This window comes from Pseudomonas sp. D5(2026), from assembly GCF_057766845.1.
On the sequence record NZ_CM173421.1, the window covers coordinates 1534905 to 1649303 of the forward strand.

General features: G+C 60.6%; 108 protein-coding genes, 1 tRNA gene and 1 pseudogene (1 of these 110 cut by a window edge). 90 read left to right on the forward strand and 20 right to left on the reverse strand.

Going from position 1 to position 114399, the window contains the following annotated elements; translation table 11 throughout:
* Positions 1–212 precede the first annotated feature (212 nt).
* Positions 213–1655, forward strand: a complete 1443-nt coding sequence (gene mgtE / locus AC3B5Q_RS07190; protein WP_003254500.1) for a magnesium transporter — start codon at positions 213–215, stop codon at positions 1653–1655.
* Between the two features lie 106 nt (positions 1656–1761).
* On the opposite strand, the gene AC3B5Q_RS07195 is transcribed toward mgtE, so the two are convergent.
* Positions 1762–2088, reverse strand: coding sequence for an Arc family DNA-binding protein (locus AC3B5Q_RS07195; RefSeq protein WP_003254499.1), 327 nt, complete (start codon positions 2086–2088; stop codon positions 1762–1764).
* 69 nt (positions 2089–2157) lie between these two features.
* Between AC3B5Q_RS07195 and AC3B5Q_RS07200 the strand changes: the two genes are divergently transcribed.
* From AC3B5Q_RS07200 to AC3B5Q_RS07210, 3 genes are all read left to right on the forward strand, one after another.
* Positions 2158–2427, forward strand: a complete 270-nt coding sequence (locus AC3B5Q_RS07200) for a hypothetical protein (RefSeq protein WP_135192500.1) — start codon at positions 2158–2160, stop codon at positions 2425–2427.
* A gap of 5 nt (positions 2428–2432) precedes the next feature.
* Complete coding sequence (gene phnN, locus AC3B5Q_RS07205; protein ID WP_021785138.1) at positions 2433–3026, forward strand: phosphonate metabolism protein/1,5-bisphosphokinase (PRPP-forming) PhnN; 594 nt, start codon at positions 2433–2435, stop codon at positions 3024–3026.
* 111 nt (positions 3027–3137) lie between these two features.
* Positions 3138–3214: transfer RNA gene (locus AC3B5Q_RS07210), tRNA-Arg, on the forward strand.
* 74 nt (positions 3215–3288) lie between these two features.
* On the opposite strand, the gene AC3B5Q_RS07215 is transcribed toward AC3B5Q_RS07210, so the two are convergent.
* Positions 3289–3816 (reverse strand): hypothetical protein, encoded by a 528-nt coding sequence (locus AC3B5Q_RS07215; RefSeq protein ID WP_021785139.1) that lies wholly within the window; start codon positions 3814–3816, stop codon positions 3289–3291.
* Positions 3817–4031: 215 nt separating this feature from the next.
* Here AC3B5Q_RS07215 and AC3B5Q_RS07220 point away from each other — a divergent pair, with 215 nt between their 5' ends.
* The gene (locus AC3B5Q_RS07220; RefSeq protein ID WP_021785140.1) at positions 4032–5030 is read left to right on the forward strand and encodes a sensor domain-containing diguanylate cyclase; all 999 of its coding nucleotides are present in this window, start codon (positions 4032–4034) and stop codon (positions 5028–5030) included.
* Between the two features lie 110 nt (positions 5031–5140).
* Here the strand turns inward: AC3B5Q_RS07220 and lpdA are convergent, their stop codons facing one another.
* From lpdA to AC3B5Q_RS07240, 4 genes are read right to left on the reverse strand one after another with little or no spacing between them, the layout of a single operon-like run.
* Positions 5141–6520, reverse strand: coding sequence for a dihydrolipoyl dehydrogenase (lpdA, locus tag AC3B5Q_RS07225; protein WP_103444742.1), 1380 nt, complete (start codon positions 6518–6520; stop codon positions 5141–5143).
* A 2-nt stretch (positions 6521–6522) separates the two neighbouring features.
* A complete protein-coding gene (locus AC3B5Q_RS07230) occupies positions 6523–7794 on the reverse strand; it encodes a dihydrolipoamide acetyltransferase family protein (RefSeq protein WP_021785142.1) in 1272 nt (423 codons plus the stop codon).
* On the reverse strand, positions 7795–8853 hold the full coding sequence (locus AC3B5Q_RS07235; protein WP_003254487.1) for an alpha-ketoacid dehydrogenase subunit beta: 1059 nt from the start codon (positions 8851–8853) through the stop codon (positions 7795–7797).
* Between the two features lies 1 nt (position 8854).
* Positions 8855–10087, reverse strand: coding sequence for a 3-methyl-2-oxobutanoate dehydrogenase (2-methylpropanoyl-transferring) subunit alpha (locus AC3B5Q_RS07240; RefSeq protein WP_028696948.1), 1233 nt, complete (start codon positions 10085–10087; stop codon positions 8855–8857).
* 198 nt (positions 10088–10285) lie between these two features.
* Here AC3B5Q_RS07240 and bkdR point away from each other — a divergent pair, with 198 nt between their 5' ends.
* The 3 genes from bkdR to AC3B5Q_RS07255 all read left to right on the forward strand — a co-directional run bounded on the left by bkdR (position 10286) and on the right by AC3B5Q_RS07255 (position 13717).
* A complete protein-coding gene (bkdR, locus tag AC3B5Q_RS07245; protein ID WP_003254485.1) occupies positions 10286–10771 on the forward strand; it encodes a Bkd operon transcriptional regulator BkdR in 486 nt (161 codons plus the stop codon).
* Between the two features lie 230 nt (positions 10772–11001).
* Positions 11002–12243 carry a glutamine synthetase family protein gene (locus AC3B5Q_RS07250; RefSeq protein ID WP_162149605.1) on the forward strand — a complete coding sequence of 414 codons (1242 nt, stop codon included), beginning with the start codon at positions 11002–11004 and terminating at the stop codon, positions 12241–12243.
* 133 nt (positions 12244–12376) lie between these two features.
* A complete protein-coding gene (locus tag AC3B5Q_RS07255; protein WP_028696946.1) occupies positions 12377–13717 on the forward strand; it encodes an MFS transporter in 1341 nt (446 codons plus the stop codon).
* A gap of 93 nt (positions 13718–13810) precedes the next feature.
* Here the strand turns inward: AC3B5Q_RS07255 and AC3B5Q_RS07260 are convergent, their stop codons facing one another.
* From AC3B5Q_RS07260 to flgA, 4 genes are all read right to left on the reverse strand, one after another.
* Positions 13811–14554 carry a flagellar brake protein gene (locus AC3B5Q_RS07260; protein WP_021785146.1) on the reverse strand — a complete coding sequence of 248 codons (744 nt, stop codon included), beginning with the start codon at positions 14552–14554 and terminating at the stop codon, positions 13811–13813.
* A 79-nt stretch (positions 14555–14633) separates the two neighbouring features.
* On the reverse strand, positions 14634–15101 hold the full coding sequence (locus tag AC3B5Q_RS07265) for a flagellar protein FlgN (RefSeq protein WP_021785147.1): 468 nt from the start codon (positions 15099–15101) through the stop codon (positions 14634–14636).
* A 49-nt stretch (positions 15102–15150) separates the two neighbouring features.
* Positions 15151–15465, reverse strand: coding sequence for a flagellar biosynthesis anti-sigma factor FlgM (gene flgM, locus AC3B5Q_RS07270; RefSeq protein ID WP_021785148.1), 315 nt, complete (start codon positions 15463–15465; stop codon positions 15151–15153).
* Between the two features lie 164 nt (positions 15466–15629).
* Positions 15630–16382, reverse strand: coding sequence for a flagellar basal body P-ring formation chaperone FlgA (gene flgA / locus AC3B5Q_RS07275; RefSeq protein ID WP_103469907.1), 753 nt, complete (start codon positions 16380–16382; stop codon positions 15630–15632).
* 77 nt (positions 16383–16459) lie between these two features.
* On the opposite strand from flgA, the gene AC3B5Q_RS07280 reads away from it, so the two are divergent.
* Both AC3B5Q_RS07280 and cheR read left to right on the forward strand, forming a co-directional pair.
* Complete coding sequence (locus tag AC3B5Q_RS07280) at positions 16460–17389, forward strand: chemotaxis protein CheV (RefSeq protein WP_021785150.1); 930 nt, start codon at positions 16460–16462, stop codon at positions 17387–17389.
* A gap of 51 nt (positions 17390–17440) precedes the next feature.
* Complete coding sequence (gene cheR, locus AC3B5Q_RS07285) at positions 17441–18268, forward strand: protein-glutamate O-methyltransferase CheR (RefSeq protein WP_004575768.1); 828 nt, start codon at positions 17441–17443, stop codon at positions 18266–18268.
* Positions 18269–18342: 74 nt separating this feature from the next.
* On the opposite strand, the gene AC3B5Q_RS07290 is transcribed toward cheR, so the two are convergent.
* Positions 18343–18612 carry a hypothetical protein gene (locus AC3B5Q_RS07290; protein WP_146050515.1) on the reverse strand — a complete coding sequence of 90 codons (270 nt, stop codon included), beginning with the start codon at positions 18610–18612 and terminating at the stop codon, positions 18343–18345.
* Positions 18613–18759: 147 nt separating this feature from the next.
* Between AC3B5Q_RS07290 and flgB the strand changes: the two genes are divergently transcribed.
* The 51 genes and pseudogenes from flgB to AC3B5Q_RS07545 all read left to right on the forward strand — a co-directional run.
* The gene (gene flgB, locus AC3B5Q_RS07295; RefSeq protein WP_021785151.1) at positions 18760–19170 is read left to right on the forward strand and encodes a flagellar basal body rod protein FlgB; all 411 of its coding nucleotides are present in this window, start codon (positions 18760–18762) and stop codon (positions 19168–19170) included.
* A gap of 2 nt (positions 19171–19172) precedes the next feature.
* Positions 19173–19616: a flagellar basal body rod protein FlgC gene (flgC, locus tag AC3B5Q_RS07300; RefSeq protein ID WP_012051596.1), complete on the forward strand. Its 444-nt coding sequence runs from the start codon at positions 19173–19175 to the stop codon at positions 19614–19616.
* Between the two features lie 15 nt (positions 19617–19631).
* Positions 19632–20336, forward strand: a complete 705-nt coding sequence (flgD, locus tag AC3B5Q_RS07305) for a flagellar hook assembly protein FlgD (protein ID WP_021785152.1) — start codon at positions 19632–19634, stop codon at positions 20334–20336.
* Positions 20337–20367: 31 nt separating this feature from the next.
* On the forward strand, positions 20368–21723 hold the full coding sequence (flgE, locus tag AC3B5Q_RS07310; protein WP_021785153.1) for a flagellar hook protein FlgE: 1356 nt from the start codon (positions 20368–20370) through the stop codon (positions 21721–21723).
* 72 nt (positions 21724–21795) lie between these two features.
* Positions 21796–21981: a hypothetical protein gene (locus tag AC3B5Q_RS07315; RefSeq protein ID WP_080671168.1), complete on the forward strand. Its 186-nt coding sequence runs from the start codon at positions 21796–21798 to the stop codon at positions 21979–21981.
* A 192-nt stretch (positions 21982–22173) separates the two neighbouring features.
* Positions 22174–22914, forward strand: coding sequence for a flagellar basal-body rod protein FlgF (locus AC3B5Q_RS07320; protein WP_028696943.1), 741 nt, complete (start codon positions 22174–22176; stop codon positions 22912–22914).
* Between the two features lie 48 nt (positions 22915–22962).
* A complete protein-coding gene (gene flgG, locus AC3B5Q_RS07325) occupies positions 22963–23748 on the forward strand; it encodes a flagellar basal-body rod protein FlgG (protein WP_012051601.1) in 786 nt (261 codons plus the stop codon).
* 36 nt (positions 23749–23784) lie between these two features.
* Positions 23785–24480 carry a flagellar basal body L-ring protein FlgH gene (gene flgH / locus AC3B5Q_RS07330; protein ID WP_021785156.1) on the forward strand — a complete coding sequence of 232 codons (696 nt, stop codon included), beginning with the start codon at positions 23785–23787 and terminating at the stop codon, positions 24478–24480.
* A gap of 12 nt (positions 24481–24492) precedes the next feature.
* The gene (locus AC3B5Q_RS07335) at positions 24493–25602 is read left to right on the forward strand and encodes a flagellar basal body P-ring protein FlgI (RefSeq protein WP_028696942.1); all 1110 of its coding nucleotides are present in this window, start codon (positions 24493–24495) and stop codon (positions 25600–25602) included.
* A gap of 11 nt (positions 25603–25613) precedes the next feature.
* On the forward strand, positions 25614–26768 hold the full coding sequence (gene flgJ, locus AC3B5Q_RS07340; RefSeq protein ID WP_028696941.1) for a flagellar assembly peptidoglycan hydrolase FlgJ: 1155 nt from the start codon (positions 25614–25616) through the stop codon (positions 26766–26768).
* Positions 26769–26780: 12 nt separating this feature from the next.
* Entirely contained in the window at positions 26781–28811 is a 2031-nt protein-coding gene (gene flgK, locus AC3B5Q_RS07345) for a flagellar hook-associated protein FlgK (RefSeq protein ID WP_488392953.1), read from the forward strand.
* A 13-nt stretch (positions 28812–28824) separates the two neighbouring features.
* On the forward strand, positions 28825–30390 hold the full coding sequence (locus AC3B5Q_RS07350) for a flagellar hook-associated protein 3 (protein WP_488392954.1): 1566 nt from the start codon (positions 28825–28827) through the stop codon (positions 30388–30390).
* A gap of 140 nt (positions 30391–30530) precedes the next feature.
* Positions 30531–34109: a glycosyltransferase gene (locus AC3B5Q_RS07355; RefSeq protein ID WP_488392955.1), complete on the forward strand. Its 3579-nt coding sequence runs from the start codon at positions 30531–30533 to the stop codon at positions 34107–34109.
* Between the two features lie 51 nt (positions 34110–34160).
* Positions 34161–36878 carry a glycosyltransferase gene (locus AC3B5Q_RS07360; protein ID WP_488392956.1) on the forward strand — a complete coding sequence of 906 codons (2718 nt, stop codon included), beginning with the start codon at positions 34161–34163 and terminating at the stop codon, positions 36876–36878.
* Positions 36879–37125: 247 nt separating this feature from the next.
* Positions 37126–37896, forward strand: coding sequence for a glucose-1-phosphate cytidylyltransferase (gene rfbF, locus AC3B5Q_RS07365; RefSeq protein ID WP_012051609.1), 771 nt, complete (start codon positions 37126–37128; stop codon positions 37894–37896).
* On the forward strand, positions 37878–38954 hold the full coding sequence (rfbG, locus tag AC3B5Q_RS07370; protein WP_488392957.1) for a CDP-glucose 4,6-dehydratase: 1077 nt from the start codon (positions 37878–37880) through the stop codon (positions 38952–38954). Before rfbF ends, rfbG begins: the two co-directional genes overlap by 19 nt.
* Entirely contained in the window at positions 38947–40269 is a 1323-nt protein-coding gene (rfbH, locus tag AC3B5Q_RS07375; protein ID WP_488392958.1) for a lipopolysaccharide biosynthesis protein RfbH, read from the forward strand. Before rfbG ends, rfbH begins: the two co-directional genes overlap by 8 nt.
* Positions 40270–40360: 91 nt before the next feature.
* On the forward strand, positions 40361–43852 hold the full coding sequence (locus tag AC3B5Q_RS07380) for a glycosyltransferase (protein ID WP_488392959.1): 3492 nt from the start codon (positions 40361–40363) through the stop codon (positions 43850–43852).
* 154 nt (positions 43853–44006) lie between these two features.
* Positions 44007–45116, forward strand: coding sequence for an N-acetylneuraminate synthase family protein (locus AC3B5Q_RS07385; RefSeq protein ID WP_012051613.1), 1110 nt, complete (start codon positions 44007–44009; stop codon positions 45114–45116).
* Positions 45117–45118: 2 nt separating this feature from the next.
* Complete coding sequence (locus tag AC3B5Q_RS07390) at positions 45119–46948, forward strand: thiamine pyrophosphate-binding protein (protein WP_488392960.1); 1830 nt, start codon at positions 45119–45121, stop codon at positions 46946–46948.
* On the forward strand, positions 46948–48078 hold the full coding sequence (locus tag AC3B5Q_RS07395) for an FkbM family methyltransferase (RefSeq protein ID WP_488392961.1): 1131 nt from the start codon (positions 46948–46950) through the stop codon (positions 48076–48078). Before AC3B5Q_RS07390 ends, AC3B5Q_RS07395 begins: the two co-directional genes overlap by 1 nt.
* On the forward strand, positions 48078–49031 hold the full coding sequence (locus AC3B5Q_RS07400; RefSeq protein ID WP_488392962.1) for an NAD-dependent epimerase/dehydratase family protein: 954 nt from the start codon (positions 48078–48080) through the stop codon (positions 49029–49031). Before AC3B5Q_RS07395 ends, AC3B5Q_RS07400 begins: the two co-directional genes overlap by 1 nt.
* A 70-nt stretch (positions 49032–49101) precedes the next feature.
* Positions 49102–50004 carry a class I SAM-dependent methyltransferase gene (locus AC3B5Q_RS07405; protein WP_029611824.1) on the forward strand — a complete coding sequence of 301 codons (903 nt, stop codon included), beginning with the start codon at positions 49102–49104 and terminating at the stop codon, positions 50002–50004.
* 212 nt (positions 50005–50216) lie between these two features.
* Positions 50217–51152: a ketoacyl-ACP synthase III gene (locus tag AC3B5Q_RS07410; RefSeq protein WP_014755773.1), complete on the forward strand. Its 936-nt coding sequence runs from the start codon at positions 50217–50219 to the stop codon at positions 51150–51152.
* Between the two features lie 252 nt (positions 51153–51404).
* Positions 51405–52256 carry a flagellin domain-containing protein gene (locus tag AC3B5Q_RS07415; protein WP_488392963.1) on the forward strand — a complete coding sequence of 284 codons (852 nt, stop codon included), beginning with the start codon at positions 51405–51407 and terminating at the stop codon, positions 52254–52256.
* A gap of 71 nt (positions 52257–52327) precedes the next feature.
* On the forward strand, positions 52328–52705 hold the full coding sequence (locus tag AC3B5Q_RS07420) for a flagellar protein FlaG (protein WP_488392964.1): 378 nt from the start codon (positions 52328–52330) through the stop codon (positions 52703–52705).
* An 81-nt stretch (positions 52706–52786) separates the two neighbouring features.
* Positions 52787–54199 carry a flagellar filament capping protein FliD gene (gene fliD, locus AC3B5Q_RS07425; protein WP_448177055.1) on the forward strand — a complete coding sequence of 471 codons (1413 nt, stop codon included), beginning with the start codon at positions 52787–52789 and terminating at the stop codon, positions 54197–54199.
* Between the two features lie 137 nt (positions 54200–54336).
* Complete coding sequence (gene fliS, locus AC3B5Q_RS07430; RefSeq protein WP_012051622.1) at positions 54337–54732, forward strand: flagellar export chaperone FliS; 396 nt, start codon at positions 54337–54339, stop codon at positions 54730–54732.
* 14 nt (positions 54733–54746) lie between these two features.
* Positions 54747–55043, forward strand: a complete 297-nt coding sequence (fliT, locus tag AC3B5Q_RS07435) for a flagellar protein FliT (RefSeq protein WP_101196519.1) — start codon at positions 54747–54749, stop codon at positions 55041–55043.
* A 169-nt stretch (positions 55044–55212) separates the two neighbouring features.
* The gene (gene fleQ / locus AC3B5Q_RS07440) at positions 55213–56688 is read left to right on the forward strand and encodes a transcriptional regulator FleQ (RefSeq protein ID WP_021785174.1); all 1476 of its coding nucleotides are present in this window, start codon (positions 55213–55215) and stop codon (positions 56686–56688) included.
* Positions 56689–57314: 626 nt separating this feature from the next.
* The gene (locus AC3B5Q_RS07445; protein WP_103444739.1) at positions 57315–58532 is read left to right on the forward strand and encodes a sensor histidine kinase; all 1218 of its coding nucleotides are present in this window, start codon (positions 57315–57317) and stop codon (positions 58530–58532) included.
* The gene (locus AC3B5Q_RS07450; RefSeq protein ID WP_053870526.1) at positions 58532–59887 is read left to right on the forward strand and encodes a sigma-54-dependent transcriptional regulator; all 1356 of its coding nucleotides are present in this window, start codon (positions 58532–58534) and stop codon (positions 59885–59887) included. The genes AC3B5Q_RS07445 and AC3B5Q_RS07450 overlap by 1 nt, the downstream gene beginning before the upstream one ends.
* A 233-nt stretch (positions 59888–60120) precedes the next feature.
* On the forward strand, positions 60121–60453 hold the full coding sequence (fliE, locus tag AC3B5Q_RS07455) for a flagellar hook-basal body complex protein FliE (RefSeq protein ID WP_021785177.1): 333 nt from the start codon (positions 60121–60123) through the stop codon (positions 60451–60453).
* Positions 60454–60468: 15 nt separating this feature from the next.
* Entirely contained in the window at positions 60469–62247 is a 1779-nt protein-coding gene (gene fliF / locus AC3B5Q_RS07460) for a flagellar basal-body MS-ring/collar protein FliF (protein ID WP_274147966.1), read from the forward strand.
* Positions 62240–63259 carry a flagellar motor switch protein FliG gene (fliG, locus tag AC3B5Q_RS07465; protein WP_013973604.1) on the forward strand — a complete coding sequence of 340 codons (1020 nt, stop codon included), beginning with the start codon at positions 62240–62242 and terminating at the stop codon, positions 63257–63259. The genes fliF and fliG overlap by 8 nt, the downstream gene beginning before the upstream one ends.
* Positions 63260–63445: 186 nt before the next feature.
* Positions 63446–64240, forward strand: coding sequence for a flagellar assembly protein FliH (gene fliH, locus AC3B5Q_RS07470; protein WP_021785179.1), 795 nt, complete (start codon positions 63446–63448; stop codon positions 64238–64240).
* Positions 64230–65585 (forward strand): flagellar protein export ATPase FliI, encoded by a 1356-nt coding sequence (gene fliI / locus AC3B5Q_RS07475; RefSeq protein WP_021785180.1) that lies wholly within the window; start codon positions 64230–64232, stop codon positions 65583–65585. The genes fliH and fliI overlap by 11 nt, the downstream gene beginning before the upstream one ends.
* Positions 65586–65591: 6 nt before the next feature.
* Positions 65592–66044, forward strand: coding sequence for a flagellar export protein FliJ (fliJ, locus tag AC3B5Q_RS07480; RefSeq protein ID WP_021785181.1), 453 nt, complete (start codon positions 65592–65594; stop codon positions 66042–66044).
* Positions 66045–66480: 436 nt separating this feature from the next.
* On the forward strand, positions 66481–66789 hold the full coding sequence (locus AC3B5Q_RS07485) for an STAS domain-containing protein (RefSeq protein WP_021785182.1): 309 nt from the start codon (positions 66481–66483) through the stop codon (positions 66787–66789).
* 8 nt (positions 66790–66797) lie between these two features.
* Positions 66798–68489 (forward strand): fused response regulator/phosphatase, encoded by a 1692-nt coding sequence (locus tag AC3B5Q_RS07490; protein WP_135192494.1) that lies wholly within the window; start codon positions 66798–66800, stop codon positions 68487–68489.
* Between the two features lie 48 nt (positions 68490–68537).
* A complete protein-coding gene (locus AC3B5Q_RS07495; protein ID WP_004577674.1) occupies positions 68538–68885 on the forward strand; it encodes an Hpt domain-containing protein in 348 nt (115 codons plus the stop codon).
* Between the two features lie 70 nt (positions 68886–68955).
* Positions 68956–70224: a flagellar hook-length control protein FliK gene (locus AC3B5Q_RS07500; RefSeq protein WP_392524509.1), complete on the forward strand. Its 1269-nt coding sequence runs from the start codon at positions 68956–68958 to the stop codon at positions 70222–70224.
* Between the two features lie 356 nt (positions 70225–70580).
* A complete protein-coding gene (fliL, locus tag AC3B5Q_RS07505; RefSeq protein ID WP_021785185.1) occupies positions 70581–71078 on the forward strand; it encodes a flagellar basal body-associated protein FliL in 498 nt (165 codons plus the stop codon).
* Between the two features lie 9 nt (positions 71079–71087).
* On the forward strand, positions 71088–72056 hold the full coding sequence (fliM, locus tag AC3B5Q_RS07510) for a flagellar motor switch protein FliM (RefSeq protein WP_021785186.1): 969 nt from the start codon (positions 71088–71090) through the stop codon (positions 72054–72056).
* Between the two features lie 47 nt (positions 72057–72103).
* Positions 72104–72568, forward strand: a complete 465-nt coding sequence (fliN, locus tag AC3B5Q_RS07515) for a flagellar motor switch protein FliN (protein WP_003254417.1) — start codon at positions 72104–72106, stop codon at positions 72566–72568.
* Positions 72569–72580: 12 nt separating this feature from the next.
* On the forward strand, positions 72581–73015 hold the full coding sequence (gene fliO / locus AC3B5Q_RS07520; protein ID WP_031322757.1) for a flagellar biosynthetic protein FliO: 435 nt from the start codon (positions 72581–72583) through the stop codon (positions 73013–73015).
* Complete coding sequence (gene fliP / locus AC3B5Q_RS07525; RefSeq protein ID WP_003254415.1) at positions 73015–73770, forward strand: flagellar type III secretion system pore protein FliP; 756 nt, start codon at positions 73015–73017, stop codon at positions 73768–73770. Before fliO ends, fliP begins: the two co-directional genes overlap by 1 nt.
* 21 nt (positions 73771–73791) lie before the next feature.
* Positions 73792–74061, forward strand: coding sequence for a flagellar biosynthesis protein FliQ (gene fliQ / locus AC3B5Q_RS07530; RefSeq protein WP_021785188.1), 270 nt, complete (start codon positions 73792–73794; stop codon positions 74059–74061).
* A gap of 7 nt (positions 74062–74068) precedes the next feature.
* Positions 74069–74845, forward strand: coding sequence for a flagellar biosynthetic protein FliR (gene fliR, locus AC3B5Q_RS07535; RefSeq protein WP_021785189.1), 777 nt, complete (start codon positions 74069–74071; stop codon positions 74843–74845).
* Between the two features lie 2 nt (positions 74846–74847).
* Positions 74848–75990: a flagellar biosynthesis protein FlhB gene (flhB, locus tag AC3B5Q_RS07540; RefSeq protein ID WP_021785190.1), complete on the forward strand. Its 1143-nt coding sequence runs from the start codon at positions 74848–74850 to the stop codon at positions 75988–75990.
* Between the two features lie 370 nt (positions 75991–76360).
* Positions 76361–76597, forward strand: a pseudogene (locus tag AC3B5Q_RS07545) (FHIPEP family type III secretion protein); the annotation flags it as partial.
* A 180-nt stretch (positions 76598–76777) separates the two neighbouring features.
* On the opposite strand, the gene AC3B5Q_RS07550 reads toward AC3B5Q_RS07545, so the two are convergent.
* From AC3B5Q_RS07550 to AC3B5Q_RS07570, 5 genes are read right to left on the reverse strand one after another with little or no spacing between them, the layout of a single operon-like run.
* The gene (locus AC3B5Q_RS07550) at positions 76778–77692 is read right to left on the reverse strand and encodes a D-alanine--D-alanine ligase family protein (RefSeq protein ID WP_274103135.1); all 915 of its coding nucleotides are present in this window, start codon (positions 77690–77692) and stop codon (positions 76778–76780) included.
* Positions 77689–78852, reverse strand: a complete 1164-nt coding sequence (locus tag AC3B5Q_RS07555; protein WP_103469888.1) for a cysteine desulfurase family protein — start codon at positions 78850–78852, stop codon at positions 77689–77691. Before AC3B5Q_RS07555 ends, AC3B5Q_RS07550 begins: the two co-directional genes overlap by 4 nt.
* A gap of 10 nt (positions 78853–78862) precedes the next feature.
* Entirely contained in the window at positions 78863–79741 is an 879-nt protein-coding gene (locus AC3B5Q_RS07560) for an LPD16 domain-containing protein (protein WP_103469887.1), read from the reverse strand.
* 33 nt (positions 79742–79774) lie between these two features.
* Complete coding sequence (locus AC3B5Q_RS07565; RefSeq protein WP_330509444.1) at positions 79775–80941, reverse strand: PLP-dependent transferase; 1167 nt, start codon at positions 80939–80941, stop codon at positions 79775–79777.
* 1 nt (position 80942) lies between these two features.
* The gene (locus tag AC3B5Q_RS07570; RefSeq protein ID WP_103469886.1) at positions 80943–82571 is read right to left on the reverse strand and encodes a B12-binding domain/radical SAM domain-containing protein; all 1629 of its coding nucleotides are present in this window, start codon (positions 82569–82571) and stop codon (positions 80943–80945) included.
* A 93-nt stretch (positions 82572–82664) separates the two neighbouring features.
* On the opposite strand from AC3B5Q_RS07570, the gene AC3B5Q_RS07575 reads away from it, so the two are divergent.
* A complete protein-coding gene (locus tag AC3B5Q_RS07575) occupies positions 82665–83723 on the forward strand; it encodes a D-alanine--D-alanine ligase family protein (protein WP_275967126.1) in 1059 nt (352 codons plus the stop codon).
* Here the strand turns inward: AC3B5Q_RS07575 and AC3B5Q_RS07580 are convergent.
* Positions 83718–84413: a GntR family transcriptional regulator gene (locus AC3B5Q_RS07580; protein ID WP_275967127.1), complete on the reverse strand. Its 696-nt coding sequence runs from the start codon at positions 84411–84413 to the stop codon at positions 83718–83720. The two genes, AC3B5Q_RS07575 and AC3B5Q_RS07580, sit on opposite strands and share 6 nt — an antisense overlap.
* A 413-nt stretch (positions 84414–84826) precedes the next feature.
* Here AC3B5Q_RS07580 and flhA point away from each other — a divergent pair, with 413 nt between their 5' ends.
* The 14 genes from flhA (at position 84827) to AC3B5Q_RS07650 (ending at position 99065) form a co-directional block, all read left to right on the forward strand.
* Positions 84827–86956 carry a flagellar biosynthesis protein FlhA gene (gene flhA, locus AC3B5Q_RS07585; RefSeq protein ID WP_021785191.1) on the forward strand — a complete coding sequence of 710 codons (2130 nt, stop codon included), beginning with the start codon at positions 84827–84829 and terminating at the stop codon, positions 86954–86956.
* Between the two features lie 11 nt (positions 86957–86967).
* Positions 86968–88275: a flagellar biosynthesis GTPase FlhF gene (flhF, locus tag AC3B5Q_RS07590; protein ID WP_021785192.1), complete on the forward strand. Its 1308-nt coding sequence runs from the start codon at positions 86968–86970 to the stop codon at positions 88273–88275.
* Between the two features lie 93 nt (positions 88276–88368).
* Positions 88369–89202, forward strand: coding sequence for a flagellar synthesis regulator FleN (gene fleN / locus AC3B5Q_RS07595; protein ID WP_021785193.1), 834 nt, complete (start codon positions 88369–88371; stop codon positions 89200–89202).
* Entirely contained in the window at positions 89199–89939 is a 741-nt protein-coding gene (fliA, locus tag AC3B5Q_RS07600; RefSeq protein ID WP_021785194.1) for an RNA polymerase sigma factor FliA, read from the forward strand. The genes fleN and fliA overlap by 4 nt, the downstream gene beginning before the upstream one ends.
* A 107-nt stretch (positions 89940–90046) precedes the next feature.
* Positions 90047–90421 (forward strand): chemotaxis response regulator CheY, encoded by a 375-nt coding sequence (locus AC3B5Q_RS07605; RefSeq protein ID WP_023663319.1) that lies wholly within the window; start codon positions 90047–90049, stop codon positions 90419–90421.
* A 22-nt stretch (positions 90422–90443) separates the two neighbouring features.
* Positions 90444–91232, forward strand: a complete 789-nt coding sequence (locus AC3B5Q_RS07610) for a protein phosphatase CheZ (protein ID WP_021785196.1) — start codon at positions 90444–90446, stop codon at positions 91230–91232.
* 12 nt (positions 91233–91244) lie between these two features.
* A complete protein-coding gene (locus AC3B5Q_RS07615) occupies positions 91245–93482 on the forward strand; it encodes a chemotaxis protein CheA (protein ID WP_028698237.1) in 2238 nt (745 codons plus the stop codon).
* Positions 93483–93528: 46 nt separating this feature from the next.
* A complete protein-coding gene (locus AC3B5Q_RS07620; RefSeq protein WP_021785198.1) occupies positions 93529–94641 on the forward strand; it encodes a protein-glutamate methylesterase/protein-glutamine glutaminase in 1113 nt (370 codons plus the stop codon).
* Positions 94641–95381, forward strand: coding sequence for a flagellar motor protein (locus AC3B5Q_RS07625; protein ID WP_003254399.1), 741 nt, complete (start codon positions 94641–94643; stop codon positions 95379–95381). Before AC3B5Q_RS07620 ends, AC3B5Q_RS07625 begins: the two co-directional genes overlap by 1 nt.
* Positions 95382–95384: 3 nt before the next feature.
* Entirely contained in the window at positions 95385–96242 is an 858-nt protein-coding gene (motD, locus tag AC3B5Q_RS07630) for a flagellar motor protein MotD (protein ID WP_021785199.1), read from the forward strand.
* Positions 96243–96465: 223 nt separating this feature from the next.
* A complete protein-coding gene (locus AC3B5Q_RS07635) occupies positions 96466–97254 on the forward strand; it encodes a ParA family protein (protein ID WP_021785200.1) in 789 nt (262 codons plus the stop codon).
* Positions 97254–98147: a CheW domain-containing protein gene (locus tag AC3B5Q_RS07640; RefSeq protein ID WP_021785201.1), complete on the forward strand. Its 894-nt coding sequence runs from the start codon at positions 97254–97256 to the stop codon at positions 98145–98147. Before AC3B5Q_RS07635 ends, AC3B5Q_RS07640 begins: the two co-directional genes overlap by 1 nt.
* A 41-nt stretch (positions 98148–98188) precedes the next feature.
* Positions 98189–98668 carry a chemotaxis protein CheW gene (locus tag AC3B5Q_RS07645; RefSeq protein ID WP_003254393.1) on the forward strand — a complete coding sequence of 160 codons (480 nt, stop codon included), beginning with the start codon at positions 98189–98191 and terminating at the stop codon, positions 98666–98668.
* A 1-nt stretch (position 98669) separates the two neighbouring features.
* Positions 98670–99065: a DUF2802 domain-containing protein gene (locus AC3B5Q_RS07650; RefSeq protein WP_021785202.1), complete on the forward strand. Its 396-nt coding sequence runs from the start codon at positions 98670–98672 to the stop codon at positions 99063–99065.
* 109 nt (positions 99066–99174) lie between these two features.
* Here AC3B5Q_RS07650 and AC3B5Q_RS07655 read toward each other — a convergent pair whose 3' ends face one another.
* From AC3B5Q_RS07655 to fliK, 3 genes are all read right to left on the reverse strand, one after another.
* Positions 99175–101886, reverse strand: a complete 2712-nt coding sequence (locus AC3B5Q_RS07655; protein ID WP_101196517.1) for a dermonecrotic toxin domain-containing protein — start codon at positions 101884–101886, stop codon at positions 99175–99177.
* 67 nt (positions 101887–101953) lie between these two features.
* Positions 101954–102292: an EscU/YscU/HrcU family type III secretion system export apparatus switch protein gene (locus tag AC3B5Q_RS07660; RefSeq protein WP_488392965.1), complete on the reverse strand. Its 339-nt coding sequence runs from the start codon at positions 102290–102292 to the stop codon at positions 101954–101956.
* Positions 102289–103845, reverse strand: a complete 1557-nt coding sequence (gene fliK / locus AC3B5Q_RS07665) for a flagellar hook-length control protein FliK (protein WP_101196515.1) — start codon at positions 103843–103845, stop codon at positions 102289–102291. Before fliK ends, AC3B5Q_RS07660 begins: the two co-directional genes overlap by 4 nt.
* 267 nt (positions 103846–104112) lie before the next feature.
* Here fliK and ccmA point away from each other — a divergent pair, with 267 nt between their 5' ends.
* The 14 genes from ccmA to AC3B5Q_RS07735 form a co-directional block, all read left to right on the forward strand.
* Positions 104113–104745, forward strand: coding sequence for a cytochrome c biogenesis heme-transporting ATPase CcmA (ccmA, locus tag AC3B5Q_RS07670; protein WP_003254385.1), 633 nt, complete (start codon positions 104113–104115; stop codon positions 104743–104745).
* Complete coding sequence (gene ccmB / locus AC3B5Q_RS07675) at positions 104733–105410, forward strand: heme exporter protein CcmB (RefSeq protein WP_021785206.1); 678 nt, start codon at positions 104733–104735, stop codon at positions 105408–105410. The genes ccmA and ccmB overlap by 13 nt, the downstream gene beginning before the upstream one ends.
* Before the next feature lie 46 nt (positions 105411–105456).
* Positions 105457–106224 carry a heme ABC transporter permease gene (locus AC3B5Q_RS07680; protein WP_021785207.1) on the forward strand — a complete coding sequence of 256 codons (768 nt, stop codon included), beginning with the start codon at positions 105457–105459 and terminating at the stop codon, positions 106222–106224.
* Positions 106221–106397: a heme exporter protein CcmD gene (ccmD, locus tag AC3B5Q_RS07685; protein ID WP_021785208.1), complete on the forward strand. Its 177-nt coding sequence runs from the start codon at positions 106221–106223 to the stop codon at positions 106395–106397. The genes AC3B5Q_RS07680 and ccmD overlap by 4 nt, the downstream gene beginning before the upstream one ends.
* Positions 106394–106849: a cytochrome c maturation protein CcmE gene (ccmE, locus tag AC3B5Q_RS07690; RefSeq protein WP_021785209.1), complete on the forward strand. Its 456-nt coding sequence runs from the start codon at positions 106394–106396 to the stop codon at positions 106847–106849. The genes ccmD and ccmE overlap by 4 nt, the downstream gene beginning before the upstream one ends.
* 11 nt (positions 106850–106860) lie before the next feature.
* The gene (locus AC3B5Q_RS07695) at positions 106861–108834 is read left to right on the forward strand and encodes a heme lyase CcmF/NrfE family subunit (RefSeq protein ID WP_325951007.1); all 1974 of its coding nucleotides are present in this window, start codon (positions 106861–106863) and stop codon (positions 108832–108834) included.
* Positions 108831–109367 carry a DsbE family thiol:disulfide interchange protein gene (locus AC3B5Q_RS07700; protein ID WP_103469881.1) on the forward strand — a complete coding sequence of 179 codons (537 nt, stop codon included), beginning with the start codon at positions 108831–108833 and terminating at the stop codon, positions 109365–109367. The genes AC3B5Q_RS07695 and AC3B5Q_RS07700 overlap by 4 nt, the downstream gene beginning before the upstream one ends.
* Complete coding sequence (locus tag AC3B5Q_RS07705) at positions 109364–109840, forward strand: cytochrome c-type biogenesis protein (RefSeq protein WP_021785211.1); 477 nt, start codon at positions 109364–109366, stop codon at positions 109838–109840. Before AC3B5Q_RS07700 ends, AC3B5Q_RS07705 begins: the two co-directional genes overlap by 4 nt.
* Positions 109833–111029, forward strand: coding sequence for a c-type cytochrome biogenesis protein CcmI (gene ccmI, locus AC3B5Q_RS07710; protein ID WP_325950550.1), 1197 nt, complete (start codon positions 109833–109835; stop codon positions 111027–111029). The genes AC3B5Q_RS07705 and ccmI overlap by 8 nt, the downstream gene beginning before the upstream one ends.
* Positions 111030–111041: 12 nt before the next feature.
* Entirely contained in the window at positions 111042–111458 is a 417-nt protein-coding gene (locus AC3B5Q_RS07715) for a hypothetical protein (RefSeq protein ID WP_021785213.1), read from the forward strand.
* A 645-nt stretch (positions 111459–112103) separates the two neighbouring features.
* The gene (locus AC3B5Q_RS07720) at positions 112104–112286 is read left to right on the forward strand and encodes a hypothetical protein (protein WP_157829285.1); all 183 of its coding nucleotides are present in this window, start codon (positions 112104–112106) and stop codon (positions 112284–112286) included.
* 28 nt (positions 112287–112314) lie between these two features.
* Positions 112315–113253 (forward strand): 2-hydroxyacid dehydrogenase, encoded by a 939-nt coding sequence (locus AC3B5Q_RS07725; RefSeq protein ID WP_103462227.1) that lies wholly within the window; start codon positions 112315–112317, stop codon positions 113251–113253.
* A gap of 50 nt (positions 113254–113303) precedes the next feature.
* The gene (locus AC3B5Q_RS07730) at positions 113304–114092 is read left to right on the forward strand and encodes a PhzF family protein (RefSeq protein WP_103462228.1); all 789 of its coding nucleotides are present in this window, start codon (positions 113304–113306) and stop codon (positions 114090–114092) included.
* A 67-nt stretch (positions 114093–114159) separates the two neighbouring features.
* Positions 114160–114399: the 5' portion of a GFA family protein gene (locus AC3B5Q_RS07735; protein ID WP_004577113.1), read on the forward strand. 168 nt of this gene lie beyond the right edge of the window; 240 of the gene's 408 nt are visible here — the first part of the coding sequence; its start codon is at positions 114160–114162; the stop codon falls past the right edge of the window.

Sequence of the window (114399 nt, forward strand, 5' to 3'; positions counted from 1 at the left end):
TCCCAGCTTTATCACGCAAACGATTGTTCTGGCCAAAAATTTAAGCGATCTGACAGCTTTAGCAGTGTATGATTGCGCCCGTCAGCCCCGTCGGGGCTTGTGGAAAACCACCATGGACTTACCCAGTAGTTACTCGCTAACAAGATTCATACAGAAAGATCTGACCGATTGATTCCCTCGGCGTGCTCCGCTGCTGGGAGTGGAGTTCGCCTATGACTGAAGTAGAAGTTAAAAAAGCGCAAGAAAGCCTGCAGGATCGCCTGGCCCAGGTGGTCGAACTGCTGCAGCGTCAGCGTATGGTCGAAGACCTGACCCATCGCCAGGAAGGCGCGCACAACGACCTGGTGGAAAACCTGGTCCACCGTCAGAACCTCGTCGAGCTGCAGCGCAAGCTCGATGACCTGCACCCCGCCGACATCGCCTATATCCTCGAAGCCTTGCCCCTGGAAGATCGTCTGACGGTCTGGCAACTGGTGCGCTCGGAGCGCGATGGCGACATCCTGCTGGAAGTTTCCGATTCGGTTCGCCAGTCGCTGATCGCCGACATGGACGATCACGAGCTGCTGGCTGCCGCCAAGGAGATGGACGCCGACGAACTGGCCGACCTCGCCCCAGAGCTGCCGCGCGACGTTGTTCACGAGCTGATGGAAACCCTCGATGCCCAGCAACGCGAACGGGTGCGTTCGGCGCTGAGCTACGACGAGGAGCAGGTCGGTGCGTTGATGGACTTCGAGATGGTCACCATCCGCGAGGACGTCAGCCTGGAAGTGGTTCTGCGCTACCTGCGCCGCCTGAAAGAACTGCCGAACCACACCGACAAATTGTTCGTGGTCGATTACGACGGCATCCTCAAGGGGGTATTGCCGATCAAGCGCCTGCTGGTCAACGACCCGGAGAAAAAGGTGGCGGAGGTCATGGCGACCGACCCCGTCTCCTTCCAGCCCGAGGAAGATGCCTACGATGCAGCGCAGGCTTTCGAGCGTTATGACCTGGTATCCGCCCCGGTGGTGGACAAGAGCGAGCGCCTGATCGGCCGTCTGACCATCGACGAAATGGTTGACCTGATCCGTGAGGAAAGCGAGAGCGAAGTCCTCAACATGGCGGGTCTGCGTGAAGAGGAAGATATTTTTGCCTCGGTCTGGCGTTCGTTCCGCAACCGTTGGGCGTGGCTGGCAATCAACCTGATTACCGCGTTCGTTGCTTCGCGAGTGATCGGGTTGTTCGAAGGTTCGATTGAAAAGCTGGTGGCGTTGGCTGCGTTGATGCCGATCGTTGCGGGTATTGGTGGCAACTCTGGTAACCAGACCATCACGATGATCGTCCGCGCCATGGCCCTGGACCAAGTATCGCCAGGCAATACCAGCCGCTTGATGCGTAAGGAGTTGGCTGTGTCGCTGATCAACGGCCTGGTGTGGGGCGGAGTGATTGGTGCGGTGGCTTTCTGGCTGTATGGCAGCTGGTCGCTGGGGGTGGTGATGACCGCAGCGATGACCTTGAACCTGTTACTGGCGGCGCTGATGGGCGTGCTGATCCCGATGACATTGGCCCGCTTGGGTCGCGACCCTGCGATGGGGGCGAGCGTGATGATCACTGCTGTGACTGACAGCGGCGGCTTCTTCATCTTCCTTGGGTTGGCTACGCTGTTCCTGCTGTAAGCCGATCCTCCCTGTGGGAGCAATCCCACAGGGGAGTGCGATTGCTGCCTGTCAGTCGCCGACAAAAAAGCCAGCTTACGCTGGCTTTCTTGTGTTCGCGCAGGCCTCAGGAAGCGTCTGCGGCCATTTCCACATCGTGAGCGATGAGGGCGACCAGAGCGTTCTGCTGGCGGTGGGACAGTTGGCGGAAGCGCTGCAGCAACTCGCGCTCATGCAGGGACAGCTCTGGGCTGTCCAGACGCATGCTGAGCTCGTCACCCAGCGCGCCTTCCTGGATAAGGCTCTGTTCCAGGCGTGCGATGATCTCGGAGTTCATGCTGCGGTGGTGGTTGCGCGCTACCTCGGCAATGCGCTCACGCATTCCGTCTGGCAGGCGGACGACGAACTTGTCAGCGGTGCGGCTCGAATAAATAGCCTGTTTCATTGGGCGCATATAAATTGACCGGAGTTTGGTTCAGGGGAAGCGGTTCTCAAATTGGCCGCACGGGATGGAAGTACGACCGTGGCGACGACAAAATGTTCAACCGCCAGTGAAAAATGGATGCTCATCTTGCCTCAAGGTCGCCGTTTGCTTGGCGTCAATTATGTGACAAATAGTGAGCCGGATAAAGGCTTTATGCCAGTACCAATTATCAGAAATGAGCACTGGTTTGAAAAGTTTCACATGCTCTGGCTAGCCTGGCCGTCAGTCATTTGCCGTCAACAATTGGTAAAACCCAGAAAAATGCCCGGAAAAGCCCTAGAATGCGCCGGTTCCCTCCATAGAGCATAGTGGCTATGCAACATGACGCAAGCGACCGCCGATCAGGGACAGGCCGGTTGATATTTCTGGTTGGGCCGTCGGGTTCCGGGAAGGATTCCCTGATCGACGCTTCGCGTGAGCAACTGGCCGTCGCCGGGGTAGAAATAGCCCGCCGGGTCATCACCCGGTCGGCCGAAGCCAAAGGCGAAGCTGCCCAAGGGGTCACGCCCGAGCAGTTTGATACCTTGCGTGCGCAGGGTGCGTTTGCCATGCACTGGCGGGCCAATGGCCTGGACTATGGCATACCCCGGCAGGTGGACCAGTGGTTGGCGGCGGGGAGGCCGGTACTGGTGAATGGCTCGCGGGCTTATCTGGCAGAGGCCCGTCAGCGCTATCCGGACTTGCTGGTCGTGTTGGTCCAGGTCAAGCCTGAGGTGCTGCGCCAGCGCTTGCTGGCCCGGGGCCGGGAAACCACAGAAGAAGTGGAGCAGCGCCTGGCGCGCAGCGCACGCTTGCAGGCTGCAGCCGACCCGTCGGTGCATGTGCTGGATAATTCTTCCACGCTGGAGGCGGCGGTCGCTGCATTCTTTTCGCTGCTTCGCAATCAGGGCGTGCTACCGCGGGGATAGCAGCCGCAGAAAAGGATTACGCGAAAAAGCCCAGTTGAGGCATGACAAACGCCAGCATGCTGGTTAACATGCTGGCCATCCCGCTGTGCAGCGCTCGCTGCCGGTCGTAGCGTCTCAGTAGCTCAATTGGATAGAGCATCCCCCTCCTAAGGGGAAGGTTGCAGGTTCAATTCCTGCCTGGGACGCCATTCTTGTCATTCCGATAATTGTCTCCTTTGTCGCCGCCGCGCTGCTGTTAAAGCACCTTCGCTTGGCCAGCTCACTATATCGGGCTTGCTGCTTGTTGCGTTTCATCCTGGTCGCCATCCGCCTTGGCGACCTGCTCTTGCGCTTTCTCCTCCACCTTGCGCTCGATGTTTTCTTTCATGCGCTGGGCGATCAACTCGTCGACTTTTGCTTTCATTTCTGGTGGCAGGGCGTCGTACTCTTCTTCGGTCAGGCCTATCTCACGCAGCAGTTTTTCCTTGATCATCTCGCCAGGCGACTTGGACATGAAGTCGTGAAATTCCTCCCGGGCAGTCTTGGGCGGCAGTGGTTCTCCGATGATCGGCTCGTTGGTCGCAGAACCCAGGTTTTGCAGCATCACCTTGAGTTTGGCAAAAGCTTCTGCACGAGCATCCTCAGCGTTTTGCTGAGCGGTACTGCCTCCGTTCTGCTGTTGGCTCGCCGTGTTGGCGGTGGATATTGGCGTGCGGACAGGCGCAATCTGGGCCATTGCCTGCTCATCGTTGGCGTGCCGAGGCTGATGGAGCGTGGGCTGCCAGCTCACGCCGTTATGGGCAATTATCATGTTTCCTCCTTGGAAATCTCGTTGACAGCTTCCAAGCGCAAAAGCCATGCCAGCATTCTATCGGCCGAAATCAGGGCCTTGGCGCTATTTCCGATACGCGCGGGCGGGCATATGCTTGCCCGTGTCAGGCATGATCTTGCCGCCTGCGGCAATTACCACCACTGTCGGCAGCCCCTTGATCGGAGCGCAGTTGCTGGGCATCAGGGAGAGTGTCCATGAGTCAAGAAACCAGGCCGGTACCTGCCGGCTTCAGTGAACAGCAGTTGCACACCTTGTTCGATTTGATCAGCGATGGCATCTGGGACTGGAATGCCAATACTGGCTACGTTTATCGCAACCCGGGCTGGTACAGCATGCTGGGTTATGCCAGCCACTCCATGGCCAACTCGGTATTTACCTGGGAGAGCGTGATCCATCCTGAAGACTACCCACGGGTAATGGCGCATTTCGAGGCCTATATCAATCAGCGCAACGAGCGCTACCGCATTGAATACCGTTGCCGTTGTCAGGATGGCAGCTACATCTGGATCGAAGACAGCGGCTACATCATCGCGCATAACGAGGACGGTTCCGTGGCGCGCATGCTGGGTGCGCATCGCAATATCGACGCTGGCAAGCGCTTGGTGGCTCAACTGGAGCAGAAGAACCAGTCACTGGAGTTTCAGGTGGCCGAACGCACCCGCGAGTTGTCTCGGGTTAACCAGCAGTTGCAGCGGCAACTGGACGAAAACCGTGAACTGGCCGAACGCGATGCGTTGACCCGGGTCGCCAATCGTTACCGGCTGGAGAGCGCGTTGCACCTGGAGTGCCAGCGCGCCCAGCGCTTTCGCCAGCCGTTGTCGCTGATTGCCATGGATATGGATGATTTCAAACCGATCAACGACCGCTACGGTCACGCCCGTGGCGATTCGGCGCTGGTGCGGGTGGCCGAAAACCTGCGCACCTGCTTGCGCGAACTGGACCTGCTGGCGCGCTGGGGTGGCGACGAGTTCGTCATCGTGCTGCCGCAGACCGCATTGGGGGAGGCGCTGGAGGTGGCAGCGCGCTTGCGCCAGGTGCTCGAGCTAGTGGAGCCGGTGGGGGATTGTCGACTGACCATGAGCTATGGCGTGGTGCAACGGCTGGATGGGGAGGACCAGGACGCGCTGCTGGCGCGTGCCGACAAGGCGCTATACAGGGCCAAGCGGGCAGGCAAGAACGCAATTTCCGAGTAGCGCCCGCTCAGAGATGGCGCTGTTTTCTGGAGGTTTACATGGCCTGAATGAAAAAAGACCCGCAGCGCCTCTCGGCGCAGCGGGCCAAATCGGCCTCGGCCGCTTCAGTGTCAGATATGCAAGGCGTGACCCAGGGCGCGCAGCGCGGCTTCCTGTACCGCTTCACCCAGCGTGGGGTGGGCATGAATGGTGCCGGCCACATCTTCCAGGCACGCGCCCATCTCCAGCGATTGGGCAAACGCCGTGGACAATTCGGAAACCGCCACGCCAACTGCCTGCCAGCCCAGAATCAAGTGATTGTCGCGTCGCGCCACCACGCGCACGAAACCGCTTTTCGACTCCAGGCTCATGGCCCTGCCGTTGGCGGCAAACGGGAACTGCGCGACGATGCAGTCCAGGCCCTGCTGGCTGGCTTGTTCCGGGGTCTTGCCGACCACCACCAGCTCCGGGTCGGTGAAGCACACGGCGGCAATTGCAGTAGGCTCGAAGCGGCGGGTCTTGCCGGCGATGATTTCGGCGACCATCTCGCCCTGGGCCATGGCCCGGTGCGCCAGCATCGGCTCGCCGGCGACGTCGCCGATGGCCCAGACGTTGCGCATGCTGGTCTGGCAGTGCTCGTCGATGGCAATGGCGGCGCCGTTCATCTTCAGGTCCAGGCATTCCAGGTTGAAGCCTTGGGTGCGTGGCCGGCGGCCCACGGCCACCAGTACCTGGTCGGTCTCCAGGCGCAGTTGCCCGCCCTTGCCGTCGTTGGCCAGCAGGCAACCATTTTCGTAACCTTCAACGCTGTGGCCCAGGTGCAGGGCGATGCCCAGCTTCTTCAGCGACTCGGCCACCGGGGCGGTCAATTCGCTGTCGTAGGTCGGCAGGATGCGCTCACGCGCTTCCACCACACTGACCTGTGCACCCAGCTTGCGATAGGCAATGCCCAACTCCAGGCCAATGTAGCCACCCCCTACCACCACCAGATGTTGCGGCAGGGCTTTCGGTGCCAGGGCTTCGGTGGAGGAAATCACCGGGCCACCCAGCGGCAGCATCGGCAGTTCGACACTGCTGGAGCCGGTGGCCAGCAACAGGTGCTCACACTGGATGCGCTGGCCATCGACCTCGACCTGCTTGCCGTCGAGCACCTTGGCCCAGCCATGTACCACTTTTACCCCGTGCTTTTTCAGCAAGGCGGCAACACCGGTGGTCAGGCGGTCGACGATGCCGTCCTTCCAGGCCACGCTCTGGCCGATGTCCAGGCGCGGCGAGGCTACGCTGATACCCAGCTCGGACGCCCCGGCAAAACGCGAAGTCTGGTGGAACTGTTCGGCCACATGGATCAGTGCTTTGGACGGAATGCAGCCGATGTTCAGGCAGGTGCCGCCCAGCGCCTGGCCTTCTACCAGTACGGTGGGGATGCCCAGTTGCCCGGCGCGGATGGCAGCCACATAACCGCCGGGGCCGCCGCCGATGATCAGCAGGGTCGTTTGGATAGTCTGGTGCATGCTCACTCCACGAACAGGCAGGCGGGCTGTTCGAGCAGGCCGCGCACGGCCTGGATGAACAGGGCGGCGTCCATGCCATCGACCACGCGGTGGTCGAACGAACTGGACAGGTTCATCATCTTGCGCACGACGATCTGGCCGTCGATCACCACTGGCCGTTCGACCATGCGGTTGACCCCGACGATTGCCACTTCCGGGGTGTTGACCACCGGCGTGCTGACAATGCCACCCAAGGCGCCGAGGCTGGTCAGGGTGATGGTCGAGCCGGACAGCTCTTCGCGGCTGGCCTTGTTGTTGCGTGCAGCGTTGGCCAGGCGCGAAATTTCGCCGGCATTGGCCCACAGGCTGCCCGCTTCGGCGTGGCGCAGCACGGGTACCATCAGGCCGTTGTCACCTTGGGTGGCAATGCCCACATGCACCGCGCCATGGCGGGTGATGATCTGCGCTTCGTCGTCGTAGGTTGCGTTGATCTGCGGGAAGTCACGCAGCGCCACGACCAAGGCGCGCACCAGGAATGGCAGCAAGGTCAGCTTGCCGCGGCTGTCGCCGTGCTTGCTGTTGAGCTGCTGGCGCAGGGCTTCCAGGGCGGTGACGTCAATTTCTTCCACGTAGCTGAAGTGTGCGACGCGGCGCTTGGCGTCCTGCATGCGCTGGGCGATCTTGCGACGCAGGCCGATCACAGGCACCTGTTCGCTGTCAGTGCGCTTGGCATAGCCGTTCGGTGCCTGGCCGGCATTGCTTTGCGGCTTGCTCATGAAGGCGTCGAGGTCTTCGTGCAGAATACGCCCGGCCGGGCCGCTGCCATGCACATAACGCAGTTCGATACCGGCATCCAGGGCGCGTTTGCGCACGGCCGGCGAGGCCAGTGGCTTGTCGCCCGGCTGGCGCGGCACAATGGCCGCAGCTTCGTGATTGGCGGGCGCCTGGTGCGCGGCGGGTTTTACGTCTTTCTGCGGTTCCGGCTTGGCTGCAATCGGGGCCGCCTGGGCCTCTACCGGCTTTGGCTGAGGCACATCCACATGGTTGCCGCTGCCTTCCACTTCGATGCGGATCAGTTCGCTACCGACCGCCATCACTTCACCGGGCTGTCCACCCAAGGCCAGCACTGTACCGCTGACCGGCGAAGGGATTTCGACGGTGGCCTTGTCGGTCATGACGTCGGCCACCACCTGGTCCTCGGCGATGATATCGCCGACCTTGACGAACCATTCCACCAACTCGACCTGCGCGATGCCTTCGCCAATGTCCGGCATCTTGATGACGTGCGTGCCCATTCAGACCTCCATGACCTTTTTCAGTGCCGCACCTACCCGCGAAGGGCCGGGGAAGTAAGCCCATTCCTGTGCGTGAGGGTAGGGGGTGTCCCAGCCGGTGACGCGCTCGATCGGCGCCTCCAGGTGGTGGAAGCAGTGCTCCTGCACCAGCGCCACCAGTTCGGCACCGAAGCCGCAGGTGCGGGTGGCCTCGTGCACCACCACGCAACGGCCGGTCTTTTTCACCGACTCGACGATAGTATCCAGGTCCAGCGGCCACAGGCTGCGCAGGTCGATCACTTCGGCATCGACGCCGCTTTCTTCGGCGGCCACCTGGGCCACGTACACCGTGGTGCCGTAGGTCAGCACAGTCACGTCATTGCCAGGGCGGGTAATGGCGGCCTTGTCCAGCGGTACGGTGTAATAGCCGTCGGGCACGGCGCTGTGCGGGTGCTTCGACCACGGTGTTACCGGGCGGTCGTGGTGGCCATCGAACGGGCCGTTGTACAGGCGTTTGGGCTCCAGGAAGATTACCGGGTCGTCGCATTCGATCGAGGCAATCAGCAGGCCTTTGGCGTCATATGGGTTGGACGGCATAACGGTGCGCAGACCGCACACCTGGGTGAACATCGCTTCCGGGCTCTGGCTGTGAGTCTGGCCGCCATAGATACCGCCGCCGCAAGGCATGCGCAGGGTCAGCGGGGCGATGAACTCGCCGGCCGAACGGTAACGCAGGCGGGCCAGCTCGGAGACGATCTGGTCGGAGGCCGGGTAGAAGTAGTCGGCGAACTGGATTTCCACCACCGGGCGCAGGCCATAGGCACCCATGCCCACGGCGGTACCGACGATGCCGCTCTCGGAGATGGGCGCATCGAACACGCGCGATTTGCCGTACTTGTTCTGCAGGCCTTCGGTGCAGCGGAACACGCCGCCGAAGTAACCGACGTCCTGGCCGTACACCACTACATTGTCGTCGCGCTCAAGCATGACATCCATGGCCGAGCGCAGGGCCTGGATCATGGTCATGGTAGTGGTGGCCATGGCGGTTTCCGGGTTTATGCTGTTGTTGTGGTCGTTCATCTCAAACCCCCAGTTCCTGGCGTTGACGGCGCAGGTGTTCGGGCATCTCCTTGTACACATCCTCGAACATCGAGGCGGCGCTCGGGATATGCCCGTTGGCCAGGGTGCCGTATTGCTCGGCTTCTTTCTGCGCAGCAATCACCGCAGCTTCGAGCTCGGCCGTGACGGCCTGGTGTTCTTCCTCGGACCAGTGGCCGATCTTGATCAGGTGCTGCTTCAGGCGGGCGATCGGGTCACCCAGCGGGAAGTGGCTCCAGTCATCGGCAGGGCGGTACTTGGAGGGGTCGTCCGACGTCGAGTGCGGGCCGGCACGGTAGGTGACCCACTCGATCAGGCTTGGGCCCAGGCCGCGTCGGGCGCGTTCGGCAGCCCAGCGCGAGGCGGCGTACACGGCGACGAAGTCGTTGCCGTCAACCCGCAGCGAAGCAATACCGCAACCCACGCCACGGCCGGCAAAGGTGGTCGACTCGCCACCGGCGATGGCCTGGAAAGTGGAAATGGCCCACTGGTTGTTGACCACGTTGAGGATGACCGGGGCGCGGTATACGTGGGCAAAGGTGAGGGCGGTGTGGAAGTCCGACTCGGCAGTAGCGCCGTCACCGATCCACGCCGAGGCGATCTTGGTATCGCCTTTGATCGCCGATGCCATGGCCCAGCCGACCGCCTGCACGAACTGGGTCGCCAGGTTGCCGCTGATGGTGAAGAAGCCGGCTTCGCGCACCGAGTACATGATCGGCAACTGGCGGCCTTTGAGTGGGTCGCGCTCGTTGGACAGCAGTTGGCAGATCATCTCGACCAGCGATACGTCGCGGGCCATCAGGATGCTTTGCTGGCGGTAGGTCGGGAAGCACATGTCAGTGCGGTTCAGCGCCAGCGCCTGGCCGCTGCCGATGGCTTCTTCGCCCAGGCTTTGCATGTAGAAGGACATCTTCTTCTGGCGCTGGGCAACCACCATGCGGCTGTCGAAGATCCGCGTCTTGAGCATGGCGCGCATGCCTTGGCGAAGGATCTGCGGGTCGATGTCCTCGGCCCACGGGCCTTGCGCGTCGCCTTGCTCGTCGAGCACGCGGACCAGGCTGCAGGACAGGTCGGCAGTGTCGGCAGCATCGACATCGATAGCGGGTTTACGGGCCTGACCTGCATCGGTGAGGCGCAGGTAGGAAAAATCGGTCTGGCAGCCTGGCCGGCCGGTGGGCTCGGGCACATGCAAACGCAGGGGGGCGTACTCGTTCATGCTTTTTACGCTCGCTCGGGTATTTGTTTTTGTGAGCTCTGAAGCGGCCGCCGCTGAGTACCGGCTTGTGACTGGTAAGTCAGCGTCACCTACATCTTAGTGGCCCGGCAGGAGAATTTTTCTCTCAAGTTGATTGCCTTTGCCGAGCGGGGCAGATAAACATTCCGCATAAACACAAAAAACCGGTGATTTTGTCTCATGCGCAAACTCGATCGTACCGATATCGGCATTCTCAACAGCCTGCAAGAGAACGCCCGCATCACCAATGCCGAGCTGGCACGCTCGGTGAACCTGTCGCCCACGCCTTGCTTCAACCGGGTGCGGGCCATGGAAGAGCTGGGGGTGATCCGCCAGCAGGTGACCTTGCTGTCGCCGGAGGTGCTGGGGCTGGATGTGAACGTGTTCATCCATGTCAGCCTGGAAAAACAGGTGGAGCAGTCGTTGCACCGCTTTGAAGAAGAGATCGCCGAGCGGCCCGAGGTGATGGAGTGCTACCTGATGACGGGTGACCCGGATTACCTGTTGCGGGTGCTATTGCCCAGCATCCAGGCGCTGGAGCGGTTTCTCGATTACCTGACGCGCTTGCCAGGGGTAGCCAATATTCGTTCAAGCTTTGCCCTGAAGCAGGTGCGCTACAAGACGGCGTTGCCGTTGCCGGCCAATGGCATGACTTTGCGGGAGTAGGGGGGGCGATGCCGGCACAAGGATCGCATCCACCTGTAGGAGCGGGTTCACCCGCGAAGAGGCCGGCACAGCCACCCAATAGGCTGCTTGATATTTTAAACACCCCCAGCCTATGTTGATGTCAGCCTACAACAACAAGGACAAGCGTCATGAGCACTGCTCAGCTCCAGGGCATCAATGAAATCGAATGCGTCACCCCCGACCTCAACGGCGTCCCGCGCGGCAAGGTGATGACCGCCGAAGGCTTCCTCGAAGGCCGTCGTCTGCAAATGGCCCGGGGAGTGCTGCTGCAGTGCATCATGGGCGGCTACCCACCGGCGAAGTTCTACGGCAGTGACGACGGCGACCTGGCACTGGTGGCCGAACCCGGTCAGGTGCACCGCCTGCCCTGGAGCAATGACGGCCGCGCCTTGGCCATCTGCGATGCCAATGAGCTGGATGGCCGGCCCTCGGCACTGTCCACCCGGGGCCAGCTGAAAGCCGTGAGAGCCCGCTATGCGGCACTGGGCCTGGTGCCGGTAGTGGCAACCGAGCTGGAGTTCTTCGTCTTTGCCCCCAACACTGACCCGCACCAACCGTTCCTGCCGCCGGTAGGCAGCGATGGCCGCCGCGAGCAGGGCCATTCGGCGTTCAGTGTCAGCTCCAACAACGGCCTGCGTCCGTTTTTCAAGGAGGTGTATCACTGTATGGCCGCGCTCGGCCTGCCACGTGACACTTTCATGCACGAAATGGGTGTCAGCCAGTTTGAGATCAACCTGCTGCACGGCGACCCGCTGCTGTTGGCCGACCAGACTTTCCTGTTCAAGCACCTGCTCAAGGAAGTGGCGCTCAAGCACGGGCTGACGGTGGTCTGCATGGCCAAGCCGCTGGCGCGTACGCCCGGCAGCTCCATGCACATTCACCAGAGCCTGGTCGAGGCCGGCAGCGGGCGCAACGTGTTCAGTGATGAGCAGGGCCTGCCGACAGACACCTTCCACCACTTCATCGGCGGGTTGCAGGCGTGCATGGCCGACTTCACTGCCCTGTTCGCGCCCAACGTCAACTCCTACCAGCGCCTGTGCCATCCCTACGCCTCGCCGAACAATGCGTGCTGGTCCGAGGACAATCGCGCCGCTGGCCTGCGCATTCCGGCCAGTGCGCCGGTCGCGCGACGGGTGGAAAACCGCCTGCCAGGCGCCGATGCCAACCCTTACCTGGCCATTGCCGCCAGCCTGGCCGCCGGCCTGCACGGCATCGAGCAGCGCTTGCAGCCATCGCCGGCCATCCAGGGCGAATTCGAGGTGCCCGAGCACCTGAGCCTGCCGTGCACGCTGCACGCGGCCCTTGAAAGGCTCAAGCGCAGCACGCTGGCGCGGGAACTGTTCGGCAGCGAGTTCATCGAAGGCTACATCGCCAGCAAGACCCTTGAGCTGAGCGATTTTTTCGACGAGATCACGCCGTGGGAGCGCCGGGTCCTGGCGGCACAGGCCTGAGCGCGACATAACCTGCACCGGGCACGCCCCCGCAGTGCCAAATAGCTGTCGGGGGGGCCTGCGCCAGGCGGTTTTTGCCTTTATGCTGCTAGCACCCAAAACTGCCACCTGACCAGGGAGCTCCACGGGACGTATGCGAAATGTATGGAAGCCGTTTCAGTCGTTGTATTTCGCCGCGCTGATGATGTTGATCGGCTCGGGCCTGCTCAGCACCTACCTGGCCCTGCGCCTGGCGGCCGACCATGTCGACAGCCTGTGGGTGGGTGCGTTGATGGCGGCCAACTACTTTGGCCTGGCGGTTGGTGGCAAGGTTGGCCACCGGCTGATCGGGCGGGTAGGGCACATACGCGCCTATGCCACCTGTGCCGGTATCGTCGGCGCCGCGGTGCTCGGTCATGGCCTGACCAGCTGGCTGCCGGCCTGGGTAGGGCTGCGCATGATCGTCGGCCTGGGGATGATGTGCCAATACATGGTCATCGAGAGCTGGCTCAACGAGCAGGCCGATGTGAAACACCGGGGCGCGGTGTTCAGCGGTTACATGATTGCCTCGTATCTGGGGCTGGTGCTTGGCCAGTTGATTCTGGTGGTGCACCCGCAGCTCGGCCCTGAGCTGCTGATGCTGGTGGCGATGTGCTTTGCCCTGTGCCTGGTGCCCGTGGCGATGACCCGGCGTATTCACCCGGCGCCTTTGCGCCCGGCACCGATGGAGCCGAAATTCTTCATCAAACGCGTGCCGCAGTCGCTCAGTACGGTTTTGGGCTCGGGGCTGATTGTCGGCTCGTTCTACGGTCTGGCGCCTTTATATGCTTCAAGCCAGGGGATGAGTACCGAGCAGATCGGTCTGTTCATGGGTAGCTGCATTTTTGCCGGCCTGCTGGTGCAGTGGCCGCTGGGCTGGTTGTCTGACCGTTATGACCGGGCTGTGCTGATTCGTAGCGTGGCGGTGGGGCTGGCACTGGCTGCTGCGCCATTGGCGATACTGCCCAGTGTGCCGCTGGAGTTGCTGTTCGGTATCGGCTTCCTGATCTCGTTGCTGCAGTTCTGCCTGTACCCGCTGGCGGTTGCCTTTTCCAATGACCACGTGGAAAGCGAGCGCCGGGTATCGCTGACGGCGATGCTGTTGGTGACCTACGGTGTGGGTGCATGTGTCGGCCCGCTGGCGGCAGGGGTTTTGATGAAGGTATTGGGCGCGCAGATGCTGTATGCCTTCTTCGTATTCTTTGCCCTGGTGCTGGTCTGGCGCATTCGGCCGAAAGCGGTTACCGGCCTGCATCAGGTACAGGATGCACCGCTGGGCCACGTGGCGATGCCGGCGGCCGGTTCGCCGTTGTCGGCGGCGCTGGACCCGCGGGTGGATGAGCAGACCGTGCAGGACGTGATGCAGGCGCCTGTGGCGGCTGAAGACACCGAGGATGAAGAGAAGGGCGCGCAGCAACAGGCGCCTGAACCGGAAGAAGCCAGCAAGTCGGTGTAGGAGCGGGTTTACCCGCGAAGAGGCCAGCCCAGCGGAAACACAAATGAAAACGCCACCTCAGCAGGTGGCGTTTTCTGTTTTACCGACTGACGATCAATAATCGTCCTTGTCGAACCGCCGCGCCTCACGCTGCAGCTGGTACACAAAACTCTCGATCTTGCGTTGAGCCTGCCCGCTCAGGTTGTGGAAGCGCACGCCGGCAAAAGTGGTGTTGATGCGCTCTTCATAGTGCAGATGACGCAGCTCGACCATGGTATCCACCAGGCCCAGCGGGTTGCCCGCCTTGAAACGCTCATACACCTGGCCCAGTTGCAAGCGGTCTTCGACATTGCCTTCGAAGCGCAGTTTGCAGCCGGTGGCCGAGATATCCAGCAGCTTGCCTCGCAGGGCACCGTTGCCTTTGAGGTGGGCGCCGTCGAGGATGATGTCGACCAGCTGCGATAGCTTCAGTGCGGCGCGGAAGGCATTGCGGCGCTGGTGGTAGGTCATCTCTTGCGGCAGGGCGCCGCTGTAGCAGCGGTGGCCGTCGACCTCGCTGATTTTCAGCTCGTGATCGCACTCCCAGGCGATGCGCACACCATCGTGGAAGCCTTCGACGCGGAAGTGCTCGCCGTTCTCGATGAATTTCTCGCCGTCACGGGGGATCATCTCGTCCAGTGCCAGGGTATTGCTTTCGCGGTCCACGCGCACCACATAGCTCTGGAAGCGCTGGCTGCGCTCATGGAAGGTAATGATCAGGGGGTCGTGGCTTTCCTGCAGCTGCCGCAAGTTGGCCGCAATCTCCAAGGGGGTGCTCAACACCTTGGGTGGTTGCGGAGCATCGGATTCATTGAACACAGCTTATCGTTCTCCAGGCAAAAGCGACACACGCAAGTAACGGCATTTTGCCACTATGTTCTGTGCCTTGATAGAAAAATCACACTTGGCTGAGCGCGCGTGGCTTGGCCAGGGGCGAGGTGCTGCCACGGCTGTCATAGAGCGAAGGCGAATCGCCGCCCTGAAGGATGCGGATCTGGTTGTTGGTGACGTGTTGCTGCACCTGGATGATCCGGCCATTGGTCTCGTTAAGCTGTTGGCAGGCTTGCATCAATTGGCTGATCACGTTGAGTTGCTGCAGGATCAATTCACCGTTGGGCGATTGTGCCGCCACAGCCTCCACTCCGGCGCGATCTGCGCTCAGGCCAAGGCTGGTAAGCAGGTTGTTGCGCCGCAGGCCTTGCTGCTCCAGCAACACGATCAAAGACTGCTTGCGAGCCAGAATATCTTCCAGCGGTGCCATATCGCGGCCATGCAGGGCTACAGACTCCTTTTTCAGAAGGTCGAGCAGTTCCTGCATCGGGGCAATGTCATCTTCGATCAGTTGCAGCAAGGTGGTGTCGTGCATGGCTAACTCTTGGCTTTTCTGGCGTCCGTGAAGTCAGCGCGCCGTACGGTCAGCGCTGGGCTTCGAAATCAAGCAGTTTGCTGGCGACCCGGCCGGCATCGACCTGGTAGCTGCCGTCGGCGATCGCCTGTTTCAACTGGGCCACGCGGGCGCTGTTGACCACCGGCTCGTCGCGCAGCTTGTCGCTGACCTTCTGCAACTGCTGGGCCTCCTGGCTGAGGTGTACCGCTTCTCCGCTGGCGCTGGTGGCGCTTGCCGCTTCCTGGCGAGCTGCCGGTTTTTCGGCGCTGCCGGACGCGGTGTTGCTGCGCACGCCGCCCGTGACGGACGGAGAGTTATTCATGCGACTGAAGTCGATGACCATGATCAGAAACCTCTGGGTATTTGGACGCTTGCCTTGTTTTCGGCCAACCCGATATAAACTTTAGGCACAAATGCGTTGCCGCCTGTCGGCAAGCCCGCGAACCCGTGTTCTGACACAGTTTAGGAAAAGCGGTTCCTCACTGCCAGCGTAATCTGGTGGCTGGCCTACATACTGACCTCGACCTGGCCGGGGCCGGTCACCCTGGCCTTGACCACGCGTTTGGAGTTGAGGTTGCGTACCCGGATCTGCTCGCTCAGGCCGCCCTTGCTCAGGGCTTCGCCCGGCATGCGCACGCTCAGGCCACCACTACGGGCAATGATCACCACATGATCACCCTTGCGCACCACCTCGGCCTGTTCCAGGTGTTGCGGTGTGAGCACCTGGTCGATCACCGTGGGGCGCAGCATCTTCATGCCCACCGCCTGGTCCAGCTCGGTCAGAAAGCCCTGGCCCAGGGTGCCGACGTCGCGTTCGCGCAGGGCCACGTCACCTTCGCCGACCGTGTTGTCGCGCTTGAGCGGTCGGGTTACCACCACCACGTCGCGGAAAAGTCGTACGGTGGCCGGCACAAATACCGTCCACGGTGCTGCGCCGTTGCAGCGTATCCTTACCGTCACCCGGCCCAGTGGCTTGGCCGGGCTTTCCAGTGAGGCGTCCAGCTGCTGGCTGCACAACGGCATGCGCAGGCGTGGGTCCAGCGGGTTGACCTGGATTTCATAGCGCCCGGCAGTCTGGGTGGTGGACAGGTAATCTTCAACGGTGAATTCAAGAAACCCTTGGGTGACACCGATAAGCTGTTCAGGCAAGGTGAACGCGTCCGCTACCGTGCGAACGCCGGGTATCAGCAGGCACAGCGTGGCCAGCGGGCCAGTCAGCAGGCGTGTCAATCGTCGGGAAAATGTCGTTTTCGTGTGCATGACACTCAAAAAAGCAAAGCCCGTGCCGACTCGCTACCTGAGTGGCAACGAAAGGCTGAAACGTTAAGGAGTCTGGCATGGCGGGTGTTATGGATTCGGTCAACCAGCGCACGCAGCTGGTGGGGCAGAATCGCCTGGAATTGCTGTTGTTCCGCCTCAATGGCGAACAGCTTTACGGCATCAATGTGTTCAAGGTCAGGGAAGTACTGCAATGCCCTGCGCTGACCTTGCTGCCCAAGGCGCACCCTGTGGTGCGTGGCGTTGCCAATATTCGCGGGGCGACCATCCCGATCCTCGACTTGTCGATGGCCACCGGGTTGCGGCCGCTGCAGGAAGACACGCGCAACAGCTTCGTGATCATCACCGAGTACAACACCAAGACCCAAGGTTTCCTGGTGCATTCGGTGGAGCGCATCGTCAACATGAACTGGGAAGAGATCCATCCGCCACCCAAGGGTACCGGCCGTGATCACTACCTGACCGCGGTCACCCGGGTGGACAAACGCATGGTCGAGATCATCGACGTGGAGAAGGTGCTGGCCGAAGTGTCGCCGTCGTCCGAGTCGGTATCGGCCGGTGTGATCGATGCCGAGGTGCAGGACAAGGCGGTGTTGATGCGGGTGCTGACCGTCGACGACTCGTCGGTGGCGCGCAAGCAGGTCAGCCGTTGCCTGCAGACCGTAGGGGTCGAGGTGGTGGCGCTCAATGATGGCCGTCAGGCTCTGAACTACCTGCGTCAGCTGGTGGATGAGGGCAAAAAGCCGGAAGAAGAGTTCCTGATGATGATCTCGGACATTGAAATGCCGGAAATGGACGGCTATACGCTAACCGCGGAGATTCGCAGCGATCCGCGCATGCAAAAGTTGCACATCTGCCTGCATACTTCGCTTTCCGGGGTGTTCAACCAGGCAATGGTCAAGAAGGTCGGTGCCGATGACTTCCTGGCCAAGTTCAAGCCGGACGACCTGGCCCAACGGGTGGTCGACCGGATCAAGGCAGCGCATTGAAGCAGCCGGGGGCATGCCCCCGGCACCAGTGATTGAAAAGAGGCGGCAGTAGTGTCTACGGGTAATTTGGATTTCGAACAGTTCCGGGTCTTCCTGGAGAAAGCCTGTGGCATCCTGCTGGGCGAGAATAAGCAGTATCTGGTTTCCAGCCGTCTCAACAAGCTGATGGAACAACAGGGCATCAAGAGTCTGGGTGAGCTGGTGCAGCGCATTCAGGCCCAGCCGCGCGGCGGCTTGCGCGAGCAGGTGGTCGATGCCATGACCACCAACGAGACCCTTTGGTTTCGCGACACCTATCCGTTCGAAGTGCTGAAGAACAAGGTGATCCCCGAATTCATCCGCAACAACCCCGGCCAGCGCCTGCGCATGTGGTCGGCGGCCTGTTCGTCGGGGCAGGAGCCGTATTCCATCTCGATGGCAATCGACGAGTTCGAGCGCAGCAACCTTGGCCAGTTGAAGATGGGGGCGCAGATCGTCGCCACCGATCTCTCCGGCACCATGCTGACCAACTGCAAGACCGGCGAATACGACAGCCTGGCGATTGCCCGCGGCTTGTCCCAGGAGCGCCTGCAGCGCTACTTCGACCCCAAGGGGCCGGGGCGCTGGGCGGTCAAGCCAGCGATTCGCAGCCGTGTCGAATTCCGCTCGTTCAACCTGCTCGACAGTTATGCCAGTCTGGGCAAGTTCGACATCGTGTTCTGCCGCAATGTGCTGATCTATTTCTCGGCGCAGGTGAAGAAGGACATTCTCTTGCGTATTCACAGTACCTTGAAGCCGGGTGGGTATCTGTTCCTCGGGGCTTCCGAAGCCCTGAACGGGCTGCCTGACCATTACCAGATGGTGCAGTGCAGTCCGGGGATCATCTACCAGGCCAAGTAAGGTATGCCTTGAAGGGGGTGGCGTTTGTGAGATCGAGCGCCGCCCGCGCGGCGCATCGCGAGCTGCGCTCGCTCCTACGTTTGTTTCGGGCCGGTATCCCTGTTGCAGACGCGCGCGACCGCCTTGTTTGTACTGCGCGATATCGAGCCATGCACCCAGGCGTTCGCGCGCAAATCCCACAGGAATAATTGGCCCGAAACAAACGTAGGAGCGAGCGCAGCTCGCGATGCGCCGCGCGGGCGGCGCTCGATCTCCCAGGCGAAACCCTTCTGTCGCCGAACAATGACGTCAATTTTTTGTTTTGCCGCTTTTGCCGCCCGGCAATTGCCGCTTTCGCGGCCCAAGGCGGAAGTCCTTTGCCGCTTTTCTGGCATCACTCTGACACCACCTCGCCCTGCAGGCCCGTATTTCCGGGCTTTTCGTTGGTTGGCACAGCCCTTGCTATACCTTGCTCAACGAAATTCCGGTCAACCTCTGAAGGTTTCCCTGACATGAGCATCAGCTTCGACAAGGCGCTTGGTATTCACGAAAAGGCTCTGGGCTTCCGCGCCCAGCGCGCTGAAGTGCTGGCCAACAACATCGCCAACGCCGACACGCCCAACTACAAGGCGCGTGATATGGACTTCGCCTCGGTGCTCGCAGCCGAAAGCGACAAGCAGCAGAGCGGCGGCCGCTTCAGTCTTGACCGTACCAACAGCCGGCACATCGAGGCTGAGGGCCTGGCCATGGCTGATGAAACCCTCAAATACCGCACGCCGCTGCAGCCGTCGATCGACCAGAACACCGTGGATGCGCAGATCGAGCAATCGAACTACACGGAAAACGCGATTGGCTTCCAGGCCAGCTTCACCTTGCTCAACAGTAAATTCAAAGGGCTGGTTTCCGCCCTGCGGGGAGAATGACCATGTCCCTTTCCAGTGTCTTCAACATTGCCGGTAGCGGCATGAGTGCACAGAACACGCGCCTGAACACCGTGGCGTCCAACATCGCCAACGCCGAGACCGTGTCTTCGAGCATCGACCAGACGTATCGCGCCCGTCACCCAGTGTTCGCCACCACCTTCCAGAATGCGCAGGCCGGCAGCAGCCAGTCGCTGTTCGAAGACCAGGGCGAGGCAGGGCAGGGTGTGCAGGTAAAAGGCATCGTCGAAGACCAGAGCACTCTGGAAGCACGCTACGAGCCGAATCACCCGGCGGCGAACAAGGACGGCTACGTCTACTACCCGAACGTCAACGTGGTCGAGGAGATGGCTGACATGATCTCCGCCAGCCGCGCGTTTCAGACCAATGCCGAGCTGATGAACACGGCCAAGAGCATGATGCAGAAAGTGCTGACCCTGGGGCAGTGATAAGGAATTCAGAGCATGGCAATCGATACTAACGGTGTGAACCTCAATGACGTGCTGTCGGCGTCGGGTGTGGGCACCAGCACCAAGAAGACCACGGACACCGCATCCAAGACCGGCAACGATTCGCTCGGCAAAGATGCCTTTCTGCAGCTGCTGGTCACCCAGATGCAGCACCAGAACCCGCTGGACCCGCAGGACAACGGTGAGTTCGTTGCCCAGTTGGCACAGTTCAGCAGCCTCGAAGGTATTACCTCGCTGAACGAGTCGGTCAGTGCCATTACCGGCTCCATGGCCTCGTCCCAGGCCTTGCAGGCGTCGTCGCTGGTTGGGCGTTCGGTGGTGGTGCAGAACGACAAGGCCGTGGTCGACACCGCCGAAAGCTTCAATGCGCAGTTCGTTGTGCCGCAAGCCATCGGCGAAGCGAAGATCACCATCAAGGACAAGGACGGCAATACCGTCAAGACCATCGAGTTGGGCGAGCAGAAAGCCGGTTACGCCGATTTTATCTGGGACGGTACCAACAACAGTGGCGAGAAAGTCGACCCTGGCACCTACACCTTCACCGCCAGCACCACGGTGGACGGCAAGTCGGTGCAGATGAGCACGCTGCTGCCGGCCAAGGTGACAAGCGTCAGCTTCAGCGCCGCCGGCGAAATGGTGCTCAACCTTGCCGGTGTTGGCAAAGTGTCCCTCTCCGACGTGCAAACCATCGGTATCTAAGGCCCGCTAGTGCGGCAAAAGGAGCGAATTCATGTCTTTCAATATCGGCCTTAGCGGTCTGTACGCAGCAAACAAGCAGCTGGATGTCACCGGCAACAACATCGCCAACGTCAACACCACTGGCTTCAAGTCGTCGCGTGCCGAGTTCGCCGATGTCTACGCAGGCTCCAACCGCCTGGGTGTTGGCAAGAACCAGGTGGGTAACGGGGTGCGCCTGGCAGCCGTTTCCCAGCAGTTCACCCAGGGTGACGTCAACACCACCGGCAACGTGCTGGATATGGGGATTCAGGGGCAGGGCTTCTTCGTGCTGTCCGATAACGGCTCGCGTGTTTACACCCGTGCGGGTGCTTTCCAGGCCAGCAAGGACAACTTCGTGATTACCTCGGACGGCCTGCGCCTGCAGGGCTATGCCGCCGACTCGACTGGCAAGATCCAGAAGGGCGTGCTGACCGATCTGCAGATCGATACGTCTGCGCTGCAGCCAAAGGCAACATCGCTGATCGATCAGGGCATCAACCTGAATTCTTCGGCCGCCGACATCCCGCTGGAAGTCGACGATGGTAGTGGTGCGATGGTGCCGAACCTGCCGTTCGATCCTTCCGATCAGACGACGTACACCAAGTCGTTCCCGACCAAGGTCTACGACAGTCAGGGTAACGAGCACACCATGGAGCAGTTCTATCGCAAGACTGGCACCAATGAGTGGACCATGTACACCTTGGTAGACGGACGCAACCCGTTCGACCCGGCCTCCACTGTGCCGCTGACCGGCACCATCAGTTTCAATAGCGATGGTTCGGTCAGCAGCATGACTGCCGATAACACCGGGCACCCGGCGGGCGCTTCGTTCACGGTGAACAACAACACCTTCACCATGACTGGCTGGGTGCCGGCGGTGGAAGACTCTGCAGGTAACTGGGCGTCGAATGGCGCAGTTGGCAACGCCGATGGCATGCGCCTGGCGATGAACAGCACCTCCTCCTACAACACCGAGACCGCGCGCATGTCGCAGTCGCAGGACGGTTACGCGACCGGTATTCTGTCGAGCCTTAGCATCGACTCGACGGGCGTGCTGTTCGCCAGCTTCAGCAACCAGCAATCCCGCGCCATTGGTCAGGTAGCCCTGGCCAGTTTCGCCAACGAGCAGGGCCTGCAGCAGATCGGTGGTACCCGTTGGACGGAAACCTACACCTCCGGTATTCCGGGCATCGATGCGCCGAAGACCGGTACCCTGGGCAGCGTCGAGTCCAATGCACTGGAAGGCTCGAACGTGAACCTGACGCAGGAGTTGGTCGAGCTGATCAAGGCGCAGAGCAACTACCAGGCGAACGCCAAGACGATCTCCACCGAAAGCACCATCATGCAGACCATCATTCAGATGGCCTGATGGTTTCTGGTTGAGCGTGTGTGGATGAACCCCTTTGTCGTGAAGGGGTTCGTCGTCTTTGCCGGAGGGGTCATGAAACGGCTTTTTGTCACATTGATCGCTACTTTTTGCCTGTACCAGGCCCATGCCGGTACCGCGCCCTGGTGGCGTTGGGAAAGCCAGGTGGATGGGCGACTGGTCTGCTCGCAATGGTCGCCAGGCGATGGCTGGAAGAAATTCGCCGGTCCCTACAGCAATGGTGGTTGTCGTGAGCCTTGAGGAGGCCGGTGCAGGTTTGCCGTCATCGGCAACCAGGCGCCGGATAACCGGCGTTCAACATACCGGCGGCACCTACGAAAGCCCGTATTCACGGGCTTTTTCACGATTTCGGAAAGTTGGTTCGGAACTTGCTTTAGAGCCAGTACAGCAACGGCGAGCGGCAAACGATCGCCAGTGCAGCGGAGGATGACTGTGGACAAGATGCTTTACGTGGCCATGACCGGTGCCAGCCAGAATGCGCTGGCGCAGAAGGCGCACGCTAACAACCTGGCGAACATTTCCACCAACGGTTTCCAACGAGACCTGGAGCAGGCGCGCTCGATGCCTGTGTTCGGTGACAGCTTTCCGGCGCGTGCCTTTGCCATGACCGAGCGCCCGGGTACCGACTTCAGTGAAGGCCCGATGGTGGAAACCGGCCGTGACCTGGATGTGACCGTAAGCGGTAAAGGTTTTATCGCCGTGCAGGCGCCAGATGGCAGCGAAGCGTATGTGCGTACCGGTAGCCTGAACATCGATGCTCTCGGGGTGTTGCGTGCCGGCAACGGTATGCCTGTGCTTGGCAATGGCGGCCCCATTGCCATCCCGCCCGAGCAGAAGGTCGAAGTCGGCTCCGATGGCACTATCAGCATCCGCTCCATGGGCGAGGACCCGCGCGTGATGGCGGAGGTTGATCGCATCAAGCTGGTCAACCCCGACACCAAAGGCCTGACCAAAGGCCAGGACGGGCTGATTCACACCGCGTCCGGCCAACCCGCGGATGCTGACGTCAACGTGCGGGTGGTGTCAGGTTTCCTGCAGGGCAGCAACGTCAACGCTGTCGAAGAAATGACCTCTGTGCTGGCGCTGTCCCGCCAGTTCGAACTGCACGTCAAGATGATGAACGCGGCCAAGGAAGGCGACGAAGCCATGGCGCGTGTTTTGCAAATCGGCTAACCACATTTGAACGGGTGCCGTAAATCAGGCGCACGAGGAGAACACTAAATGCTTCCGGCTCTCTGGGTCGCTAAAACCGGCCTGTCCGCACAGGACACCAACCTGACGGTCATCTCCAACAACTTGGCCAACGTCTCAACCACCGGCTTCAAGCGTGATCGTGCCGAATTTCAGGACCTGCTGTACCAGATCAAGCGTCAGCCAGGCGCGCAGTCGACCCAGGACAGCGAGTTGCCGTCGGGCCTGCAGGTCGGTACCGGCGTGCGCATTGTCGGCACGCAGAAAAACTTCCAGACCGGCAGCTTGCAGACCACGGAAAACCCGTTGGACATGGCCGTCAATGGCCGTGGTTTCTTCCAGATCCTGCAACCTGACGGCACTGTTTCCTACACCCGCGACGGTACCTTCCACCTGAACTCCGACGGCCAGATCGTCAACGCCGATGGCCTGGCGCTGGAGCCTGCCATCGTGGTGCCGAACGACGCCCAGACCTTCACTGTCGGCCAGGACGGCACCGTGTCGATCACCACCGCCGGCAACCCGGCTGCGCAGGTTATCGGCAATATTCAGACCGCCGATTTCATCAACCCGGCTGGCTTGCAGGCGATGGGTAACAACCTGTTCCTGGAAACCGCTGCCAGTGGCGCACCCCAGGTCGGTACCCCGGGCCTGAACGGTTTTGGCACCACCCTGCAGCAGACGCTGGAGAACTCCAACGTCAGCACCGTGGAAGAGCTGGTGAACATGATCACCACCCAGCGTGCCTACGAGATGAACTCCAAAGTCATTTCCACGGCCGACCAGATGCTGTCGTTCGTTACTCAACAGCTCTAAACCCTGTCACTCAGCTGCGCCCGTGAGGTAAGTGTCATGAATCGTCTGTTGTCCGTTTTCGCCCTGGGGGGGGCGGTGTTGCTGGCAGGTTGCGTCGCGCCGACGCCCAGGCCCAACGACCCGTACTATGCGCCGGTGTTGCCGCGCACCCCATTGCCGGCAGCGGCCAACAACGGTTCGATCTATCAGGCCGGTTTCGAACAGAACCTGTACAGCGACCGCAAGGCGTTCCGGGTGGGTGACATCATTACCGTCACCCTCAACGAGAGAACTTCGGCCAGCAAGAACGCAGGTTCGCAGATCCAGAAGAACAGCAATGCCAACATCGGCCTGACGTCATTGTTCGGCACCACGCCGAACACCAACAACCCGTTTGGCAGTGGTGACCTGTCGCTGGAGGCCGGCTACAGCGGCGAGCGCGCCACCAAGGGTGACAGCAAGGCCACCCAGGGCAACACCCTGACCGGCTCGATTACCGTGACCGTAGCCGAAGTGCTGCCCAACGGCATCATCGCCGTGCGCGGCGAAAAGTGGCTGACCTTGAACACCGGTGAAGAGCTGGTGCGCATTGCCGGCATGGTCCGCGCTGACGATATCGCCACTGACAACACCGTGCCGTCCACTCGCGTGGCCGACGCGCGCATCACCTATTCCGGTACGGGCTCGTTCGCCGATGCCAGCCAGCCCGGGTGGCTGGACCGCTTCTTCATCAGCCCGCTTTGGCCTTTCTGAGTACGGATGACCATGTTCAACGTAAGGCAGCTGATTGCCGCAACCCTGCTTTTGTCCTGCGCCTTCGCTGCCCAGGCCGAGCGCCTGAAGGACATTGCCAGCATCTCTGGCGTACGCTCCAACCAGTTGATTGGTTACGGCCTGGTGGTGGGCCTCAATGGCACGGGTGACCAGACCACCCAGACACCGTTCACCCTGCAAACCTTCAACAACATGTTGTCGCAGTTCGGCATCAAGGTGCCGGCCGGTTCCGGCAACGTGCAGTTGAAGAACGTTGCCGCAGTGTCGGTGCATGCCGACCTGCCGCCGTTCGCCAAGCCGGGCCAGGTGGTGGACATTACCGTGTCTTCGATCGGTAACTCGAAGAGCCTGCGCGGCGGCAGCCTGTTGATGACCCCGCTCAAGGGTATCGACGGCAATGTCTACGCCATTGCCCAGGGCAACCTGGTCGTGGGCGGCTTTGACGCCGAGGGTCGTGATGGCTCGAAGATCACTGTCAACGTGCCGTCCGCCGGCCGTATTCCGGGTGGTGCCAGCGTCGAGCGTGCGGTGCCGAGCGGCTTCAACCAGGGCAATACCCTGACCCTGAACCTCAATCGCCCCGACTTCACGACCGCCAAGCGTATCGTGGACAAGGTCAACGACCTGCTCGGCCCTGGCGTGGCCCAGGCTTTGGACGGGGGTTCGGTGCGGGTCAGCGCGCCGATGGACCCAAGCCAGCGTGTGGATTATCTGTCGATCCTCGAAAACCTCGAAATCGACCCGGGCCAGGCGGTGGCCAAGGTCATCATCAACTCGCGTACCGGCACTATCGTCATCGGCCAGAACGTCAAGGTGTCGCCGGCGGCGGTAACCCACGGCAGCCTGACCGTGACCATTACCGAAGACCCGATCGTCAGCCAGCCCGGGCCGCTCTCCAATGGCCAGACCGCCGTGGTGCCACGTTCGCGGGTCAATGCCGAGCAGGAAGCCAAACCGATGTTCAAGTTCGGCCCGGGCACCACGCTGGATGAGATCGTCCGCGCGGTGAACCAGGTGGGCGCAGCGCCCGGCGACCTGATGGCGATCCTCGAAGCCCTGAAACAGGCCGGCGCCTTGCAGGCCGACCTGATCGTGATCTGAGGACGGTGCGGATGAACAGCAAAAGCCTGGTTTCCGGTGGTGCCGACAGCGGTGCCTACACCGACCTCAACCGCTTGAGTTCGCTCAAGCATGGCGATCGCGACAGTGACGCCAACGTGCGCAAGGTAGCCCAGGAGTTCGAATCGCTGTTCATCAGCGAAATGCTCAAGGCTTCGCGCAAGGCCAGTGATGTGCTGGCCGACGACAACCCGATGAACACTGAAACGGTGAAGCAGTACCGCGACATGTACGACCAGCAGTTGGCCGTGAGCATGTCCCGCGAGGGCGGTGGTATTGGCCTGCAGGATGTGCTGGTGCGCCAGCTGTCGAAGAAAAAGGCCAGCCAGGCCAGCACCAGCCCGTTTCCACGTATCGAGGGCAACGCCCCGGCGCTGTGGGGCAACAAGGTGGCCGAGCCCGTGCATGCCACCCAGTCGACCGCCACCCGCAACGACGTCGCTGCACTTAACTCGCGTCGTCTGGCGCTGCCGAGCAAACTCACCGATCGCCTGCTGGCCGGTATCGTGCCGTCGGCGGCCACTGCGAATACCGCCACTGTGCCTGCCCGTGACGGCCAGCAAGTGGCCAAGGCCTTCGCTGTGCCGGACACCGGCCTGCGCATTGTCGGGCGCGCCGTGGCCCAGCCACCGCTGGCGCCGAAAAAAGCTTTTGCCGACAGCGACGAATTCGTCGCCACCATGCTGCCGATGGCCGAGCAGGCGGCCAAACGCATTGGTATCGACCCACGCTACCTGGTGGCGCAGGCCGCCTTGGAAACCGGTTGGGGCAAGTCGGTCATGCGCAACACCGATGGCAGCAGCAGCCACAACCTGTTCGGCATCAAGGCGACCGGTAATTGGGAAGGCGGCGAGGCGCGGGCGATCACCAGCGAGTTCCGCGATGGCCAGTTCGTCAAGGAAACGGCGGCGTTCCGCTCCTACGATTCCTACCAGGACAGCTTCCACGATCTGGTCAGCCTGCTACAGAACAATTCGCGCTATCAAGATGCGGTGAAGGCCGCCGATAAACCGGAACAGTTCGTGCAAGAGTTGCAAAAGGCCGGGTACGCCACCGACCCGAATTACGCCAGCAAGATCTCGCAGATCGCAAGACAGATGAAGTCGTACGAGCACTACGCAATGCTCGATACCGCAACGAAACTTTAAGGGCATGGAACCATGGCGAGTCTGATCAACATTGGTATGTCGGGGCTTGGCGCCGCGCAATCGGGGATGTACACCCTCGGTAACAACATCGCCAACGCCGATGTCGAAAGCTACTCGCGCCAGCAGAACGTGCAGAAGACCAAGGGCGGCCAGCAGGTCGGCCAGGTGTTCATTGGCAGTGGTACCACCCTGGCGGATGTGCGCCGGGTTTACAACGCGTTCATTGAGAATCAGCTGCGTACCACTACGTCGCTGAGCAGCGAGGCGTCCTCTTACCTGGATCAGATCACGCCGCTGGATACCTCGCTGTCGAGTAGCGATACCGGCATCACCGCCGCGCTACAGAGCTTTTTCACCTCCATGCAGGATGCGGCAGCCAAGCCAACCGAAGACGCTTCGCGCCAGCTGTTGCTGACCAGTGCGCAGTCTCTGGCCAAGCGTTTCACTACCTTGTCGTCGCAGTTGAATCAGCAGTTGAGCAATATCAACAGCAACATGACGGCGATTACCGACCAGATTAACAACCTGACCAAGACCATCGCCGGGTTGAACGAGCAAATCGCCCGCGTGGGGGCTGTTTCCGGCCAGCCCAACGATTTGCTGGACCAGCGTGATGGCGCGGTGCGTGAGTTGAACAAGCTGATCGGCACAGATGTGGTCGAGCGTGACGGTACCTACGATATCTACCTCAAGAACGGCCAGGCGCTGGTGCTGGGTAATACCACCCAGACTGTGGGCGTGGAACCTACGGCGAGCGACCCGAGTCGTTTGAGCCTGGTGCTGAATCGCGGCTCGACCAGGATGGACATCACCAGCAGTGCCACCGGAGGCGAGTTGGGCGGGTTGATCCGTTATCGCAGCGAAACCCTCGACCCTGCGCTTAACGAGCTTGGGCGCGTGGCCCTGGTAGTGGCTGACCAGATCAACCGCCAGTTGGCCCAAGGTATCGACAAGGATGGTAATTTTGGCGCCACCCTGTTTGGTGACATCAACAGCGCCAAGGCCATGAGTGAGCGTAGCGTCGCCAAGCTGGGCAACAGCATCGGGTCCGGCAACCTGGATGTCAGCATCAAGGACACCGGCAAACTGACCACCAGCGACTACCAGGTGACTTTCACCAGCGCGACGGGCTACAGCGTGCGCAAGCTGCCGGAAGGCACCGAAATGGGCAGTTACGACCTTAATGACACGCCACCGCCGGTCATCGATGGTTTTACCCTGTCGCTCAACGGCGGCGGTTTGAGTGCTGGCGACAGCTTCAAGATAACTCCCACTCGCAACGCGGCCGCCAATATTGAGACGGTCCTCACCGATCCCAAGCGTCTGGCGCTGGCGGCACCACTGACCGCCACCAATGGTGCCGGCAACAAGGGCACAGGGGTGATCACCCAGCCGACCTTGACCTCGCAGCTGGATATCTACGACGCCACGCAGCGTTCGCAGCTGCAGGCAGGGCTCAAGTATTCCACCCCGGTCAAGCTGGTGTTCGGTGATGAAACCACTTCGCCCCAGGCTTACAAGCTGTTCGACGCCAAGGGTACGGAAATTGGTAGCGGTACTATCGTGCCGGGCCAGGAGAACAAGCTGCAGTTGTCAGTGCCGATGGTCGATGGCAGCGGCAATGCGACCGGTAGCAGCTTCACCTTTGAAATGAGCGTTTCCGGCGCGCCGCAGAACGGCGACAGCTACACCGTAGCGCTGACGGGGGCAGGCTCGGCCGATAACCGCAACGCCCAGTCGGTGATCGATCTTCAGACCAAGTCCACGGTTGAAGTGGGGGCCAACGGCAAGGGCATCAGCTTTACCGATGCCTATGCCAAGCTGGTATCAAACGTTGGCGGCAAGGCTGGCCAGGCGGAAATGGACAGTGATGCCACCAATGCGCTGCACAGTTCTGCGCTGGACAGCCGCAACAGCCTTTCCGGTGTGTCGGTCGATGAAGAGGTCGGCAATCTGGTCAAGTTCCAGCAGTACTACACCGCGTCGTCGCAGATTATCAAGGCGGCACAGGAAACCTTCACCACCTTGATCAATGCTCTTTAAGGAGGCGTAGACCATGCGCATTTCCACTTCGCAGTTCTACAGCAGCAACAGCGCCAACTACCAGCGCAGCTTCTCCAACCTCGACAAGACCCGGCAAGAGGCTTCTGACGGCATTCGGGTGCGTCGGGGGGCTGACGATCCGGTAGGCTCGGCACGTCTGCTGCAGCTGCAGCAGCAACAGAACATGCTCGACCAGTACGCCCGCAACGTTACCAATGTGCGCAACGCTCTGGGCACCGCAGAAAGCACGCTGAATGCGATTGGCACCATCTTGCAGCGTGTCAACGAGCTGGCTATCAGTTCGGGCAACGCCGGTTTCACCGACGCAGACCGCAAGGCCAATGCCACTGAGCTGGCGTCGCTGGAGGATCAGCTGTTCTCGTTGATGAACAGCAAGGATGAAAGCGGTGCGTACCTGTTCTCGGGATCCAAAGGTGATACACCGCCCTATGTGCGAAACGCTGATGGTACTTATACCTACCAGGGCGACCAGGGCAAACTGAACCTGCAAGTCGGTGACATGCTCACCCTGGCAGCTAACGAAACTGGCTACGATGCCTTCGAGCAAGCGCTCAATACCAGTCGCAGCGAAACCAGCCTGATGTCGCCGGGTACCGACGATGGCCGGGTCAACTTGTCCAATGGCCAAGTGAGCGGTAGCGCGACGTATAACGACCGCTTCCGCAGCGGCGAACCGTACACCATCGAGTTCACCAGCAGTACCCAGTTCAAGATCACCGATGCCGAAGGCAAGGACGTGACGCTGGAAGCCAGCCAGGGGGGCACCTTCGACCCCAATGGCAAGAACACCACGATCAATTTTCGTGGTGTTGACCTGCGCCTGGACATCACCCTCAAGGAGGGCGATGCAGGCGACCCTGATGCGGCCATTGCCGGCCATGTCTTTAGCCTGAGCTCCAAGGCAGATGAAATCAGCGGCACCCGTAGTGCAGGCAATAGCTCGTCGGCCCAGGTGACGGGCGCGACCATCACCGATGCGGAAAAGTACAAGTCGGCATTCCCTGAGGGTGCTGTACTGAAGTTCACCAGTGCTACCGAGTTCGAGCTTTATGCCTCCCCTGTGAGCGCAGACAGCAAACCGATTTCCACGGGCACGCTCAGTGGCAACACGGCGACCGCCATGGGGGTCGAGTTCACGCTTTCGGACACGCCGAGCGCAGGCGACAGCTTTGGCATCAAGGTCGACACGCATCAGACTCAGAACGTCCTCGATACCATCAGCCAGTTGCGTGCGGCGCTGGCCACTCCGGTCGATAACGATCCTGCCGCCAGGCAGAATTTCCTGGCATCGCTGGACTCGGCGATTGGCAACATCGCCAGTGCCACCAACCAGGTCAGTTCCTCAATATCGTCGATCGGCGGCCGTGGCCAGGCGATCGATGTACAGGTGGAAACCAATGAGGCCCTGAGTGGCGAAAACGCCAAGACCCAGAGCTCGATTCGTGAGAGCGACCCGGCCGAGGTGATGATTCGCCTTCAGATGCAATCCAACATGTTGCAGGCGTCGTTGCAAGCCTACGCAAAGATTGCTGGTCTCTCGCTGGTCAATTACATCTGAAGTTCGCGGGCATTTGCCAGTCATGCCGCAAGGGCACGCCGGACAGGGTTAATAATGACCGGCCGGTTTGCCCTTGTGCCGTCCAGGCCTGAAAGTCTGCTTATCCCCAAGCGCACCGCCTCTCCACCAAGGTCGTCATCGTGTCAGAGCAGCCACTCGTCAGTATCGCCATTCCTGCCTTCAATGCCGATTTCTTTCAAGCAACCTTGGTCAGTGCGCTTAGCCAAGACTACCCCAACCTGGAAGTCGTCATTTGCGATGACAGTGCTGGTATGGAAATCGAAGCAATCTGCCAGACGCTCGGCAAGGGGACGGCGGTGCCCGTGCGCTATACCCGCAACCCTGTTCGGTTGGGTTTTGCACGTAATCTGCAAGCATGCCTGGAGCAGGCCAGCGGGGCGTTGGTGAAGTTTCTGTGTGATGACGACCTGTTGCTCGACAGTTGCATCAGCCAGCAAGCGCAAGTGTTGACGCAGTGGCCTCAGCTCAGCATGGTGATCGGGCAGCGCCTGCTCTGGTCTGCTGATGACATCCTCCTGCCTTCCCGTGCGCTCAATAGCGTGATTGCGCCGCAAAGTGCGGTGCTTGTGGGTACGGACTTGCTGGCCAGCATCGCCGAGAATGTCCCGAACCTGTTTGGTGGTATCAGTCATGTGCTGTTCCGTCGAGCCCAGGTGCTGGAGTACCTGCCGCAACTGGTCCAGGGCGGCCAGGGGTTCGCCGCACGACTGGACCTGGCCTTGTATGCATGTCTGCTGCGCCGTGGGCATCTGGCGAGCCTGGAACGCATACTGAGTGTGGAGCGCATCCACCCAGGCCGGCTCAGTCATCACTCCAGCATGACTGAGGCCTACAAGCATGAAACCGAATGGCTGCAGCAGATGCTGGCGGCGCGCACCGGCGAGTTGGCCCCGGCCAATGGCTGGGTCCGTTACCTGCCGCTGGAGACTTACGACCCTGAGGCCGACCAGGCCTGGGAGGAGTTGGACATTCGCCGCTTCCATGCCGGTCAGGTCGCGAATTTCTCGCAGCAGGTGGGCAGTCACGCCCTCAGCTTTGCCGAGCTCTATGCCGAATGGCTGGCCTGCCGCAACCTGTCAGACGGGCAGTTGCGGTTGCTGCCGAAGCGGATCGAACAGTGGCCAGCACAGCCTGGCATCGTCCCGATCGTAACCTGTCGCGAGGGCGATGAAGGCGCACTGCGCTCTACCCTGGACAGCCTGGCTGCACAGTCCTATGCCGCCAGCGAGGTGTTGGTGCTGGTGCCTGATCGCTTCGACAAGGTTGACGCGGCAGGCGTGCAATACCTGGTCTTGGACGGCAGTGGGTACGCTCAACTCAACCAGTGGCTGGCAGGCGCGCGCGTTGCCGACTGGGTGCTGCTGTTGCGTGCCGGTGATCGCCTACGGCCGCATGCACTGGTCGTCATGGGCGAGCGCATGGCGCTGCGCGCCGATAGCATGTGTCTGTACACCGATGAAGACACCTTTGGAGTACTGGCGCCCGGCAACCCGATTTTCAAGCCGGACTTCAACCTCGATTTGATGCGCAGTGTGCCCTACGTGGGCCGTACCCTGGCATTCAAGCGTGCGGCGCTGCTGGCACTGGAGGGGTTCGATACCCAGTTCGAGAGCCTGGCGCCACAGGATCTGCTATGGCGAATGGTCGAGGCTTATGGCTTGCATGTGGTAGAGCACGTCGCGCAGATGCTGGTGCACTGCCAGTCGGGGTACGCAGACTGGATGAACGAGACAGCAGGGCAGGCAGAGGCGGCACGTGTGGTCGAGGCACACTTGCGTCGTATAGGTGTCGACGCTTTGGTGGAGGGCGCTGCCGGCAGCTTGATCACACGTGTGACCTATCGGCATGAGCAGCAGGCAAGCGTATCGATCCTGATTCCCGCAGGGGCCGACCTGAATGCGCTCAGGCGTTGTGTCGAGTCGCTATTCCAGTACACGGAATATAGCCAGTTCGAAGTGCTGGTCATCGCCAATGGCGACGAGCCGCAGGCTGTCGCCGAGTGGTTGGCGGCGATGCGTGGCCTGGGCAGTGACCAGTTGCGCGTCATCGATGTTCAGGCGCAAGGTAGGGCGGCGATACTCAACCAGGCCAGTCGCCATGCGCAGGGAGAATACTTGCTGTTGCTCGCGCCGGAATGTGCGCTGTTCGAACCGCGTTGGCTCAGTACCTTGATGAGTCAGGCGCAGCGTCCCGAGGTCGGTCTGGTGGGGCCGACGCTATGCGGCAGCAACGGCGAGCTGGTTTCTTCCGGCCTGGTGCTCGGTCTTGGCGGCGGTACAGCAGGTAGCCCATTTCCGGGTAGCTTGCTGACCGCCGAGGGTTACATGGGGCGTCAGCAGTTAGTACAGAACTGGAGCGCACTGAGCCTGGACTGCCTGCTCATTCGCCGGACGCTGTTCGAGGAGCTTGAGGGGCTGGACACCTCGGCATTCCAGGTCACGTTGTTTGACGTTGACCTCTGTCTGCGTGCGCGTGAAAAAGGCTTCCTGTCGGTGGGGACACCCTTTGCTCGCGTCATGAGGCTAGCGGGTGGTGAAGCTGTCGGACTGGCAGAAGAGCTTGCCAGATCCGACCGGGACGTTGCTTATGACCGCTGGCTGAGCCGCATTGCCCGGGACCCAGCCTACAACGACAACCTGAGCCTCAAATTCGCCAGTTTCAACCTGGAGCCAGGCCTGCGCAGTGGTTGGGATCCTTTCATTGCCCGTGCCATGCCGTCAGTGTTGGCGTTGCCGGTCAATACCACGGCAGTGGGGCATTACCGGGTAATCCAGCCGTTCACCGAACTTGAACGGGCGGGCTGGATCCAGGGGCGGGTCAACCACGTCTCCCCAGGCATTATCGAGCTCGAGCGCGAAAAGCCCGATGTGATGATCCTGCAGTGTCGTTACATGCCGGGCAACATCAGGGAAATGGCGCAGTTCAAACGCTTCTCGCATGCGCGGATGATCTACGAGCTGGACGACTACATCATCGATCCGCCAAAAAAGAACGACCATGCCCGCAATCTGCCCAGCAACCTTGCCGAGTTGGTGGCCCAAGGCATCGGGCAGTGTGATCGGCTGGTGTGTTCGACCGAGCCGCTGGCTGATGCGTTATCCAGCATGCACCAGGATATTCGTGTAGTGCCCAACATGTTGTCCGCCGCGCTCTGGGCTGGCCTGTCCAGTCAGCGTCAGACAAGTATCCGGCCGCGAGTCGGGTGGGCAGGTGGCACCAGCCATCGTGGTGATCTGGAACTGTTGCAAGAGGTGGTGAAGACGCTTGCCAACGAGGTTGACTGGGTCTTCTTCGGTATGTGTCCGGACCCCTTGCGCCCCTATGTGAAAGAGTTTCACAAGGCGGTTCAATTGGCTGACTACCCACGCAAGCTCGCCAGCCTCAACCTTGACCTGGCGCTGGCGCCGTTGGAGCAGAACCTGTTCAACGACTGCAAGAGCAACCTGCGCTTGCTGGAGTACGGTGCGTGTGGTTTTCCGGTGATCTGCAGCGACACCAAGGCCTACGCCGGCTACCTGCCATGTACCCGGGTCAAGGACAACACCACCGAGCAATGGCTGGACGCGATTCGCATGCACCTGGCTGATCCGCAGGCCAGCTACCGTCAGGGCGATGCCCTGCGTGCGGAAGTGCTGCGTGACTACATGCTGATGCCGCACCATTTGCAGCATTGGGCCAACGCCTGGTTGGCAGACTGAACGGGGGCGTGGGGAGATGCCCGCGCCTGATTGACAATTGACAGGTGCTATATGATCGATACCGCAATCGGCTCGCGCAATGATGTGACCGTTGTTTTGCTGGGCGAGGATCAGGCGCACAGCCGCGTCCGCGCGCAGCACTACTACCAGCAGGCTCAGGTGCCCTGTGTGGCGTTTGACTTACCGCCAGGGTCGAGCTCGGCCGGGTTCGCACAGGCCCTCGCGGAATGTCTGGCGGGGCTCGCCACGGCTTATGTGGTGCTGGCGCTGGATACCGACTTCGTGCTGGCCCCATCTCTGGACAATGCAGCGGTGTGCCTGCACGCGCAACCTGGGGTTGTGGCTGCGCAAGGCCAGTTGTTGGGCTACAGGCCTGCGAGTGGCAAGGTCGAGTACTACCGGGTAGGCTCGGCATTTGCGCCTGCCGTTGCCGAAACCGCTACAGCCAGGCTTTTGCAGTACGCCCGGGCTGGGCAGCAAGCCTGGCGTGCAGTCATGCGTGTCTCAACTTTGCAAGCCGTGTTGACGGCCTTGCCAGACAATCTGGATGCGCCTGCCGCGCGTGTGGCGATATCCCTTGCAGTGTTGGCACAAGGGCCGGTTGCACATCTGGCCCAGACCGATGTGGTGAGTGAGCATGAGCCCACCGGCTACAGCCCGGTGGAGCGTGAAGAACGCCTGACTCAGCTGGTGCGCGGCTTGCGTCAGTGGGACGCTGAACTGTATCACCTATATGGCGACGAACAAGGCTACACGGCCCTCAACAGATTCGTGCGCAACACCTACGATCTGGGTGCGACGTCGTTGATCTTCACGTCCAACTGGCGCAGTGTCATCGATGACCCGGAGCGTTTGTTCGAGCCGCATCAGGACGTACAGCTGCCCTATTACAACGGCGCCCTGTTTGCACGGTTGACCGAGCTTGAGTTTCTGTGTCACGCCTGGCCGACCAGCCCTCAGCAGCTACGTGCGCTAGAAGGAATCTGGGTGCAGCAGCGTGACTTGTTGCAAGCGCACCCCAACGATACTGCAGAAAGCTTGAACCACCGCTATTGGCAGGCCTTGGCGTTGAGTCTGTTCAACAGCGAAGTCTGCCATCTGCTGTTGTCCACGCTGGACAGGGCAGAGGAAGCTGCGCATGTTCGTGAGCTGACGGATTGGCTGGCACGCCTCGAACAGGTCCCGGGTATCCATGAGCAATGCCGTTTGCAAGGTACTCCGTCGGGTCAGGTGATCGATGCCATCGCTGCCGCTACACCGGATGAGGCGGGGCGCCAGCGCGTGCTCCGGTACCTGGCAAAGCACCCGGCCGAGCAGATCGCCTTCGTGGTTCTCGATCTTGAAAACGACGATCAAGCGCTTCAGGCTACGTTCGACAGCCTGCTTGCCAGCGGCATACGCAATTTCAAGCTGCTAGTGCTCAAGGCTGGCAAGCCACCGGCCATCACCACGCCGCGCGACACGCTGCATTTCATTCAGGTCAGTGACAGCAATTGGGTGAATCACCTGAATCAGGCGGTACGACAGTTGCCGAGTGCCTGGCTGATGCTGCTGAGTGCTGGTGATGTGCTGCTTGCCGGAGGTCTGTTGCGCCTGTCGGTGGAGCTTGTCGACGCCCCGGCCTGCCATGCCATCGCCGCCAATGAAGTACAGCGTGACAGTCAAGGGCGTTTGCACAGTGTCGAACGCCCAGGTGCGGACCTCGATCTGCTGCGCAGTCAGCCTGGGTTGATGTCTCGGCATTGGCTGGTACGTCGCCAGGCGGTGCTGGATCTGGGGGGGTACAGCGAAACCTGCCGCGAGGCGCTGGAGCTCGACCTGCTGTTGCGACTGGTAGAGGCCCAGGGCTTGAGCAGCCTGGCGCACATGGCCGACTATCTGGTGATCGGACAGCAGGGCGGTAGTGCACTGGATGAGGAAGCTGCCAAGGTGGTTGGTCGGCATCTGACGCAATTGGGTTATCGCGCGCAGGTGAAGATACAGGCAAATGAAGGGTTGTCTATCGACTACCGCCATTCGTCCACGCCGTTGGTAAGCGTGCTCGTCGCGAGTGAAGGCGATGCCTCGCAGCTGCAGGCTTGCCTGCGGAGCGTGCTGCAGCGTACCCGTTACCCACGCTATGAAGTGCTGGTGGTGTGTACCGAGCACGAGGTTGCGGCGCTGCAGCCGTTCGCCGGCAAGGTGCATGTTCTGGTCGGTCAGCCGGGCGGGTCGCGCAGCCAATGGCTGAACCTGGCGGCGAGCCAGGCACGAGGGGCTTATCTGGTGCTGGTGTCTGAGCGCAGTCAGGTCATTACCCCTGCCTGGATCGAGGCGCTGCTCAATGAGGCTCAGCGCCCGGAAGTGGGTGTGGTCGGTGCTTGCCTCGAGGGGGGGGATACTGCGCTTCTGCATGCAGGTTATGCCTTGCTGCAGGGGCCGCAGTTGGCTTCGCCCTGGCAGGGCATGAAGCCGCTAGCGAGTGCTGAAGCCCGGTGGCCATTGGCAGTGCGCGGTTGTCAGGCGGTCAGTGCCGACTGCCTGATGGTGAGCAAGGAGGTGTTCGAGCATTGCGCGGGTTTGCAGGTTGCCCAAGGTGCTGATATCGACCTGTGCCGGGCCGTTGTCGAGGCCGGGCAACTGGTGGTCTGGACGCCGCAAGCCAGGCTGCTGCTCAGCGCCCTGCCTGAAGCGGATCATGCGTTGGCGCAGGCGCTGTTCGATCGCTGGCCCTCGGCCTTCAGTGAGCAGGCTGCCTCGTCCTTAGGCTGGCTGGAACAGGTCGAATAGGTCGAGGCGGATTATTGACAGGGCTGCAAGCTGACATCGCAGCCCTGTGGTGCCTGTTTCGACACTACCCGCGAGCCCGGCCGTTCAAGGCCGGCTCCACGCTTGAGCGGTATCTCCCGCTGCACGCGCATTTACCTTGCCCACTCAGGCTGATTGGCAATCTTTTTGCTAGATAACGGCAACGTACTGAATTGGTCAGTATTTTGTCAGCCCGCTATGGGCGTCAGCCTGTCAAGGTGTGTCGACAATGAAAGCAGTCATCCTGGCCGGTGGCCTGGGTACCCGTATCAGTGAAGAGTCGCATCTGCGCCCGAAACCGATGATCGAAATTGGTGGCAAGCCCATCATTTGGCACATCATGAAAATCTACTCCCACCACGGGATCAACGATTTCGTGATTTGCCTCGGTTACAAGGGCTATGTGATCAAGGAGTACTTCGCGAACTATTTCCTGCACATGTCAGATGTCACCTTCGACATGTCGGAAAACCAGATGCATATCCACAACCGTCATGCCGAGCCTTGGCGAGTCACGCTGGTGGACACTGGCGAGAATACGGCAACTGGCGGGCGCCTCAAGCGGGTACGCGATTACGTTGGCGACGAAACCTTCTGCCTGACTTACGGCGACGGCGTTGCCGATGTGGACCTGCCAGCCCTGATCGATTTCCACAACCGCCATGGCAAGCTGGCGACCGTCACTGCCGTTCAGCCGCCCGGGCGTTACGGTGCACTGGATGTGCGAGGCGAGCAGGTGCATGGCTTCCAGGAAAAGCCACTGGGCGACGGTGGCTGGATCAATGGCGGCTTCTTCGTGCTCGAACCTGGGATCTTCGACTATATCGAGGGCGACGCTACCACTTGGGAATATGAGCCGATGCGTGCCTTGGCGCAGGATGGCCAACTGATGACCCACGTGCACCGTGGCTTCTGGCAGGCCATGGACACGCTGCGCGATCGCAGTTACCTGGAAGAGCGCTGGAAGGCCGATGAAGCACAATGGCGCATCTGGTCATGAGCCGTAGCTTCTGGTCGGGGCGTCGGGTTTTCCTGACAGGGCACAGCGGCTTCAAAGGCGGCTGGCTAGCCCTTTTTCTGCGGGAGATGGGCGCCGAAGTGTATGGCTACTCCCTGGCCCCCGATACCTCGCCCTCGCTTTATGGCAGCGCCAGGCTGGCTGAGTGCGTGGCTGGCGAGTTTGCCGATGTTCGTGATGCTGACCGGTTGCTGCGCAGCGTTGCGGCATTTCGCCCCGAGATTGTCCTGCACCTGGCCGCGCAGCCGTTGGTGCGCGAGTCCTATCGCAGCCCGGCGCAAACATACGCCACCAACGTTACCGGCACGCTCAACCTGCTTGAAGCCGTACGGCAGTGCGACAGTGTGCGTGCCGTACTGGTAGTCACCAGTGACAAGTGCTACGAGAACCGCGAATGGCAATGGCCATACCGTGAGCAGGATGCCTTGGGGGGGCATGACCCTTACAGCAGCAGCAAGGCGTGTGTCGAGCTGCTTTGCGCCTCATGGCGCGAGTCGTTCCTGCGCGACCGCGGAGTGGCGCTTGCGACGGCCCGTGCGGGCAACGTGATTGGTGGCGGTGACTGGTCAGCAGACCGGTTGCTGCCCGATATCCTGCGTGCCTGGGAAGCCGGGGAGTCGGTGACCTTGCGCTATCCCGATGCCGTGCGCCCGTGGCAGCACGTACTCGACCCGCTTGAGGGCTACCTGCTGCTGGCCCAGGCGTTGATCGAGCGTGGTCAGGACGTGGCAGAAGCCTGGAATTTCGGCCCTGACAGCGGTGGGACGGCTACCGTGGGTGAGTTGGTCCATGCCATGGCGCAGTTGTGGCCAGGCGAAGCGGGTTGGTCTGTCGACCCGCACGTGCAGCCCCATGAAGCAGGCTTGTTGACCCTCGACTCCTCCAGAGCTCGCCAACGCTTGGGCTGGCGGCCCAAGTGGGGCCTGAAGCAATCGTTGCGTCACACCCTTGAATGGCATCGCGCCTGGCGCGATGGCCAAGACATGCAGCAATACTGCCGCACGCAAATAGCGGCACACGAAGGTGAGTTCAATGACTGATCAAACGGCGCAGCGGTTGCGCCAGCAAATTACCGAGCTCGTTGGCCGTTATGCCGAACTGGAACTGGCCGCGCCCGTTTTTGTACCTGGCCAGCATGCGGTTCCGCCCTCTGGCAAAGTCATTGGTGCACCCGAACTGCAAGCCATGACCGAAGCTGTACTGGACGGCTGGTTGACCACCGGGCGCTTCAATCAGGCATTCGAAAAACGCCTGGCACGTTACCTGGGGCGGCGTGGCGTGCTCACCGCCAACTCCGGCTCTTCGGCGAACCTGTTGGCGTTTTCCGCCTTGACTTCGCCACGCCTGGGGGATCGTGCCATTCGTAAGGGGGACGAGGTGATTGGCGTGGCGGCGGGTTTTCCTACCACCGTCAACCCGATCCTGCAATTTGGTGCCGTGCCGGTCTTCGTCGATATCGAGATGGGTACGTATAACGTCGACCCGGCCTTGATCGAGGCGGCGATCAGCCCGCGGACCAAGGCGATCATGCTGGCCCACACGCTGGGCAATCCGTTCAACCTGGCCGTGGTACGAGAATTGTGCGACCGCTACGGTTTATGGTTGATCGAGGACTGCTGCGATGCGCTCGGCGCCACATACGATGGCCGCCAGGTAGGCAGCTTTGGCGACCTCGGTACGCTCAGCTTCTATCCGGCCCACCATATCACCATGGGCGAGGGCGGGGCGGTTTTCACCGATTCTCCGCTGCTCAAGCGTATCGTCGAATCGTTCCGTGATTGGGGGCGTGACTGCTATTGCGGACCAGGCGAAGACAATACTTGCAGCAAGCGTTTCTGCTGGCAGCTGGGCGACCTACCGCAAGGTTACGACCACAAGTACACCTATTCCCACCTGGGCTACAACCTCAAGATCACCGACATGCAGGCGGCCTGTGCGTTGGCGCAGATGGACCGGGTGGATGATTTCATCGCTGCACGCAAGCGTAACTTTGCCTGGCTCAGCGAGCGCTTGTCCGGGTGTGTGGAGCAGCTGATCCTGCCACATGCCACCCCCAACAGCGACCCGTCCTGGTTCGGCTTCCCGCTGACGCTGCGTGATGGTTGTGGCGTCGAGCGGCTGGATCTTTTGCGTCATCTCGATGCGCAGAAGGTGGGTACTCGCCTGCTGTTCGCTGGCAATCTTACACGACAGCCCTACATGAAAGACCAGCAATACCGGGTAGCCAGTGACCTGACGGTGACAGACAAGATCATGAAGGACACCTTCTGGGTCGGTCTGTGGCCAGGGCTTGGCAAAGACCATCTTGAGCATGTGGCCGACAGCATCGAAGCCTATGTACGGAGGCTGCGTTGATGGGCGTATTCGCGTGTGAACGGTTTACCGGGCGCGGCCGCAGGTTGTTCGCCCGAGCCAGCGTCGCACGCCCGTCGTTGCCACATCCAGGATGCAGCTTGTGAGCACTCAGCACTATCCGCCATTGCACGTTGTGTCGCCGCGCCCGTATTACATCGTTGCGCCCGCCTACCGGCATAACTCGGCCGGTATCCGGGTGATGCACATGTTGTGTCACCTGCTGAACCGGTGCGGCCAGGATGCCTACCTGTACAGCTCCACGACCAACCCGATGTGGCACACTCCGCTGCTCACCAATGAGCTGAGGCAGCAGCATGAGCAGGCCGGGCGCCAGCCTATCGTGGTGTACCCGGAGGTGGTCTCGGGGAACCCGACCAACGCACGGTCGGTAGTGCGTTACTTGCTCAACGTGCCAGGGTTGATCGCAGGGGATACGGAGTTTGCCGACTCGGAAATGATCTTTGCCTACGGTGAGCATCTGCTGCCCAATGGGGCAGGGGCTGAGCGCATACTGTTTCTGCCGCCGATCGACACGTCGCTGTTCAACAACCATGGCAACCCCTATGACGGCCATCGCAAAGGTTGGCTGATCTATCCGGGGCGCCATACCCATGCACTTCAGGAACACCCCGAGCTGGCGGCGAGATGCACGCTCATTACCAACGAATGGCCAGCCACCCCTCGGGAAATGGCTGAGCTGTTCCGGCGCAGTGAGGGCATTTATTGCTTCTCTTCCACCGCAACTGCGCTGGAAGCGATGTTGTGTGGTTGTCCGGCCGTGGTGCTTAAATCGCCCTTTTTCGATGGTACGCCGCTCGGTATTGGCGAGTTCGGCACACACGGGCTGGCCTTCGAAGACACGCCTGAGGCTATCGAGCATGCCCGATCGGGTTTGGCCATCGTTCAGCAAAAGTACGCTGACTTGCAGGGCCGGTTCTGGGAACAATTGGCTAGTTTCATCGAACAGACCCAGGCCATGCCATGCACAGACCTGCAACCAGATGCCATGCAGGGGGCAGCAGGTCGGCCAGATGCACAGGTTGCCCAGTGGCTGCGGTCCCGTCGCCCTACTGATGCCCAGGCAGAGCTGATCGCCCGGCGTCTGGAAGACAGGCGCGTGGATTTGCCCTGGTTCGATTTCGTCATCATCCCGGACGGCCAGCCAGCTGCGGTCGAGGCGACGCGCAAAAGCCTGCAGGGGCAGATGTATCAGCAGGTCGCCGTCCACTTGCCAGCTGATTGCGAGCTTGCCACGCTTAACCAGTTGGTCCTGCAACAAGGGACCGGACAGTGGCTCTGCTTTGTGCGTGCGGGTACCACGTTCACACCGTTCGGGTTGTTGATGCTCGCACTGGAATTGCTTGAGGGCGACCAAGTGCGTGCGGTGTATGCCGATGAACTGGTTACCACCCCGCAGGGCACCCAACAGGCGCTGCTGCGCCCCGACTTCAATCTCGACATGCTGCTGGCCAGCCCGGCCCAACTGGCGCGGCATTGGTTCTATCGCCGCGAGGTATTCCTTGAGGCAGGCGGTTTCGACCTGGCCTGCGCGGGGGCGGCGGAGCTCGCGTTGCTGTTGCACTTGATCGAAGATGCCGATGGCCTCGACGGGCTGGCTCATGTTAGCGAGCCTGTGTGCATTTCGCCGGGCGAGGCGCCTGTTCACAGCCCTCAGGAACAGGCGGTGCTGCTGCGCCATTTGCAACGGCGCGGCTACACCCAGGCGCAGGTGCGCATGCACCGGCCAGGCATTCATCGCATCGATTATGGTCACGCCGAGCAGCCATTGGTTTCGCTGGTTGTGCCATGCAGCGGGCGTCTCGATCACGTACAACGCTGCGTGCATGCTTTGCTTGAAAAGACCCGTTACCCCCACTTCGAGATTTTGCTGGTAAACGATGGCAGCGGGAGCCCGGCTACCCGAGCCTGGCTGGCTGGCCTTGTGGCGCGGGAGCAAAACCTGGTCAGCGTGCTGAGTGACGCGTCGGTACGTGACCATGCCACTGCCTGTAATCTGGCGGCCAGGCATGCGCGGGGCGAGTACTTGGTGCTGCTGCACGAGGATACCGTGATTGTGCACGATGACTGGCTGGATGCCTTGCTCAACCACGGCCAGCGCCCGGAAGTAGGCATCGTCGGCGCCAGGTTGATGCATCCCAATGGCATGGTCGAACAGGCGGTGCAGGTCCTGGGCTTGAACGGCCCTGGCAACTCGGCGTTTTCCGGGCTTGCGCAGGATGAGGGGTACATGCGCCGGCTTGAGCTGGATCAGAACCTGAGTGCCGTGTCTGGCGCTTGTCTGCTGATTCGCCGGGCGCTTTACCAGGATGTGGGTGGAATGGACGAGCGCCTGACGCAGCGCACGGGTGCCAGCCTCGATCTATGTCTGAAGGCGCGGCAGGCTGGTTATCTTACGGTGTGGACCCCCCATGCAGTGGTGGTGTGCGAAGGGCAGGGCGAGTGTCTGCCTGCCGAAGCGGTCGAGGCCGAACAGGAAGCGGTGTATGGCAGATGGCTGCCTGTCATCGCCCGCGATCCGGCCTACAACCGCAACCTGTCTTTGCAGGGAGCTGGCTTTGAGCTCGAGACTGACCCGGGCCTGTCATGGAACCCCCTGAGCTGGCATCCGTTACCCGTGCTGTTGAGCATGCCGGGCGAACTTGCCGGCGCTGCTCGTAGCCGGATCGTCGATCCTGCCTTGTCCATGAGTATTGCCGGCCTGGCTGATGTCCGACTGGCCTTGCGGCCTTATCTGCCCGCCGAGGTGGAGCGGCTGCAGCCCGACAGTTGGGTAATGGGGCGGCCGGCAAACGACGCGCAAATTCAGGCGTTACGTTGCAACGCCCGGTTCTCCCGCGCATTCAAGGTGGGCGATGTGAATGCCGACTTGCCTGGCCTGGCTGAAGACGATATTGCAGGTGCGCTGCGGTGGTCTGTCGGCGTTGTGGACCGGCTGGTAGTGCCAACCCAGGCTTTGGCTGAAGCGCTGCAAGGCTTCTGCGCCGATATTCGTGTCGTGCCGGATCGTCTGCACCCGGCCCGCTGGGGGGCGTTGGCCACTCGACGGCAGCCAGGTAGTCGCCCTCGTATAGGGTGGGTGGGTGATCAGTTCGACGCCCGCGTTCAGCGCCTCATGCTGGAGATCGTTCAGGCCATGCGTGCTGATGTGGACTGGGTCTGTCTGGGTGAATGCCCGCCCCAGTTGCAGCCCTACCTGCGCGAGTTACATGGCCCGGTGCCCTACGATGACTACCCGCAAAAGCTCATGTCGCTGGGGCTCGACCTGGCGCTGGCACCTCTAGGCGATGGCTGGCTTGACGCGTGTCGCAGCAATGTGCGGCTTCTGGAATATGCCGCGTGCGGCTATCCGCTGGTTTGCAGTGACGTGTTGCCCTATCAAGGGTTGCCCGTGACCCGAGTCAGGAACACGGCCGGCGACTGGGTCAGTGCTATCCAGGCGCACCTTGCCGAGCCTGCTGCCAGCGCAAGGGGCGCGCAAGCACTGCGCGAGCAGGTGCTGGCACGGCACATGCTGGATGAAGGCTATGCACGCCAATGGCTTGACGCCTGGCTGCCAGGTTGAGGGCGGACCACACACTGAGAGCGAACAGTCAACCATTCCAACAGCCGCCGGGCACGTCCCAAGGCGGCGTGTACTGCCGGCATCAGCCGCACATAAAACACAGCATGCCTTGGGGTCAAATCGACCTGGCCCACGGCAACCAGGGGAGTATCCGGTGAAAACCATTAGTCAGCGTGACAAAGATCTGTTTGAAAACCTGTTCGTACTGGAGCTCGCCAACAATCATTGGGGCAAGCTGGAGCGCGGGCTGAAAATTGTCCGCGACCACGGAACGATCGCGCGTTACAACAACGTCAAGGCTGCCATCAAGCTGCAGTTCCGCGATGTCGATGAGTTCATTCATCCTGATTTCAAGGGTACCGCAGACCTTCGCTATGTGAAGAAGACCGAGGACACTCGCCTGACTAAGGCAGAGTTTGCCCGCATGGTGGAAGAAGTCCGCAACCTGAGCTGCATTCCCATGGCGACCCCATTCGACGAAGCCTCGGTCGACCTGTGCGTCGAATTCGACATGCCGATCATCAAGATCGCCAGTTCCGACATGAACGACTGGCCGCTTATCGAGAAAATTGCGTCCACCCGCCGGCCAACCATCATTTCCACGGGCGGCGCATCGGAAAAAGACCTGGACGATATCGTTCGCTACTTTGAAAAGCGTGATATCCCGCTGGCCATCAACCATTGTGTTTCGCTGTACCCCAGCGAGGACGACGAGCTGCAGCTCGATCAGATCGACTACCTGCGCAACCGTTACCCTGGGCATGTCATTGGCTTGTCTACCCATGAGTACCACGACTGGCACTCGTCCATGCTCATTTCCTACGGTAAAGGTGTACGTACCTGGGAAAGGCACATTGATATCCAATACCAAGGTGTGCCGGTTTCCAACTACTGCTCGCTCCCTGAGCAATGCGATACCTGGTACAAGGCCTTCCACAAGGCCAAGGAAATGTGCGGGGGTGTCAGCGGCACTCGACGCATCATTTCGCGTAAAGAAACCGAGTACCTCAATGCACTCGTGCGCGGTGCCTATGCACGTCGGGACCTGTCGCCGGGCTACGTGCTGAACCGGGACGAGTTCGAAAAGGACTTCTACCTTGCAATCCCGCTGCACAAAGGGCAGCTGTCCTGCCGGGAAGTAATGAACGGTGAAACGCTGCTGCAGCCGATCAAGGCAAACGAACGCCTTACTATCGACCACATTGACGGGCCTTACAGTGAAACCCCGGCACTGAAAGAACTGATCCTGGGCCGGGGGCTGTGATGATGGCGACAGTATCCCAGCAAATTGCGCAATGGCTGGTTCAGCAAGGGGTCGAACAGGTTTTCACCGTCACCGGCGGCGGTGCCATGTTCCTCAACCAGGCTTTGGGTGGCCATGAGCACCTGCGTTGCACGTTCATGCACCATGAGCAGGCTTGTGCCATGGCCGCCGAAGGTTATGCGCGCATCACCGGCAAGCCGGCCGTGGTGATGTTGACGACCGGTCCGGGCTCTATCAACGCGCTCAACGGCGTGCATGGGGCGTTCACCGACTCCATCCCCATGATCGTGCTGTCCGGCCAGATCAAGCGCGAAACCTGTGTGTCTTTCCAGGATGTGCCAGGCCTGCGTCAGCTGGGTGACCAGGAGGGGCCGACCATCGCCATGGCTAGCCCGGTCTGCAAGTACGCGCAGATCGTGCGTTCGGAGCAGGATGTGGAGGTCATGCTGCCCAAGGCGTTCGCCGAAGCAGTAGGCGGTCGCCCCGGGCCTGTCTGGCTGGATATCCCACTGGATATCCAGCAATCCAAAGCACAGCTCGATATCCCCGCGCCATCGCTGATCCAGCCGCCCCGAGCCGAGGATTTGCGCGCCGCCTGCCGTGATATCGTCGGCAAGCTGTTGCAATCGCACCGCCCAGTGGTGCTGGGCGGCACTGGCGTGCGCCTTTCACGCACCGAACAACGGCTGCTGGCGCTGGTGGAGCGCTACGGCATCCCCCTGGCGACCGCCTGGACCCATGATCTGATCGCGTCTGATCACCCATTGTTCGCCGGTCGCCCTGGCACTATCGGTACCCGTGCCGGCAACTTCTGCTTGCAGGCGGCTGACTTTGTGCTGGTGCTTGGGTCGCGTCTGAATGTGCGGCAGACCAGCTACAACTGGCAGGCATTCGCCAAGCACGCCTGGGTGGCTCAGGTCGACATTGACGCCGCCGAGCTGAACAAGCCCACCGTGCGCCCGGACTTCGGCGTTGCCGCTGACCTGGCAGACTTCCTCGATGTCTTCGAGCAAGAGCTGGCAAAGGCCACCCTGCAGAGTTTTGCGCCGTGGGTGCAATGGTGCCAGCACATCGGGCGTACCTATCCGGCATCGGCGGAGCACACGCAAAAAGCCGATGGGCCTTTGAACCCGTACCTGATGGTGCAGCGCATCTTTGCGCAGATGCGTGCGGATGACATCGTGGTGTGTGGCAATGCGTCAGCCTGCATCCTGCCATTCCAGATAGGCGCCTTGCAGAAGGATCAGCGCCTGTTCAGCAACTCGGGCTCCGCGTCGATGGGCTATGACCTGCCTGCGGCCATTGGTGCGGCGACGGCCGCGAAAGCGGAGGGCGCACGCCGGGTGATCTGCTTTGCCGGTGACGGCAGCCTGCAGATGAACATTCAGGAGCTGCAAACGCTCAAGACCATCGGCGTCAATGTGATCGTGATTGTGCTTAACAATCGAGGTTACCTCTCGATCTGGCAAACGCACGAAAACTTCTTTGGCCGAGTGATCGGCGCCACGCCCGAATCAGGCGTGGAATTCCCGGACTTCACTGCCGTGGCCAGCGCTTATGGCCTGCGCGCCGAAAGCATCGCTACACAGGGCGACCTGGCACGGCTTGATGCGCTTCTGGAAAGTGATGGCCCGATGTTGATCGACCTGCACGTCGACCCTCGGCAGGAGTTCGTGCCGCGTATCAAGTCGCGGGTCGATGCCAACGGTGCTTTCGTCACCCCGGAACTCGATGACATGCACCCGTTCCTCGAGCCGGAAACGATGGCACAAATTCGTGCAGAAGCTGCAGCGCTGCGTGCCGTCCCCAACACCGATAAAGGTGGTATGTAATGGCTGAGAAGAGAGATCGCTTTCAAGACTTCATTGCACTGCGTGACCGGGCAGCGGACGTTGTACCTGCTCGTATTGATCCAAAGCGGCCGTTGTGGATCTTCGGTGCGGGGAACTTCGGTCGTAGCCTGGCCACCGCCGCACAGCAGCAAGGTATTGCTGTTGCGGGCTTTGTAGAGACATCGCCACGCATCGATTCGGCCCTAGGGTTGCCAGTATTGAACTGGCACGCACTGGCCCTCCAGGTGCCCGAAGCGCAACTTGCACTCGGTATTTTCAATCGCGATGCGCCTTACGATGAGTTGTTGTCGATCGTTGCCGAGGCAGGCTTTGCCAAGCCATTGATGCCTTGGGAGTTGTACGAGCAGTTCGCTTCGGCCCTGGGGTGGCGGTTCTGGCTGAGCAGCCGTAGCTACCTGCTGGACGCCATGGAGCGTATCGGGCGCGTGGCAGACAAGCTGGCTGATGATGAAAGCCAGCAGCTTCTTTATCGGATGTGTGCATTCCGGCTCGGGTTAGACCTGGAGTACGCCAGCTTCCTGTCGGAGGAGGAACGGTACATCAATGCGCTGACGTTGCCGGCCTTGCAGGGGCGCGATATCACGTACGTCGATTGTGGTGCCTACGACGGTGACAGCTACGAAGAGTTGATTGCCTGGCCCGAAATTTCCTGCAGCCGAGCGTTTCTACTTGAGCCTGACCCTGAAAACTTCGCTCGGTTGGTGCAGCGAGTGGGGGCTGAAGATACCCGCGCAATTTGTTTGCCATTGGCGGCCGCTGAGCATTACGGCATTCTCACTTTCAATGCTGGCCAGGGTGAGGCTTGCTCTATCAGCCAGCAAGGTGGCGGCGTATCGATTGCAGCCGTTGCCTTGGATCAGATGCTGCCAAGCGCGCCGGTCGACCTGATCAAACTCGACGTTGAGGGCGCTGAAGCTCAGGTGTTGCGTGGTGCTGAACAGATCATTCGGCGTTGCCGCCCGGTTCTGATTGTGTCGCTGTACCATAACCCTCAGGATTTGTGGGAACTGCCGGAGTTGCTGTTCGAGTTTTGCTCCGATTACCGGTTCCATATTCGGCAGCACTGCCCGAACACGTTCGATTCGGTCTTGTACGCAGTGCCGAACTGATGAACCTGTTATTGACCGGCGGTACCGGTTTTTTCGGCAAGGCGCTGTTGCGGCATTGGCTGGATATCGCCAATGCAGGTTTGCAGGTGCCGTTGGTCACGGTATTGAGCCGATCGCCAGAGGCTTTTCTGGCCAGGCATCCTGAGTTTTCCGGCTTGGCGTGGCTGCGTCTGCAGCATGGCGACATTCTGCAGCCTGCGTCCTTCCCTGAAGCGAGGGGCTTCACTCATGTTTTGCATGCGGCAGCCGATTCGACTGCCGGGGCACAGCTCAGTCCATTGCAGCGCTATATCCAGATCGTCGATGGCACCCGTCATGTGCTGGATTATTCCGTCAGGCAGCGTATCCCGCGCTTGTTGATGACCAGTTCCGGTGGCGTGTACGGCCCCCAGCCGCAGGGCATGGAGCAGATCCCCGAGGATTACCATGGCTTGCCCGACCCGTTGGAGCCTGCCCATGCCTATAGCGTTGCCAAGCGCTGCGCCGAGCATCTGTGCATTTTGTACCAGCAGCAGTTTGGCCTGGAGGTGGTCATCGCCCGCTGTTTCGCCTTCGTCGGCAGGGACCTGCCGCGCGATGTGCACTTCGCGATAGGCAATTTCATTCGCGACGCCCTTGAATCGAACGCCATTCGCGTCAGCGGGGATGGAACGCCTGTGCGGTCTTACATGGACCAGCGTGACCTGGCTCACTGGCTGGATGTGATGCTGCGTCAAGGTCGCGCGGGCACTGCTTACAACGTCGGGTCGGATAAGGCGGTGACGATCGCTGAGCTCGCTCATCAGGTGCGTGACGTGCTGTCACCACAAAAACCTGTGCACATTGCAGCTGCACAGGCTGCCGTGGGGAGTTTCCGGAACCGGTATGTGCCGTGCATCGACAAGGCGCGCTCGGAGCTCGGGTTGCAGTTGCGTCATGGCTTGCAGCAGTCGATCAAGGACGCGGCGATTTAGAGGGCTGCCCGGTTGAACTGGCCGCGGCGCAATAACCCCATTTTTACCTGGACATGCTAGGTCTGACTTCATGATCAACGATGTGTTTCCCGCCAGTGCACGCGAACGCGTTGCTACCCGGTGCGTTTGCTGTGGGTCGGCGCAGTTGTCGCGGTCTCCTGCGGTGCTGATGCCTTTTGTGTCGCATCGGGCGCTTGGTTGGGCGCCCGCAGTCATCGACGACAGTTGGGGGTTGAACAGTATCCCTCAGGGAACGGCCTACTGCGTGTGCAATACCCTTCACTGCGCGCGGTGTGAGTTCCTGTTTCTGGATATCCGGTTTTCGGAACGGGAGATGCAGCGCCTCTATGACGGTTACTACGGCAAGGCTTATGAAGATTTGCGAGAACACTATGAGCCAGGCTTCAGGGAGCGCAACAAAGCACTGAGCGCGCCCAGCGAGCTGCTTGGCCTGACCCGTTCATACATTCTTCGGCATATCGCGCCTACGCAGGTTCTGGATTGGGGTGGAGGGGATGGCTCCAATACACCTTTCAAAGGGCAGGGCTACTCGACCGATATCTACGATATCGACAAAAAGCCCACCGTGCCCGGTACCAGCAGCGTGACCAAGGACGAGGTGCGAGGCCGCTCCTACGATTTGATCGTGTGCCGGCATGTGCTTGAGCATGTTCCTTATCCAACGGACACACTTGCGCAGATAAGCGCCTGCATGCACGACGATACGTTGCTGTACGTTGAGTTACCCCACGAGGTGTTGATGGTTGGCAACAATCAGGTTTCGGCTGAGCAAAAGCGGCACTGGCATGAACATATCAACTTCTTTTCGGTGGCAGCGCTTACCCATCTGTTCGCACTTGGCGGTTTCACCGTCCTGGATATTCAGTCAACCGCGTTTGCCAGCGATGCCAAGCTGGGTTCGGCAGGGCACCTGCTTCAGGCGGTTGTGAAAAAGGCACCTGGAGGCGCGTGACCTTAGGGGGGGCGGCGCTCGGGCTGCGTGAAAACCATGCAAAAGCGGCCCCGGCATTGCGGCATTTGCCGCTTTGGTCGTATAACCGTGACTTGGCAGTCGAAACGTGCATCTTTAATCTATCAAGTCAGCGGGCAGCTACGTCGATGGCCTGACGAGGCCAGTTTCAGGCCCGATCCCGCACTATCCGCCATGTCAACCGGGAAGCCACAATGATTGGCATTAAAAGCATCGCCAGTTACGTACCTGTGAATGGTGTAGACAACTACGCCCAAGGTGCGAAATTCGGCAAGGATCAAGAGTTCATTTTCGGCAAGATCGGTTCCACCTTCTTGCCGCGCAAGGATGCCAACCAGGAAACATCCGATCTTTGCGTCGAGGCAGCCAATGCATTGTTTGCCGCCAACCCGTCGCTGAATCCAGCTGCCATTGACGCAGTGATAGTGGTCACTCAGAACGGCGATGCCGAAGGTCTGCCGCATACCGCGGCAATTGTTCAGCACAAGCTCGGGCTTTCGACCGCCGTTGCGGCCTTCGATATTTCACTGGGCTGCTCGGGCTATGTCTACGGCTTGTATGCGATGAAGGGTTTCATGGAGGCCGCGGGCCTCAAAAACGGCCTGCTGATCACTGCCGACCCTTACTCGAAGATTGTCGACCCGGAAGATCGCAATACCACCATGCTGTTTGGTGACGCCGCCACCGCCACCTGGATGGGTGAGGACGCTGCCTGGCAATTGGGCAAGTCGTTGTTCGGCAGCGATGGCGCGGGTGCCGAGCACTTGCGTACCACCGATGGCAAGTTCTTCATGAATGGTCGCCAAGTCTATAACTTTGCCTTGGTCAAGGTGCCGGCGCACTTGCAACAGTTGCTTGAAGCCAGCTCACTTCAGGCCGACGACATCGACCTGTACTGCCTGCATCAGGGCAGCGCGGCGATCGTGGATGCCGTTTCGTCGCGCTTCGATGAGGGCGAGCACAAGCAGAAGTTTGTCAAGGATATGGTCGAGACGGGCAATACCGTGTCCTCGAGCATACCGCTGCTGCTGGAAAAGCACGTGCTTGGCTCCGGCTGCAAGCGCGTGGCGTTGAGTGGCTTCGGGGTGGGCTTGTCGTGGGGCTCGGCCATTATCGAACGCTGCGACTGACCGTTCGTAGCCTTCAACAACGCCGTCATCGTCTGACGGCGTTTTACTTTCTATCCTGCATCAAAATGGCGACTGCAAATTGGCGTCAACTCCTTGATTTCATTGGGCTGGCACGGTGCCAGCAATTTTTTTTGAAATTGCGCTAAAGCAAGACGCCCTGACGACGATAACTATTACGAAGGTTCTCTGTGCCACCTCCGGCGAATTGCCAAGGCCGGAAGCCGTAGTACCCAATCCAACGAGGAATTCGTCATGGCTTTGACTGTAAACACCAACACCACCTCCCTGGGCGTTCAGAAAAACCTGAACCGGGCTTCCGATGCACTGGGCACCTCGATGACCCGTCTCTCTTCCGGCCTGAAAATCAACAGCGCCAAAGACGACGCTGCCGGCCTGCAGATCGCTACCCGCATGACTTCGCAGATCCGTGGCCAGACCATGGCGATCAAAAACGCCAACGACGCCATCTCCATCGCCCAGACCGCTGAAGGCGCGATGCAAGAGCAGACCAACATCCTGCAACGTATGCGTGAATTGGCTGTTCAGTCGCGAAACGACAACAACAGCGAAGCAGACCGCGATGCACTGGATAAAGAATTCCAGTCGATGCTCAAAGAGATCGACCGTATCGCCGGTTCGACCCAGCTGAACGGCAAGAACCTGCTGGACGGTAGCGCCAGCGACATGACCTTCCAGGTTGGCTCCAACACCGGCAGCGACAACCAGATCACCATCAGCCTGAGCGATGCCATGAACACCACTGGCGCGCTGAGCGGCCTGAGTGGCAAGAGCATCACCGGTGCTGACAGCACCGCTGCCGAAGCGACCTTCACCGCCGCCCTGAGCGCTATTGATGACGCGCTGAACGCGATCAACAGCACCCGTGCCGACCTGGGTGCCGTTCAGAACCGTCTGACCAGCACCATCAACAACCTGCAGAACATCAACGAAAACGCCGAAGCCGCCCGTGGCCGTGTACAGGACACCGACTTCGCCGCCGAAACTGCTCAGCTGACCAAGCAGCAGACCCTGCAGCAAGCTTCCACTTCGATTCTGGCCCAGGCCAACCAACTGCCATCCGCCGTACTGAAGCTGCTTCAGTAATTACTGATGGTGATCGGCGGGGGAGTGCATTCTAAGGCGCTTCCCCGCCTTTTCGTTATGAGGTGGTAGACATGGACATGAGCGTCAAGCTGAATCTGTCCTACCCGGCATCCCGCCCCGCCGAACAGGCTGGCGAAAAACCGGTTGCTCGTGCCGAGGAGGCTTCGCGCAGCGGCAGTGACACGCTGGCACCCAATGCCATCAGTGCTGCCGAGCACAGCAATGATGCCGAAAAAGTGAAAAGCGCTGTTTCGGAAATTGAAAAGTTTCTCAGCTCCACCCGACGCAAACTGGAATTCTCCACGGACGAAGAATCCGGAAAGATCGTAGTCAAGGTCATCGCCAGTGAAACCGGCGAGTTAATCCGCCAATTGCCTTCTGAAGAGGCATTGCGGATTGCGCATAACCTGAGCGATGTAAACAGTATTTTGTTCGACGCCAAGGTTTGATCGGCGGAGAATGTGCTAAGGCAGGAATCACGTCAGGCTTGCAGGAGCAGGTACTAACGGTCAACAAAGAGGGATAACTGTATGGCGGGCACCCTGGTTTCCAGTATCGGTCAAGGTACGGGGCTGAATATCACCGAAATGGTCGCGGCGCTGGTCAATGCCGACACGGCGGCCAAGAAGGCGCAGATCACTCGGCAGACCAGCAACAATACCGCGATGATTTCCGGTGTGGGCTCGCTTCGCAGTGCCCTGACGGCGTTTCAGGACGCCATGGCAAAGCTGAACAGCTCCACCAGTCCTGCTTTCAATGCGTATGCCGCCAAATCGGCCAATGAGTCGGTGGTCAAGGTGACGGCTGGCAACACGGCAGTGGCAGGCAGCTATGACATTGTGGTCAACAGCCTGGCGACCGGCTCGAAAGTGGCGAGTGCCCCTATTGCTGGCGGTGCGGCTGCAACGGTTACGGGGGGTACGCTGACTATCGAGCAGAATGGCAACACTTATGAGCTCGAAGTTGAAGATGGTGCCTCGTTGCAGTCCGTGCGCGACCAGATCAACAAAGAGCTGGCCGTCCAGGGTATCTCCGCCAACATCGTGAACGGCAAGGATGGTGCGCGGCTGGTGTTCAGTTCAACTACCACCGGTGCCAATACCGACCTCATGGTCAGCGGTGTCCCTGAGCTTGAAATCGACGGTACTCAGCAGATGTCGGATACCGGCGCCGGGTTTATTACCGCCAAGGCGCAGGATGCCGAGCTGACCATCGACGGCCTGGTGGTCACCAGCAATAAGAACACCATCACCGACGCCATTAGTGGTATTACGCTGGAGCTGACGGGCGTCAGCGCCAGGTCGGGTAGCGATGGTGTGCCAACCAATGTCTCGGTGTCGCAGGACAATGATGGTCTGAAGAAGTCGATTCAGTCCTTCGTCGATGCCTATAACACGTTGCAAAAAACCATTACTGCACTGACAACGTCCACGCGTGATGAGAATGACAACCTATCGCTCGGCCCGTTGAGCAACGACCCGACCACCCGTTCGCTGGTCAACGATGTTCGCAAGGTGCTGTCAGAGGTTGGGGCGGGTGACCAGCTGACGACCCTGAGCCAGTTGGGTATCAACACCACGAAAGATGGCACCCTCGAGTTCAACTCGACCAAGTTCACCGCGGCGATGAACGACAAGAAGCTGGGCTCCGAAGTTCAGGAGTTGTTCACCGGCTCCAATGGGCTGATCGAACGCATGAACAAGGCAATCGATCCTTACAACTCCACGGACGGCAGCCTGGCCACACGCAAGAGCAACCTGGATAAGGTGGCGAAGAACCTGGCAGACCAGCAGACTGCGCTGGATCGTCGCACCGAGGCTTTGACCGAGTCGCTGACCAAGAAGTGGGTGGCAATGGACACCGCCGTGGCCAAGCTGAATGCCCAGGCCGACCAGATCAAATCGGTTTTCGACGCTATCAACGCTCAGGCCAAGAACTCCTGATCGATCTCGCCTTTTGCCATGTAAAAGCCCGGCAGCGACCAGTGTCGCTCCGGGCTTTTTTGTTGGCACTAAAGTTTTTTGACGCTCAGGCGATACACAGGTACAAGCAACCTTTTTCGCTGCAACGAGGTAGATCCATGAACCCGATGTTGGCCCTTCGGCAATACCAGAAAGTCAACGGCGTGGCGCAGACGTCCGAAGCCAGTCCACACCGCCTGGTACAGATGCTTATGCAGGGCGGCCTTGATCGTATGGCCCAGGCTAAAGGTGCCATCGCGCGCAATGACATTGCGCAGCGAGGTATTCTGCTCGGCAAGGCCATCGACATCATCGGTGGGCTGCGTGAAGGGCTGGATCTGGAAAACCATGGTGACAACCTGGCTGAGCTGGATAGCCTGTATATCTACATGAGTCGCCGCCTGACCGAAGCCAATCTCAAAGGCGACCCGACCATCATCGACGAGGTCGCGCGCCTTCTGATCACTGTGAAGGAAGGTTGGGATGCAATCGGCGATCAGTCGTCGGCTTCCTGATAAAGGAGCATGACATGAGCGAAGTAATCGCCCGAATCGAACAGACCCGGGACATGCTGCTGGCAGCGCTGGCTGACCGCGACTGGGAAGCGGTGGGGGAGTTGGACCTGGAATGTCGCTTGCGCATCGGTGACATGGTGTCCGAAGCCAAAGGCAATGAGGCGGATGTCAGTGCCAGTCTCGAGCAATTGCTGGTCGTGTACCGCCAACTAATCGAGGTTGCAAGTGGTGAACGTCAATCCTTGGTCGATGAAATGACGAAAATCCGTCAGGCGAAGAACGCGGCAAAGGTATACCATTTGTTCACCTGACCACCGTTGTTGCAAAAAGCCGTGCGCCATTAATTTGACTGATCGGTGTTTTTTGACTTTACTAGTGGCTGTTTTCGAATTTCAGACGTCCGAACACTGACCATTCAGTCGGAATGATGTCGAGCACGCCCCCGCAGGGCGCCGATATGACTAGGGAAGTTGCTATTGCATGTGGCGTGAAACCAAGATTCTGCTGATCGATGACGACAGCGCGCGCCGCCGCGACCTTGCGGTGGTGCTGAACTTCCTCGGCGAAGAAAACCTCGCATGTGCCAGCCATGACTGGCAGCAGGTTGTCGAGCCATTGTCCTCGAGCCGCGAAGTGCTGTGCGTGCTCATCGGCACCGTGAATGCTCCGGGCAATCTGCTTGGCTTGCTTAAGACAGTGGCTACCTGGGATGAGTTCCTTCCGGTTCTGCTTTTAGGTGAAATTTCTTCTGCGGAGTTCCCGGAAGACCTTCGCCGTCGGGTGCTTTCCAACCTGGAAATGCCGCCAAGCTATAGCCAGTTGCTGGATTCGCTGCACCGTGCCCAGGTCTACCGCGAAATGTATGACCAGGCACGCGAGCGCGGTCGTCAGCGCGAGCCCAATCTGTTCCGCAGCCTGGTCGGCACCAGTCGTGCCATCCAGCACGTACGGCAGATGATGCAGCAAGTGGCGGATACCGACGCCAGCGTGCTGATCCTGGGCGAGTCGGGTACCGGCAAGGAAGTGGTGGCCCGCAACCTTCACTACCATTCCAAACGTCGCGAAGCGCCGTTCGTGCCAGTCAATTGTGGTGCGATCCCGGCCGAGCTGCTGGAAAGCGAACTCTTCGGCCACGAGAAGGGGGCCTTTACCGGGGCCATCACCAGCCGTGCCGGGCGTTTCGAGCTGGCCAACGGCGGTACCCTGTTCCTCGACGAAATCGGCGACATGCCGTTGCCAATGCAAGTCAAACTGCTGCGTGTGCTGCAGGAACGTACCTTCGAGCGTGTGGGTAGCAACAAGACCCAGAGCATCGACGTGCGCATCATCGCTGCGACGCACAAGAACCTCGAAACCATGATCGAGGACGGCACGTTCCGTGAAGACCTGTACTACCGCCTGAATGTGTTCCCCATCGAAATGGCACCGCTGCGTGAGCGCGTGGAAGACATCCCGTTGTTGATGAACGAGCTGATTTCGCGCATGGAGCACGAGAAGCGTGGTTCCATTCGCTTCAATTCCGCCTCGATCATGTCGCTGTGTCGTCATGGCTGGCCGGGCAACGTGCGCGAGCTGGCCAACCTGGTCGAGCGCATGGCGATCATGCACCCGTACGGGGTCATTGGCGTGTCGGAATTGCCAAAGAAATTCCGCTACGTCGATGACGAAGACGAGCAGATGGTCGACAGCCTGCGCAGCGACCTTGAAGAGCGCGTGGCGATCAATGGCCACACACCAAACTTCAGCAACCACGCCATGCTGCCGCCCGAAGGCCTGGACCTCAAGGACTACCTGGGTAGCCTGGAGCAGGGGCTGATCCAGCAGGCCCTGGACGATGCCAACGGTATCGTTGCGCGCGCGGCTGAACGTTTGCGTATTCGCCGTACCACCCTGGTCGAGAAAATGCGCAAGTACGGCATGAGCCGCCAGGGCGGTGAGGAACAGGCGGAAGATTGATGTTTGGGCGGGGTGTTTGTCTCGGGTTTTGCGTTTGGGCGCAGATCGAGCGCCGCCCGCGCGGCGCATCGCGAGCTTTGCTCGCTCCTACGTTTGTTTCAGGCCAGTAACGCCTGTGACAGGCACGCGCGACCGCCTTGTTTGTACAACGTGATATTGCGCCATGCGCCAAGGCGTTCGCGCGCAAATGGAACAGGAATGATTGGCCCGAAACAAGCGTAGGAGCGAGCGCAGCTCGCGATGCTTGTTTGTACAACGTGATATTGCGCCATGCGCCAAGGCGTTCGCGCGCAAATGGCACAGGAATGATTGGCCCGAAACAAGCGTAGGAGCGAGCGCAGCTCGCGATGCTTGATTGTACAACGTGATATTGCGCCATGCGCCAAGGCGTTCGCGCGCAAATGGAACAGGAATGATTGGCCCGAAACAAACGTAGGAGCGAGCGCAGCTCGCGATGCGCCGCGCGGGCGGCGCTCGATCTCCCAGGCACAACCAATCTCAAGGCGAACACTTCTCAGCCTTGAAGCAATCCCACGTCAAACCCAAATCCCTATCTCCGGCACGGCTATTGCTACACCGCTGGCACCACACCGTTTTTATGACGGTCAGCCACGCGAGAGAGCAAGATGCCCCAGGCCGCCCACGTATCCCGAGCCCCCGATCAGCAGGGGCAAACCCCGGTCGCGCAGGACAGCGGCCAGGGTATCGCGCAAGCCTTTGCCCTGTTCAATCAGGTGTCCAGCCAGCTGAGCCAGTCCTACAGCCTGCTCGAAGCCCGGGTCAGTGAACTGAAGGGCGAGCTGGCGGTGGTCAGCGCCCAGCGCATCGAAGAACTGAGCGAAAAGGAACGCCTGGCCAACCGCCTGCAAAATCTGCTGGACTTGCTGCCCGGTGGGGTGATCGTGATCGACGGCCAAGGCCTGGTGCGCGAAGCCAACCCGGCCGCCTGCGAGTTGCTCGGCGAACCTCTGATCGGCCAATTGTGGCGCCAGGTGATCGCCCGTAGTTTTGCTCCGCGCAAGGACGACGGCCACGAAGTCTCGCTGCGCGACGGTCGCCGTCTGTCCATCGCCACCCGCTCGCTGGATGCCGAGCCTGGCCAGTTGGTGCTGCTCAACGACCTGACTGAAACCCGTCGCCTCCAGGATCAACTGGCTCGCCACGAGCGCCTGTCGTCCTTGGGGCGCATGGTTGCCTCGCTGGCCCACCAGATCCGCACACCGCTGTCGGCAGCCATGCTGTATGCCAGCCACCTGGCCGATAGCGAGCAAGCGCTGAGCGCGGAAACCCGCCTGCGTTTCGCCGCGACCTTGAAGGAACGCCTGCACGAACTGGAGCACCAGGTGCGCGACATGCTGGTGTTTGCCCGTGGAGAGTTGCCACTGGGGGATCGGGTGACCCCTAAAGCGCTGTTCCAGGCCCTGCAGCAGGCGGCCCAGGCGCATGTGCAGGGGCACGCCGTGCGCTGGCAGTGCGACAGCCATCTGGGTGAGTTGCTGTGCAATCGCGACACCTTGGTCGGCGCTTTGCTCAACCTGATTGAAAATGCCCTGCAGGCCAGCGATGGCCCGGCACGGCTGAAGGTGCACCTGTACCGCCGCGAACGTAGCTTGCACCTGTGCATCAGCGATGCCGGCAGCGGCATCGATGCAGGCTTGCTCGGCCGTTTGGGCGAGCCGTTCCTCACCACCAAAGCCACCGGTACCGGCCTGGGCCTGGCCGTGGTCAAGGCGGTGGTGCGTGCGCATCAGGGTACGATCAGCCTGCGCTCGAAAGTCGGCCGTGGTACCTGCGTGCGGGTAGAGTTGCCATTGATCGACGGGCAATTGGCGGAGGGGGTGTAATGGCAATCAAGGTGCTGCTGGTCGAGGATGACCGCGTGTTGCGCCAGGCGCTGGGCGATACCCTGGAAATCGGCGGTTTCGCCTATCAGGCGGTGGGCAGTGCCGAAGAAGCGCTGGAGGCCGTGGTGGACGACGCTTTCAGCCTGGTGGTCAGTGACGTCAACATGCCCGGCATGGACGGGCACCAGTTGCTCAGCCAGCTGCGCCGCCAGCAACCACAGTTGCCGGTGCTGTTGATGACGGCGCATGCCGCTGTCGAACGTGCGGTCGAGGCCATGCGCCAAGGCGCCGCTGACTACCTGGTCAAGCCGTTCGAGCCCAAGGCGCTGCTCAGCCTCGTGGAGCGGCATGCCGCCGGGCGGGTCACCGGCGACGAGGGGCCGGTGGCCTGCGAGCCGGCCAGTCGCCAGTTGCTGGAACTGGCGGCCCGTGTGGCGCGCAGTGACTCGACCGTGCTGATTTCCGGCGAGTCCGGTACTGGCAAGGAAGTGCTGGCGCGCTACATTCACCAGCAGTCGCAGCGTGCCACGCAACCCTTCGTGGCCATCAACTGCGCGGCGATCCCCGACAACATGCTTGAGGCCACCCTGTTCGGCCACGAGAAGGGCGCCTTCACCGGCGCTATCGCTGCTCAGGCTGGCAAGTTCGAGCAGGCCGAAGGCGGTACTCTGCTGCTCGACGAAATCTCGGAAATGCCCATGGCCTTGCAGGCCAAGCTGCTGCGTGTGCTGCAGGAGCGCGAGGTGGAGCGGGTAGGCGGGCGCAAGCCGATCAGCCTGGATATTCGGGTGCTGGCCACCACCAACCGCGACCTGGCCGGCGAAGTGGCGGCCGGGCGCTTCCGCGAAGACCTGTACTACCGTCTATCAGTGTTCCCGCTGGCCTGGCGCCCGCTGCGTGAGCGGCCGGGCGATATCCTGCAGCTGGCTGAGCGCCTGCTGGCGCGGCATGTGGTCAAGATGAAGCATGCCCCGGTGCGTCTGTCGCCGCAGGCGCGGGCCTGCCTGCAGGCCTATGCCTGGCCGGGCAACGTTCGCGAGCTGGACAACGCTCTGCAGCGGGCGCTGATCCTGCAGCAGGGTGGAGTGATCGAGGCGGCGGATTTTTGTCTGGCGGGCGCCATTCCATTGTCAGATAGCATCGAGCCATCACCTGACGTGGCGGCCGAAGCCGGCGGGTTGGGCGATGACATGCGTCGGCACGAGTACCAGATGATCATCGACACCCTGCGTGCTGAGCGCGGCCGCCGCAAAGAGGCGGCCGAACGCTTGGGCATCAGCCCGCGGACGTTGCGCTACAAGCTGGCACAGATGCGCGATGCCGGGTTTGACGTCGAGGCCAGTCTGTTCGGCTGACTGGCACCCAACTGAATGGTTGAGCACCACGGGGCCTCTATTGGAGCGGCAGGCCCGCGAAGAATCCGGCGCGGTGGCTGGCACCGGCTGCGCCGGTGTTCGCGGGCGTGCCCGCTCCCACGGCGCACGTTTCACATGGGATCTGATTGGCAAGGCTGGCACCTTTGTTGCTTTACGTAGGTCATTCGCCGCATGACTGTCAAAAAAATGCGGCCGCAGGAGAGAGAAGGGTCATGAGCCAAGGTGTTGAATTCAATCGTCTGATGTTGGACATGCGGGCCATGCAGGCCGATGCCATGTCGCTGCCCAAGGCAACCGCCGCCCCCGAGCTGGCGCCAGGGCAAAGTACCTTCGCCGACATGCTCGGCCAGGCCATCGGCAAGGTGCATGAGACGCAGCAGGCTTCGACCCAGCTGGCCAACGCGTTCGAAATCGGCAAGAGCGGCGTCGACCTGACTGACGTGATGATCGCTTCGCAAAAGGCCAGCGTGTCGATGCAAGCCTTGACCCAGGTACGCAACAAGCTGGTCCAGGCGTATCAGGACATCATGCAGATGCCGGTTTGAGGACGGATGTAACCCATGGCTGAAGCAGTCGTCGAAAACGCCCCCGCCAAGGCTGGCTCGCCAGCGGCCAAGCCGCCGCTGTTTGGCATGGCGTTTCTGGAAAATATCTCGCAGATGCCCATGCTGCGCCAGATCGGCCTCTTGGTCGGCCTGGCGGCCAGCGTGGCCATCGGCTTTGCCGTGGTGTTGTGGTCGCAACAACCCGATTACCGTCCGTTGTACGGCAGCCTGTCGGGCATGGACACCAAGCAGGTCATGGACACCCTGGCCGCTGCTGACATCCCCTATAACGTGGAGCCCAACTCGGGGGCCCTGCTGGTCAAGGCCGACGACCTCTCCCGTGCGCGCCTGAAACTGGCAGCCGCCGGTGTGGCGCCGAGCGACGGCAATGTCGGCTTCGAGCTGCTCGACAAGGAGCAGGGCCTGGGCACCAGCCAGTTCATGGAAGCCACCCGTTACCGCCGCAGCCTGGAAGGCGAACTGGCCCGTACCATTTCCAGCCTCAACAACGTCAAGGGCGCGCGCGTGCACCTGGCCATTCCGAAAAGCTCGGTGTTCGTGCGTGATGAACGCAAGCCCAGCGCCTCGGTACTGGTCGAGCTGTACCCAGGCCGCGCGCTGGAAGCCGGGCAGGTGATGGCGATTGTCAACCTGGTCGCCACCAGCGTGCCGGAACTGGACAAATCCCAGGTCACCGTCGTCGACCAGAAGGGCAACCTGCTGTCCGATCAGATTCAGGATTCCGCGCTGACCCAGGCCGGGAAGCAGTTCGACTACAGCCGCCGGGTGGAAAGCATGCTCACCCAGCGCGTGCACAATATCCTGCAGCCGGTGCTGGGCAACGATCGCTACAAGGCTGAAGTGTCCGCCGACCTTGACTTCAGCGCGGTCGAGTCCACCTCCGAACAGTTCAATCCCGACCAGCCGGCGTTGCGCAGCGAGCAGTCGGTTGACGAGCAACGTGCCAGCAGCCAAGGTCCGCAAGGCGTGCCTGGCGCACTGAGCAACCAGCCGCCAGGCGCCGCTTCGGCACCGCAGACCACCGGTGGCGCGGCTACCCCGGCTGCTGCCATTCAGCCTGGCCAGCCGCTGGTGGATGCCAATGGCCAGCAGATCATGGACCCGGCCACCGGCCAGCCGATGCTCGCGCCATACCCGTCAGATAAACGTCAGCAAAGCACCAAGAACTTCGAGCTGGACCGTTCCATCAGCCACACTCGCCAGCAGCAGGGGCGCATGACCCGCCTGTCGGTAGCGGTGGTGGTGGACGACCAGGTCAAGATCGACCCGGCCACTGGCGATGCCACTCGAGCGCCATGGGGCGCGGAGGACTTGGCGCGCTTTACCCGCCTGGTGCAGGACGCCGTCGGCTTCGATGCCAGCCGTGGCGACAGCGTGACGGTGATCAACGTGCCGTTCGCCGCCGACCGTGGCGAGGAAATCGCCGACATCGCCTTCTACCAGCAGCCGTGGTTCTGGGATATCGTCAAGCAGGTGCTGGGCGTGGTGTTCATCCTGGTGCTGGTGTTCGGTGTGCTGCGACCGGTGCTGAACAACATTACCGGGGGCGGCAAGCAGGCTGCCCCGGACAGCGACATGGAGCTGGGCGGCATGATGGGTCTGGATGGCGAACTGGCCAACGACCGCGTCAGTCTGGGTGGCCCGACAAGCATTCTGCTGCCTAGCCCGAGCGAGGGTTACGAGGCACAGCTCAACGCAATCAAAGGCCTGGTGGCCGAAGACCCGGGCCGCGTTGCCCAGGTCGTGAAAGAGTGGATCAACGCCGATGAGTGATAACCGAGCCGTTACCGCCAAGTTGAGCCGCGTCGACAAGGCGGCGATCCTCCTGCTTTCGCTGGGCGAGACCGACGCCGCTCAGGTGCTGCGGCACATGGGGCCCAAAGAAGTGCAACGGGTGGGTGTGGCCATGGCGCAGATGGGCAATGTGCACCGTGACCAGGTCGAACAGGTGATGAGCGAGTTCGTCGAAATCGTCGGCGACCAGACCAGCCTGGGCGTGGGGTCCGATGCCTATATCCGCAAGATGCTCAACCAGGCCCTGGGCGAGGACAAGGCCAACGGCCTGGTCGACCGCATCCTGCTCGGTGGCAACACCAGCGGCCTGGACAGCCTCAAGTGGATGGAGCCGCGCGCCGTTGCCGACGTGATCCGCTACGAGCACCCGCAGATCCAGGCCATCGTCGTCGCCTACCTCGACCCCGACCAGGCCGGTGAAGTGCTGAGCAATTTCGACCACAAGGTGCGCCTTGACATCGTCTTGCGCGTGTCATCGCTGAACACCGTGCAGCCGGCAGCGCTGAAGGAGCTGAACCAGATCCTCGAGAAGCAGTTCTCGGGTAACTCCAATGCCGCGCGCACCACCTTGGGTGGTATCAAGCGTGCTGCCGACATCATGAACTTCCTCGACAGCTCGGTGGAAGGTGCACTGATGGACGCGATCCGCGAAATCGACAGCGACCTGTCGGAGCAGATCGAAGACTTGATGTTCGTCTTCAACAACCTGGCCGATGTCGACGACCGGGGCATCCAGGCGCTGTTGCGCGAAGTGTCCTCCGACGTGTTGGTGGTGTCGCTCAAGGGCGCCGACGAGCGGGTCAAGGACAAGATCTTCAAGAACATGTCCAAACGTGCTTCGGAGCTGCTGCGCGACGACCTGGAGGCCAAAGGGCCGGTACGGGTCAGCGACGTGGAAACCGCGCAGAAAGAAATCCTCACCATTGCCCGGCGTATGGCCGAGGCCGGCGAGATCGTCCTCGGCGGCAAGGGCGCCGAGGAAATGATCTGATCTTATAACGGCGGCAAGCCCGCCGTTGACCCTGTGGGAGCGGGCTGGCCCGCGAAGCAGGCGCTGCGGTGGATGGCACGGGCTTTGCCCGTGTTCGCGGGCAAGCCCGTTCCCACAGCGTGCACGTCAGTTCAATCTTATTGAGCGAGTGTGCGTTGGCTGAACATGGATTGAGTACCTGAAAACATGTCCACCAAAGAACACCACCCCAGCGACCTGATCCGCGCCCGCGACCTCGAGGGCGTGGACGTGTGGACGCTGCCAAGCTTCGACCCGGAACCCGAGCCAGAGCCCGAGCCAGAGGCGGAGCCCGAGGTCATCGCGGAAGAAGTCGAGGAAGTGCCGCTGGAAGAAGTCCAGCCACTGACTCTGGAAGAGCTCGAGGCCATCCGGCAGGAGGCCTACAACGAGGGCTTCGCCACCGGTGAGCGCGAGGGCTTCCACAGCACCCAGCTCAAGGTTCGCCAGGAGGCCGAAGAGGCCCTGAAGGCCAAGCTGGACAGCCTCGAACTGCTGATGGCCAACCTGATGGAGCCGATCGCCGAGCAGGACACGCAGATCGAGAAAAGCCTGGTGCACCTGGTGGCGCACATGGCTCGCCAGGTGATTGGCCGCGAGCTGCGCAACGATTCCAGTCAGATCACTCAGGTGCTGCGCGAAGCGCTCAAGCTGCTGCCCATGGGCGCGGACAATATCCGCATCCACCTCAACCCGCAGGATTTCGAGCTGGCCAAGGCCCTGCGCGAACGCCATGAGGAGAACTGGCGGCTGCTGGAAGACAGCGCATTGCTGCCGGGTGGTTGCCGCATCGAGACGGCCCACAGCCGAATCGATGCCACCATGGAAACGCGTATTGAAAAAGCGGTGGCGCAGTTGTTCGACCAGTTGCACGACCATTCCCTGCACCCGGCGGCGCCAGACATGGCGATAGACCTGGGCGCGCCGGTCGAGCGTGCCGTGGACAACCCCGATGCACCTTGAACGTACCAGTTTCGGCAAGCGCCTGGGCACCTACGCCGAGGCCATCGCGCTGCCGTCCCAGCCCATCGTCGAAGGCCGCTTGCTGCGTATGGTCGGCCTCACCCTGGAAGCCGAAGGCCTGCGCGCTGCAGTGGGCAGCCGCTGCCTGGTGATCAACGATGACAGTTATCACCCGGTGCAGGTTGAGGCCGAAGTCATGGGCTTTGCCGGGCCCAAGGTGTTTCTGATGCCGGTGGGCAGCATCGTCGGTATTGCTCCGGGGGCACGCGTAGTTCCGCTGGATGACAGCGGCCGCTTGCCGATGGGCATGAGCATGCTGGGCCGGGTGCTCGACGGCGCCGGCCGTGCGCTAGATGGCAAGGGCGGGATGAAGGCCGAGGACTGGGTGCCGATGGATGGTCCGGTGATCAACCCGCTCAACCGCGACCCTATCAGCAAGCCGTTGGATGTGGGCATTCGCAGTATCAACGGCCTGCTTACCGTCGGCCGTGGCCAGCGGCTAGGCCTGTTTGCCGGTACCGGGGTGGGTAAATCGGTGCTGCTGGGCATGATGACCCGCTTCACCGAAGCCGAAATCATCGTGGTCGGTCTGATCGGTGAGCGGGGGCGCGAGGTGAAGGAGTTCATTGAGCACATCCTCGGTGAAGAGGGCCTCAAGCGCTCGGTGGTGGTGGCGTCGCCGGCAGACGACGCGCCGCTGATGCGCCTGCGTGCCGCCATGTATTGCACTCGCATTGCCGAGTACTTCCGCGACAAAGGCAAGAATGTGCTCTTGCTGATGGACTCCTTGACCCGCTTCGCCCAGGCTCAGCGGGAGATTGCCCTGGCCATCGGCGAGCCGCCAGCCACCCGGGGCTACCCGCCATCGGTGTTTGCCAAACTGCCCAAACTGGTGGAGCGGGCAGGCAATGGCGAACCCGGCGGTGGTTCGATCACTGCGTTCTATACCGTGTTGTCCGAAGGCGACGACCAGCAAGACCCGATCGCCGACTCGGCGCGGGGCGTGCTCGACGGCCACTTTGTGCTGTCGCGTCGGTTGGCTGAGGAGGGCCATTACCCGGCCATCGACATCGAAGCCTCGATCAGCCGGGTCATGCCCCAAGTGGTCGATGCCGACCACTTGCGCCAGGCGCAGAAGTTCAAGCAACTGTGGTCGCGTCTGTCACAAAGCCGCGACCTGATCAGCGTGGGTGCCTATGTGGCCGGCGGTGATCCGGAGACCGACCTGGCCATTGCGTTGCAATCGAAGCTGGTTGAGTTCCTGCGTCAGGGCCTGCGCGAGGACGTGGGCATGGCGCAGAGCCGCGAGCAGCTGGGGGCGATTTTCACGCCCCCGGCAGGTTGATAAGCCATGGCGCAGCCCGGACGTGCCGCGCGCCTGGCGCCGGTGGTGGACATGGCCGAAGAGGCCGAGCGCAAGGCCGCTCAGCGTCTTGGCCATTTTCAGCAGCAGGTGGCCACGGCCCAGGCCAAGCTGGCCGAGCTGGAGCGCTTTCGCGAGGATTACCAGCTGCAGTGGATCAACCGCGGCGGGCAAGGGGTCAATGGTAGCTGGCTGGTCAATTACCAGCGTTTTCTCGGGCAGCTGGAAACGGCCATGACCCAGCAGCGTCAGAGCCTGGTCTGGCACCAGAACAACCTCAATAATGCACGTGGTACCTGGCAGCAGGCCTATGCCCGGGTGGAGGGTTTGCGCAAGCTGGTGCAGCGCTACCAGGACGAGGCCCGGCGTGCTGAAGACAAGCGTGAGCAGCACTTGCTGGATGAGCTGTCGCAGCGTTTGCCGCGGCAGAGCCATTTGTAGGTGTTTGACGTAGCGTTTGCCGCGGCAAGAGCCATTTGTAGGTGTTTGACGTAGCGTTTGCCGCGGCAAGAGCCATTTGTAAGTGTTTGTCGCAGGTCTTGCAGTGTCTGTGAGATCGAGCGCCGCCCGCGCGGCGCATCGCGAGCTGCGCTCGCTCCTACGTTTGTTTCGGGCCAGTCACGCCTGTTGCAGGCGCGCGCGACCGCCTTGTTTGTACGACGTGATAATGCGCCATGCGCCAAGGCGTTCGCGCGCAAATCCCATAGGAATAACTGGCCCGAAACAAATGTAGGAGCGAGCGCAGCTCGCGATGCGCCGCGCGGGCGGCGCTCGATCTCATGAGCACCGCAGGCCCCATGCTGAACACTTGCCACCCCTACCATCGCCTGCTAAACCTTAAACAGTTGCATCCGCCATCATCGAAGGAATCGCTAGCATGGCAGTCGAGACTGATTTTTCGCAGGACGGGAAAAAGCTGACCATCAAGATCAAAGGGCGCTTCGATTTCGGCAAGCACCAAGAGTTCCGCGACGCCTACGAGCGCCAGCCCAAGCGGCCGGATTCGGTCGTCGTCGACCTGAAGGACACCACCTACCTCGACAGCTCTGCGCTTGGCATGCTGCTGTTGCTGCGCGACCACGCGGGCGGTGACGAGTCGGATGTGCGGGTAGTGCATGCCAGCTCCGACGTGCGCAAGATTCTCGCCATCTCCAATTTCGAAAAACTCTTCGATATCAGTAGTTGAGCGCCGACATGCCGGCCGAACAGGCGCTGACCGTGCTGGTCGCCGAAGACAGTGCTGTCGATCGCCTTCTGCTTGCGCAGATCGTGCGCCGCCAGGGTCATCAGGTATTCACCGCAGAGAACGGCGAGCAAGCGGTAGCGCTGTTCATCGAGCGGCGCCCTCAGCTGGTGCTGCTGGACGCCCTGATGCCGGTCATGGATGGCTTCGAGGCGGCGCGGCAGATCAAGGCATTGGCTGGCGAAGCGCTGGTGCCGATCATTTTCCTGACGTCGCTGAATGAAGAAGAAGGCCTGGTGCGTTGCCTTGAGGCGGGTGGCGATGATTTCATGGCCAAGCCCTACAGCGCGGTGATCCTCGCTGCCAAGATTCGCGCCATGGACCGTCTGCGCCGGTTGCAGGCTACCGTGTTGGCGCAGCGCGATCAGATCACACGGCATCACCATCATCTGCTTAACGAGCAGCGGGTGGCCAAGGCGGTGTTCGACAAAGTGGCCCACTCTGGATGCCTTTCTGCGCCCAACATTCGCTACCTGCAATCGCCTTACGCGCTGTTCAATGGCGACCTGATGCTGGCGGCATTTACCCCGGCCGGCGACATGCGTGTGCTGCTCGGCGATTTCACCGGTCACGGCCTGCCGGCAGCGGTCGGCGCCATGCCGATGGCTGAGGTGTTCTACGGCATGACCGCCAAGGGCTGCAGCATGACGCAGATCCTGCGCGAGATGAATGCCAAGCTCAAGCGCATCCTGCCGGTAGACATGTTCTGCTGTGCGCTGCTGCTCAACCTCAGCATGCAGCGCGGCTTGGTGGAGGTCTGGAATGGCGGCATGCCCGATGGCTATCGCCTGTCGGTGGATGGCCAGGTGCTGTCGGCACTGAGTTCGCGGCACCTGCCGCTGGGCATCCTGGCCGCTGAGCGTTTCGATGACAGCACTGAGGTGTTGCCGCTGGCACCGGGCGAGCGCCTGTTGCTGCTGTCAGACGGTGTGCTCGATACCGCCGACGAACACGAACGCCTGTTTGGCGTGCATCGCCTGCGTGCCGTGCTGGCCGAAAACCGCGACCCTGTGCAGTTGTTCGATGAACTGATGTTGGCCCTGGAACGTTTTGGTGGGCAGCCACGAGATGACATCAGCTTGTGCGATATTCGCATGTTCACTGCCGATGAGCGGGTGCCGGCACCGATGATCTACTCTGACAGTGGCCGCTCCAGCCCGCTGGACTGGTCGCTGGGCTTCGAGGTGCGCGGCGAAAGCCTGAAGCGCTTCAACCCTGTGCCGTACCTGGTGCAGTTGTTGCAGGAAATTCACAGCCTGCGCGCGCGTATCGGCAACCTGCACAGTGTGCTTAGCGAGTTGTATTCCAATGCGCTGGAGCATGGTGTGCTGGGCCTGGACTCACAGCTCAAGCGCGATGTGCAAGGCTTTACCGACTACTATCAGGAGCGCGCCCGGCGCCTGGGCTCGCTGACCGAAGGCTTTGTAAGCATTGATTTCAAGGTTGAACCGCATGACGGCGGTGGGCGCCTGATAATTGAGGTGCGCGACAGCGGTGCCGGCTTCGACGTGCAGCGGGTACTTGCGCGGCCTTCGCTGGGTCAGGGGCTGAGCGGTCGCGGTCTGAATCTGGTTCGGCAGCTGGCCAGTGAGGCGCGCTGGAGTGAGGGCGGGCGTTGCGCGCATGTGGAGTTCGTATGGTGAGCCACTGGTTGGCTCGGGCATAATCTGGCTTGATCAAGGAGTGAACAAGTGACTGACATGCATATTGACCACAAGGTACTCAGTGACCTGCGTGAGGTCATGGAAGATGGCTACCTGCAGTTGGTGCAGACTTTTCTCGATGACTCAGAACGGCGTCTTGGGCAGTTGCACGCGGCCAAAAGCGCCGAGGAGCTTGGTGCAGCGGCTCACAGTTTCAAGGGTAGCAGCAGCAACATGGGCGCTGTGGCCTTGGCCAGCCTGTGTCAGCAGCTCGAAGAGCGCGCGCGGCGGCCCCCTTTGTACGGTATTGAAGACTTGATCAGCCGCATCGACATGGAATTCGTCGTGGTGCAGCACTTTTACCGTGGTGAGCAGCAGCGTATTTCCGCAGGCTGATAAGCGAGTTGGCGCGAGTCTTGCGTGTCTCTGCCAGGATGATTTCTGTTTCTGGCGCGGAGACCGCTCGATGCCTGTCGCACCCAACCCTTTGTTGCAAGCCAATGCCATTGCCAAAACCTCGCGTTCGGCCACCGTGCAGGCGGACAAACCGCTTCAGGCGCTGGGCGACAAGGGCGATGCTTTTGGCCAGATGATGGCCAGGCAGGGTCGCGACAAGGTTGCCGGGCAGGATGACAAGGGCGTTCAGGCCAAGCCCAAGGACAAGCCTGATGCGGCAACGGGCGGCAAGAAAGACCCGGCTGGCAACGCTGCAGTTGCCGAGGACGGCAAAAAGTTGCCAGAGGATGATTCGGCCCAGGCCGATACGGGTGTGCATGATGCCAGCCTGGTGGCCGGTCAGGTCACTGATGCCCAGCCCGGCGCGCAACTGATCCAGGCGCAGGCCGAGGCGGTGGCGCCAGTGCTGCAGGCGGCCACGGCGCAAACCCAGGTTGCCGCCGCACTGCCTGAAGAGGCGTCTGTCGAGGAGGCCTTCGACCCGGATGCCGACCCCTTGGCCAACCTGCCGACCCTGCGCCTGGCGCTGGAGCACAGTGCCCAGGCCAAGGGTGGCACCTCGGCTCATGCCCTTGATGCTGCCCAGGCTCAGGGCGAGGATGGGCGGGCAGCCGTCAATACCTTGGCGAATCTGGTCGAGAATACCGAGGGCGGAAGCGCCGAATCCGGTGACAAGGCCTTTGGCGCCTTGCTTGAAGACGGCCTGAAGGACACCAAGAGCGCCAGCAGCGACACCCGGATCGATGATTTTGCCAACCGCCTGGCCAGCCTGACCCAGGCGGCCACCGCCAAGACCGCCAACGCCGTCCCGGCCAATGCGAGTCCGCTACACCAGCCATTGCCAATGAACCAGAATGCTTGGGCCGAGGGCCTGGTCAACCGGGTCATGTACTTGTCCAGCCAGAACCTCAAGTCGGCTGATATCCAGCTGGAGCCGGCAGAGCTCGGTCGCCTCGACATTCGCGTCAATGTTGCGGCGGACCAGGCTACCCAGGTCACCTTCATCAGCGGCCACGCCGGCGTGCGTGATGCCCTCGACAGCCAGTTGCACCGCCTGCGAGAACTGTTTGCCCAGCAGGGACTGGCGCAGCCGGATGTCAACGTGGCTGACCAGTCGCGCGGGCAGCAACAGCAGCAGCAGGGGCAGGCGCAGGGCAGCAGCCTGTCCGGAGTGGCGGCGCGCCGTGCCGAGCAGGGCGGAACCGAGGCGGTCGATAGCACCCGGCCTTTGGAGCAGCAGGTGGTTGTCGGCGACAGTGCGGTCGATTATTACGCCTGATGTCTGGTGCATGGCGTTGTTTTTGGGGGGCAGTGAGATCGAGCGCCGCCCGCGCGGCGCATCGCGAGCTGCGCTCGCTCCTACGTTTGTTTCAGGCCAGTCATGCCTGTGACAGGCGCGCGCGACCGTCTTGTTGATACGACGTGATATCTCGGCCTACGCCAAGGCGTTCGCGCGCAAATCCCATAGGAATAATTGGCCCGAAACAAACGTAGGAGCGAGCGCAGCTCGCGATGCCCCGCGCGGGCGGCGCTCGATCTCGCAAGCGTAAAATCCCTCAAGCCAAATTCTGGCATAACACTTGCTCAAGCCAAGCCATCCTCCCTTGAACCCCCGATGGACGACGGATTATTGGCATGGCGAAGAGCGAAGCAGTCAAAGACCCCGCCACTAAAGGCAAACTCAAACTGATCCTGCTGGCCGTCGTAGGTCTGTTGCTGGCGATCGGCCTTTCGGTGGGCGCTACCTGGTTCATCATGCACAAGAGCGAGCCGGCTCCTGCTACCGAGGCAGCGGCCAGCAACGTCAAGCCAGCGGCGATCTACGAAGCGCTGACCCCGGCCTTCGTGGTCAACTTCAACCAGAACGGCCGTCAGCGCTACATGCAGTTGAGCATCACCCTGCAGGCGCGTAACCAGGCCGACCTGGATGCGCTCAAGGTGCACATGCCGGTGATCCGCAACAACCTGGTGATGATGTTCTCCGGGCAAGGGTTCGACACCCTTGCCAGCAGCCCGGTAGGGCAGGAGATGTTGCGCCAGAAGGCCACCGCGGTGGTCCAGGAAGTGGCGCAGAAGGAAGTCGGCAAGCCGGTCGTTGACCAGTTGCTGTTCACCAATTTCGTATTGCAGTAGGAGTCCGCAATGGCCGTACAGGACCTGCTGTCCCAGGATGAAATTGATGCCCTGTTGCACGGCGTCGACGACGGTCTGGTGCAGACCGAGAGTGCATCCGAGCCTGGCAGCATCAAAAGCTACGACCTGACCAGCCAGGATCGGATCGTACGGGGTCGCATGCCGACCCTGGAAATGATCAACGAGCGCTTCGCCCGCTACACCCGTATCAGCATGTTCAACCTGCTACGCCGCTCCGCAGACGTGGCCGTGGGTGGCGTGCAGGTAATGAAGTTTGGCGAATACGTGCATTCGCTGTACGTGCCAACCAGCCTCAACCTGGTCAAGATCAAGCCGCTACGCGGCACCTCGCTGTTCATCCTTGACGCCAAGCTGGTGTTCAAGCTGGTGGACAACTTCTTTGGCGGCGATGGCCGCCACGCCAAGATCGAGGGGCGTGAGTTCACCCCGACCGAACTGCGCGTGGTGCGCATGGTGCTGGACCAGTGTTTCGTCGACCTCAAGGAAGCCTGGCAGGCGATCATGCCGGTCACCTTCGAGTACATGAACTCCGAGGTCAACCCGGCCATGGCCAACATTGTCGGCCCCAGCGAGGCGGTGGTGGTGTCCACCTTCCACATCGAACTGGACGGCGGTGGCGGCGATTTGCACGTGACCATGCCGTACTCGATGATCGAGCCGGTGCGGGAAATGCTCGATGCCGGTTTCCAGTCGGACCTGGACGACCAGGACGAGCGCTGGGTCAAGGCCCTGCGCGAGGACGTGCTTGACGTGGCCGTGCCAATGAGCGCAACGGTCGCCCGGCGCCAGCTGAAGCTGCGCGACATCTTGCACATGCAGCCGGGTGACGTGATCCCGGTCGAGCTGCCCGAGCACCTGGTGCTGCGCGCTAACGGGGTGCCCGCGTTCAAGGCGCGGCTGGGCTCGCACAAGGGCAACCTTGCCCTGCAGATCATCGACCCGATCGAACGCCGCTGACGGTGTGCCGGTCGCTTACAACGAATTGAATGCCTGTCGAGGAAATCATGGCTAACGAAAACGAGATCACCTCCCCAGAGGACCAGGCACTGGCCGATGAGTGGGCCGCAGCGTTGGAAGAAACCGGTTCAGCCGGGCAGGCCGACATCGATGCACTGCTGGGCGGGGACACCGGCAGCAGCGGCCCTGGCCGCCTGCCGATGGAAGAATTCGCCAGCTCGCCCAAGCCGAACGAAAATGTCAGCCTCGAAGGCCCGAACCTGGACGTGATCCTGGACATCCCGGTGAACATTTCCATGGAGGTGGGCAGCACCGAGATCAACATCCGCAACTTGCTGCAGCTCAACCAAGGCTCGGTGATCGAGCTCGACCGCCTGGCCGGCGAGCCGCTCGACGTGCTGGTCAACGGCACGCTGATCGCCCATGGCGAAGTGGTTGTGGTCAACGAAAAGTTCGGCATCCGCCTGACCGACGTGATCAGCCCCAGCGAACGTATCAAGAAGCTGCGCTGAGTGAAGGGCACGATGCGCGCCATCGCCGCAGTTGCGGCGCTGTTCGCCAGCCACGTCTGCATGGCCGCGGCCACGCCAGCGGCCACCCCGGCGGCTCAACCTGGCAGTCTCGGCGGGCAGCTGGCGCAGATGGTCCTGGGCCTGCTGCTGGTGGTGGGCCTGATCTTCTTCCTGGCCTGGCTGCTGCGGCGCCTGCAGAGCACCGCAGTGAAGGGTGGGCAGGTGATCGAGATCGTCGGCAGCCGTGCCATCGGCCCGCGTGACCGCCTGCTGCTGGTGCAGGTGGGCAAGGAGCAGATCCTGATCGGCCATACCCCCGGCAGTATCGAGGCGCTGCACGTACTGGCCGAACCCGTGGAAGTGCCGGCAAGCGTCCGTCAGGCGACGCCGGAGTTTGCCCAGCGGCTGATGGAGCTGATGGGCAAGGACCCTAAGGACAACAAGTGATGAGCGGCGCGCTGCGTACGTTGTTGACTCTGGCGCTGCTGCTGGCAGCGCCGCTGGCCCTGGCGGCCGACCCGCTGTCGATTCCGGCCATTACCCTGTCCAACACCCCGGACGGGCAGCAGGAATATTCGGTCAGCCTGCAAATCCTGCTGATCATGACCGCGCTGAGCTTCATCCCGGCGTTCGTCATCCTGATGACCAGCTTTACCCGCATCATCATCGTGTTCTCGATCCTGCGCCAGGCCCTGGGCCTGCAGCAGACACCGTCCAACCAGCTGTTGACCGGCATGGCGCTGTTCCTGACCATGTTCATCATGGCCCCGGTGTTCGATCGGGTGAACCAGGACGCGTTGCAGCCGTACCTGAAGGAGCAGATGACTGCCCAGCAGGCTATCGACAAGGCCCAGGGGCCGCTCAAGGACTTCATGCTGGCGCAAACCCGGCAAAGCGACCTTGACCTGTTCATGCGCTTGTCCAAGCGTACCGACATCGCTGGCCCCGACCAGGTGCCGCTGACCATCCTGGTGCCGGCGTTCGTCACCTCCGAGCTGAAGACCGCGTTCCAGATCGGTTTCATGATCTTTATCCCGTTCCTGATCATCGACATGGTCGTGGCCAGTGTGCTGATGGCCATGGGTATGATGATGCTGTCGCCGCTGATCATCTCGCTGCCGTTCAAGATCATGCTGTTCGTGCTGGTGGATGGTTGGGCGCTGATCATGGGCACCCTGGCCAGCAGTTTCGGCGGCGTCTGACGCCGTCAAGGAGAGCCGCCGATGACACCTGAAGTCGCTGTCGACCTGTTTCGTGATGCGTTATGGCTGACCACCCTGATGGTCGCCATACTGGTAGTGCCGAGCCTGCTGGTGGGTTTGGTGGTGGCGATGTTCCAGGCCGCCACGCAGATCAACGAACAGACGCTGAGCTTTTTGCCGCGCCTGCTGGTGATGCTGGTCACACTGATCGTCGCCGGGCCGTGGCTGGTGCAGAAGTTCATGGAGTACTTCGTCAGTCTCTACACCAGCATCCCGCAGTTGATCGGTTGACGCGCCGATGCTGGAGCTGACCGATACGCAGATCGGCACCTGGGTCGCCACCTTCATCTTGCCGTTGTTCCGGGTGACGGCGGTGCTGATGACTATGCCGATCTTTGGCACCCGCATGCTGCCGGCGCGGGTGCGATTGTATGTGGCGGTGGCTATCACCGTGGTGATCGTCCCGGCTCTGCCACCCTTGCCCGAGTTCGACCCGTTGAGCCTGCGCGGCCTGCTGCTGTGTGCCGAGCAGGTCATCGTCGGGGCCTTGTTCGGATTGTCATTGCAGTTGTTGTTCCAGGCTTTCGTGATCGCTGGCCAGGTCGTCGCGGTGCAGATGGGCATGGCGTTCGCATCGATGGTCGACCCGGCCAACGGCGTCAACGTCGCGGTTATCAGCCAGTTCATGACCATGTTGGTAAGCGTGCTGTTCCTGCTGATGAACGGCCATCTGGTAGCGTTCGAGGTGCTGACCGAAAGCTTCACCACCTTGCCGGTGGGCAATGCGCTGGTGGTCAATCAGTTCTGGGAGCTGGCGGGGCGCCTCGGCTGGGTGTTCGGTGCCGGTCTCCTGCTGATCCTGCCGGCAATTGCCGCACTGTTGGTGGTGAATATCGCCTTTGGCGTAATGACGCGTGCCGCGCCGCAGCTGAACATTTTCTCCATTGGTTTTCCGCTGACCCTGGTCATGGGCATGTTCATTTTTTGGGTCGGGCTTGCCGATATACTTTCCCATTACCAGGCATTGGCCAGCGAAGCGCTGCAATGGCTGCGTGAACTGGCGAGGGCGCGCTGAACATGGCGGAAAGCGAAAGCGGTCAGGACAAGACAGAGGAGCCCACCGACAAGCGCAAGCGCGATGCTCGCGAGAAAGGCGAGATCGCGCGTTCCAAGGAGCTGAACACGGTGGCGGTGACCTTGGCCGGTGCCGGTGGCCTGTTGGCGTTTGGCGGCCACCTGGCCGAGACGCTGCTGGCGATCATGCGCATGAACTTCAGCCTGACCCGCGACTTCATCGTCGATGAGCGCGCCATGGGGGCTTTCCTGCTGGCCTCGGGCAAGATGGCCATCTGGGCGGTGCAGCCGATATTGATCCTGTTGTTCGTGATTTCCTTCGTCGCGCCGATAGTCCTGGGCGGTTTCCTGTTTTCCGGCAGCCTGCTGCAGCCCAAATTCAGCCGCATGAATCCCTTGTCGGGGATCAAGCGCATGTTCTCGATGAATGCCCTGACCGAACTCTTGAAAGCATTCGCGAAATTTCTCGTGATTCTGGTCGTGGCGGTAGTGGTGCTGGTCAATGATCGTCAGGCGCTTCTCGCCATCGCCAATGAGCCGTTGGAGCAGGCGATCATCCATAGCCTGCAGGTGGTGGGCTGGAGTGCGTTGTGGATGTCGGCCGGGCTGCTGTTGATTGCGGCGGCCGACGTGCCGTTCCAGTTGTGGCAGGCGCACAACAAGCTGAAGATGACCAAGCAGGAGGTGCGTGACGAGTACAAGGACACCGAAGGTAAACCCGAGGTCAAGCAGCGTATCCGCCAACTGCAGCGCGAGGTTTCGCAGCGGCGCATGATGGCGGCGGTGCCGGATGCCGACGTGATCATCACCAACCCGACGCATTATGCGGTGGCTTTGCAGTACGACCCGGAGAAGGGTGGGGTGGCCCCACTGTTGCTGGCCAAGGGGACTGACTTCATTGCCTTGAAGATCCGCGAGATTGGCGTGGAGCACAAGATCCAGATCCTCGAATCGCCAGCGCTGGCGCGGGCGATTTATTACTCCACCGAAATTGAGCAGGAAATCCCTGCTGGCTTGTACCTGGCGGTGGCCCAGGTGTTGGCGTATGTGTTCCAGATTCGGCAGTACCGGGCTGGCAAGGGCAAGCGGCCAGAGCCGCTGAAGGACGACCTGCCGATCCCGCCGGATTTGCGGCGTGACAGTTGATGTGTCCGGCGTAGGTTTTTTGGTGCCGGTGAGATAGAGCGCCGCCCGCGCGGCGCATCGCGAGCTGCGCTCGCTCCTACGTTTGTTTCAGGCCAGTCATGCCTGTGACAGGCGCGCGCGACCGCCTTGTTGGTACGACGTAATATCTCGGCATACGCCAAGGCGTTCGCGCGCGAATCCCACAGAAATAATTGGCCCGAAACAAACGTAGGAGCGAGCGCAGCTCGCGATGCGCCGCGCGGGCGGCGCTCTATCTCACCGACACCAAAAAACCACGGCGAACGCCCAAACCAAAAAGTTGGAAGGCTTCTTGCAGAGCCACGCCCAAGCGCCCCCTGGGCGTCAAAGTTTTGCATCAAGAGGACTCGCGGTGGATCGCACTCAGTTAATCAGCAACGCCCGTAACAACCTGGCCGGGCTCGGCCGGGGCAACCTGGGTGTGCCGCTGTTGCTGCTGGTGATGTTGGCAATGATGGTGTTGCCGATACCGCCGTTCCTGCTCGACGTGTTCTTCACCTTCAACATCGCCCTGTCGATCGTGGTGCTGCTGGTGTGTGTATACGCCCTGCGTCCGCTCGACTTTGCGGCGTTCCCGACCATTCTGCTTTCCGATTCCGCCGGATTTGCGGCGTGACAGTTGAAAGTTTCTTGACCGTTTCTGGGATTGCTCAAGATCGAGCGCCGTTTGAGCGGCGCTTAATCTCAATTGGGTGATCAATAAATTACCATCCGAAAAACACCAACGACATCCAATAGCCTGATGGTACGAATTATACTTGTTGTTCGGTCAGCAGTATTGGCTAGGATCCAAGTTGTTTAAGATAAGTACCAGTTTGTCAAATTCGATACCATGTTGCTGGCATGCTTTCGGAAAAAGACTATGGCTTGTAAGCCCTGGAAGGGTGTTAAGCTCAATAAGGTACGGCTCTGTGTTGTGGACGATGAAGTCTGCTCTAAAGTAATCAAGCTCAAGTGCCTCAGCGATAGCAGAGCAGTAGTTGGTGACTAATTGATGGGTGCTCCTGTCTAGGATGGTGAGGGTGGCATTCGTCTTGGTGGATATGAATTTCGCATCATAAGAGAAGAAATCACTCTCAAATTCAACTGTATAGATGGGTAGCGTGGATTTGTTTAAATAGCATACGGATAACTCGGGCCCACTTATAAATTCTTCTATTAGAATTCCAGTGTGAAATTTTGCTGCTGCGTTTATAGCAGGCTGGAGGTCAGCTTTGAGGTCGCTGACCAGGGACACACCGAAGCTACATCCTTCACGGTTAGGTTTGACGATGCAGGGTGTTCCTAGACGTTCACTGATTTCTTCAAAACAAACGTCATCACCGTTTTTCGAGTAAAGATAGTTTGCGACATTTATTCCAAGTCCTCTTGCAATATGCTTCGTTAGAAGCTTGTCCATGCAGATTGCGCTGGCCTGAGGAGAAGGGCCATTATATGGGATCTCTAGTCCTTCTAAATATGCTTGTGCCATCCCGTTTTCACCGAAACCGCCATGAAGCGCCAAAAAGACTCTGGTGAATTTAGCGAGGTCCAGACTAAGCAGTTCTCTATAGTCCGAAATGGTGAAAATCTCATGGCTGATTTGGAGGGTTTTCAACGATTGTGAGACAGCTTCGGAAGTTTGAAGGGAGACCTCCCGCTCCGAGGAGTTCCCACCCGTTATAATTGCAATATTTTCAATCATTTTATTTGCCCCCTATGATTTAAGTTGATAAGCTGAAGCACCTTTTGTGAAAGCGATTCTGCACCTGCTCGAACGGTTTTGATGTCCATGTCGCTGGTAAAGGATAAGCGGATCGCACTGCTGGCCCTCATTGCGCTGTGCCCAATCCCAGTGATGACGTAAGAGGGGGAAAGATTGTTAGAGTTGCAGGCTGATCCGGAAGAGATGCAGACGTTTCTCAAGCAACTAATCAAGGTTTCTGAGCGCATCCCAAGAATGGAAATATTCAAGATGTGAGGTGTCGAAACAGCGTCTGGAGAATTAATTAGGAACGCGATGTCATGCTTGTTTAGTGTTTCAAGGATTGCATTTCTCAGTTGTTTCGCAGCGGACCATGAGGCAGGGTAATCCTTGTTCTTTAGTCGACGTGCCGCAGCGCCGAATCCGGCGATCAGTTGAGTGGGAAGTGTGCCGCTACGGAGTGAAGATTGACCGCCGCCAAATGTGAGAGGACGCAAACGAGAAAAGCTGGAGGAAGAAACATAGAGGGCGCCGATGCCCTTTGGCCCTTCGATTTTATGGGCTGAAATCGAAGCGCAATCTACGCCAAGTTCTTTGACGTTGATAGGTAGCTTGCCCAACGCTTGAGCGGCATCGATATGGAAAAGTGCATTTGAGTTTTCTAATGCCTTTTTGATTTCTGGAAGGTTTTGAAATGTGCCTATTTCGGAATTCACATAAGAAATAGAGAGCAGTGATGTGTTTTCATCCAGTAGGCTGTTTAGATGCGTTAGATTGACTCGACCGTCTGAATCGATTTTCATTCGTCGAATCTCTATGTTGCGTTTTTCTAATTCTTCTGCGGCTAAAAGACTGGATTTGTGGTCGATAGGGCATATAATTATATTGCTTCTTGCGGTGGTGGCGCTTCCAAGAATCGCAATGTTATTGCTTTCCGTGGCGCCAGATGTGAAAACTATTTCAGCCGGTGTGCAGCCTAGTAGCTCAGAAATATGTGAAGCACTTTCAAAGACAGCACTCCGTGCAAGACGGCCTAGAATGTGGGCAGATGAGGGGTTTCCGTAGTTGATGTTGTCATATTTCGCCATTTCCTTTATGACGTCATCAGCGCACGGAGTAGTGGCTGCAGCATCTAGATAGATTACCGAGTCTGGTTGCATGGCTGGCCTCTCAAGTTCTATAGATGACGATATGGATGCCTTTGCTGTATATTTCTTCGGTCGTGAGCTCCCCGCTCCCTCCCAGATCTGCCACCAATATGCTTACAGGATCGAACTCGTAAAGTGAGAGGGCGATCTCAACTCCCTTTCTAATTGGAGCATGGCATTCACTTGGGGCGAGGAGAATCAAAAGCCGAGCGCCTGCTCTGTAGGCTTCGGAAATCATTTCTGTTATTTCACCTGCGCAACCGGTCATGCCGCAACTGACCAGTGGTAAAGGTGTGCCCGAAGAGTCAGTGAATGAAATCTCGGACATTTCTGGTTGATCTGGAATACATCGTTTCTCGAGTTTTCCTTGCTTCACCAGTCGAGAAGCCTCATTTTGAAAGCGATTTTTCAACCATGTCTCGGGGAAACAAAGTGTATGTTTGCGACTGGATGTAATATTTTTAGTAGTGACGATTGAGGATGAGTTAAGGTGCGTGAGGTAGCTTGTTGGAAGTTGCTTGAAGCGGTTGTAAAATTCGGCCCTATAGTTGTGAATGATTTTGTCGCTTGGGACGTATTGCCAATCGTTGATCAAAAGGAGTAGGTTGGCGCTTTGATTATTCTTGACTATATGGTGCTCTGCGAATTCTATAGCTAACCTCCAAGAATAGGTGGGAAATATGCCCACTCGCTCCTTGATTTGTGCTTTTAATGTAGGGTCTTGTATGTCCTCAAAGACTCCTGGTGCCAGTCGATCGCTATGTTTGTCATAAAATAGCATGAAGTGGCCGGCCATGATGTGAACGGCATTCAAGGGTTCGGCATTCATGAAGTTGTAAATGCGACTTTTTAGCTCGGCTTCCGTAAATGCAAAGATTTCATGTGTTGTTATTTTTTGCATAATTTATCCTTGCGGGTAGTTTAGGGGTGAGGGTTAATGAGTAAATGCATTAGTAAGATCGCGAGTTAATTCGTCTGGATCTTCAAGTCCGAGGTATATCCTTGCGCACTCACTGTTAATGCCTAGTCTTTTTGCTGAGGGCATGTCGCGAGTATCAATAAGATTGACGAGGCTTGTCGTGCCGCCCCATCCATAGCCGATCTTTATTAGGTTTAGTCGGTTCAGGCGAGATATCAGTTCGTTGCGAGAGCATGAAAATTCAGCGGTGAAAAGGCTGTTGAATCCATAGATCATCGAGTTTTGTAGATGGAGCTCAGTGTTTTGGAGAATGGGATGTATTACCTGTTTTAAAAGAGGCAGGGGCTTGAGGCTTCGAAGTACCTTGCGAGTCGTACTCATTTGGAATGATAGGCGAGCGCCCAGCGTGCTGATTGATCGAATTGCTGCTGAGCAGGCGTGTGAGCTCACATGGTTGCCCGTTAATGCGGAGGTGATTTTAAGGTTTACATACAGATCTTTTCGCTTGGTTATTAGTGCTCCGAGAGAGATGCCCTCTACAGCCCCGTGGTATTTACTCATTGAAATCAAGCTGATGTCCGCGCCGAGTGATAAGGGGTGGTGAAATAGTGATGCTGCCCATGTGTTGTCGGCCACAATCAGTGCTGGGTGGTCGTGTCTTGATTCGACGATTGCACTAATATCCATGACCTCGTACGTGAATGCGCCTGGGTTTTCAAATATGATTAACTTTGTCTTTAGAGTTAGTTTATTTTTTAGAGTTGAGGCTTCGCTAGGTGTGAAGTATTCAATTTTTACGCCAATATTTTCAAAGTGATTCAGCAGCCATCGTGTGGAGTAAACGATGGTGTCTCCAGCAAGTACGTGATCACCTGGTTTCACGAATGTTGTCAGCAACAGATTGAAGGCCGACTGTCCGGAAGGTGTTAAGACTGCGAACTTGCCCTCCTCGAGGTCTGCTACCCGCTGAGAAAGTTGTCGAGTGGTTGGTGTGTCAACGCCGCCATAGTACAGGCCACTGAAAAGATCATTGTCTATGTCTGCTAGGCTTTCTTCATTGATGGGTGGCAGCTGATCAAAGGTGTCGACTAAATAGCTGGTGCACTCCATGGCTGGCGTTTGTGTGGATTGGATTCCTCCTGTGGGGAAGAGGCCAACCTGGGCCAGTTTACTACGTGGCATCTCAGGCATCGCTTGCCTCGAACTCATTGAGAAGAAGGATTATTTCTTTAACTTCGCCAACCTGAGGTGCACAGACATTGGATAAGGGATATTCGAGGGAGGCTTCACCGAATCTATGGAAATACTCCAGCAGTTGACCTTCGGGAGTGCCCCAGCGCAGGTAATTTTCATTCTCGCTTTCGCGGCTACTCCGCAGTGGGTGCTGGACCGCCCAGTTTGCACTTAAGGTAAGAGGCTGTCCTGTCTCCTGCTTAAGCTTTATGAGTCCATTAAGCAAATTTCGGCGACTGATATGTGCTTCACCCAAGCCAAAAAGTAATGCGCACCCGCAATCGATATGATTTGCAGCCATAAAGTCCAGAGCTTGTAAGAATCGGTCTTTCCACGTTTGTTTATTGCCATCAACGTCTTTGCTCATGCCGCCAATTTCTTGTGGTTCAAGCGTTTCGAGTCCGATGAATATATACCTAAGGCCACATTTGGCTAGCCTTTGAATAACGTCCTTTTTTCTAAGAATCTGATCGATCGTGAATTGGCCTCCGAAAATGACTTCTAAAGGGGCTTTCTCAAGTAATTGACACAACTGTGTGATTGCGACTGGGCTACCGCTAAGGAATATCGAATCTTCGACGAATGCGCTTGCCCCCTTGTTGGGGTGATCTTGCATTACTGCGCTAACTGTCTCGTTGAGTTGATTGTAGAGTCGTCGTGGGGCGCCTTGAATGTCCTGGATGTTTCCGGCAATGCTGCGGCGTTCACTGCAAAAATTACAATCATAGATACACCCAGGCCCAGTATCGCTGAATATATGTGAGGTCATGCGTCCCTCGAAAACATCAAATGAAGCGGTGACCCCAAATGTACCGACCACTGAGGGTAATTCGTCGCGCTTCAGAGGTACGCCATCACTTACAAGTGTGTTATCGATGCGTGGGAAGTCAGCGATCCATCGCCCTTCAGTTGTCATATCCAGGTTTTCTGCAATGAACGTCGCTGGGCTTTGATTGCAGCGACTAAAAAGTTCGCCAATCTCTGCAATCAATTTTTCCGCCTCTCCGGAAATTATGACGTCAAATAGTGGAGGGATTTCACACTCTCTGATAAGGCGCCCCGGCGAGGCTCTATGGTGTTTGACGAGGGAGGGTAGCCTCTTTCTTTCGTCAGCAAGGTATATCGTTTCATTTACGTGCCGCCCACCCAGTACGATGAGTAATCTATCGCCGAACATTTTTCTAGCGACTTTTGCACATTCCACTGCGCCAGGCATGCAGAGCGTCATGGCGCCAATGAATAGAATGTTGGGTCGAGATGCTTGTATTAAATTTTCATAACGCTGCATGTCATCCAGTGAGTACATGAGCAAAAAGTGCTCTCTGAGCTTTTTGTCGAGTCGCCCCCAGTTGCTGTTTCCCCAAGCACCTTTCCTTTGTTTAGCGAGGCTTGCCGCATAGCGGCATGCGTTAAAGAGGCTGACAGGGTCAGTGCTGTTCAAAGCCCTGCCTGATTTGTGGCCGCTGATGCATTCCGGCGCAGAGATCGCGATCGCTCGAATCTGTAGGTGAGGCGTGACGATTTTGGGGGCGGACAACCGCTCGCCCAGGGTCGCCCCCTTAGTGATTTGCAAAGGCATGCTCTTCCATTCCTGAATATCGGCAAATGCCGTTGTTATTTTTTTTGGATATTGGATACAGTAGCCAAAATCTGCTGACTGAGGCCTGTCGAAATGAAACAAAATGTGATCGCACTGGTTTTTGGGGGGCGGAGCTCAGAGCACTCAGTGGCGCTCCGCTCCGCCGCTACAATCCACGCGGCGCTGATGGCTCTCGGTCACAGGGTGCACTGTGTGGGGATAGATCGTGAGGGCAACTGGAGGTATCAAGGAGAGCCGCGCCAGTTCCCAGGTGCGGTTGATCGGTCGGCTCCGTTGATTTCAATTCGTCCTGGCCATCGCTCGCTCTCATACACAACTCAAGAGAGCGGCACGGTGGAGATTGGGATCGATTTGCTTTTCCCGGCACTGCATGGCCGGTGGGGGGAGGATGGAACAATTCAAGGATTGGCAGCGATGTGCGGTTTGCCGTGTGTGGGCTCCGGGGTGCTAGGTTCGGCAATGGCCATGGATAAGGATGTCACAAAGAGAATGGTCCAGTCTGCCGGACTTGTTGTGGGGCCTTGGCTGGCCATGAACTCCATGCGTCCTTGGGAGGAACTGGTTGAGTGCCTGGGTAGCAGCACGCTCTTCGTAAAGCCCGCCACTTCGGGCTCCTCGATTGGTGTATCTAGGGTCTCCAACGCCTTGGAATATGCTGCGGCATTTGCTATTGCAGCACGAGAGGACACAAAGGTGCTTGTGGAGGCTGCTGTCTATGGAAGAGAGATAGAGTGTGGTGTGCTCGAACTTGAGGAGGGTTTGATGGCCTCGGTGGTGGGTGAAATAATCAAAAAGGAAGGGCACGCCTATTACGATTATCAGGCGAAATACGATTCCAGCAGTGTGACAGGTCTTCGTGTGCCAAGCTTGTTGCCACCTGACATTGTCGCGCGCATCCAGGCTCTATCAGTCCAGGCGTTTAGATGCCTTGAACTGAAGGGGTACGCCAGGGTGGATTTTTTCTTGACAGAAGTGGGTGAAATTATTCTCAATGAGATCAATGCCTTACCCGGATTTACGAGTGCCAGTATGTACCCGAAGATGTTTGAGTGCTCCGGTTACCCTCCGCTGAAGTTGGTAGGAGCGCTAGTCGAATATGGGCTCTCATCAGCATCTAAAGAACGTTTATGACACGTCCTGCCGACGCCGCTTCTCAAGAAACGTAACGATTGCATCTCGCCCCTCGGCAAGGTGCTCGGCTAAAAAGTGCTTGGCGGCTTCGCGATCCCCCTCAGCGCAAGCGCTCAAAATGCTTTTATGATCCTGTTGCGATTTCTTGTGATAGTCGAGATTTGTTAACAAAAAACGAAGATGGCGATCCACCGAGTCATGAAGGGACTTAATCAATGCAAGTAACCTAGGGCGCTTTGCTTTTGCATAAAGAAAATAATGGAATTTTTCATTGAGTTCGCTAAGGTGGTGCGGGTCGGTGGCATGCTCCATGGTAGATACAAGTTCGTACATCTGCGCCAGATCATTTTCTACGATGTTGTCAAAACCAAAGTCCAAGGCGGTGCATTCTGCCATGATCCGCATATCATAGATCTCGACAATGTCTTCAATCGTCATGATCGCTACAGAGGCCCCTTTATGGACTTCGTAGGTAACAAGCCCTTCGGCCTCCAACTGCCTTATGGCGTCCCTTACCGGCATACGACTCAAACCGAATTTCGAGGCTAGCTCTTCTTGGCGCAAAGCCGTACCTTCGGCTATTGCGCCAGAAAGTATGCCTTCGCGTAGCGACTCGACCACATAATCCATCGCGGTTTTATGGCGATGTTTGTCAGGAACGATAAAGCTATCGAGAGAGTTCGCCACCATGTTCTCCGGGTCTAGCGATGTAGTCAAAAGCGCTGGCGAAGGTATCACAGACTCACTAGAGCTACCATCGAGCAGTTGGCATGATGTTCATGCCTTTGAGTAGTCATTGGCTCTCTACATCCGCATAGAAACCGTGAGTTTTTGCATGATCAAGTCGCTCAGTTTTTTTTGTCGTGGCGCCACCCTCTCCGTGGCTTTCCAAGAGCTTAAGCCTTGGGCCATTGCCGTAGAGGCGATTGGGCGGGAGGTCTCGTTTTTCTTGGTGATTGCCTGCTCATGAGCCACCCGTCAACGCGGTGGTGCTCGCCCGGTTCATCTTTTCGTGTGGGTGTCTGCCAAAGTTGGAAAGCTTCTTGCAATGCCAGCCGCAGGCGCCCCCTGGGCGTCAAAGTTTTGCATCAAGAGGACTCGCGGTGGATCGCACTCAGTTAATCAGCAACGCCCGTAACAACCTGGCCGGGCTCGGCCGGGGCAACCTGGGTGTGCCGCTGTTGCTGCTGGTGATGTTGGCAATGATGATGTTGCCGATACCGCCGTTCCTGCTCGACGTGTTCTTCACCTTCAACATCGCCCTGTCGATCGTGGTGCTGCTGGTGTGTGTATACGCCCTGCGCCCGCTCGACTTTGCCGCGTTCCCCACCATCCTGCTGGTGGCCACTTTGTTGCGCCTGGCCCTGAACGTGGCGTCCACCCGTGTGGTCATGCTGCATGGCCAGGAGGGCCACGGCGCTGCCGGTAAAGTGATCCAGGCCTTCGGTGAGGTGGTGATCGGCGGCAACTACGTGGTCGGTGCCGTCGTGTTCGCCATCCTCATGATCATCAACTTCGTGGTGGTGACCAAGGGGGCCGGGCGTATCTCGGAAGTGAGTGCGCGTTTCACCCTTGACGCCATGCCCGGCAAGCAGATGGCCATCGACGCCGACCTCAATGCCGGCCTGATCGATCAGGCCCAGGCCAAGCACCGCCGTGCCGAGGTGGCGCAGGAGGCCGAGTTCTACGGTTCGATGGACGGTGCCAGCAAGTTCGTGCGCGGTGATGCCATCGCCGGCTTGCTGATCCTGTTCATCAACCTGATCGGCGGCATATTGATCGGCATGATGCAGCACGGCATGAGTTTCACGGAGGCCGGCAAGGTGTACGCCTTGCTGACCATCGGTGACGGTTTGGTGGCGCAATTGCCATCACTGCTGCTGTCCACCGCCGCCGCGATCATGGTCACCCGCGCGTCGGGCTCCGAGGACATGGGCAAGCTGATCAATCGGCAGATGTTCGATTCGCCCAAGGCCCTGGCAGTGTCTGGCGGGTTGATGATTGTCATGGGGCTGGTGCCGGGCATGCCGCACGTGGCGTTCCTCAGCCTCGGCCTGCTGGCCGGTGGGGGCGCCTACCTGGTGTGGAAGAAACAGCAGCAGGCCAAGGTCAAAGCCCTGGAAGAGGCGCAGCGCCAGCAGGACCTGCTGCCCTCGCCACAACGCGCGCTGGAAACCAAGGAACTGGGTTGGGATGACGTCACCCCCATCGACATGATCGGCCTGGAGGTTGGCTATCGGCTGATCCCGCTGGTCGATCGCAACCAAGGCGGCCAGCTGCTGGCGCGGATCAAGGGCGTGCGCAAGAAGCTGTCGCAGGACCTGGGCTTCCTGATGCCCACCGTGCACATTCGTGACAACCTCGACCTGCAACCCAGCGCCTATCGCCTGACCCTGATGGGGGTGATTCTGGCCGAGGCGGAGATCTATCCGGACCGCGAACTGGCAATCAACCCGGGGCAGGTGTTCGGCACCCTGAACGGTATTGCCGCGCGCGATCCGGCGTTTGGCCTGGAGGCGGTGTGGATCGATGTTGGCCAGCGTTCCCAGGCGCAGTCGCTGGGCTACACCGTGGTCGATGCCAGCACCGTGGTGGCCACCCACCTCAACCAGATCCTGCAGAAACATTGCCACGAGCTGATCGGTCACGAAGAGGTTCAGCAACTGCTGCAAGTACTTGCCAAGGCATCGCCTAAACTTGCAGAAGAGCTGGTGCCGGGTGTCATTTCCTTGTCGGGGCTGCTCAAGGTGCTGCAAGCACTGTTGTCTGAACAGGTGCCAGTGCGCGATATTCGCAGTATTGCCGAGGCCATCGCGAACAACGCCGGCAAGAGTCAAGATACCGCCGCACTGGTGGCGGCAGTGCGCGTCGGATTGTGTCGTGCCATCGTGCAAAGCATTGTCGGCGTTGAGTCGGAGCTGCCAGTGATTACCCTGGAGCCAAGGTTGGAACAGATTTTGCTGAATAGTCTGCAAAGGGCCGGGCAGGGTCAGGAAGATGGTGTTCTTCTGGAACCTAGCATGGCCGAGAAGCTGCAACGTTCGCTGATCGAGGCGGCCCAGCGCCAGGAAATGCAGGGTCAGCCGGCCATCCTTTTGGTCGCCGGCCCGATACGCGCCATGTTGTCGCGTTTCGGTCGCCTGGCTGTACCGAATTTGCATGTTCTGGCGTATCAGGAAATACCTGACAACAAGCAAGTCACCATCGTTGCCACCGTGGGCCCTAACGGCTGAGGTAGGGGATAATGCAAGTTAAGCGATTTTTCGCCGCCGATATGCGTCAGGCCATGAAGCTGGTCCGTGACGAGCTGGGCGCCGATGCCGCGATCATTGGCAACCGTCGCATTGCCGGTGGTGTCGAACTGACGGCCGCGCTGGACTACAAGCTGTCCGCCCTGGCCCCGCGTGTGCCCAACGCCGAGCTGGAAGAAGAACTGCGCAAGACCCATACGCGCATTGCCAGTGCCCAGGCCGAGCTGGACCACCGTCAGGACAGCAGCGACAACAACCGTCAATTGTTCGCCGGGCAATCTTTGACCGCTGCCGAACCGTTGATCGAGCCGCATGTCGAGGCTCCCGAGGCTGCTGCCGCACCGGCTGCTGCACCGGTTGATCCGCGCCTGTTCGATGCCATGCGTTCCGAGCTGTCGGGCCTGCGCGAGTTGCTGGAAGTGCAACTCGGTTCGCTGGCCTGGAATCAGCTGCAGGGCAGCAAGCCGCAGCAGGCCAACATTTGGCGCCGCCTGCAACGCATCGGCCTGTCGGGGCCGATCGCCCGCGAGCTGCTGGACCTGACCGCCGAGATCGAAGAGCCGCGCCAGGCCTGGCGCATGCTGCTGGCTCACTTGGCGCGGATGATCGAAATACCTGAAATCGAGCCGATCGAAGAGGGCGGCGTGATCGCCGTGGTCGGCCCGGCGGGTATGGGCAAGACCACCACCCTGGCCAAGCTGGCCGCGCGCTACGTGCTCAAGTACGGCGCGCAGAATCTGGCGCTGGTGAGCATGGACAGCTTCCGTATCGGCGCCCAGGAGCAGCTCAAGACCCTGGGCCGCATCCTCAACGTGCCGGTGACGTACGTCGACCCGGGCCAGTCGCTGGCAGCAGCGCTGGAGCCTCTGCTGCGCAAGCGCGTGGTGCTGATCGATACTGCCGGCCTGCAGGCCAGCGACCCTGCGCTGCGCATGCAACTGGAAACCTTGGCCGGGCGTGGCATTGCCGCGAAGAACTATCTGGTGCTGGCCACCACCAGCCAGAAGCAGGTGCTGACCGCCGCCTACCACAGCTACAAACGCTGTGGCCTGGCCGGCTGCATCCTGACCAAGCTCGATGAAACGGCAAGCCTTGGCGATGTGTTGAGTCTTGCCATCAGTCATGAACTGCCAGTGGCCTATCTTACCGATGGGCCACGCATTCCTGACGACTTGCACTTGCCGCGGGGCCACCAGTTGGTTTCGCGCGCGGTGAATGTGCAGCAGCAGGACGAGCCCAGCGAAGAGGCCATGGCCGACATGTTCGCTGATCTCTATCACAACCCACGGCGAGCGGGTTGACCATGAAGCGTGTGCAAAGTAGCTATGCCAAGGGGCACGCAGAATTGCCCTACGTGTGGCCTGAGTCCCAGCGAGACAAGGTAAAGAACAGACATGGGTAGCATGCATCCCGTACAGGTGATCGCCGTGACCGGCGGCAAAGGTGGCGTCGGCAAGACTAACGTTTCAGTGAACTTGTCCCTGGCGCTGGCCGAGCTTGGCCGCAGGGTCATGCTGCTGGACGCCGACCTGGGCCTGGCTAATGTCGACGTGTTGCTGGGCCTTGCCCCCAAACGTACTCTCGCCGATGTCATTGAAGGGCGTTGCGAACTGCGTGACGTGATGCTGCAGGGCCCTGGCGGTGTGCGCATCGTGCCGGCAGCCTCGGGCACCCAGAGCATGGTGCACCTGGCCCCAGCCCAGCACGCCGGGCTGATCCAGGCGTTCAGCGAGATCGGCGACAACCTCGATGTGTTGGTGATCGATACCGCTGCGGGTATCGGTGACTCGGTGGTCAGCTTCGTTCGCGCCGCCCAGGAAGTGCTGTTGGTGGTGTGTGATGAACCTACCTCGATTACCGATGCCTACGCGTTGATCAAGCTGCTCAATCGTGACTACGGCATGAACCGTTTCCGTGTGTTGGCCAACATGGCGCAGAGCCCGCAGGAAGGGCGCAACCTGTTTGCCAAGCTGACCAAGGTCACCGACCGCTTCCTTGACGTTGCCCTGCAATACGTGGGTGCCGTGCCGTACGACGAGTGCGTGCGCAAGGCGGTACAGAAGCAGCGTGCCGTCTACGAAGCCTTCCCTCGCTCCAAGTGTGCGCTGGCTTTCAAGGCGATTGCCCAGAAGGTCGATAGCTGGCCGCTACCGGCCAACCCGCGCGGCCATCTGGAGTTCTTTGTCGAGCGCTTGGTGCAACCCACCAGCGCGGGACCCGTGCTATGAACGCCAGCGGTTTCAAGATGTACAGCCGGGCGTCGAAGGACGCCCAGTACGAGCTGATCGAACGCTACGCCCCGCTGGTCAAGCGCATCGCCTACCACCTGCTGGCGCGCTTGCCGGCCAATGTGCAGGTCGAAGACCTGATCCAGGCCGGCATGATCGGGCTGCTGGAAGTGGCTAACAAATACGACGCCAGCAAGGGCGCCAGCTTTGAAACCTATGCTGGCATCCGCATCCGCGGGGCCATGCTGGACGAAGTGCGCAAAGGTGACTGGGCGCCGCGTTCGGTACACCGAAACACCCGTATGGTCAGTGACGCGATGCGTGCGGTTGAAGCCAGAACAGGCCGTGACGCTAAAGATCATGAAGTTGCTGCCGAACTCCAATTGAGTCTCGATGATTACTACGGGATCTTGAACGATACCCTGGGCAGCCGCCTGTTCAGCTTCGACGACCTGTTGCAGGACGGTGAGCACGAAGGGCTGCATGAGGATGGCGCCAGTGGCCAGGTCGAACCTGCGCGGGGGCTGGAAGAGGACCGCTTCCAGGCTGCCCTGACCGAGGCTATCGCCAACCTGCCGGAGCGTGAGCGCCTGGTGCTGGCGCTGTACTACGACGAAGAGCTGAATCTCAAGGAAATCGGTGAGGTGCTTGGTGTCAGCGAGTCGCGGGTCAGCCAGTTGCACAGCCAGTGTGCCGCGCGCCTGCGTAGCCGCCTGGGGGAATGGCGGGCGCGTTGAGCCCGCTGTCGTTGCAGTCGTTTTCCACGTTGTACCGAATTGAATGAGTGCGTGCTCGGTAGGCCGAGCGCGTTTGAGACTGCTTGGAGGTCTAATTGGACAAGAACATGAAAATCCTCATCGTTGACGACTTTTCGACGATGCGGCGGATCATCAAGAACCTGTTGCGTGACCTGGGTTTCACCAACACCGAGGAAGCCGATGACGGCACCACGGCGTTGCCAATGCTGGAGAACGGTCACTACGACTTCCTGGTAACCGACTGGAACATGCCGGGCATGTCCGGCATCGACCTGCTGCGTAAAGTGCGTGCCAGTGACAAGCTGAAAAGCATGCCGGTACTGATGGTGACTGCTGAAGCCAAGCGCGACCAGATCATTGAAGCGGCCCAGGCCGGCGTCAATGGTTATGTGGTCAAGCCGTTCACCGCTCAGGTGCTCAAAGAGAAGATCGAGAAGATCTTCGAACGCGTCAACGGCTGAGTCACGTTACGGGGGGCGCGTCATGGATTCATCACAAACGTCTTTGGGCGAGTTCGAATCGACCCTGAAGAAGCATGCCCAGGAGTTGGTCGAAAGCCTGGAACGGGGCCGTTTCGGCGAGGCGGTGCAGCTGATTCACGAGCTGAACCAGACCCGCGACCGCGGCCTGTATCAGGAAGTCGGCAAGCTGACTCGCGAGCTGCACAGTGCCATCGTCAGTTTCCAGATCGACCCCACCATGCCGCAGGCAGAAGAGGTGTCGCAGATTACCGACGCCACCGAGCGCCTGTCCTATGTGGTCAAGCTCACCGAGGGCGCGGCCAACCGCACCATGGATCTGGTCGAGGAAAGCACGCCGGTGCTCAATGAACTGGCCAGCGAGGCCAAGGCCCTGAGTACCGACTGGCAGCGTTTCATGCGCCGCGAAGTGGCTGCGCCGGAATTTCGTGATCTGGTCAAGCGAGTCGACAGTTTCCTGACGCACAGCGCCGAGGGTAACCGAAAGGTTGCCGGGCACCTCAATGACATTTTGCTGGCCCAGGACTATCAGGACCTGACCGGCCAGGTGATCAAACGCGTCACCACACTGGTGACCGAGGTGGAGAGCAATCTGCTCAAGCTGGTGCTGATGGCCAGCCAGGTCGACCGCTTTGCCGGTATAAACCATGATCACGATCAATTGCGTGCAGAAAAAGATCGAGAAAAACATCCGACTCGGGGTGAAGGTCCGCAGATTCATGCCGATAAGCGTGAAGACGTCGTGTCCGGTCAGGACGATGTCGATGATCTGCTGTCCAGCCTTGGTTTTTAAGGAGCACGTTTGATGAGCTTCGGCGCCGATGAAGAAATCCTCCAGGATTTCCTGGTAGAAGCCGGCGAAATTCTTGAGCAATTGTCCGAGCAACTGGTCGAGCTGGAAAGCCGACCTGACGATGCCGACCTGCTCAATGCGATCTTTCGCGGTTTCCACACTGTAAAAGGGGGCGCCGGCTTCCTTCAGCTGAACGAGCTGGTTGAGTGCTGCCATATCGCCGAGAACGTGTTCGACGTCCTGCGCAAAGGTGAGCGCCGGGTCGATGCGGAACTGATGGATGTGGTGCTCGAGGCACTGGATACAGTGAACAGCATGTTTGGCCAGGTGCGCGAGCGTTCCGAAGTGACGCCGGCCACCCCCGAGCTGCTGGCGGCGTTGGCGCGCCTGGCCGAACCTGGCGGAGCCGAAGCTGTTGCAGCGCCGGCACCGGTTGCCGACGTGGCGGTTGCGGCATCGGCCGATGCCGACGAGCAGCACCAGGACATCACTGACAGCGAGTTCGAGCAGTTGCTCGATTCGCTCGATGCGGTCAAGGCGCAAGCAGCGGCCGACGAGCAGATGCAGGGCGAGACCGTCAGCGGTGCTGGTGATGAAATCACCGACGCCGAGTTCGAGTCGCTGCTCGACCAGTTGCACGGCAAGGGCCAGTTCAGTGTCGAGGTTGCGGCGCCGCCGGTTGCCGTCAGCAGCGAAGCGACCAGTGATGAAATCACCGACGCCGAATTCGAATCGCTGCTCGACCAACTGCATGGCAAGGGCACCTTCCAGGTCGATGCCTTGCCAGCCACCCAGGCGCCAGCGCCTGCCGTGCCAGACAGCAGCGCAAACAGCGATGAAATCAGCGAGCACGAATTCGAAGCCCTGCTGGACCAGTTGCACGGCAAGGGCAAGTTCGGTGGCGATGTTGCCGCTGTAGAAGCCCCGGCTGCTGTCCAGGCGCAAGCGCCGGCTGCCGCCAAGGCCGAAAGCCAGCCGGTGGCCAAGCCAGCCGCCGCACCAGCGCCTTCGCCGGCCAGCAAACCTGCCGCGGCGCCTCGCGCGCCGGCCCCGGCCGCCGAAAAGCATGCTGCCAGCGAAGCAGAAACCACGGTGCGCGTCGATACCGCGCGCCTGGACGAGATCATGAACATGGTCGGCGAACTGGTGCTGGTGCGTAACCGCTTGGTGCGCCTGGGCCTGAACAGCGGCGATGAGGCCATGTCCAAGGCCGTGTCCAACCTCGACGTGGTCACCGCTGACCTGCAGACCGCGGTGATGAAAACCCGCATGCAGCCGATCAAGAAAGTCTTCGGCCGCTTCCCGCGCCTGGTCCGTGACCTGGCGCGCCAGCTGAAGAAAGAGATCAACCTGGAGCTGGTCGGCGAAGAGACCGACCTTGACAAGAACCTCGTAGAAGCCTTGGCCGACCCATTGGTGCACTTGGTGCGCAATGCTGTCGACCACGGTATCGAGATGCCCGACGAGCGTGAAGCTTCTGGCAAGGCGCGTACCGGCCGCGTAGTACTGTCGGCCGAACAGGAAGGTGACCACATCCTGCTGTCGATCTCGGACGACGGCAAGGGCATGGACCCCAACATCCTGCGCGCCAAGGCGGTGGAAAAGGGCCTGATGGACAAGGACGCTGCCGAGCGCCTGAGCGAGTCGGACTGCTACAACCTGATCTTCGCCCCGGGCTTCTCGACCAAGACCGAGATTTCCGATGTGTCCGGGCGTGGCGTGGGCATGGACGTGGTGAAAACCAAGATCTCCCAGCTCAACGGCTCGATCAACATTTTCTCGGCCAAGGGCCAGGGCTCCAAGATCGTCATCAAGGTGCCGCTGACCCTGGCAATCATGCCCACCCTGATGGTGATGCTGGGCAACCAGGCGTTTGCCTTCCCGCTGGTCAACGTCAACGAGATCTTCCACCTCGACCTGTCGCGCACCAACGTGGTCGACGGGCAGGAAGTGGTGATCGTGCGCGACAAGGCGCTGCCACTGTTCTACCTCAAGCGCTGGCTGGTCCAGGGCCAGGTGCACGAAGAGCAGCACGAGGGCCACGTGGTGATTCTGTCGGTCGGCACCCAGCGCATCGGCTTTGTCGTCGACCAACTGGTTGGCCAGGAAGAAGTGGTCATCAAGCCGCTGGGCAAGATGCTGCAGGGCACCCCGGGCATGTCCGGGGCCACCATCACTGGCGACGGTCGCATCGCGTTGATTCTCGACGTCCCGAGCATGCTCAAGCGTTACGCCGCGCGGCGTATTTGATTTCGGTGGCGCGCCCTGGCGGGTTGCGCCGCCTAATGGAGTGTTTATGGCAGTCAAGGTCCTGGTGGTGGATGATTCTGGTTTCTTCCGCCGCCGTGTCTCGGAAATCCTCTCGGCGGATCCAACGATCCAGGTCGTGGGGACCGCGACCAACGGCAAGGAAGCAATCGACCAGGCGCTGGCGCTCAAGCCCGATGTGATCACCATGGACTACGAAATGCCCATGATGGATGGCATCACCGCAGTGCGGCACATCATGCAGCGCTGCCCGACGCCCGTGTTGATGTTCTCGTCGCTTACCCATGAAGGCGCCCGTGTCACCCTCGACGCGCTGGATGCCGGCGCCGTGGACTACCTGCCGAAAAACTTCGAGGACATCTCGCGCAACCCTGACAAGGTCAAGCAGCTGCTGTGCGAGAAGGTACACACCATTTCGCGCAGCAACCGCCGGATCGGCAGCTATGCCAGAACGGCGCCGGTCGCCGCGCCAGCGCCCGCCAGCACCTTCACCAGCCAGGCGCAGGCACGCCCGGCTGCGCCTGCCCGTGCAGCGGCCCCGACAGCGGCAGCCTCGCAGTCGCCGGCACCCAAGCGCAAACCCTACAAACTGGTGGCCATCGGTACCTCCACGGGGGGGCCGGTGGCACTGCAGCGGGTACTGACCCAACTGCCGGCCAATTTCCCGGCGCCGATCGTGTTGATCCAGCACATGCCGGCGGCCTTCACAAAAGCGTTTGCCGAACGCCTGGACAAGCTGTGCCGCATCAGCGTCAAGGAGGCCGAGGACGGCGACATGCTGCGCCCGGGCCTGGCCCTGCTGGCCCCCGGCGGCAAGCAGATGATGATCGATGGCCGTGGTACGGTGAAGATCCTGCCCGGCGACGAGCGCCTGAACTACAAACCCTGCGTGGACATCACCTTCGGTTCGGCGGCCAAGTCTTATGGTGACAAGGTATTGTCGGTAGTGCTTACCGGCATGGGCGCCGATGGCCGCGAAGGCGCGCGCCTGCTCAAGCAGGGTGGCAGCACGGTGTGGGCCCAGGATGAAGCCAGTTGCGTGATTTATGGCATGCCCATGGCCATCGTCAAGGCCAACCTGGCTGATGCCGTGTACAGCCTGGACGAAATTGGCAAGCACCTGGTGGAGGCGTGCGTCTGATGGACGTCCTCAGCCTGATCGGTTTGATCCTGGCTTTCGTTGCCATCGTCGGTGGCAACTTTCTTGAAGGCGGTCATGTCGGTGCTCTGGTCAATGGCCCGGCGGCTCTGATCGTGCTGGGTGGTACCCTGGCGGCGGCGTTGTTGCAGTCGCCGCTGTCGTCGTTCAAGCGCGCCTTGCAGATTTTACGTTGGATCCTGTTTCCACCGCGGGTCGACCTGGCGGGCGGTATCGACCGCGTGGTGAACTGGAGCCTGACCGCTCGCAAAGAAGGCTTGCTGGGCCTGGAAGGGGTAGCTGACAGCGAGCCCGACCCGTATGCGCGCAAGGGCCTGCAACTGCTGGTGGACGGCGCAGAGCCGGAAGCCATCCGCAGCATCCTCGAGGTCGACTTCCTTACCCAGGAAGGCCGTGACATCCAGGCAGCCAAGGTATTCGAAAGCATGGGCGGCTATGCGCCGACCATCGGCATCATCGGTGCGGTCATGGGCCTTATCCACGTGATGGGCAATCTGGCCGACCCGTCGCAACTGGGCAATGGCATTGCCGTGGCCTTTGTCGCCACCATTTACGGTGTGGCCAGTGCCAACCTTGTGCTATTGCCGGTTGCCAGCAAGCTCAAGGCCATCGTCATGCGCCAGTCGCGCTACCGCGAAATGCTGCTCGAAGGCCTGCTGTCGATTGCCGAAGGTGAAAACCCGCGCTCGATCGAGTTGAAGCTGCAAGGCTTCATGGAGTAACCCATGCGTCGCCGTCGTCATACCGAGGAACACGAAAACCACGAGCGCTGGCTGGTGTCGTACGCCGACTTCATCACGTTGCTGTTCGCCTTTTTCGTCGTGATGTATTCGATTTCCTCGATCAACGAGGGCAAGTACAAAGTTATTTCCCAGGCCTTGCTCGGGGTATTCAACGACCCCGAGCGCAGCATGAAGCCGATCCCGATTGGCGATGAGCAGCCGCTGAGCGTGCGCCCGGCCGAACCGCTGGTCAAAGACAGCGAGCAGACCGAAGCGGGCCTGGCGGCGACCAATGCCGACCCGTTGAAAACCATCAGCAATGACGTGCGCGATGCCTTTGGCGACCTGATCAAAAGCGACCAGATGACTGTGCGCGGCAACGAACTGTGGATCGAGATCGAGCTCAATTCGTCGCTGCTGTTTGGCAGTGGTGATGCGATGCCCAGTGACAAGGCATTTGCGATCATCGAGAAGGTGGCCAACATCCTCAAGCCGTTCGCCAACCCGGTGCACGTCGAAGGCTTCACCGACAACCTGCCGATCCGCACCGCGCAGTACCCCACCAACTGGGAGTTGTCCTCGGCGCGCGCGGCCAGCATCGTGCGCCTGCTGGCCATGGAGGGTGTCAACCCGGCACGCATGGCCTCGGTGGGCTACGGCGAGTACCAGCCGGTGGCCAGCAATGATACCGCCGAAGGGCGCGCACGCAACCGTCGGGTTGTGCTGGTGATTTCCCGTAACCTGGAAGTGCGCCGCAGCCTGACAGGCTCGGGCAGTGCCAATGCCACACCGGATGCCGCGTTACGCAGGGCTGGCACACAAAGTGCACCAGCAACGCCAGCAACGGTGGTGGGGCAGTGATTCGTCAATTCCCCGTCGCTGATATGAACACGATTTTGAATGTGCCGCCGTACCCTGTGGGAGCGGGCGTGCCCGCGAAGCCAGAGACTCGGTGAATGGCGCCGGCTGCGCCGGTGTTCGCGATCCTGCACGCTCACACTGAGGGGCGTGCAAGCTTTGAAGTTTTGCGCATGACAGTTGTATCTACAGTGTCCCTGCCAAATCAATAGATAGAGTTTGCTTGATGAGAGTCTGGGCAGTAGCCAATCAAAAAGGTGGCGTCGGCAAGACCACCACTACCATTGCCCTGGCCGGCCTGCTGGCCGAGGCCGGCAAGCGCGTGGTCGTCGTCGACCTCGACCCGCACGGCTCGATGACCAGCTACTTCGGGCACAACCCGGATGCCTTGGAGCACAGCTGCTACGACCTGTTCCTGCACAAGGGTGCGGTGCCCGAAGGTTTGCCCGGGCAATTGCTGCTGCCCACCAGCGATGAGCGCATTTCGCTGTTGCCGTCGAGTACCGCGCTGGCGGTGCTGGAGCGCCAGTCACCAGGACAGAATGGCCTGGGTCTGGTAATCGCCAAGAGTCTGGCGCAGCTGTGGCAGGATTTCGACTATGCCCTGATCGACAGCCCACCCTTGCTGGGGGTGCTGATGGTCAATGCCCTGGCCGCCAGCCAGCAGCTGGTGATCCCGGTGCAAACCGAATTCCTTGCGGTGAAGGGCCTGGAGCGCATGGTTGGCACCTTGGCGATGGTCAACCGCTCGCGCAAGCAGGCGCTGCCGTACCAGATCGTGCCGACCCTGTTCGACCGTCGTACCCAGGCGTCGCTGGGCACCCTCAAGCTGCTGCGTGATGCCTATGGGCAGCATGTATGGCAGGGCTACATCCCGGTGGATACGCGCTTGCGCGATGCCAGTCGCAAGGGCGTCACGCCCTCGCAGTTCGACAGCAAGAGCCGCGGGTTGATCGCCTACAGGGCGCTGCTCAAGCACCTGCTCACCTACAAGAACGCAGTGCAGGTGGCCTGATGACTCAAACTCGGCAAACCAGCACCCGGCCCCAGATGGCCCTGCAATCGTACCTGGACGGCTTGCTGCAGGAGGCCACCGAGGCCGAAGACCTGAGCGAGCCGCCGGCAGTGACGGATGAATTCGCCGAGGCGGTGCGTGAGGAGCAGGCACGCGATGCCCGGCAATCGGCCCGGCCTGAGCCCGCCGTGGCTGCCGCCAGCCTGGCCCCGCGGCCGTTCGCCGAGCCCCGGCTGGCGGTACTGCCGAGCCTGATGCCGGTGGAAGCCCCGGTGGTGACGGTGGTCGAGCAGGAGATCGTGGCCGAAGCCAGCATTCCGGTACTGGTCGAAGAGCAAACCGTGGAACCGGCTGTGCCGCTGGTCGATGTGCATCTGCCGGCGCCCAACCTGCCCGTACCGCCGGCCACTGTCGACGGTCGTCCGGCATGGGCGGCCGAGCCATTCGAATGCCTGCTGTTCGACGTTGCCGGCTTGACCCTGGCGGTGCCGTTGGTGTGCCTGGGCTCGATCTACACCCTGGCTGGCCAGGAGCTGACGCCACTGTTCGGGCAGCCCGACTGGTTCCTCGGCATCCTGACCTGCCAGGCTGGCAACCTGAAGGTGCTGGACACTGCGCGTTGGGTAATGCCTGACCGCTACCGCGATGATTTTCGCCAGGGCCTGCAATACGTGATTTCGGTGCAGGGCTACGAATGGGGGCTGGCGGTGCATCAGGTCAGCCGCTCGCTGCGCCTGGACCCGTCGGAGATCAAGTGGCGCAGCCAGCGTGGCCAGCGCCCGTGGCTGGCCGGCACGGTAATCGAACACATGTGTGCACTGCTCGACGTCGCCGCACTGGCCGAGCTGATCGCCAGCGGCGCGGTCAAGCAGATGCACGCGAAACAGAAATGACACAGAACATACCGCCAACGGCGGATTTTGAGGGTAGGGGAATGAAAAAGTCGTCTGCACAAGGTTCCGAAGATCCGATCCTGCAGTGGGTTACCTTCCGTCTGGACAACGAGTCCTACGGCATCAATGTGATGCAGGTGCAGGAAGTACTGCGCTACACCGAGATCGCCCCGGTGCCGGGTGCGCCGAGCTACGTGCTGGGCATCATCAACTTGCGCGGTAACGTGGTGACGGTGATCGACACGCGTCAGCGTTTTGGCCTGATGCCGACCGAAGTGACCGACAACACCCGTATCGTCATCATCGAAGCCGACAAGCAAGTGGTCGGCATTCTGGTCGACAGCGTGGCCGAAGTGGTTTACCTGCGCCAGTCCGAAATCGAGACCGCGCCGAACGTGGGTAACGAAGAGTCGGCCAAGTTCATTCAGGGCGTGTGCAACAAGAATGGCGAGCTGCTGATCCTGGTCGAACTGGACAAGATGATGACCGAGGAAGAGTGGTCCGAGCTGGAGAACATCTGAGTTGATCCTGCAGGTTGCTGTCATCTTCCTAGCACTGGCATGGGCGCTGAGCCTGTGGTTTTTCCTCAACTACAGCAAGCGCCAGCGCGAGCTGGCTGCGCAGCAGGCGGAGGGCGATGCGCTGCGTGACCAGCGTATCAAGGACTTGGCCAAGCGTCTGGATGACTACCAGAACGTTACCGTACGTATGGGTGAGGCCATCCATGAGCTGCGTGAGGCGGTGGCCACCCTGCCAGACCGGCTGGAGCGCCTGGAACAGCGCGACCCGAGCAACGTTACCTTTAGCCAGGCGGCCAAGCTGGTGGGGATGGGGGCGAGTATCGATGAGTTGACCCAGAGCTGCGGCCTGACCCAGGCCGAGGCGGAGTTGATGAGCAAGGTTTACCGGGCTCCTTGACTGGGGCTGGCAGGTAGCCTCGGCAGCAGGTTCGTCGCCTGGGAAACCGAGCGTCGCCCACGCGCCGCTCGATCTGAAGGTGCCGCCGGGCCCGCTCAGTACCCGCTGTTCAGTTGCGAACCCAGGAATGGTTGCCGCCGACGCCGGCGAATCGGTTCAGGGGCAGCAGTTGCCTCAGGGCTGTATTGGCTTGCGAAGGGTTGATGAATGGATAGCTGTTGACGCGTGGCATGGTGTGCAGGTTTATGATCTGGCGCAGGGTCCGCAACCCGGGTAGATGGCGATCGACCACTTCGGTGAGCAGCGCCGGCCCGGTGAGGTAGCTGAGCGTATTGGCATAGCGGTAGAAACCGCTCGGGTCCTGTTCCAGGCTCGGCCGGCTATCGTAGAAGTCTGCATGGGTCTGGTAACGTGCGAGCATTTCATCGGAGATCGCATCCAGCAGCGGGTTGCCGGGGTGGCTACCAATGAGGCTGGTGTTGTACAGGCAATTCATGCTCATTTTCTCGTTGGACATTGGCGGTGGCAGCAGCAGCCCATCGGGTGGGGTGCGCAGTTCGACCTGATCGATCGTTTCGCCCTTGCCGTCCGGCAGCAGGAAATCGTCTACGTCCATGTATAGCCCACCCTCATGGTGCAGCATTCGGTAGCGCAGCACATCCGTCGCCGACGCGTAATTGGTGGCGATGCCACCGTTGCCATCCAGTGCTGCATCGTACTGTGCGTAATAGCGGCTTTGGCGGAAGGCCCGGAAGAAACCTTGCTCTTCAAGCGGCAATACCCGCAGCCCTGGCGCCCGGGCTGCCAACAGGCTTGCGTTCTGTTCGTAGGCGGTAGGCGAAGCCTTCGACAAAAACAGGCGCATGCTGTATTCACTGTCGCTCAGGCGCGCGGCGTTGGCGGCAATGTTGGCCAGCAATGGCTCGCTAATGACTTTGTCGCCGACCCATAGGCTGGAGATAAGTTTGGGGATGGGGGCGCTGTCCGGGGCCGGTGTTGGGATGGTTACTGGCAGTGGCAGGTCCACACCCAACGCGCGCAAGGTGCGGGTGCGCATGGCGTCGGTGACAGGGCGCTGCCTGTCGAGCGCCACAAGGTCACGGCTGCCAGGTACCGCGATGTAGGCTTGCGGCTCGACCTCGTTGACGGATTCCTTGATGATGAATGCGTCGTGCTCCAGGTCATAGACCACGCGTGCATTGTAGGTTTCGATGCTGCATTCCAGGTCGTCCAGTTCGCCATCGTAGTGCGGCAAGCGTATCACCGCGCCGGCAACAGCCGGGTCACCTTCGTCAAGTGGTGTAATCGGCTGGTGGTTGTGGAAGTACTCTGCGCCTTCTGGCTCGGGAAGCCGTGGTGGACTGGTCGGGCTCAACGGATAGCCGAGCTGCCCGTTGACCTCGCGCGGCATGACAAAACCATCGCTTTTGAACTCGAACAGGGCCTTGATGCCTGCGCTGCCCTCCGTTGCCAGCGGTATGGCGTTGAACAGCCCCCAGGCGATGTCGCCAACCCCATCCTGTTTGGCTTTCAGGCTGTGGCCATTGATCACCTGATCCAGGCCCAGGCCCAACTGGGCAATGCCTCCGAGCGCCAGCAGTGGCGCCAGCCCCGGCACCACCAGGCACAGCGGCGCCAGCAGGTTGAGCGTGTTGGTGAGGTAGCCTCGCCATCTGGCTTTGGTAACCTGGCTATCGGTGGTGATGACAAAATCGGCATCGTCGTAGCTGCGCTGGCGCTGGCGCTCGGTCAAGGCTGCGAACATATCCCCGGTCAGTTTGGGGTTGTATTTGCCAGGTTTGTAATTCACGTAGGTTCTGGGAGGCCAGACGCCATCATCGTTGAAATAACCGTGTTCCGGCGGCAGGCGGTGCCGGTCCGGGTAGTCGCCAAGGCCCTCTAGCGCGGTGTCCAGGCCGCTGAAATCAAGGCCCTGAGGGCGGTCGGCGAGCCTGAAGTGTTGTTTGAGTGCTTCGCGTCGGGCGGGGTCCTTGCACTGCTCGCCTACCCAGTCCTTGAGCAGGTTCTCGCTGGCGAATTCGAGCAAGGGCGAGCTGTTGCCTGGCATGTACAGCAGGGTCAGATCGCTGTGGGGGGCATTGATGTACAGCAGGTCGGTGGCCGCATAGCCATAGATGCTCAGCGTGCTGACCCGTATCTTGAAGCGCTGCGGCATCATGCCGGCGGCTTGCCATGCCAGCTCCCTGGCGGCATCGCTCAGGCGCCCCTGGCTGACCTGGGCGTTGCAGGCGGCGATGAAATTGAGCTTGCTGGCCAGGCGGTGACTGTCCTGGTGCTCCTGCCAGTAAGCGTCGAGCGTGGCTTTGAACGGCTGGTGAAAGTCCAGCGCTTCGATGAACCGCTGGAAGGCTTCAGCCGGAACCTGAATGTGGGTCGAGGCATCGTAACGGGCAGGGGACGATCGCTGGAACAGTCCGTTGTACACTTCGAAGGCTGCGCCCTGATGGCCAAAGCCCAGCGCTGGCAGGCGATCGACCAGCCTCAATGGCCCTTGGGGGAAGGTGCCTGCCCAAGGGTTGGCGAACAACGCCCCGATGAGGTTGTTATCGGACTCCCCTTGCCAGTTGCCCAGCAGCGCCTGGGTCATGCTCTGGGTCTGCTGGACCGCTGCCACATACCCTTGGTCATCCGGCCGGTAGTGCAGGGTGACCACCTCGACGCGATCGGGGTCGATATCCACACCTTGCCCGGCAAGCCACTGTCGGATCAAGCGATTCGCTTCGCGGTCCGGGCGTGGGATGTTGGCCAGATGGTCTACTACGAATTGCACACCTTGGGCGTTGATTCTGCTGTCGATCATGACGGTCACCTTGTACGTGGGAGGCCGACAAGGTTGGGCGCATGGTGGGAGAGGGGGTGGTAGATAGTTACCGGCCAGTGCCGGGCAGCAGGGGCAATGGCGGGGTGATATCGTGCTCTTCCGGAGGCGCATCGTCGAAACCGGCGGGTACCTTGCCGCGCAGTTGCCAGGCGAAGGCGATGATCTCGGCAATGGTCAGGTACAGCGCCTCGGGTATTTGATCGCCCAGCTCCAGCCGTGCCAGCAGGCGTACCAGCTCGGCGTTTTCGTAGATCGGCACTTCGTGTTCGCGGGCGAGTGCAAGAATGGCCTCGGCCAGTTCCTCGTCGCCCTTGGCGGTGAGGATCGGTGCCTGATGGCCGTCGTAGTTCAGCGCTATGGCTTGGCGTGGCGTCGTGTCGCTCATGCGGTTTCATCCACCCAGCGTTGTTCCATACGTGTGCGTGGCCCCTGCGGCGGAATGCCCGGGTAGCACTCCAGGTCGCCGACTTCCAGGCCCCGGGCCAGCAGGCGCTCGCGCAGCTCGCCAAGCTGGGTTTCGATCAACCGCGCGGTCTGCTCGCGCTCCGCCCATAACTGCCCGCTCAGGCGGCCCTCGCTCAGTTGCGCCTGTACTTGCATGGGGCCGAGCGGGGACAGGTCGAAGGCCAGCTCGATGCGCCACAGGGCTTGCCGAGGGTCTTGGGCTTTGTATTGGCGGTCGGCTTGTTGTTCCGGGGATTCTTCGCGTTGCAGTTTGACTTGCAGTGGGATGAAGTCCTGGCCGTGACGGATCGGCACTTCGGTTTGCCAGGTGGTCTGCAGGTTGCCGTTTTCCAGCGTGCCGGTTTGTTGCAGGCTGCTCATGGCGTGGCTCTGCAAGCGTGAAACGGCAGCAGCAGCCAGGCGCAGCAACTGTTGCAGGTCGCCCTCGTCCTCCAGGGCCTTTAGCAGTCGCGACGGTAACGGGAAAGCTCCCGGCTGCGGCTTGGGGCTGACCCGCTCGAGCATGCCCAGTGCGCTGCGCGCCAGTGCCGGCATGGTCACGGCCAGGCTGGCGGGGTTGAGATTGGTGGCGCCCGCCGCAAGGGCGGGAGCCTGGTCCATCAGCCGCAACAAATGCGCCTTGAGGTCGGTGGCGACGCTGGCGGTGGATCCACTCAGCAGCTTCGCCTCGAGAAAGCCGCCGCTGTTGTTCAGGGCCTGGGCCACTGCCTTGGCGTCGCCCAGTTGTCGGGCGTCCGGCAAGCCGGCCAGCAGGCGTTCGGCACTGGCGCGCAGGTCGCCATCGACGCTTGGGTCGCGGGTGAGTTGTTGCAGGGCGTTGAGCAGGCCTGGCAGCGAGGCTTGGCGGTTTTGTTGGGTCAGCAGCTGTTGGGCAATGCTGAGTTGGTCCTGCCTGCCGCTGAGCGGCACGAAGCGCAATGACTGATCGCCCTGCACCAGGGCGCTGAGCAGGCTGCCAATGGCCAGCGGGCGCGGGCTGTCGATGCTCAGTGTGGCACCGACCTGGGCACTGTTGAGCAAGCTGACCAGCGCCCGGTACACGGCCGGTTGGCCGGGTGCCTGGGCCAGCGGCTGGTTGGTCAGGACCTTGCCTTGCAGCAAGGTGCCGACCGGCACCTTGCTGGTGTCCAGCTGGGTGAGGGTGGACACCTGGCTGGCGCTGGCCTGTTGCAACATGATCGCCAGGCGATTGCTTTCGGTCTGGCTGACGGTGATCTGGCTGCCTTGGGGCAGCGGCTGGCTGGCGTTGGCCTGCAGCTGGGTCTGTGCGCCGTTGGCCTGCATCAGCCGTAGCACCAGCTGAAAGTCCTGGCCCGTCTGGCGCAACGATACAACCTCGGCTTGCGCGGTTTCGCCGGGGGCCAGCAGACCGGGCTGCGCCTGGGTCAGGCGCAGCAGTTCGCCGGTCATGCCTGCCTTCATGGTTTGGCTGCTGATCGCGTTTTGTGCGCCGAGACTATTGATTTCAGTCATGATTGTATACAACCTGTCGAGCCCGGCCTCTTGGCAGCGCGGCGGCGCGTGTAATAATGCCGAGCGCCCGTGGTTGCCAGTATAACGGCAGCGCGCGGGGCGACTTGAGACACAAGGGTTCTGGAGCGGTGTTTGCTGCTTCGCGGGTGAACCCGCTCCTACAGGGTTTTGTGCAGTATCCGAATACTGCGCCGAACCTGTAGGAGCGGGTTTACCCGCGAAACAGGCGACGCTGCTCCAAAGCCCTACTGAAGATAAGGCGAAACCGTGACCCTTCACCTCCAAGCCGCGGGCCTGGCCTGCGAGCGCGACTGGCGCCTGCTGTTCGAGCAGCTCGATTTCGAGCTGGGCGCCGGCGACATGCTGCAGATCAGTGGCCCAAACGGCAGTGGCAAGACCAGCCTGTTGCGCCTGCTGGCCGGGCTGATGCAGCCGACGGCCGGGCAGATTCTGCTGGGTGGCAAGCCACTGGCCGAGCAGCGACATGCATTGGCCAGTGCCCTGTTGTGGATTGGCCACGCCGCCGGCATCAAGGACTTGCTCACCGCCGAGGAAAACCTCACTTGGCTGTGCGCCCTGCACCAGCCGGCTAGCCGCGAGGCGATCTGGGCGGCGCTGGAGGCAGTCGGCCTGCGCGGTTTCGAAGACGTCCCCTGCCATACCCTGTCAGCCGGTCAGCAGCGCCGCGTGGCCTTGGCCCGGCTGCACCTGGCTTGCCCGCCCCTCTGGATTCTCGACGAGCCGTTCACCGCGCTCGACAAGCAGGGCGTGGCGCAGCTCGAAGCGCACCTGGCAGCCCACTGCGAGCAGGGCGGCACGGTGGTGCTGACGACTCACCACACACTGGAACGCAAGCCCTCCGGTTACCGTGAACTGAACCTGGGGCAATGGGCTGCATGAGCGTATTCATTTTGTTGCTGCGCCGCGAAGCGCGCCTGCTGTGCCGTCGCCCGGCCGAACTGGCCAACCCGTTGGTGTTCTTCGCCATCGTCGTGGCCATGTTCCCGCTGGCGGTCGGCCCGGAAAGCCAATTGTTGCAAACCTTGTCGCCCGGCCTGGTCTGGGTGGCAGCGTTGCTGGCAGTGTTGTTGTCGCTGGACGGTCTGTTCCGCAGCGATTTCGAAGACGGCTCGCTGGAGCAATGGGTGCTGTCGCCGCACCCACTGGCGCTGCTGGTGCTGGCCAAGGTGCTGGCGCACTGGATCTTTTCCGGGCTGGCGCTGGTATTGTTGGCGCCACTGCTGGCACTGATGCTGGGGCTGCCAAGCCATTGCCTGCCGGTGCTGCTCGGTTCGTTGCTGCTGGGTACGCCGGTATTGAGCTTGCTGGGCGCGGTGGGCGCGGCGCTGACAGTCGGCCTTAAACGCGGAGGTTTGTTACTGGCGTTGCTGATTCTGCCGTTGTATATCCCTGTATTGATCCTGGGCAGTGGTGCGTTGCAGGCGGCGTTGCAAAATATGCCGGCAACCGGCCATCTGCTCTGGCTCGCCAGCTTGACGGCCCTGGCCGTTACCCTGGCACCCTTTGCGATAGCGGCCGGCCTGAAGATCAGCGTCGGCGAATAACGAGTCCCGGGCTCTCAAGCCCGGCAAATACCCTGGATGTACCCTGATGAAAATAAGCTGGACGTGGTTCCACAAGCTGGGCTCCCCGAAATGGTTCTATGCCATCAGTGGCCGCATGCTGCCGTGGCTGGCCGGTGCTGCCGTGCTCCTGCTGCTGGTCGGTATCACCTGGGGCCTGGCCTTTGCCCCCCAGGACTACCAGCAAGGCAACAGCTTCCGCATCATCTATATCCATGTGCCAGCGGCGATGCTGGCGCAGTCCTGCTATGTGCTGCTGGCGGTGGCCGGGGTGGTGGGGCTGGTGTGGAAGATGAAACTGGCCGACGTCGCCCTGCAATGTGCTGCGCCCATTGGCGCCTGGATGACCGCCGTGGCGCTGGTTACCGGCGCCATCTGGGGCAAGCCGACCTGGGGCAGCTGGTGGGTATGGGATGCCCGCCTTACGTCCATGCTCATCCTGCTGTTCCTGTACTTCGGCATTATTGCGCTGGGCCAGGCAATCAGTAATCGTGACAGTGCGGCCAAGGCCTGTGCGGTGCTTGCGATTGTCGGCGTGGTGAATATCCCGATCATCAAGTATTCGGTGGAGTGGTGGAACACCCTGCACCAGGGCGCCACCTTCACCCTTACCGAAAAGCCGGCGATGCCGGCCGAAATGTGGCTGCCGCTGTTGTGCACGGCGCTGGGTTTCTACTGCTTTTTCGGTGCGGTGCTGTTGCTGCGTATGCGCCTTGAAGTGCTCAAGCGCGAAGCACGTGCCAGTTGGGTCAGGGACGAAGTATTGAACAGCCTGGGGCGGAGGCCCGCACAATGAGCTTTGCCACTTTCGGTGACTTTCTCGCCATGGGCCACCATGGGCTGTACGTGTGGTCGGCCTATGGCATCTGCCTGGTGGTGCTGGCACTGAATGTCGCCTCGCCATTGCTGGCTCGTCGTCGCTATCTGCAAGAAGAGGCGCGCCGTTTGCGCCGGGAGAACAACCAGTGAATCCGCAGCGCAAGAAACGCCTGTTGCTCATCGTCGGCCTGTTGGTCGGCGTCGGGGTTGCCGTCGGCTTTGCCTTGAGCGCATTGCAGCAGAACATCAACCTGTTCTATACACCCACCCAGATCGCCAACGGCGAAGCGCCGCTGGACACGCGCATTCGCGCTGGCGGCATGGTCGAGAAAGGCTCGGTACAGCGCTCGGCCGACTCGCTGGACGTGCGTTTCGTGGTTACCGACTTCAACAAGTCGGTACCCATCACCTACCGCGGCATCCTCCCCGATCTGTTCCGCGAAGGGCAGGGCATCGTCGCCCTTGGCAAGCTCAATGCCGAAGGGGTGGTGGTAGCCGATGAAGTGCTGGCCAAGCATGATGAGAAATACATGCCGCCCGAGGTCACCAAGGCGTTGAAGGAAAGCGGCCAGGCCGCTGCCGGCGCAGAGGCCAAGCCATGAACGCAGCGCTGATAATCCCCGAACTTGGCCAGTTGGCGATGATTCTGGCCATCTGCTTTGCCGTCGTGCAGGCCAGTGTGCCGCTGCTGGGCGCGTGGCGTGGCGACAGCCTGTGGATGAGCCTGGCGCGGCCGGCAGCCTGGGGGCAGTTTGCCTTCCTGGTGTTTGCCTTTGCCTGCCTGACCCATGCCTTCATGACAGACAATTTCTCGGTCGCCTATGTGGCCAGCAACTCCAACAGCGCCTTGCCCTGGTACTACAAGTTCAGTGCGGTGTGGGGCGCCCATGAGGGTTCGTTGCTGCTTTGGGCGCTGATCCTCGGCGGCTGGACCTTTGCCGTGTCGGTGTTCTCGCGGCAGTTGCCGCAGGTGATGCTGGCCCGCGTACTGGCGGTAATGGGCCTGATCAGCGTGGGCTTCCTGAGCTTCCTGATCATTACTTCCAACCCGTTCCAGCGCCTGCTGCCGCAGGTGCCGACCGATGGTCGCGACCTCAACCCGCTGTTGCAGGACTTTGGCCTGATCGTGCATCCGCCGATGCTTTACATGGGCTACGTGGGCTTCTCGGTGGCCTTCGCCTTCGCCATCGCCGCCTTGCTTGGCGGCCGGCTGGACGCGGCCTGGGCGCGCTGGTCGCGGCCGTGGACCATCGTTGCATGGGCGTTCCTTGGTGTCGGTATCACCTTGGGTTCGTGGTGGGCCTACTACGAACTGGGCTGGGGTGGCTGGTGGTTCTGGGACCCGGTGGAAAACGCCTCGTTCATGCCTTGGCTGGTGGGCACCGCACTGATCCATTCGTTGGCGGTGACCGAGAAACGCGGGGTGTTCAAGAGCTGGACCGTGCTGCTGGCAATTGCCGCATTCTCGCTGAGCCTGCTGGGTACCTTCCTGGTGCGTTCCGGCGTGCTGACCTCGGTGCATGCGTTTGCCGCCGACCCGTCACGCGGCATTTTCATCCTGTTTTTCCTGCTGTTCGTGGTCGGCGGGTCGCTCACGCTGTTCGCCCTGCGCGCACCGGTGGTCAAGAGCCAGGTCGGTTTCGCCCTGTGGTCCCGTGAAACGCTGCTCCTGGCCAATAACCTGGTGCTGGTGGTGGCGGCTTCGATGATTCTGCTCGGTACCCTGTACCCGCTGGTGCTCGATGCCCTGACCGGTGCCAAGCTGTCGGTCGGCCCGCCCTACTTCGACGCCTTGTTCCTGCCACTGATGGCGCTGCTGATGGTGGTGATGAGCGTGGGCGTGGTGGTGCGCTGGAAGGACACCCCGGGCAAATGGCTGGCCAGCATGATGACCCCGGTGTTGATCGGCAGTGCCATCCTTGCCCCGGTTGCCGGCTTTATCGTCGACGACTTCGATTGGCCAACACTGACGGCCTTCGCCCTGGCTGCCTGGGTAGTACTTGGCGGGCTGCGTGACATTTTCGACAAGACCCGCCACAAGGGCCTGGTCAAAGGCCTGCCGGGCCTGGGGCGCAGCTACTGGGGCATGCAACTGGCGCACCTGGGCCTGGCGGTGTGCGCGCTGGGCGTGGTGCTGTCCAGCAACAACAGCGCCGAACGCGACCTGCGCATGGCGCCGGGCGAAAGCGTGGAACTGGGTGGCTACCACTTCCTGTTCCAGGGCGCCAAGCACTTCGAGGGGCCGAATTTCATCTCTGACAAGGGCACCGTCGTGGTCAGCCGCGAGGGTCGTGAAGTGACCACACTGCACCCGGAGAAGCGCCTGTACACCGTGCAACAGTCGATGATGACCGAAGCGGGCATCGACGCCGGCTTTACCCGAGACCTGTACGTTGCGCTTGGTGAGCCACTGGAGAATGGCGCCTGGGCTGTGCGCGTACATATTAAGCCTTACGTCCGCTGGATCTGGCTGGGCGGTCTGTTGACCGGCCTGGGCGGGTTGCTGGCGGCCCTCGACCGGCGCTACCGCGTCAAGGTCAAGACCCGGGTGCGTGATGTCCTGGGCGTGTCTGGAGCAGCTGCATGAAGCGTTGGATCATGGTAGTGCCCCTTGCAGTGTTCCTGCTGGTGGTGGTGTTCCTCTACAAGGGGCTTTTCCTCAAGCCCGACGAGCTGCCTTCGGCAATGATCGGTAAACCGTTCCCGGCGTTTTCCCTGGCTTCGACACAGGGGGACCGTACCCTGACTCAGGCTGACTTGCAGGGCCGCCCGGCACTGGTCAACGTGTGGGCCACCTGGTGTCCGTCGTGCAAGGTCGAGCACCCGTACCTGAACCAGCTGGCACAGCAGGGTGTGGTGATCCATGGCGTCAACTACAAGGATGACAACGCCGCCGCGCAGAAGTGGTTGGCCGAGTTCCACAACCCCTACCAGCTGGATATTCGTGACGAGCAGGGCAGCCTGGGCCTGGACCTTGGGGTGTATGGGGCGCCGGAAACCTTCCTTATAGACGCCAAGGGCATCATCCGCTACAAGCACGTGGGCATCGTTGATGCCACGGTCTGGCGTGAACAGCTGGCGCCGTTGTACCAGGGCCTGATCGACGAGGCCAAGCCATGAAGCGCTGGCTGGCAGCTGCAGTGCTGGGCATGAGCCTGGCCGGTGTGGCCAAGGCGGCTATCGACACCTACCAGTTTCGCGACGAGGCCGAGCGCGAGCGTTACCAACAGTTGACCAAGGAACTGCGCTGCCCCAAGTGCCAGAACCAGGATATTGCCGACTCCAACGCGCCGATTGCTGCCGACCTGCGCCGGGAGATCTTCCGCATGCTCGGCGAAGGCCAGAGCAACCAGCAGATCATCGACTTCATGGTCGACCGCTACGGCGACTTCGTGCGTTACAAGCCGGCGCTCAGCGCGCGTACCTGGCTGCTGTGGTTTGGCCCGGGGATCTTGCTGGTCGGTGGCTTCGTGGTGCTGGCGGTGATCGTTCGCCGGCGCCGTGGCACGGCCGCGCAAGGCGCCGATGAGTTGTCTGCCGAAGAACGCGAGCGTCTCGCCAAACTGCTGGAAAAAGAACAGACCCATGATTGAATTCTGGCTTAGCGCGGGCCTGCTGCTGCTCGCTGCCCTCAGCTTTTTGCTGCTCCCGATCCTGCGTGGCCGCCGTCGCCAGCAGGAAGAAGACCGCACGGCCCTGAACGTGGCCCTTTACCAGGAACGCATCGCTGAACTGGCGACCCAGCAAGCCGCCGGTGTGCTCGATGAGGCGCAGATGGCCAAGGGCCGGGACGAGGCTGCCCGCGAGTTGCTGGCCGATACCGAAGGCGCCGAGGCCCCGCGCCAGGGGCATTTGGGCAAGGCCCTGCCGCTGCTGGCGGCAATGCTGGTACCGCTGATGGCGCTGGGGCTGTACCTGCATTTTGGCGCGGCCGACAAGGTGGCGCTGACCCAGGAATTTGCCGAGGCACCCAAGTCGATGGAAGAAATGACCACGCGCCTTGAGCGCGTGGTGCAGGCCCAGCCGGATTCGGCCGAGGCCATGTATTTCCTCGGCCGGGCCTACATGGCCGAGCAGCGTCCGGCCGATGCCGCGCGTACGTTCGAACGGGCCGTGGCCCTGGCTGGGCGCCAGCCCGAGCTGCTGGGGCAGTGGGCCCAGGCCCTGTACTTTGCCGCCAACAAGCAGTGGAGCCCGCAATTGCAGGCGCTGACTGACGAAGCGCTGAAGGCGGACCCCAACGAGGTGACCAGCCTGGGCCTGCGCGGTATTGCTGCGTTTGAAGGCGAGCGTTATCAGGAAGCCATCGACTACTGGAAGCGCTTGCTGGCGCAGTTGCCAGAAGGTGATACATCGCGTGCTGCCCTGCAGGGCGGTATCGACCGCGCCGCCGAGCGCCTGGGTGGCGCGCCAGCGCAGGCTACCGAACCTGCACCTGTGGCGGCTCGCCTGAAAGTGCGTGTGGAGCTGGCGGATGCTTTGAAGGACAAGGTCAAGCCGGACGACACGGTGTTTATCTTCGCTCGCGCCAGCAATGGCCCGCCGATGCCACTGGCGGCCAAGCGGGTGACCGTGGCGCAGTTGCCGATCGAGGTGGAGTTGTCTGATGCTGATGCGATGATGCCGCAGATGAAACTGTCGCAATTTGCCGAAGTCCAACTGGTTGCACGTGTTTCACGCGCGGGTCAGCCTACCCAGGGTGAATGGATTGGCCGGGGTGCTCCGTTGCCTAGCGCCACCCAGGCTACCCAGCGCCTGACCATCGACACTCCAGACCAGTAAGAGAGCAATGCCATGCATAGCACCGTCCGCCTGACCCTGATTACCCTGGCCTTGGGTTTGTCTGCGTGTACGGTGCACGAGCCGTACGAGCAGCCCGCGCCACCTATCGAGCGTGTGCCGCCGTCGGGGCCGGTGGTCAAGCCCTTGCCGGGCGGGCAGCCTTCCACTCAGCCGAGCAAGCCGGCAGCGATACCCAAGCCCATGCCACGTACCTCGGCCAGCTTTGCGCCACCGCCTGGTGGGGCAAGCCACTGGGATCCCAGGCTGGGTGTATATGTGTTGGAGAAGCAGCCCAATACCTTCTACCGGCAGCGTACCTACTATCGGTTCGATAACGGCTGGAGCTGGTCGTTGAGCCCGAATGGGCCTTGGCAGGAAACTGACAGCAGCGGTGTACCAGGTGGGTTAGGGCGGGCGTTCGCACAGTAACGCTGTTTCTGTATTTACTTCTGCTTCTGCTTCTGCTTCTGCTTCTGCTTCTGCTTCTGCTTTTGCTTGTAAGCGCGCGATAGTTCAGGCGACGGAGATTGCGACTTCAGGAGGCCGAGCGCAGGGCTTGCGGAGGGAGGTGACGGGCATGGATGCCCGTCAAGCGCTGGGCCCCAGGATGGGGCCTGCAGCGCGGTCCTCCCGGGAGCAAGCCCGGAGCGAGGGAACCCCGGAGCGTAGCGCAGGGGCCGGATGATAGGAGCCAGCGTTTTTTGGTTACTTTTTGTCGCGTTTGACAAAAAGTGACCCGCCGTAAGGGCGGAAAGGTGACTATGCGCCACCTGCGTGAATGAATACCTACTCGATGTGAGTGCCCACATCCAAGAAGCAAGAAGCAAGAAGCAAGAAGCGAACTCGTCTGTTTTGACTCAGCGAACAGTCCATTCGCGATGGCGACACGGACTCACCTTTTCGCCCTTACGGCGAGTCACTTTTTGTCAAACGCGACAAAAAGTAACCAAAAAACGCTGCGCTCCCATCATCCGGCCCCTGCGCTGCGCTCCGGGGTCCCCTCACTCCGGCCTTGCTCCCGGCAGGACCGCGCCGAAGGCCCCATCCTGGGGCCTCAGCGCTTGACGGGCATCCATGCCCGTCACCTGCCTCCGCAAGGCCTGCGTTCGGCCTCCTGAAGTCGCGAAGATCAAGATCAAGATCAAGATCAAGATCAACAGCAACAGCAACAGCAACAGCAACAGCAACGCAGCAACAGCACAGTACAGTTTTGCCTTGTTATTTCCATTGACTGTACCGGTCGGTGACTCCGCATAATGACGCCTCGAATTTACCCGGAGGTGGCATGCGCAAGACAGTCCTGGTACTGGTGGAAACCGTCGACGATTACCTGCCCATGCTGGAACAGGCCGGTTACCACCTGATCCGTGCACCTTCGCCGCAACTGCGCGCCGATGCCATTCATCGCCACGCCGAAGAAATCGATGCGGTGCTCACCCGTGGTCCGCTGGGGCTATCCGCCGCCGAAATTGACGCATTACCCAGATTGCAGATCATCTGCGTGATCGGCGCCGGCTACGAGCAGGTCGACCTGGCCGCCGCCGACGCCCGCGGCATAACCGTCACCAATGGCGCCGGGGCCAATGCCGCAGCCGTCGCCGACCACACCCTGGCCCTGCTGCTGGCGCTGCTGCGCGACATCCCCCGTGCCGATGCCAGCACGCGGCGCGGTGAATGGAACCGGGTGATCAGCCCCTCGGTGAGTGGCAAACGCCTGGGCATTCTCGGCCTCGGTGCAGTGGGCCTGGCAATCGCCAAGCGGGCTCACTTGGGCTTCGACATGCGCGTCAGCTACCACAGCCGCACACCACGCCAGGGTGTGCCTTATACCTGGTACGACAGCCCCCGACAGTTGGCTGAAACCGTCGACATCCTGGTGGTGGCCACCCCCGGAGGTGCCAACACCCGGCATCTGGTCGATGCCCAAGTCCTTCAGGCTCTGGGGGCTGAGGGCTATCTGGTGAACATCGCCCGTGCCAGTGTGGTCGACACGCAAGCCCTGATTGACGCATTGCAGCGTGGCCAGCTGGCTGGCGCCGCGCTGGATGTATTCGATGACGAGCCGGCAGTGCCCGATGCACTCAAGGCCTTGCCCAACACCGTGCTCACACCCCACGTGGCTGGCCAATCTCCAGAAGCCGCGCGCGACACGGTGGCCTTGGTGCTGCGCAACCTGCAGGCGTTCTTTGCCGGTGAGCCAGTTTTGACCCCGGTACGCCCGTAACCTTTTCCAGATATCTGCCCGGCAGCGCCCGGGCAACAAGGAGTTTGTGCATGCAACTCGAAATATTCCAGGTCGATGCCTTTTCCACTGAACCGTTCGGTGGCAACCCTGCCGCAGTGATCCCGCTGGAAAGCTGGCTGCCGGACGATGTGCTGCAGCGCATTGCCGAAGAAAACAACCTGTCAGAAACTGCCTACTTCGTGCGCAACGGCGAAACGTTCGACTTGCGTTGGTTCACCCCCGCCGTGGAAGTCGACCTGTGCGGCCACGCTACTTTGGCTTCGGCCTATGTGTTGTTCGAGCAACTAGGGGAGCAGGCGCAAGTGCTGCGCTTCAACACCCGCAGTGGCGAGTTGCGCGTCAGCCGTGGCACTGATGGCCTGCTGGCCATGGACTTCCCGGCCAAGCAACCCGTAGCGGTGGACATGCCGGCGGGCCTGCTGCAGGCGCTGGGCTTGAGCCAGGCACAGGTGGTGTACCGTAGCGACGATTATGTGGTGGTGATCGACGACGCCTTGCTGCTCGATACGTTGAAACCAGACTTTGTTGCACTGTCGGCCTTCGACGTCCGTGGCATTGCCGTGACCGCGGCAGGGCGTGGCTTTGACTTCGTCACCCGCTGGTTCGGCCCGCGGGTTGGTGTGAATGAAGACCCGGTAACCGGTTCGGCACACACCTCGCTGGCGCCGTTATGGGCCCAAAGGCTGGGCAAGAACGTGCTGAGCTGCGAGCAGGGCGGGGCACGCAAAGGGCAGTTGCAGTGCGAAGTGCCGGGCAATGGCCGCGTAATCATCAGTGGGCGGGCGGCGTTGTACCTGCGGGGCAATGTGTACATCTAGCATGGCGTGCGATGCCCTGGGGGGCTTCTATAATTGCAGGCCCATCTTTCCGTTCAAGGAGCCACCCATGGCCCTGGAAAAACACGGCACCTGCCTGTGCGGCGACACGCGGCTGACGGTCACCGTCGACAATACCCATATCAGCGCTTGTCATTGCAGCATGTGCCGCAAGTGGACCGGCGGCCCGCTGCTGGTGGTCCACTGCAGCAAGCCTCCGCTGATCGAGGGGCGTGCGCCGAGCGTCTATGATTCGTCCGACTGGGCCCAGCGTGCTTTCTGTGGCCGCTGTGGTACGCACCTGTACTAC

Bases quoted from the DNA above. Each gene is read 5' to 3' on its own strand.
- mgtE (WP_003254500.1), top strand. From the start codon at position 213: ATGACTGAAGTAGAAGTTAAAAAAGCGCAAGAAAGCCTGCAGGATCGC.
- AC3B5Q_RS07195 (WP_003254499.1), bottom strand. From the start codon at position 2,088: ATGCGCCCAATGAAACAGGCTATTTATTCGAGCCGCACCGCTGACAAG.
- phnN (WP_021785138.1), top strand. From the start codon at position 2,433: ATGCAACATGACGCAAGCGACCGCCGATCAGGGACAGGCCGGTTGATA.
- AC3B5Q_RS07215 (WP_021785139.1), bottom strand. From the start codon at position 3,816: ATGATAATTGCCCATAACGGCGTGAGCTGGCAGCCCACGCTCCATCAG.
- AC3B5Q_RS07220 (WP_021785140.1), top strand. From the start codon at position 4,032: ATGAGTCAAGAAACCAGGCCGGTACCTGCCGGCTTCAGTGAACAGCAG.
- lpdA (WP_103444742.1), bottom strand. From the start codon at position 6,520: ATGCACCAGACTATCCAAACGACCCTGCTGATCATCGGCGGCGGCCCC.
- AC3B5Q_RS07230 (WP_021785142.1), bottom strand. From the start codon at position 7,794: ATGGGCACGCACGTCATCAAGATGCCGGACATTGGCGAAGGCATCGCG.
- AC3B5Q_RS07235 (WP_003254487.1), bottom strand. From the start codon at position 8,853: ATGAACGACCACAACAACAGCATAAACCCGGAAACCGCCATGGCCACC.
- AC3B5Q_RS07240 (WP_028696948.1), bottom strand. From the start codon at position 10,087: ATGAACGAGTACGCCCCCCTGCGTTTGCATGTGCCCGAGCCCACCGGC.
- bkdR (WP_003254485.1), top strand. From the start codon at position 10,286: ATGCGCAAACTCGATCGTACCGATATCGGCATTCTCAACAGCCTGCAA.
- AC3B5Q_RS07250 (WP_162149605.1), top strand. From the start codon at position 11,002: ATGACCGCCGAAGGCTTCCTCGAAGGCCGTCGTCTGCAAATGGCCCGG.
- AC3B5Q_RS07255 (WP_028696946.1), top strand. From the start codon at position 12,377: ATGCGAAATGTATGGAAGCCGTTTCAGTCGTTGTATTTCGCCGCGCTG.
- AC3B5Q_RS07265 (WP_021785147.1), bottom strand. From the start codon at position 15,101: ATGCACGACACCACCTTGCTGCAACTGATCGAAGATGACATTGCCCCG.
- flgM (WP_021785148.1), bottom strand. From the start codon at position 15,465: ATGGTCATCGACTTCAGTCGCATGAATAACTCTCCGTCCGTCACGGGC.
- flgA (WP_103469907.1), bottom strand. From the start codon at position 16,382: ATGCACACGAAAACGACATTTTCCCGACGATTGACACGCCTGCTGACT.
- AC3B5Q_RS07280 (WP_021785150.1), top strand. From the start codon at position 16,460: ATGGCGGGTGTTATGGATTCGGTCAACCAGCGCACGCAGCTGGTGGGG.
- flgB (WP_021785151.1), top strand. From the start codon at position 18,760: ATGAGCATCAGCTTCGACAAGGCGCTTGGTATTCACGAAAAGGCTCTG.
- flgC (WP_012051596.1), top strand. From the start codon at position 19,173: ATGTCCCTTTCCAGTGTCTTCAACATTGCCGGTAGCGGCATGAGTGCA.
- flgD (WP_021785152.1), top strand. From the start codon at position 19,632: ATGGCAATCGATACTAACGGTGTGAACCTCAATGACGTGCTGTCGGCG.
- flgE (WP_021785153.1), top strand. From the start codon at position 20,368: ATGTCTTTCAATATCGGCCTTAGCGGTCTGTACGCAGCAAACAAGCAG.
- AC3B5Q_RS07315 (WP_080671168.1), top strand. From the start codon at position 21,796: ATGAAACGGCTTTTTGTCACATTGATCGCTACTTTTTGCCTGTACCAG.
- flgG (WP_012051601.1), top strand. From the start codon at position 22,963: ATGCTTCCGGCTCTCTGGGTCGCTAAAACCGGCCTGTCCGCACAGGAC.
- flgH (WP_021785156.1), top strand. From the start codon at position 23,785: ATGAATCGTCTGTTGTCCGTTTTCGCCCTGGGGGGGGCGGTGTTGCTG.
- AC3B5Q_RS07335 (WP_028696942.1), top strand. From the start codon at position 24,493: ATGTTCAACGTAAGGCAGCTGATTGCCGCAACCCTGCTTTTGTCCTGC.
- flgJ (WP_028696941.1), top strand. From the start codon at position 25,614: ATGAACAGCAAAAGCCTGGTTTCCGGTGGTGCCGACAGCGGTGCCTAC.
- flgK (WP_488392953.1), top strand. From the start codon at position 26,781: ATGGCGAGTCTGATCAACATTGGTATGTCGGGGCTTGGCGCCGCGCAA.
- AC3B5Q_RS07350 (WP_488392954.1), top strand. From the start codon at position 28,825: ATGCGCATTTCCACTTCGCAGTTCTACAGCAGCAACAGCGCCAACTAC.
- AC3B5Q_RS07360 (WP_488392956.1), top strand. From the start codon at position 34,161: ATGATCGATACCGCAATCGGCTCGCGCAATGATGTGACCGTTGTTTTG.
- rfbF (WP_012051609.1), top strand. From the start codon at position 37,126: ATGAAAGCAGTCATCCTGGCCGGTGGCCTGGGTACCCGTATCAGTGAA.
- rfbG (WP_488392957.1), top strand. From the start codon at position 37,878: ATGGCGCATCTGGTCATGAGCCGTAGCTTCTGGTCGGGGCGTCGGGTT.
- rfbH (WP_488392958.1), top strand. From the start codon at position 38,947: ATGACTGATCAAACGGCGCAGCGGTTGCGCCAGCAAATTACCGAGCTC.
- AC3B5Q_RS07380 (WP_488392959.1), top strand. From the start codon at position 40,361: ATGCAGCTTGTGAGCACTCAGCACTATCCGCCATTGCACGTTGTGTCG.
- AC3B5Q_RS07390 (WP_488392960.1), top strand. From the start codon at position 45,119: ATGGCGACAGTATCCCAGCAAATTGCGCAATGGCTGGTTCAGCAAGGG.
- AC3B5Q_RS07395 (WP_488392961.1), top strand. From the start codon at position 46,948: ATGGCTGAGAAGAGAGATCGCTTTCAAGACTTCATTGCACTGCGTGAC.
- AC3B5Q_RS07400 (WP_488392962.1), top strand. From the start codon at position 48,078: ATGAACCTGTTATTGACCGGCGGTACCGGTTTTTTCGGCAAGGCGCTG.
- AC3B5Q_RS07405 (WP_029611824.1), top strand. From the start codon at position 49,102: ATGATCAACGATGTGTTTCCCGCCAGTGCACGCGAACGCGTTGCTACC.
- AC3B5Q_RS07410 (WP_014755773.1), top strand. From the start codon at position 50,217: ATGATTGGCATTAAAAGCATCGCCAGTTACGTACCTGTGAATGGTGTA.
- AC3B5Q_RS07415 (WP_488392963.1), top strand. From the start codon at position 51,405: ATGGCTTTGACTGTAAACACCAACACCACCTCCCTGGGCGTTCAGAAA.
- AC3B5Q_RS07420 (WP_488392964.1), top strand. From the start codon at position 52,328: ATGGACATGAGCGTCAAGCTGAATCTGTCCTACCCGGCATCCCGCCCC.
- fliD (WP_448177055.1), top strand. From the start codon at position 52,787: ATGGCGGGCACCCTGGTTTCCAGTATCGGTCAAGGTACGGGGCTGAAT.
- fliS (WP_012051622.1), top strand. From the start codon at position 54,337: ATGAACCCGATGTTGGCCCTTCGGCAATACCAGAAAGTCAACGGCGTG.
- fliT (WP_101196519.1), top strand. From the start codon at position 54,747: ATGAGCGAAGTAATCGCCCGAATCGAACAGACCCGGGACATGCTGCTG.
- fleQ (WP_021785174.1), top strand. From the start codon at position 55,213: ATGTGGCGTGAAACCAAGATTCTGCTGATCGATGACGACAGCGCGCGC.
- AC3B5Q_RS07445 (WP_103444739.1), top strand. From the start codon at position 57,315: ATGCCCCAGGCCGCCCACGTATCCCGAGCCCCCGATCAGCAGGGGCAA.
- AC3B5Q_RS07450 (WP_053870526.1), top strand. From the start codon at position 58,532: ATGGCAATCAAGGTGCTGCTGGTCGAGGATGACCGCGTGTTGCGCCAG.
- fliE (WP_021785177.1), top strand. From the start codon at position 60,121: ATGAGCCAAGGTGTTGAATTCAATCGTCTGATGTTGGACATGCGGGCC.
- fliF (WP_274147966.1), top strand. From the start codon at position 60,469: ATGGCTGAAGCAGTCGTCGAAAACGCCCCCGCCAAGGCTGGCTCGCCA.
- fliG (WP_013973604.1), top strand. From the start codon at position 62,240: ATGAGTGATAACCGAGCCGTTACCGCCAAGTTGAGCCGCGTCGACAAG.
- fliH (WP_021785179.1), top strand. From the start codon at position 63,446: ATGTCCACCAAAGAACACCACCCCAGCGACCTGATCCGCGCCCGCGAC.
- fliI (WP_021785180.1), top strand. From the start codon at position 64,230: ATGCACCTTGAACGTACCAGTTTCGGCAAGCGCCTGGGCACCTACGCC.
- fliJ (WP_021785181.1), top strand. From the start codon at position 65,592: ATGGCGCAGCCCGGACGTGCCGCGCGCCTGGCGCCGGTGGTGGACATG.
- AC3B5Q_RS07485 (WP_021785182.1), top strand. From the start codon at position 66,481: ATGGCAGTCGAGACTGATTTTTCGCAGGACGGGAAAAAGCTGACCATC.
- AC3B5Q_RS07490 (WP_135192494.1), top strand. From the start codon at position 66,798: ATGCCGGCCGAACAGGCGCTGACCGTGCTGGTCGCCGAAGACAGTGCT.
- AC3B5Q_RS07500 (WP_392524509.1), top strand. From the start codon at position 68,956: ATGCCTGTCGCACCCAACCCTTTGTTGCAAGCCAATGCCATTGCCAAA.
- fliL (WP_021785185.1), top strand. From the start codon at position 70,581: ATGGCGAAGAGCGAAGCAGTCAAAGACCCCGCCACTAAAGGCAAACTC.
- fliM (WP_021785186.1), top strand. From the start codon at position 71,088: ATGGCCGTACAGGACCTGCTGTCCCAGGATGAAATTGATGCCCTGTTG.
- fliN (WP_003254417.1), top strand. From the start codon at position 72,104: ATGGCTAACGAAAACGAGATCACCTCCCCAGAGGACCAGGCACTGGCC.
- fliO (WP_031322757.1), top strand. From the start codon at position 72,581: ATGCGCGCCATCGCCGCAGTTGCGGCGCTGTTCGCCAGCCACGTCTGC.
- fliP (WP_003254415.1), top strand. From the start codon at position 73,015: ATGAGCGGCGCGCTGCGTACGTTGTTGACTCTGGCGCTGCTGCTGGCA.
- fliQ (WP_021785188.1), top strand. From the start codon at position 73,792: ATGACACCTGAAGTCGCTGTCGACCTGTTTCGTGATGCGTTATGGCTG.
- fliR (WP_021785189.1), top strand. From the start codon at position 74,069: ATGCTGGAGCTGACCGATACGCAGATCGGCACCTGGGTCGCCACCTTC.
- flhB (WP_021785190.1), top strand. From the start codon at position 74,848: ATGGCGGAAAGCGAAAGCGGTCAGGACAAGACAGAGGAGCCCACCGAC.
- AC3B5Q_RS07550 (WP_274103135.1), bottom strand. From the start codon at position 77,692: ATGATTGAAAATATTGCAATTATAACGGGTGGGAACTCCTCGGAGCGG.
- AC3B5Q_RS07555 (WP_103469888.1), bottom strand. From the start codon at position 78,852: ATGCAACCAGACTCGGTAATCTATCTAGATGCTGCAGCCACTACTCCG.
- AC3B5Q_RS07560 (WP_103469887.1), bottom strand. From the start codon at position 79,741: ATGCAAAAAATAACAACACATGAAATCTTTGCATTTACGGAAGCCGAG.
- AC3B5Q_RS07565 (WP_330509444.1), bottom strand. From the start codon at position 80,941: ATGCCACGTAGTAAACTGGCCCAGGTTGGCCTCTTCCCCACAGGAGGA.
- AC3B5Q_RS07570 (WP_103469886.1), bottom strand. From the start codon at position 82,571: ATGCCTTTGCAAATCACTAAGGGGGCGACCCTGGGCGAGCGGTTGTCC.
- AC3B5Q_RS07575 (WP_275967126.1), top strand. From the start codon at position 82,665: ATGAAACAAAATGTGATCGCACTGGTTTTTGGGGGGCGGAGCTCAGAG.
- AC3B5Q_RS07580 (WP_275967127.1), bottom strand. From the start codon at position 84,413: ATGGTGGCGAACTCTCTCGATAGCTTTATCGTTCCTGACAAACATCGC.
- flhF (WP_021785192.1), top strand. From the start codon at position 86,968: ATGCAAGTTAAGCGATTTTTCGCCGCCGATATGCGTCAGGCCATGAAG.
- fleN (WP_021785193.1), top strand. From the start codon at position 88,369: ATGGGTAGCATGCATCCCGTACAGGTGATCGCCGTGACCGGCGGCAAA.
- fliA (WP_021785194.1), top strand. From the start codon at position 89,199: ATGAACGCCAGCGGTTTCAAGATGTACAGCCGGGCGTCGAAGGACGCC.
- AC3B5Q_RS07605 (WP_023663319.1), top strand. From the start codon at position 90,047: ATGAAAATCCTCATCGTTGACGACTTTTCGACGATGCGGCGGATCATC.
- AC3B5Q_RS07610 (WP_021785196.1), top strand. From the start codon at position 90,444: ATGGATTCATCACAAACGTCTTTGGGCGAGTTCGAATCGACCCTGAAG.
- AC3B5Q_RS07615 (WP_028698237.1), top strand. From the start codon at position 91,245: ATGAGCTTCGGCGCCGATGAAGAAATCCTCCAGGATTTCCTGGTAGAA.
- AC3B5Q_RS07620 (WP_021785198.1), top strand. From the start codon at position 93,529: ATGGCAGTCAAGGTCCTGGTGGTGGATGATTCTGGTTTCTTCCGCCGC.
- AC3B5Q_RS07625 (WP_003254399.1), top strand. From the start codon at position 94,641: ATGGACGTCCTCAGCCTGATCGGTTTGATCCTGGCTTTCGTTGCCATC.
- motD (WP_021785199.1), top strand. From the start codon at position 95,385: ATGCGTCGCCGTCGTCATACCGAGGAACACGAAAACCACGAGCGCTGG.
- AC3B5Q_RS07635 (WP_021785200.1), top strand. From the start codon at position 96,466: ATGAGAGTCTGGGCAGTAGCCAATCAAAAAGGTGGCGTCGGCAAGACC.
- AC3B5Q_RS07640 (WP_021785201.1), top strand. From the start codon at position 97,254: ATGACTCAAACTCGGCAAACCAGCACCCGGCCCCAGATGGCCCTGCAA.
- AC3B5Q_RS07645 (WP_003254393.1), top strand. From the start codon at position 98,189: ATGAAAAAGTCGTCTGCACAAGGTTCCGAAGATCCGATCCTGCAGTGG.
- AC3B5Q_RS07655 (WP_101196517.1), bottom strand. From the start codon at position 101,886: ATGATCGACAGCAGAATCAACGCCCAAGGTGTGCAATTCGTAGTAGAC.
- AC3B5Q_RS07660 (WP_488392965.1), bottom strand. From the start codon at position 102,292: ATGAGCGACACGACGCCACGCCAAGCCATAGCGCTGAACTACGACGGC.
- fliK (WP_101196515.1), bottom strand. From the start codon at position 103,845: ATGACTGAAATCAATAGTCTCGGCGCACAAAACGCGATCAGCAGCCAA.
- ccmB (WP_021785206.1), top strand. From the start codon at position 104,733: ATGGGCTGCATGAGCGTATTCATTTTGTTGCTGCGCCGCGAAGCGCGC.
- AC3B5Q_RS07680 (WP_021785207.1), top strand. From the start codon at position 105,457: ATGAAAATAAGCTGGACGTGGTTCCACAAGCTGGGCTCCCCGAAATGG.
- ccmD (WP_021785208.1), top strand. From the start codon at position 106,221: ATGAGCTTTGCCACTTTCGGTGACTTTCTCGCCATGGGCCACCATGGG.
- AC3B5Q_RS07700 (WP_103469881.1), top strand. From the start codon at position 108,831: ATGAAGCGTTGGATCATGGTAGTGCCCCTTGCAGTGTTCCTGCTGGTG.
- AC3B5Q_RS07705 (WP_021785211.1), top strand. From the start codon at position 109,364: ATGAAGCGCTGGCTGGCAGCTGCAGTGCTGGGCATGAGCCTGGCCGGT.
- ccmI (WP_325950550.1), top strand. From the start codon at position 109,833: ATGATTGAATTCTGGCTTAGCGCGGGCCTGCTGCTGCTCGCTGCCCTC.
- AC3B5Q_RS07715 (WP_021785213.1), top strand. From the start codon at position 111,042: ATGCATAGCACCGTCCGCCTGACCCTGATTACCCTGGCCTTGGGTTTG.
- AC3B5Q_RS07720 (WP_157829285.1), top strand. From the start codon at position 112,104: ATGCCCGTCACCTGCCTCCGCAAGGCCTGCGTTCGGCCTCCTGAAGTC.
- AC3B5Q_RS07725 (WP_103462227.1), top strand. From the start codon at position 112,315: ATGCGCAAGACAGTCCTGGTACTGGTGGAAACCGTCGACGATTACCTG.
- AC3B5Q_RS07730 (WP_103462228.1), top strand. From the start codon at position 113,304: ATGCAACTCGAAATATTCCAGGTCGATGCCTTTTCCACTGAACCGTTC.